This is a genomic window from Alteromonas sp. B31-7, from assembly GCF_015767655.1.
In the GTDB taxonomy this organism is placed as follows: domain Bacteria; phylum Pseudomonadota; class Gammaproteobacteria; order Enterobacterales; family Alteromonadaceae; genus Alteromonas; species Alteromonas australica.
Map to the genome: position 1 here is coordinate 4,383,029 of NZ_CP065233.1, position 115,343 is coordinate 4,498,371.

Below are 115,343 nucleotides of genomic sequence, written 5' to 3' on the forward strand. Positions count from 1 at the left end.
ACATGTGCGATACCAGCGGCTCATTTTCTAACACCTTCATATGCGCTAGAAAATCACTGGAACTGTAGGTACGGGTAAGCTTGACATGTTGCTCATTAAAAAATTTATTAGCAATATGATCAACCTTCATCCCCTGTTCTTCTAGCCATACTTCACAGCGCTGGTTACGCCTGTCTAGATGGATAGGGGCTTTAATTCTCTCGGTAATTTCAGAAAAAGGCACAACCCACCCGCGCATATCCACAGCGATATTAAAGGACTTACCTTTTTTAGCATTGAGTTCGTTGGCTAATGCTGAAAGATATTGGATATTGGTCGCCATGTCCCAAACACCACGTAAGGTAATGCAAATCCAATTATCCAGGTTTTCAATTTTGTAAGGCGGTTGATACATCTACGTCAGGTCGCTCTATAGAAGATGGCGAGAAAGCAACGCATTATACTAAAGTTGTAGATGATGTGTGTACATAAAGTGCCCGCAATTTTTGGTCACTTTATCGTCCATGAGGCTTGGTTTACTATAAAAAAAACGCCTGAGAGGAGTTTTATTTATCCTTATCAGGCGCTTAGATTTTCATGCCCACCAAGTTTGATGGTTTAAGGGTTTAGCGCTGCATAACTACCCAGTAAAAGGGATACGTTAATCGTCGCCAAACTCTCGAACAATGCTATTAATGGTGTCTTTCGCATCACCCAATACCATGCGGGTGTTATCTTTAAAGAAAAGTGGGTTGTCTACGCCGGCAAAACCTGCGTTTGCTGAACGCTTTAAAACAAATACGGTTTTAGCACGATACGCTTCAATAACCGGCATACCGTAAATAGGGCTGCCTTTCATTTCTTTTGCCGCAGGGTTAACCACGTCATTCGCACCAATTACAATGGCCACGTCATAGTTTTCCATACGCGGGTTCACATCATCCATTTCGTATAATTGGTCATAGGGCACATCGGCCTCAGCCAATAACACGTTCATATGGCCCGGCATACGCCCAGCAACCGCGTGAATGGCATATTCAACGGTACAGCCATTCTCTTCTAGCAACGATTGCATTTCGCGCACCGCATGCTGAGCTTGTGCTACTGCCATTCCGTAACCAGGGATAACCAATACTGACTGTGCGGCTTCAAGTACATAAAACGCATCCTGCGCAGACAGTACTTTAATCTCACCTTCAATTTTTTCACCTGCTTCAACGGGTTTAGCAAAGCCAGAAAGAAGCACATTCATTAATGAGCGATTCATGGCCTTACACATAATGTTGGTAAGAATAAGTCCTGACGCACCCACCAGCAAACCAGTAACAATCAAAATGGTATTGCCTGTGGCTAAACCTGCTGCCGAGGCTGCAATGCCTGAATAGCTATTTAGTAATGCGATAACCACGGGCATGTCTGCACCGCCGATAGACACAGTGGCCCATAAGCCGAAACTAAGCGCTAGGGCAATGGCACAGTATAACCACACGGTGTTTTGAGGGTCGGTAGTAAACAAATACCCCACCACTATCATGGCAATAATATGTGCAATACTTAACTCTCTTAAGCCAGTGAAAATAACCGCTTTAGACGTCATCTTACCCGAGAGTTTGCCCCATGCGATGACAGAGCCAGAGAAGGTCACGCCACCCACTAAAACAGTGAGAAACAGTGTCACAAAGGTAAATACACCTGTATTTAGCATGGCCAGGTCGCTCATGCCTGAGAGCGCAGCCCAACCTAGTAAAAGCGAAGCCATGCCGCCAAATCCGTTGAACAACGACACCATTTCAGGCATGGCTGTCATCTCTACGGTTTTTGCCTTCCAAGCGCCAAACGCGCCACCGATGACGACGCCGACTACGATCCATTGATAGCTAATAATGTGTTGATCGAGCAGTGTGACAACAACGGCAATAAGCATGCCCACGGCAGAGACAAAGTTGCCCCGTTTGGCCGTATCTGGGTGGCTAAGTAATTTTAGCCCTAGAATAAATAGCGCCGCTGCAACAACGTACGCAAGATTAATTATGGTTGCTATATCGTTCACTTGCGCACTCCCTATTTTTTATCTTTCTTTTTGAACATGCTTAACATGCGGTCGGTAACAAGGTACCCGCCCACCACGTTGATGCTCGCTAAGGCTACTGCGGCAGTGCCCAATACCGTGGTTAACCAAGAATGGTCACCACCCGCTGCTGCTAAAGCGCCCACAAGGGTAATCCCTGAAATTGCATTTGAGCCTGACATTAGCGGCGTGTGCAAAGTCGCGGGGACTTTTCGAATAAGCTCGAAACCTAAGAAGGCAGCAAGTAGCACAATGAAAAGTAGGTAAATGATTTCCATAATTAGGCTCCTTTATATGCGTTTAATAGCATCTCGTTGGTAATTTTACCTTCGTGTGCAATCACGCACCCAGCGAGAATGTCGTCCTCTAAATTCAACGCAAACGTTTTGCTCTCTTCATCAAGGAATTCATCGACAAGGTTGTAAATGTTGTTGGCATACATATCAGTGGCGGCTTTCGCCACAAATTGGCTCCAATTGCCGTTACCAATCACCTTCACACCATTGATTTCAACCGTTTCACCCGCTACAGACCCTTCAACATTGCCGCCTGACGTTGCCGCCATATCCACCACCACACTGCCGGGTTTCATTAAGGCTAAGGTGTCTTTTGATATCAACACGGGAGGCTTGCGGCCAAATAACTGGGCGGTTGTAATCACAATGTCCGAGTTGGCAATCGCATCACGCTGCGCCTCTTGCTGCTTGGCTTTTTGCTCCTCGGTAAGTTCTTTGGCGTAGCCGTCTTTAGTTTGGCCGGTTTCACCGATGTCTATTTTTAAGAACTTACCCCCTAGCGACTCTACCTGTTCAGCCACAACAGCACGGGTATCGTAAGCCAATACATTGGCTCCCAAACGCTTAGCCGTTGCAATCGCCTGTAAGCCCGCTACGCCGGCTCCAATAATAAAAACTTTCGCAGGTTTGATGGTGCCCGACGGCGTCATCATCATGGGTAGGATTGAAGGAAGTTGATTGGCCGCTTGCATCACCATGACATAGCCAGCCAAACTGGCTTGCGAACTTAACGCATCCATCTTTTGTGCCCGTGACGAGCGCGGGATCATTTCTACAGAGATGGCCGTTAACGCCTTTTCTGCAATAGACTCAATTAGCGGTTGTTGAAAGAAGGGGTCAAGATGGCCAACCACAATGGCCCCTTTTTTCATCACCGACAATTGGGCTTCACTTGGCTTGTTCACACTTACAAGCATGTCCGCAGATGATAAAGCATCATTCACGTCATTAATAATGGTTGCACCAGCATCTTCATATTCGTTATCAAGGTAATGAGATAATTCGCCACTTCCCGCTTCAATGTTCACCTCTACGCCCTTTTTACACAGGCGCTGCACACTCGCAGGCGTTACTGCACACCGTCGTTCCACATTTATTTGTGGTGTCGATGTTTTTGATTCATTTAAAACAATGATTTTCACACGCATCTCCTCCCATTCAGGCTCTATGAGAATGACACTGATCGATTGAGATCAAGCCATTTAATTCACTTATTATGAGCATTCTTTTGGTCAATTGAATGCCAGATATACACGTTTACCACGTTCTTTTACGTCGGCCTTCCTGTTATAGAAGGCGAAAAAGTCGGCATTACGGTGGGCAATCTACGTCAAATATAAATCATCAACTAGTATTATTTCGATACGATACATAACTAATATTTATATAGAGGTGGCATGATGTTAACTTAACTCACCCATAAATGCCACCGGTGGCATTTATCTTTATTTATGTTAACATAAGGTATATTTGGTTCGAATACATAGTATGGCGAAGATGGATAGGTACCTGATCCCAAGCGTTTTTCAGGCAATACAATTGTGTGATTTGCTAGCGCAAAATGCAGAAGGGTTAGCGGCGGCCGAAATTGAAAGCGCCTTGTCGCTACCACGTACCTCAGTGTTCAGGTTATTGAGAACGCTGGTCAGTGAGCGGCTTGTAGATAAACGCGGAAAGCGCTATTACTATGGGAATAGAATATATGAAATCAGTGCTTCTAATGCCCAAAGCCAACAGATTCAACAAGCCTTAATTCCCGCTCTAGCGCCGCTAATTGCAAAAACCAATAAAAGTGCCATTTTAAGTATTCCAGGGGGCTCCGCGGTATTTGTAATAGACGTGCTAGATGGTAGCCCCAACCGGGTCTCATCCATTAGGCCAGGCGCCAAACTCCCGCTGTTTGATTCGGCGCCAGGACATATTATGTTGGCCTACCAGAATCAATTTAGTCTGCCTTTCTACACCAGTAAATTAGGTCACTTTGATAAAGCATTAGCTGAAAAGATTAGCCTGTCCACCTGCACGCGAGGCTATGCCGCCGTTTATGATAACGCGCTTGGCACCACCTGTGTATCGGTACCTGTTTTTATCAATCATGGCGAATTAACCGCCATGCTCGCGATTGAAATCCCCGGAAAAGAGGGGTCGACGAAGGCACTGCAATTTTGGAGCGAGAGCTTAAAAGAAGTCGCAACTTTAGCGTTCAACCATCAACTAACCAGCAACTCGGGCCTAACGTGAAAAACATTATCTATCTATTTTTGCTGTTGAATGTAATGGCATGCTCAAGCAGTTTCAGCACCACTGAAACGCCCCTCGCCTTTCCCGGCGCGTTAGGCTTTGGCAAATACACTCAAGGAGGAAATGAAGGGCAAATTGTCGTGGTAAATACACTCGCCGATAACGCTAAAGACCCGATAAAGGGTAGCCTTCGGTGGGCTGTAGAACAGCCTTTCCCGCGCTTAGTGGTTTTCAATGTCTCTGGGGTTATTGTGTTGGAAGATGAGTTAAAAATATCTCACCCTAATATCACTCTTGCCGGTCATACTTCTCCAAATGGCATTGTCGTAACAGGGGCCAGCACCACCGTAAAAACCCATCAAGTCATTATTCGGCACATGCGATTCCGGCCGGGTCATTTGATGAAAGAAGGTGATGCTCTCACGGTGCGAAACTCCAGCGATGTCATTATCGATCACTGTTCGTTAAGTTGGTCCAATGACGAGGTAGGGTCTTTTTATAATAATCAGCGATTTACACTTCAACACTCAATATTATCAGAAAGTTTAAACAATGCAGGGCACCATAAAGGGAGCCACGGGTATGGCGGAATATGGGGGGGCGCGAATGCTAGCTTTACCAGAAACCTGTTGGTGAGTCATACCAGCAGAAATCCTAGAATTAACGGTTGGCGCTTAAACGCTCCCTATGAGCAGGCACGTGAATTCGTTGAAATCACCAATAATGTGATTGCGAACTGGGGAAGCAACAGCATCTATGGCGGGGAGAACGGGAAGGCTAATATTATCAACAACTTATTTATTCCTGGCCCCGCCTCTCGCAACCTCTGGTTTTATCAATTATGGTACGAAAAAGCCCCGCTCACCCGAGTATTCCTTCAGGGTAATCACATGAAAGGCCACCCTAAGCTTCGCGAAAAAAACCAATTGGGTGTGGTGGTAAAAAATGAAAGAAAACACTCTAAAGGGTGGCACAAAGCGCTAAACATCCATATTGCAAAACAGAAAATTCCACACTTAGAAACTGAAACCGCCTTATTGCCGCTGCCAACGAATGAGGTTTGGTCAACATTAATTGAAAACAAAGACGTGGGCGCTAACCTTAGCCGCAGCGGACTGAGAGCGGACATGGTAGATGAACGGATATTCACCTCTATAGAAACCCAGCACTACGGCAATAGTAACGGGATTATTGACAGTGAAACCCAGGTTATTAACTGGGAAGATTATAAAAAATCCCTCGATAGCCAGAAGGCTATTAGTTCAACTTCTCTCTCGCCGGAGGCATGGAGAGCCTTAGCCCTACGCTAGTCCAAAACTTCAATAAATATTCACATATAAACTTTAGGTTAAAAACTCGTTAAAATAGTGTGCATTATGTAAAGACTGAGCCATAATGCCACCGGTGGCACAGCTGCGGTGTGGATAGTCTGTGCTAATAATAAAACTAAAGGAGTGCTCAGCATGCACATGTTTAAATGGACAGCATTAGCGCTGTCTGTATCGGCAGCATTTGCAACGATGGCGCAAACAGCCAACCCTATACCTAATACAACCCCACAAGAAAACACCACTCAACCGCAAGAAGGAGACGAACAAGACATAGAAATTGTAGAAGTTAAAGGTGTAAAACAAGCCGACTTAAAAGCCCGTGATTTAGAGCGCATGAAAGACGGTTTCAGTTCTGTTATTTCAACAGATGACTTGGGTAATTTTGTCGATCAAAACGTGGCTGAATCGTTACGTCGTTTACCTGGGGTAACACTTCAACGGTCTGAAGGCGAAGGAAAGTTCGTCACTGTGAGGGGTTTAGGCCCAAGTTTTGTCTCTGTAAACATGAACGGTGCGCAAATGTCTGGCGCAGGTGAGGAGCGTAAAGTTGGCTTAGATGCGCTACCAGCAGATTTATTGGGCACCATTGAAGTACTGAAAACACTGACGCCAGATCAAAACCTTAACTCCATTGGCGGCACCGTCAATGTAAAAGCCATTTCGGCTTTTGACCGTGGTAAAAATACGCTAAAAATTAGAGCTCAAGATGCGTATTCGCAAAAGCGAGGAGCTCACTCGCCCAAATTCAGTTTAGATGGCACGCAATTCTTTCTCGACGATACCTTCGGTATTGGATTTGCCATATCTCATGAAGAGCGAAAAACCCTTATTGATGAAACCCGTCATCACAGCACAAATGAAATGAAGTTTTATAAAGCAGACTTAGGTAAAACGGATGACGAAATTGCTGCCGGCGACGAAATTTTAGCACCAGCCCAATTGGAGTATAGAAGGGAAGTAGCGGGACGAACCCGCCAAGCTGCCGCGCTCAATTTAGAATACAAGCCCAATGCGGATAGCTACTATTACGCTAAGGGCACCTACACACAATTTGAAGACGACGATCTCGCGCAGCGTGAATTCTACGATTTTCAGGATGCAGGTTCGGTAGGCAACAGTGAAATTGTCTATGTGAACAGTCAAACCAAGGAATTCATATTAAGCGATATCGATGTATTCCATCAGCACTTTATCCAAGAAAGTGAAAACAAGACGACTACCTTTAGCCTAGGTGGCGAAAATCGCATTGCGGAGCGCTTTGTGCTTGACTATGAGTTTGCGCAATCTCGCTCAGAAGAAGACTCTAGTGGCGATCGCCGTGTACAATTTAGAGAACGAGATTTAATCGTCTATGGTCAAGGAAGCCGGGATACAATAAGTGCAAAAATAATGTCGGCCGAGGATGCCGCCGAGATTGCGGGCCTCACTTACGACCCAAGCAACAGTATTTTTGGCACGTCCGGAAGTGGTAACGGATTTGAACTGTCAAATTATCAGTTTGATAACTTATTCTTAGAAGACGGTAAAAGAACCGATGAAATAAAAACGGTTAACTTAAACCTTCGTACAGATATTTTTAATGACTACCTTAACTACATCAAGGTTGGCGCTGAAGTAACCGAACGAGATCATGTTCGCGACAAAGACCGCTGGAGCTTCGACCCCAACCCAAATGATTGTAATGATGATGCCGCCTGCATTGCCGCCGTAAACTCAACCTTGGCTGATTATGACAGCAGCATTCCTTCTGACAGCAACTTTCAGCTACCGTTTGAAAGCCGAGCCACCGTGGATCAGATTGTCGATGCCACACGACAAACCGTGGTGCCAGCGACGAATGGTGAAGTGTCGATAGAAAGCACAAAAGGTGATTATGCCATTGTAGAGGATACTAAGGCCGTATACGCCATGGCAGAATTTCCCATTGGCTTAGATGCTACCCTCATCACTGGTGTGCGATGGACAGAAACTGAGTTCTCATCCACTGGGTTTATGTCACTGGAAAATGACGACTTTGAATTTAATGGCGCTGGCGCCGGTGCGTTGGATATTGCGATTCCTTTGCCAGAGGCAGCGATTAAATACAGCGAATTCTTTCCAAGTGCACATATTAAGTGGGAGCCTTCTGAGAACATTTTAGTACGCGGTGCAATTTGGACCAGCTTCACTCGCCCCTCCTTCAAACAAGCCCGTGCCTATGCCATTTTTGATAGCGACATTGAACTTTGCCCACCGGGTACAGATGATTGTGACGACAGCCAAGGTGGCGCATCGTAACAACAACTCAGTCAGTACGTATTAGGTTCAGACAATGCGTTAGATGTTGGTAACCCCAACTTGCTTGCGATGACATCGGTAAACTACGATGCCTCGGTAGGTTGGTATCCTAGCGAAAACCTGTTTTTAGAGGCTGCGGTCTTTTATAAAGATATTGAGAATTTCATTGTTGATGTAAATGGTATCGGGATGTCTATCGCTGATTTACCCCTTACCCTACCGGTGAATCAAGTTACAGAGTTTGTTATTCCACAAGATCTCTATCTAAACGAAATCAATGTGACGGTTAATGGTGAAAGCGCCAAGGTATATGGCGTTGAGCTTAGCTATAACCAATATTTCGACAATGGCTTCTTTCTGCAGAGCAACGCAACACTTCTCAATAGTGAGGCCGTGCTTGATGAGTCAATTCGACAGGGCAAAGTGGCGCTGCCCGATCAGGCTGACACCACGTTTAATCTGGTGTTCGGCTGGGAGAGCCAGACTTTCTCAGCACGTCTTATCGGCAACATCCGCTCTGATGTTTTGGAACAAATTGGCTCTTGCCCAGTCACCGCTGACATAAACGACCCTAAAGGTTGCAAAGTGTGGGGCGATCAGTACCAAGCCGATGTGAAAAGCCTCGACTTTAAACTTCAGTACGACGTCACCGACAAGGTTCAGGTGTATTTTGACGCCATCAATTTAACTGAAGAAGCAGACTTACGTTACTTCCAAGGTAATGCCTTAAGCGGCGGCAATATTCTTTATCAAAAAGAAGAATATGGCAGAAGTTACCAATTAGGTGTGAACGTTAAATTCTATTAATTAGTTCGTTCTGAGCCATTGGCTCAGACATTGAAAATTTCAATGCCAACGCGAACTGATTAATAGGGTACGCGTGGCATTTCATGGAGGTTGAGTCAATGAAACTCACTTATGTTGCTGCCCTTATAGGTAGTGTTTTAGTTATTGCTGGCTGCGGAGAGAAAAGTACGACTAACGTAAAACTGCCGCCAGATCCTGCGCTTACAGGTGTTTTTGTGGATAGCCCAGTCAGTGGGCTTAGCTATAATTCTGCGTCCGTTGAAGCCGGCCAAACCGATGAAAATGGTGAATTCTCGTACTTTCGAGGCGAGCAACTCTCATTCTATATTGGGGACTTAGTCTTTCCTGAGACCCCAGCATCAAGTGTTATATCTCCGCTAGATTTATTTGCTACTGACAATGCTTTTAACCAATCGGTGGTGAACACTATTAGATTGCTACAGTCGCTAGACACAGATGGCGACCCAACAAACGGTATTACGCTTAGCGCTGATGCTGCAAATGTGGCAACTGTCACCTTAGAAGAGGGCGAAACCCTCACTGACTTTTTCAATCAATCGGATGCAGATTTTGCCTCCGATGTTGAAGTTTGGTTACCCGCTGCAGGCGGGGCAAGCAACACACTAATAGACAAATCTACGGCACTGTCGCATTTCGTCAGTTACCTTGAGACCGAGCTAGGTACACTCTTTCCTAATACCTTCGATGTCACTAAATTTACCGGCGACGTGTATGCTCCCTTCATAGAAAATAGGCAAGTGACGCAGCGGACATTTACGTTTACTCCAGTCGATGAAAATAACTTAGCGGGTGACTTTACGTTAGTGACCGGGGATGAAACGCTCAGCGGAAACTACGAATTCGCTTTTGGCAGAAAAGTACTGGTTTTACATGCACAAGAAGAAACCCATTACCTCATTTCACGTGCCTACAATACCGTAAATGATGTCTATAGCCTGTGTTTAATCAGTGCTGATGACGCCACACCGATTGCTACCTACGTTGAAAGCTGTTTATCAAATGACGACCCACAAGCAGCTGTGTTTGCCTTTACCCAAGCACAAGCTGACGCAGAATCAATAAGACTTGAAGAAGCTGCCAATGCGATTCAAGCCGCTTTAGAAGAGAACTTTGATACCGATACCGATACCTTTTTCTCATCCTCATACAAGCGACTTAGCGATGCGCCCGATGCAGGAGCGCTCTACTATGTTACCGGCGGTAGCCCGCTTGTGGATGCCTCAACAGGCCAGTTAACACTAGAAGGCGATCGCTTTTCTATTGGTAATGCGGCTGCAAATCCAGGGGCCAATACCTCAGGTACAGATACCGTTGGTCAAGGTATTTATAACCTAAGCGAAGGCTTTACGATTAGCTTCGATATTGTCGCAGTTGGCAGTGCTGGTAGCTTTAGCTTGTATGTTGACAACAACACCACAGGTCAAGACAATTCTATTCATGGCGCCGCGTCAAAATTTGTCAGTATTTCTCTTAGCGACGGAGAGCTTGAAGCCGGTACTCGCTATTCATACACGTATGAACCAGGCGATGATGTGAATGGCGGCGACCCTGCAGCATCCGATGCAAAGATTCTAGATAACACTGTTACTAACAGTTTCTTCCAGCTTCGAACCGACTCAAGTGGCTCAATTACCCTAGATAATCTTAAAATTGAGACCGTTGCAGATGCGGTTGACGTACCCACTGCACCAACGGAGCCTGAACCCACTGAACCTGAAGAACCGGTGATCATTCCTACTACCCCACTGCCTCTAAGTTATTCGTTTGCTGGCATTAGCGAGGATATCTTTTCCACCAATTTTGCTGCCATCGAAACCGCTGACGGTGTTAGCGTACCAATGTTAACGAAAACAGGGGGGCAGGTAACCCAGGTTAGCAATGGTATTGAGCTAGACGGTGGTCGTTTCACACTAGGCAATACTACACCCGATACTCAAAGCTCCGCAGATGATACATCAGTGAACGGCGCCCTCGATTTGAGTCGACCGTACCACGTCATCTTTGACGTAGTGGCTGCAGAAGATACTGAAGGCGATAACAAGTTCCAAATCTATGTGGACAATAACACCTCTGGCAGCGCCAATTCTTACCTAGGTGGAAGCTCTCGTTTTTACAATGAGCTTGTCACTAGTTTAGTTGCTGGCACCACTGTCACCGTGGAAGGGCCAATCGCTAGTCAGAACTCGTATTTACAGTTTAGAACTGAAAGCGGTTCGAGAGTGGTTATCGACAATATTCGCATTGAGTATATTGCAGCTAATGTGTTGCTTGAAGAAACCTTTGAAACCGACGTTGATAGCTTCTTCTCGCCAAGTTACAAAGCCACAGATGGCGGTGCTCAAACACCGTTTTATAGTATCACTGGCGGAAGCTCTGGCCTTACCATGAGCGACGGCTCACTCACCATAGATAGTGCACGCTTTACGCTGGGTAACACCACGCCTGATGTAGAGACAAGCGCAGACGACACTACGACCACAGGTATATTAGATTTAAGCCGCCCGTACATGATTAGTATGGACATTATTAATGTTGAAGATACCGAAGGTGATAATAACTTCATCATCTATGCAGACAACAACACCAGCAGTAGCAGCAAGTCAATCCATGGCGGCGACGCCAAGTTCTTCAGTGAACCTATTACCTCACTCACTGCCGGTCAGCGATTATCTATTGAAGGTTTTGTGGCCACTTCGTCATCATTTTTACAATTGCGTACCGAAAGTGGTGGCGTAGTCACCATTGATAATCTCGTGATCACCTACTTGGATGATGGATCCTCAAGCCAAGCGTTTAGCTGCGACTCTGCCCCCACGCTTTATTTTTGTGATGACTTTTCTTCGGGTTCATTCGATAACTTCGACCTATTAGCCAATGAAAGTGGCAGTAACGGTGCGCAAGGTAGCTTCGATATACTGGATGATGATGGCAATAATGTAATGCGATATACCGCAGGAGGTGAAGGTGGGGAGATTCTCTTAGTTAAAGACAGTGTACTCACCGACTTGCCTGAAAGTGGAGATTATTTTGTGGAAGCACGAATTCGTCCACGCCAAAATAGTACCACCAGAAACAAGCAAATTTTTCTACTTGGTCGATATGACAGTGTAGGCAATTGGTTTGCAGGCGGCTTGAACGTGCAAAATGCTAGCACCAGTACCCAAGTTGAAATAGCAGTGAGCAAAGCGGGCAGTATTAGCCGACCTCTACAAAAAAAATCGCCCATAGAAATAGGTGAAAAAGACGGTGTTGACGGCACTTGGTATCGAGTGCGTATAGACATGGTTGGCGATGAACTAACGGTTTATCTCAATGGAGAAAATCTGGGCTCAACCACCGATTCCAGTTACAGCGCGAAAGGCTTAATCGGGCTATTCACTAACAATCGCTCATTTGAATTAGATGATTTAAAGGTGGGAGACCCAACTGAAAGGCCTGTACAGCTTACGCTGGACTACGCCACCAATGCATGGGAAACCACGACCAGTGAGGACCCTCTCTATGTTCACGTCACTGCGGTAAAAAGTGATGGTATTACTGAAGACGAATTTTCAGTCATAAGCAGTGATGAAAGTGTGGTTAGCGTAGAGCAGGATGGCTCGCTGGTTGTGCTAACCGCAAACGCGGAGGGTAACGCACAAGTCACCTTCACTTCTGGCGAAGACCCTGCATTATTCAAAGTGCTAAGCGTGACTGTGCAAGAAGGTTTTACTATGCCAAGTGCCACGTATGGTGACTTGTTTCCCCTCACCACGCCCTTTGCAGGCCAACAAAATGCGTACCTCGACGGGCTCCTCACACTTACGTTTGACGATGCCCCGACCCTTGGCACCTCCGGCGAAGTGCGTATTTACAAACAAAGTGATGATAGCATTGTAGACGTCATTTCAATGGGTGGTGACATAGACGCTCTTGGGTATCATGGGCAAGACAAACTGCGTCATGTAAATTACCTTCCTATCAAGGTGGAAGGTAATCAGCTTATTGTTAAACCTCACAATAATGTATTGGAATATGGCGAAAGCTATTATGTAGCCATTAGCGACGGTTTGGTCACTGACGCTTCACTAAATAGCCAACTTTTTAACGGTTTGGGTAAAACGGCAAATTGGACCTTCACAACGCGGGAAGCCGCTCCTACAGGCACCCACCTTTTAGTGGATGATGATGGCGAAGCAGATTTTCGTTCATTACAAGGCGCATTAAACTATGTCATGGAAAACCTTCCTAAGGATCAGCCTGCAACCATTACCCTACGGGATGGTGAATACGAAGAGCTTCTCTTTTTACGCAATCAAAATAACGTCACCATTGAAGGGGAAAGCAGAGACAACACCCTTGTTTATTACGCCAACTACGACAGCCTAAACAGTGGCAGTGGAAAGTCTTCGCCCGTGGGCGCCACGGTAGCAGAAGGGGGACGAAGCGTGTTTCTTGTGGAGGGCGCAGATAACTTAACACTTCATAACTTCACCCTGAAAAATACACACACACGTAGCAACGCCTACTCCAATCAAGCTGAAGCCCTTTATTTCAACAATGATAATGGACGTTTAAGTGCGGTGAACATGAACTTCATCAGCGAACAAGATACATTGCAACTAAAAGGTTATAGCTGGTTTTATGAGACCCTTGTTGCTGGCAACGTGGATTTCATTTGGGGTTATGTGAATACCGCGCTTTTTGAAAACAGTGAAATTCGTACCATTGGTGATTCTAAAAATGGCAACCCAGATGAAGATACCGCTGGCGGCTACGTGTTACAGGCCCGCGTGCCAGACATTGACCACAAGGGATTCATTTTTCTAAACAGTCGTTTCACCAACGGCCCCGGCCCTCTTGGTAATGGTGTATTGGATAATTCTACTTACATTGCCCGAAGTGGCGGCAGTGAAAACTACTTTGATAACATTACCCTTATCAATAACCGATTTGATACTCACATTGCGGATATCGGTTGGGCGGGTGAGGGCGTGCGTGATCAACCCGCCCCCAACCCGGTTACGGCAACGGCGAATGCGGGATGGCGAGAATATGGCAGTATGGATTTGCAAGGAAACGCGCTAAACCTTTCTACCCGGGAGTCTGCTTATTTGCTCACTGAAAGCGACGTCAGTTCACTCACCACCCGAGAGGCTATTTTTGCCCATTATGACAATGATACTGGCTGGCAGCCTAGCGTACCTAGTGATCCGGTTGTGACTGTACCCGATGTTTCGGTGTCGCAAGGTTTCGCCCAACATAATTACACCCTGTCGGGCGGCGCGGGCGGCACTGTAGTCACCGTGAATACGGGGCTTGCATTGCAAGCGGCATTAGACGACGCAAAAGCAGCGAATACCCCGGTGACCATATACGTCGATGGCACCATTACCGACGCCAACAATGGCAGCTCGGGGGCGCCAATTGAAATTAGAGACATGAACGATGTTTCTATTATTGGTGTGGCCAGCCGTGGAGAATTGGACGGCATAGGCATACTGATAAAACGTGCCAACAACATCATTATTCGCAATCTGAAAATTCACCACGTATTAACTGAAGGAAAAGACGCCATTGCCATTGAAGGTGACAATGATGGCTCAACCACCAGCCATATTTGGATTGATCACAATGAACTGTACAGTACCCTCAATGTAGACAAAGACTATTACGATGGTTTAATTGACAGTAAAAGAGGCGCAAAAAGTATCACTATTTCCTATAACTACCTGCACGACCATTGGAAAGGTTCGCTGCACGGTCATACGGAAACCGATACTGACAGTGGCAATACTGATCGCATGATTACCTTCCACCATAACCGGTTTGAAAACATCGAATCCCGATTGCCACTGTTTCGCTACGGTGTAGGTCATTTGTATAATAATTACTATAGCAACATTACCTCTACCGCCATCAATTCACGACAAGGCGCTGAGTTACGCATTAACAATAATGTGTTTGAAAATACTCAGAACCCCATCGTGTCTTTTTATTCCGATGTGGTTGGCTACTGGAATACATCAGGAAACGTGTTTGGTGAGGGTGTAACCTGGACAACGCCTGCTGACGGCGACGTGGTTGCGGGGCCAGAGGCTACGCCAACATCCAGTTACGAAGTGCCCTATGAGTATCAATTAGATGATGCCGATAAAACCAAAGCGATTGTCATCAACCATGCTGGAGTGGGTAAAATCAAACAAGATCCTGAGTCTATTCCAAGTTTATAAACCCTGTAAGATGACAAGCCCTTAAGTGAAAAAGCTTAGGGGCTTTTTTGTTGCCGAGCTTAGCGGTATTAACTAAGGCCTATGCGTAACAAGAAAACCCAGCACGCTCGCATTGTGATAAAGATGCCCGTACACTAGCCGTTTTGTGGTTATCTTGGTGGGGTTAATATGAAAATTTTGCGTAATATGCTAGGTAGAACCAAAGCACTCATTGGTGTTTTTGCCCTACTGTGTTTGCAAAATGCGTACGCCATTGATGCTGGGCAATATTACTATTATATTTCTGAAAAATGTGTTCCCAAAGGCCCTCAAGAACAGAAAGCGCGCGCCGCCGTTACCCCAGATCTCTGGCTGTTTGAGGTATCCCCTGCCGGCATCAGTGATTACTACGTTCATATGAATACAGAAGCCCTGAACCAATACACTGACGAAGGCAAAAGCTATTTAGCCGAACTGGAGACCGAGCAGGCATATAACGCTGGGCACGCTAGCGAACAGGGCACAGGCGTTACCCACAACTTTATGCTTCAGCGAGAGGCCGTTGGATTAACCGAGCTCATCGACATACTAAGCGGCTTTTCACAGCACCAAAAAGAAAAGGGCTATTACTTCCGCAAGATTTTGTCATTAGACAACCAAAACGCACGCTTTAAAGCCGTGACCAAGGTGCAACTTGTGGATGTAGGAATGGAGGATAAAATGTTCGTGGCTGGCTATGTATCAAATTACTATTTGCTGGATAGTAAGGGAAAACCAGACACAGATGCCTTTATTTCTGTTGATCATAAAAACGCCCTCTCTGAGGCTATCCACCCCTACAAAAGCCCGTTCAACCAGTACACGAAAAACGGAATTTGCGGCGAACGCTGGGTGCCCTAAAGGGGCTAGCCGTTTCGATATAGCGTCTTTATCAAATGATAACCAAAACGGGTCTTAACTGGCCCGTGCACCTTTAACACGTCTTTTTTAAACACCACATCGTCAAACGCTTTTACCATTTGGCCCCGACGAAATTCCCCTAAATCGCCCCCCCGTTTGCCTGAAGGGCAGGTAGAATGGCGTTTTGCTAACGTAGCAAAGTCTTTACCCTTTCTAAGTTGTTGCAAAATGGATAACGCTTCTTTTTCTGTTTTCACTAATATGTGAAGTGCGGATGCCGTGGCCATATAAGAACCTTAAAAAAATCACTATTGCGCCATTATAACCTACTCCACGAAAGCCTTCATAACTGGGTTTAGTTATTGTTTTTGATTACCCTGACTCGCAAAGTTTGCTATGCCTTTTTGAGTTCGGCGAATGGGTTGTATGGTGCCATCTTCATTAAAATAGAGGTATTCAGCAGCAACGTGCCTTTGTCGACCACAGGTAGAGTCAATGTCTAACCAACGGTGGTAAAACAGTATCCATTGCCCCTGATAATTTACAATAGAATGATGATTGTTGCTGTTCGCCTCTTGTTCCATTATCACCCCGTGGTAGGTCCAAGGGCCTTTGGGTGACGGGCTGGTGTAATAGCTAAGTTCGCGATTATTTTCAGGCATAGTAAAGTAATATAAGTCTTCCCGTTTAAATACCCAAGGCCCCTCCATTTTGGGGGTATACCCCCCCATATCCATCTTTTCCAGCTTACCTTTAATACTTCGCATGTCGTCAGCCATTTCTACCACATGATAATCAGCGCCTTGCGCGTGAACATATAAGTACGCTTTGCCATCATCGTCGATAAATAGACTGGGGTCGTTAGCATAGGGCTCGCGCCACAAAGGCGCACCAATCATGTCTTTAAAAGGCCCTGTGGGGGAGTCACTTTCTGCCACGCCAATCCCCATCCATTTAGTGCTTTTTTCAGGGTTTTTTCTATCTTTGTGGCCTGTACCTGCGGGAAATACTAAATAATACTTTCCATTTTTATACGCGGCATCTGGCGCCCAAGCGTAGTTGTCTGCCCACGCAATTTCGTCTAACGATAAACTTGGGCCATGATTCGTCCAGTTCACTAGATCGGTAGAAGAAAAGGTATACCAATCTTGCATCCAGAAGTCTTCTTGGCATTCCATATCGTGTGAAGTATATAAATAGAGACGGCCGTCTTCCCATACGTGAGCGGACGGGTCTGCAGTTCTTAGCCCTTCACCTAATGGCAGCGGGTTTTGAGCAAAAGCAAATAACGACGTCCCCATGAATAACCCCAAACACGATACCTTGAACATGCGCCCATTCTCCTAGCAACATAAATAAATAGTAGACCAACTACATTCTCACTAAGCGGCTATGCGGGCTAAGACTTCTGTTAAAAATATTCAAATAGGAATAATCACTCGAACCTACAAGTTAGACCTAGCTTGGCACTTAACCGGTTACTGCGAAAAACGGCTTACCTGATAAACATAAAACCACTGAGGTACAACAACTTGAGGGTAAAAAGCATAGGGCTTTAATTAAAACCCTGTAATAGATGATCGCTTAGGCTTGAATTTACGTTAATTAACCGTCACCCCACCACTGAGATTGGCCTGTGTTTAGTTTATTTAAATCTAACCCAACTAAAAAATTACGCCGACAATACGATAAGTTGCTTGAACGCGCCATGCATGCTCAGCGAAACGGCGACATAAAAACCTATTCTATGCTGACTGCAGAGTCAGAAACGCTTTACAAGCAAATTGAAGCGATTGAAAACAAAAATCGTGCTTGATTGGTTCGTGATAATCCACAGACATAGCAATAGACAGCGCGATTATGTTTAAAATTGAAAACCCAAACACTTGTCGCGCCCAGCCTTCAATATTGATGTCGCGGCGGTATCCCCGAAGTGCCATGAACAACCACCACAAACTGGTGGTACACGCCACAGCCATAAAGCCTATGCCCGTATAACCACTTAATGGCAGCAATAAAACGACAAGGGCAAATACTGCAATATAAAGCACTATGTGTTGTTTTGCTTTGGCCACCCCTTTAGCCACCGGCAATACAGGTATATTTGCCGCTTCATAATCTTTAAAACGGAAGATAGCAATGGCATAGGAATGCGGCATTTGCCAGAGGCTAAACATAACCAGCAAGATTGCCGCGGCAGTGTCGAACTGGCCGCTTACAGCACAATACCCCACCACAGGTGGTACCGCGCCGGAAAGGCTTCCCACCAAGGTACCGTATACCGAGTTCCGCTTCATGTAGAGGCTATATAACCCCACGTAAATGATGTACCCGAAGGCAGCAAAAAACACGGCGGTCATATTGGTGTAAATGACAAGGATGGCAAAGCCGAGTACACCTAAAAACAGGCCATGGAAAAACGCAGCGGTAAGGGACATTTCTCCCGTTACCGTAACCCGAGTTTGGGTTCGCTGCATTTTCCTGTCGATATCACTGTCGATACAGTTATTGATGGCGCACCCAGACGCTACCACCAGCGATAGGCCCACCAAAGTGGCTATCATTAGCATTGGCTCCACATGACCTTTCGCTGCAAGTAAAAATCCCCCAGCAACAGAAACTAGATTCCCGAAAATAATGCCCGGTTTCGTTACGGTAAGGTAGCGTTTGAATGTCGCATTCATTGACTGTTTGCCTTCTAACTTAAGCGTTCATTAGTACATCATCATGGCGTTAGACTCATAAATTATCCAAATAGATAAGCCAACGACCATAAAAATGATAAGCGCACTGAATAAAAACGAAAAAGTATTGGCTCGCCCGTCGTCAGTGACAAAATTAAGATGAAGGAAGTATTTCAGGTGAACCCAAATTTGAATTAACCCTAAGATAATCACGCTCCAAAGCGTGGTCACCTTTGAAAAGTCGCCCTTCATGACCAACACAAACGGGATAACCGTTAGAACCACTGAAAGGATAAACCCCACCACGTAGGATTTAACGCTACCGTGATCTTCATGCGATGCCTGCGCTGGCGCATCTTGATGCGCTTTGCTATGTGAATCGTGTAACGCCATTACATTGCCCCCATTAAATAAACCACGGTAAATACACAAATCCAAACAATATCGAGGAAGTGCCAAAATAAACTAAGGCAACTTAACCGCGTTACCGTTTGCTCGGGTAAGCCCCGGCGGCTAACTTCAATGAACATCACCGTCATCCAAATAAGACCGGCGGTAACGTGCAAACCGTGTAGCCCTACTAGGGAGAAAAAGGCCGTCAAAAAAGCACTTTGCTGTGGCCCGTGCCCATGGGTAATGAGATGATGAAACTCATAGACTTCCATGCCAATGAAGCTTGCACCTAATAGCCATGTTACGGCTAACCAGGCTAACGCAGCCCCCCTGTTTTGTTTGTGAGCACCAATCATTGCGAAGCCAAACGTGATGCTACTTACTAACAGAGCAGCGGTTTCCACCGCCACAAAATTGAGTTCGAATATGTCTTTCCCTGACACGCCGCCAGCGGTATTCATAAACAATACCGCGTAGGTGGCAAAGAACGAGGCAAACAACAAGCAATCGGTCATTAAATACAACCAGAAACCAAATACCGTGTTGTTTTCATGAAGCCCGTGGTGTTCGTGATCGTCGGTGTGCATGGTGGCTGTTACTGTATTCATGCATTTGCTCCTGTGGTATTTGCGCCTAAATGCGTTTGTTCAATACGCTCTATCTCATCTACCTGAACGTAGTAGTCCACATCGCGGGTGTAGCAACGCTTAATAAACACACCAATTCCTGCCATTAGCCCTACTATGGCTAACCACCAAATATGCCAAATTAACGCAAACCCCATCACGGTAAAGCTCATGCTCATAAACACACCTGCTGACGTGTTTTTAGGCATATGAATAGGTGAATACTGCTGTGGCCGTTGGTAAGACTCCCCCCGCTCTTTCATGTCTGTCCATGCATCAATGTCCTGGATATGAGGAATGTGCGCAAAATTGTAAAATTGCGGCGGGGAGGCTGTTGACCATTCCAGGGTATGCCCATTCCATGGGTCGCCAGTGGTATCGTTTAGCTTATCTTTATTTTTAAAGCTGACGAACAACTGAAGCAACTGGAAAAAGATACCGATTGCAATAACGAACGCCCCCACCATGGCAATGTATAACCAGATATTCCAATCTGGATTATCGGTATGGTTAAGACGGCGTGTCATACCCAAAAAGCCAAGCACATAAAGGGGCATGAACGCCAAAAGGAAACCAATTTGCCAGCACCAAAACGCTGCCTTACCGGTTTTTTCATCTAGCTTAAAGCCCATGGCTTTAGGGAACCAAAACGCGAAACCTGCGAGGTAGCCAAATACAGCGCCGCCGATAATTGTGTTATGAAAGTGCGCAATCAAAAATAGACTATTGTGAAGCACATAGTCGGCACCAGGAATGGCAAGCAATACGCCAGTCATACCGCCAATGGTAAAGGTCACCATGAACCCTAAAGTCCATAAAACAGGAACGCTAAGGACTAAACGGCCTCGGTACATGGTAAATAACCAATTAAAAAGCTTCACCCCAGTCGGCACAGCAATCACCATGGTCATAATGCCAAAAAAGGCATTGACGTTGGCGCTAGAGCCCATCGTAAAGAAGTGGTGCAGCCAAACTACGAACCCTAAAATGGCAATAGCACCAGATGCGTACACCATCGACTTGTAGCCGAAGAGACGTTTTGCAGTAAAGGTTGAAATGACTTCCGAGAAAATACCAAACGCTGGCAACACCAGAATATACACTTCCGGGTGTCCCCACGCCCAAAATAAGTTGATGTACATCATGGAGTTTCCACCCGCTTCATTGGTAAAGAAGTGGAAATCCATATAACGGTCAAGGGTTAACATGGCCAACACGGCAGTTAAAATTGGGAAAGACGCAGCAATCAAAATGTTCGCCCACGTGCAAGTCCATGTAAAAATAGGCATTTGCATCAATTTCATGCCCGGCGCACGCATCTTAAATACAGTGACTAAAAAGTTAACGGCAGTAAGTAGCGTGCCGAGCCCGGATATCTGCAAGGCCCATATATAATAATCGACCCCCACCCCGGGACTAAACTCTAACCCCGCTAACGGCGGATAGGCCACCCAACCCGTTTTAGCAAATTCTCCTAAACCTAACGAAACATTCACCAAAATTGCGCCGCCAGCAGTCAGCCAGAAACTCAAGTTATTCAAAAACGGGAAGGCCACATCACGGGCACCAATTTGAAGCGGCAAAATGATATTCATTAAGCCAATCATGAATGGCATTGCCATAAAAATAATCATGATCACGCCGTGAGCCGTGAAAATTTGGTCGTAATGCTCTGGAGGCAGATACCCTGGCGCGCCATTAGTGGCCATGGCTAATTGGGTTCGCATCATAATGGCATCAGCAAAGCCACGCAGAAGCATAATCATCGCCAGTACAATATACATAATACCTAAGCGCTTATGATCGACGGAGGTTATCCAATCAAACCACAAAGTCCCCCATTGTTTATGCTTAGTAATAAGTGACGCTATCACTAATCCCAATACAGCAACCACTGCGAGGGTCACCATAATAATGGGTTCGTGATAGGGCACAGACTCTATCGATAATTTACCTAAAAAAGACATAATTAGTGTGTAACCTCTTTATGATGACCATTGTCCATTACCGCTGTCTCATGCATGCCTTCAGCGGCGTGATCTGGCTTTGCGTAAAAGTCCATAGAACCGTGGTCTGCCATATACTTCATGACGATATGGTGAAATAAGCCATCTTCCACGTCGCCGTAATAGGTAACAGGGTGATACTCTGAGGGCTGCGCCAATACCTTGTAAGACGCTTGACTTAAGGTTTGTTGCTGTGACTTAACTTTGCTTACCCAAGCGTCAAAATCAGCGTCAGTGGGCGTAGCAATAGCGTTAAATTTCATTCCCGTAAAACCAGCACCACTGTAGTTAGACGATATTCCCTTAAATGTACCTGGCTCGTTGGCAATAAGGTGAAGCTTGGTTTCCATACCTGCCATAGAATAAATTTGGCTTCCCAATTGCGGGATAAAAAATGAATTCATGGTGCCTTCCGATGTAATTTTAAATTCCACCGGTTTATTGGCAGGAAACACCAACTCATTTACCGTCGCGATGCCTTGCTCCGGATAAATAAATAACCATTTCCAGTTAAGTGATACCACTTCAACGGTAAGATGCTCACCTTTTCCTTCTAACGGAGCGTAGGGATCGAGGGCGTGCGTCGAACGCCAGGTTATGACCCCTAAAGCAATAATAATGAGAATGGGCACCGACCATACCACGGCTTCAATTTTGGTCGAGTGCGCCCACTTTGGGGTGTATATTTCAAAGTCACGACTGGCGCGGTATTTCCACGCAAAATAGAGCGTTAGAACAATGACAGGAATAACAACAAGCAGCATGAGAATGGTGCAAAGAATAATAAGGTTCTTTTCATCCACCCCCACTTGCCCTTTCGGATCGAGAATACCACCACTGCAGCCAGCCAGTGTTAGCACGCAAATAGTGACAAGTAATTTAAAAAGGTTACGAATAGACAAAATGGTTTCCTATAACCCACACGTTAAACGGCGATAGCTGCATGCACGCGCTTTACGCAAGGTACAGCTGGTTTAAAACATCAGAAAAAACATCACCACCCTGCCTACTCACACAAAGGGAAGTTCGGCATTCAGGTTTCAGATGTATAAATTTAAGACGGTTAGTTAAAAACCGGAGGGGCTCGACTACCTAGCTTTTGAACAAAAGGCTGAGGAAATGTAGGGCAAGGGTAAGATAAAGAGCGACGTTTTTTGGCAATTGGCGCTTTAGCTATGGCAATGGCTTTAACCAGTAGGCCACTTAGCACCAGGGCAATGGTAGGTACCATGAATTGAGAAAGCGTATGATTGGCAAACGCTATAACAAAAGGCTCTATAACAAGGCTTTCGTTTAACGCACTCACAAATTCCGCAGAATCTGCCATAGTGCCGCTAATCACTAATACCACATTTAGCAACAAGGCCGCATTCGCCAGGCACAACACAGCGCCTAAACCACTGGTGTAGTTAAAGGTGTGTTTGACTGATGCATATAATCCACTGGTAAAAGTGGACAATGGGGTTGCCATAAAAAGTATTAGCCTCAAATGAAAACGCGCTAAAGCAATATCTTGTTGTCTCAAGAAGAGTAAGACAAGCCGAGGCAGGGTAATGGTAAAAAACGGCAAACACAACCAAGTGGCTGTGAGGCGTTGAACGACATTGCAATACAAAGTTAGAAGGAGGGTTTAGAAAAAGCACAAATTATTTAACACTTCGCCTAGCCGCTGCGATATTACTTTCCGCGCCCTCACTCCCCATCAACCCTAACAAAAACGATAGCTATCGCGGACACTTCAATATTCTGCGATAGCACGAAGAACGTGCATTGTTAAAATTATGATAATAAAGCTAAGAGGTAATTTTCGCTCGGAGTAGGAATTTGATGGGTATCAAAATGCGTTAATTGCCAGTTACCGTGCGATGAAACGTAGTATTTTTAAATGCTCATGCGGTGTCTCACTATTAAAAAGCGGTCATCAATGGACTGTAAACAATACGCCTGAGTCACTCGAATAGATTTGGCTTGCAACACCGTTGACTTATATGGATAGATTCAGCTGGGGTACGCATTTATACGTTGGTAATCCAGTAATTGTACGTAAATGCACAATCTTCCATAAGACAAATCCCGTAGCATCAATCTCATCGTTTTTATCCAAGTTCACATAAAGCCTGAGTTTTACAGTCTTTGTGTCACCCCAAACTTTGTGCAGGAGCCACTATGAGCCCGTTTTTTTTAAATGATGAATTTTTTGATAGTTTAGAGAGCTCAATACAAGAAATAGAACACGCTAATACGCTTCCGCCGTTATGTTATACCGATGCCACATTCTTCGATTTTGAAAAACGCGCGTTGTTTGATCATGAATGGCTATGTGTAGGCCGTGAAGATTGGGTTCCTAACCCGGGAGACTTTTATACTACATCTGTAGTCAATGAGCCTATTGTCGTAGTACACGATCGCGACGGTACTATTCGTGCGATGTCTTCAGTTTGCCAGCATCGCGCCATGTTAGTCGCTGAAGGTGCAGGAAACACCAGAACCTTCACTTGCCCCTATCACCATTGGGTGTACAACTTAAAAGGTGACTTGATAAACGCACCAGCAATGGAAAAAACCTGTAATTTCCATAAAGAAACAACGGGGCTGCCCAACTTTAAATTAGAAATATGGCATGGATTTATCTTTATTAACTTTAACAACAGTGCCGAGCCGTTAGCACCTCGATTAACCGCATTGGAACCTATATTGGCTAATTACGAAATTGCCGATGCAGAAGGGCCGGCCCCAGACCGTGATATTCAATATTCCTTTAGCTGGAAAGTGATGTTTGAAAACAATAATGATGGCTATCACGCCAACCGTTTGCACCAAGGTGAGTATCACGATTACATTCCGTCAGAATTAGCCAAATTTCCCGAGTCGCTACCAAAGGAGACGGCTGGTTTTTACCGTACCAATGGCACATTGCACAAAGATGCGAGCTTTAATCCAACACAAAAAGCGCTCATGCCGATATTTCCAAAATTAAACGAAGAAGAACGTAACCGAATGGCGTTCGCGAACTTGCCGCCTAGCTTGTCCCTCGTACTTACCTGTGACGCCGTAATTTACTTAATTCTTCGCGCTGATGGACCTGAAAGTCACCAGCTTGACTTGGGTGTACTGTTCGCCAAAGGTGCCATGGATGATCCAGACTTCGACAAAAAAATGGAAATGGTGGTAGAGCGGGCACTTGATATCAACGCACAGGATATTCATGTAGATGAGCTGGTACAAAAAGGGCTTCGCTCGCGCTACGCACCTCGCGGCCGCTATTCATGGCAGGAAGGCGCACAACGTCAGTTTAATACCTGGTTAGTCCCCCGCTATCGCGCGCAGTGGGAAAAAATGAAACGCAAGGGTCAGTAATTCAGGTTGGTGCAATTATGGAAAAAATAACGTTTACGCTCTCGGTACATAGTATTCGCTACGAAGGAGCAAGTACTCGCCTCATTGAATTACGACCTCCAGCGGGAACTTATTTACCTCCCGTGGAAGCTGGCGCGCATATTGATGTTCACATCAGCCCCACTATCACTCGGCAGTATTCATTATGTAATACTCCCGGTGAGACCCACCGATATATTATTGGAGTAGCACTAGACCCTTGTAGTCGTGGCGGCTCTCGAGCATTGCACGAAGTCATAAAAGAAGGTGACACTCTCAACATCGGAGGCCCCCGCAATCACTTCGAATTGCTACAGTCTGAAGATCACTCAGTATTAATTGGCGGTGGGATTGGCATCACCCCCCTGTTATCTATGGCTTTGCAATTAGAGGCGCAACAACGTACTTGGTCGTTGCACTATGCTGCAAAAAGCGCAGATCTCGCACCATTATTTCACACCATTAGCACACTTGCGAAGCAAGCCAGGTATGGACAAGTCAATGTGTACTTTAGTCAACCAGTGTCTCAACGTATGCAAGTGTCAAAGATTATGGCCGATGCACCTAAAGGCAGCCATTTTTACTGTTGTGGCCCGTTAAAATTATTGGATGACTTCGACGCTTGTAGTGAAGATTATCCTTCAAATCACTGCCACAGCGAACGCTTTTCTGGCGACCTTGACGTGGCCAAAGGTGGCTATACTATTGTGTTGGCGCGAACAGGCAAAGAAATCTACATTAAGGAAGAACAAACTATTTTAGACGCGTTGAAAGCAGAAAAAATGAATGTGACATATGCGTGCGCTGAAGGGGTCTGCGGAAGCTGTGAAGTTAAAGTATTAGAGGGCACACCTGACCATCGAGATGATGTGTTAAGCGAAAGCGAAAAAGCTCGTAACGATACTATGATGGTATGTTGTTCAGGTGCCATTTCAAAGCGATTAGTGTTAGACCTTTAGTAAAAATAAAGTAGTCAAGCAAGCCCTTTTCCTTAAGTAGCTTGCTTGGCGCATTGTGATTAACTCGCTATTGCGTTTTCACTATGCTTACGTCGGTATTCGCGTGGTGTAATATCAAACTCGCTTCTAAACACTCTGCTAAAATGACCCGCATCGTTGAACCCCCATCTAAAGCAGATATCCGACACAGATAAATGACGATACTCAGGATGTCCTAGTTCAAAACGGCATCGTTCTAGGCGCCTAGCTCTTACATAATTCACAAAACTGGTGCCGCTAGATTCAAACAACTTCTGAATATAACGTTGCGATACATGGTTTTGTACCGCCACCATGTTGAGTGATAACTCTGGATCTGCCAAATTTGCATCTATCATATTACATACCCGCTTGAACTGATCAATTTTCGCGGTACTGCCAAAATCCAAAACGCCACTTTGGTGAATAAGATTGCTAATTAAAAACTCAGAAAGAGCGATTTCAATTGGCCGTAAGTCAGTACTGTCTAATTCGTCCATGTTGTCACACAATGAGGAAAGCATAGTGGCAAAGACTTTGTTTATCCCAGATTCACAAGGCAAGTAGCCTACATTCAGTAAATTCAGATTCAACAAGCGTTTGTGAATTAGGTTTTCCGGTACTTTCATGTATAAAATTTTAAAATCAGAGTGCACTGACAGGGTCATGTCTAAGCCCGTTGGCGCATAGATGATGGAATTGACTTGGGCAGGGTACTGGGCACCCTTGTACTTTAGTGAAAAGTCACCTTCTAACAACAGTGCCAACCAAAACGAGAATGGTTGTTCTGAACATTTCCCGGATATCTCCATAGGAGAACCAGATAGAATGGAGAACTCAATACCTAAAGGGGTATCAATGGTATTAATGTTGCCTCGAAACTTCGTGTTACCCGTTTGAAATTGACAGGGCGGCATAAACACTTTATGCATCGCTTGTTGCCAAACATTAGAGCGTTCAACCATTGGACAATTATCGGTAGATACCTTCCAAGAGCTCATTACTGCACCTCCTTCGTATGCAACGTTTAAAGAACACGACCAGTCAGTACGTACCCGATAACACATGTTAAACAAAAAGCGAGAAGGCTGGTCTATTAAGACCCTTTGGAAGTGATTACGCGTAATCTAAATTTACCTTGCCTGTTAAAATCACACTCACGGCGGCGTCGTTTATTATGTTTTTTGACGCTCTATATTTTTTTATCGCCAGTGTGGTTGACAGCATGTTTAGGCTGTCGGAATGTAAATATGCATATCGTATACTGACTAGCCTTTATACTCAGCATAAACCATACCATCAGCAAGCAATTGTTTTTCAAGGAAATTAAAAACAAGAACAATAAAAATTGCACCAAATTTGTACACTTTGACACCAGTCTATAAAGATAACTGCGCGAATTAGGGGCAAAAAATGTGCTCAAGTGTCCAATTTAGCCTTTGATTGTTTAAATCCCGTTATCCGTGCAGCAAACATTTAATAAATAGTGTTTTTTCATATCCTTCGTTCGTACGCTCATTCCCTAAAAGTCATACACATTTGAACAATTATAAGCAAATAAACTGGCGTAGTATGAAGATGAAGCTAAGCAATTTGCGGTTTTTTTAGAGCAAGTTTGCCGATATTCACGTGAAGAGATTGGCGAGGAAAGCGGAATAAATATGCGTGTCATTGCTTGCGTTATAGATTAACGAATCACAGCGTATTTATGGGACTCCTATAACAAAACAAACGGCTGATGCAACATGGCTCCTAAGTAAGCCTGTTCATACGACCGCCTTAGCTGTCGCTTCTGCAACCTTTCAACAAGAGTAATCACCACCTAAAAAGACAAGATTACCAATATTAGAGGAAACATCATGCAGGAACTACATTTTAGAAAGACCTTGATTCAAAGTGCGCTACTTTCCATCTTTTGTTCTACCTCTGTCGCTTTCGCTGCGGAAGATGCGGAAGATAAAAAAGTCCCCGACGATGTAGAGACCGTAACTATCACCGTTGATCAGCGCCGCGTTAATTTACAAGATGCCCCGCTGTCTGTTACAGCGGTGAACGGTGAGTTAATGGAACAGGCTAATATTACAGATGCAACCGACTTAAATGGTTACGTTCCTGGACTTCAAATTAATAAAAGTGGCGGCTCAGAACGGATGGTTAGTATTCGTGGCGTAGGTTCGCAAACTCCGGAGAATTTTTTTAGCAATCCAGGTGTGTCGTTTCATATGGACGGCGCGTACATCACTAATAACATCGCGTTAAATATGGGCTTTTTAGATGTAGAGCACATTGAAGTACAACGCGGTCCTCAGGGAACAGCATTTGGTGCAGCCTCTACCGGAGGCACACTCAATGTCATTAGTAAGAAGCCTGTGTTGGGTGAGTTTTTTGGCGAAGTGCAGGCGGGCTTTGGTAATTACAACTACAATCAAGGACAAGTCGCTGTTAACCTACCTCTCGGCGATGATTTTGCGATTCGTGCCGTGGCGCAAACCACCAGTCACGATGGTTATGCTGAATCTAACGGCATTCCTGGTGGCTATGAACTCGACGATGCCAATAATGATAACAGTCGAGTTTCAGCCAAATGGCAAGCGAGTGACGATTTAAGCGTGGTCTTCATTGCTCAACATTATGATGCCCATAATAATGGTGCCGCGTTGAAAGCCATTGATGATCCTAATTCAGACCCGCGAGTGGTTTCACAGGATTTTCCCGCCAAGTTTGATATGACCATGGATGTCACGTCCGCCATTGTCACATGGCAGCTATCAGGCATGACCTTCAAGTCGATAACAAGCTACCAAAACATGGATCATGCCCAATCTTTTGATGCAGACAGAAGCACCATTGATAATTTTGGCGGGTACGATCACGTAACGACGTGGGCAACATCGGCCGAGACAGTGATGCAAGAAATATCACTAAGTTCTGATCCGGGCCGTTTTTTTGAGTGGGTTATTGGCGGTATTTACCTCAACTCAAACAGTGACCAATACGTCAATGAATACGCCGGCACCGATCCCGACGATGTCACTAGCGTTCTGCCAGCCGACACTGATCCTAGTTCACTTCCTGCTAATTTATCTTATGCCGAAAACTCATCTTTAGAACGCACATCGTGGGCTCCATTTTTACAAGGCACATTAAATGTTACCGACGATATGCAAATTATTGCAGGCATTCGTTACAACGACGATAGCTTTGAAGGCTTATCCTCTACCTACTATGCCACACCTTCACCAAAGAAATTTGATACCGATGAAGTCACAGGCAAAGTTGCGGTGAATTACACGTTGTCATCAAACAATATGGTGTATACAAGTTTGTCTCGTGGATATAAACCCGGCGGTATTAATAGCGGCGCTATTAACGCGATGGTAGTAAGCACCACCATAGAGCCGGAAATTGTGGATGCCTTTGAAGTAGGTAGCAAAAACCAGCTACTCGACAATAAGCTGAAGTTAAACGTATCGGCGTTTTACTACAAATACAAAGATATGCAGTACATTCAAGAAGACCCCATTCCCTATTCAGGCGGACTTGGGAATATTCCAGAAGCAAATATTTGGGGGATAGAAGCAGAGGCCTCGTGGTGGCTATTTAACGACAGCGTTCAACTTGGCATCAACGCCACATCGCTGCACGGTGAATATCCCATGGAGTACTATGCATTAGACCGTCGAGAAGCCGACGCTGCTGGCGCCGCTGCGCTTGCAAATGGTGATGCGCCTTACGCTTGGAGCTACGAATGGTTTGTTGCCCGAGGTTCAGCCACGGTTAACGTGGAGGGAAATACGCCACCAAACCTACCTAAATTGGCTGGCGGCATTAACGCCACTTGGTTTGGTGAATTAGAAGATGGCCTTATCACTGCGCGTATAGAGTACCTATACCGAGGAGATTATAGTGCCCGTATCTTTAGTACTGACGTCGATCAAGTCAACAGCTACGGTCTCGTCAACATGTTCCTTCAATATGAACCTGACGATGCAAACTGGAAAGCTTGGATCACTGCAACCAACCTTACTGACAAAGCGGCAATTGCTGGACGCTTTGTCGATCCGTACGGGAGCGGCGTGGTTAGTGATGAATACGTTGCACCTCGCCAAGTGATTGCCAACTTTAGCTACAATTTTTAAGCCTATTTGGTCGGAACATTTTTGTTCTGGCCATTCTCCTCACCCTATTTAAACCTTTATACAACCCACAAACAGGTGCTACATGAGCAAACCGAACACACTGATATTTGTTGATTTGACCTCCGATGATCCCGCTGCCGCTGGCGAATTTTACGCTGATGTTTTCGGGTGGGAAAACGACCCTAGGCCTTATGGTGTCTTCCACCGTATGGTTCCGGGCGGCAACATGTATGATAGTAATGGTAACGAAACAACTATCGGTAATTTTCATTTAGGCATCCATAAAGCCGACAACACTCGCCCCCACCCTAATAATGAAGGTGCTGACCCCAGAGAAATTGCAGGCCCTGGCCGCAAAGCCCGAGTATGGATATTGGTGAGCGACGATGACACCATGGAAGACATCCTTGAGCGGGCGGTATCGAAGGGCGCGAAGGTACTTTGGAAAGACCATTTTTGGTACGAATTTAATGGCTTTAACTCTGCCTTTGAAGACCCATGGGGAAATGAAATAATACTCTGGGGAAAAGGTGGAGCTGAGCCTCAAATACCTGCGCACTTTACCACGGAATAACACTAAGCGCTCCATGCCGTACGTCAATCAAAGCCCCATTACTTAGATGATATTGGGGCTTTTCTCGTTCTCGTATTATGGCATTGGCAATGGCGTCTTGAAGAATGCGATATTTGGAGTTTAAGGCGTTGTAAAAAAGAAAGCCACTACTTAGGTAGTGGCCAGCGGGATATAACAATTAAATAATGAAATCATCACGAGAATAATATACCCCTCATTTGAGACGATTAAGTCGCTTAGTATGCGTCAAGAGACTTTACGTTCAGCCACATTGCTATTATCAACCGCGATAGGACGCTCTCCTTTTACCCATAGTCTATGAGCCATTCGCTGGTATTTCACGTCGTCGTAGCGAGTACCCGTGTGTAATGTACAACGGTTGTCCCACATCAATAGGTCACCTTTTTGCCATTTGTGTTGATAAACATATTTTGGTTGAGTTGTGTAATTAACCAATCGCTCGACGAGCGCCATGGCTTCTTCATCGTCCATACCCAAAACATGTTTTACAGTGCCAGTGCTTACCCATAACGCTTTACGCCCATCAGAAGGGTGTACACGTACTAACGGATGAATCACATCGGGGTTTTCTCGACGCAGTTCATCGGTGATTTCATAGCTGTTAAAGTCACGATTTTGGATAAAATGCACCAGTGAATGGTGAATTTTTAAAGTGTCTAAAAAGGCTTTTTCATCGTCGGGTAAATCATTGTAGGCCGCTACTTGATCTGCTAATAGTGTATCTCCCCCCTCTTCTGGCACAGTCACCGCATACAACATAGTGCACATTACAGGTTCTTCCTTGTACGAATAATCGGTATGCCAACCTAATCCATCATTATGCGCGCCAATGGGCTCGCCATTCGCATCGACCATATTGGAAATTTTGAATATATGCGGGTAATTAGGTAAGCAGAACTTTGTCTGCGTATGCAGTTCTGGTTCACCAAATGCCTGAATAAAACGCATTAGGTCATCTGGCTCCATGGTTTGGTTGCGCAGAACAATAGCGCCATGAGCGTGAAATGTGCGAACAACTTTTTGTAGCAATGCCTCGTCAGCATGTTGTAAATCTACATCAAATATTTGCGCGCCAAAATTGTCCTTCAACGGCGCAATCATTAATCCCGTTTCAGGGCTTTTACTTGCTTGTTGCATTGCAAACCTCTTGGTATTCAATGTTTCTAGGTAGCGCGCCCACAAATGGCAAGCGCAGTCATTGCGTAAATTAGAGCACTGTCGGTTAAATCTTTGGGTGTCGGGCGAAAGCGAGGCATACCCGACGTCACTGCAGGAATGCGTTGCATGTTAAACACATTGTGATCACGCCACATGCTTGAATACGCTGTATGAGCCAATGTAAGCGCTTCTCCCTTCACGGCTGAGGTTGCTTGACTCAGGGATTTAACCAGAGGAGCCACCTGTGCCTCGTCTGCAGCGAAGCCGTGGCGAACGACCACGGGCTCAATGTTGTAGCCCGTCAACCCTAAGCTAGCCAACAACCGATTAAGCTCATGGTAAGGTTGTGACGCTGTTTGTTTTGCAGTCAGGCCTACTTCAACATATATAGAACATACATCTGTACCAGCACCAAAAGTCAGGGGCGAACCGGCTTTAATAGCGTCAATTTGCACTTTCGGAACAGATTCTCCGCCACGACTTTTATAGTGATTCGTCTGTTCATAAGTTTGTGCCCATTGGTGCACCGCATCTATTACTTTCCCTAACTGGTAAATAGGGTTAGGGTGATCATTAGGGTCTGGAGAGTTGTCTAATATTGGGGTGAATACGCCTTCGCCGAGCAATTGAATGCGAAATAGCGCATAGCCATTACCCTGCCAAGTGACTCCCCAATCACACCCTTCCGCTGCAATAGCATAGTCTGCTACCACCCCTCCGTGATGAAACAGATAGTTTGCGCCAATATCTTTACCTAAATAGTCTACACCTTGCCATTCTTCCATCGGCTCTGGGCCAATTTCACCCGGGCACGCAGTAAGATATAGCTTTCCAGATAAGTCTATACCTGCTTTCTTTAGTGCCTTGGCCGCCATCAAAAAACAACTCATGGGGCCTCGATCGTTACTAATGGGGTAACCTCGGAAACTGCCGTCTTCTAACCAACATTGCTGCCATTCCGGATTTGCCAAAGTTTCAGGTCGATATTTGTGCCTGTTAATATGCTCATCGTCGCTGGGGCTTTCCGTATCTAAATGAGCAGTAAACAGTAGGTTTTTTCCTAGTCCCTTGCCCCCGTACTCACCAATAACATTCTGCCTATGGGCTACGGCTCCAGTCGTGCGGGTTGTAAACCCTTCCTCAACTAGCCAATTGCGCACAAACTCACCCGCTTGCGCTTCTTCTCCAGAGCGACTAGGAATATTGCCGAGACTGAGCGCTAATTGCGTTAGCTCTTCCGTTTCAATGGCACTAGCAATAGCTGCCTTTTCCTCGACGGTAACCGTGTAAGGCGTTTGAGTATCTGGGTTAAATAGCGATGTCATTGTGTCCCCCATATTGCGTGCACACTTTGCGTGTCAGTGAGCAGAGCAAAGCTTAATGCCATTGATCTTAAACTCGCCTGGTGAAGCTCGTCTTCATATGCAGCACATGCATCACTTACCACAAATACATGGTAATCGTGGTGAAACGCATCACGCACGGTAGACTCCACACAGCACTCTGTCGTTATTCCAGTTACCACTAGCGTGTCTATACCTTGAGTTTTAAGCCAACTATTTAGGTCGGTTTGCCAAAATGCACTGTAGCGCGTTTTCAATACTACCTTATCGCTTGGCGTCGGCATGCACTGATAGAAAGCTTCACCTTGTGTCCCTCTACGACAAATTGCTTGCTCGCTTGTAGAGTCTTTTCCCTGTCGAGCCATCCATTCGCTCCACGCTTCAGAGTCTGTCTCAGGGGAAGTTTGTAGCCCTATGAACACAACAGGCAGCCCAATTCTGTGTGCATCTTCCACAAGTGAATTGATATTTGAAATGGCCGGAGCCAACCGTGACATGTCTACTCCATATTGGCCTAATAAGCCCTTTGGGCTTGCAAAGTCGTGCTGGACATCTACGATGCATAAAGCCGAACGCTCAGCACTTAGCCATGTGGGTTTTGATGGGGTCAGTACGTTTTGTTTGCTAGCCATAATGTGCTCTTAGCACTGGCAGAATTTCCTCGCCGAATAAAGTTAACCCTTTGTCATAGTCGTCAAAGTTCAGCATTACTCCGTCCATTTGGGTGTTGTCGAGCATACTAATTAGCTGGTCTGCGACCGAAGCAGGATCTCCGACAAGCTCACGACTCATAAAGGCACCTTGCGCACGTATTACCATGGCATTATCTTTTAATGCTGGGTCAATACCGTAGGAGCGCATCATTCCTTCTACTGCACCAGCATCTTTGCCCTCGCGATATGCCTGAGCTTTCGCGAGTGCCTTTGTATTGTCTTTGTCTAGCACAAGAGTTGCCATGCAGTAGCACTTTATTGATTCGTCATACTCTTTGGCAATATCACGCGCCATTTGAGTAATAGAACGCGTTTCTGCATCATCCTTACCACCTACAAAACATGCGTCGGCATTCCGTACAGTAAAGCGTAAACCACGCTCAGACTGGCCTGCACACACCGTGAATGGTTTTTTCACCGGTTTAGGCTCTGAAACACAATCTTCTAAGGTGAAGTACTTTCCATCAAAATCTACTCTAGGCTCAGTCCACAAGCGATTAACAATGGTGCTCCACTCTTGTGCGTACACGTACCTTTCATCATGGTCAATATCGTCGCGCCACGCGCCCATTTGATTTAATTCATCTCGAAACGAACCCGATACAATATTTAGCCCAGCCCGCCCATTTGAAATTTGGTCTAATGTGGAAACCATTTTTGCCACTGCACCTGGGTTCATCAGTAAAGTATGCACTGTGGCAATAATTTTGGCGTGCTGTGTAGCCTCTGCAAGTCCTGCCATCATGGTCATAGACTCTAATGAACAACCCCAATGATTGGTCTCGCCACCATAACCACGCCATTTTGCCATGGACATAATGAAATCCATGCCATATCCATCGGCTAACATAGCCGCACGTTTATTTTGTGCATAAGATCCATCTAGGGTGGGTGTGGCTGTTGATACGATCCAACCGCCATTCGCAATTGGCAAAAATACACCAAATTCTTTTTTAGACATGTTATAGCTCCTTAGCTGCAGTGAGCTGAGTATCATTATGAACAGTGGGTGGCGAAACAGAGGCGGTTTTTCCCGCCTCTTTCACTAGCTTTGGTGGACGCATAAAGGACACCACAACGAACACTACAGCCGGCATAGCCCCAACCAGTAAAAATGGCGACACAAACGACCCAGTAACATCGCGCATCGTGCCGCAAATATAAGGGGCACTTGCGGCCACGGTGGCAAACAGGTTTAAAGTTGAGAACAGTTGTAAGTATGGGCCTGATCCAAAGTAGCGTAGGATCAATACTGTGCACGACAAAAACGTGAGACCAAAACCAAAACCAATTGCTATTGCATAAATCACTTGAATGAAAAGGCTATTGCCGTAGCTAAGCGCAACCATACCACCTGCCAACATTAATAAAGCGGCCTGCAACATTGTTTTAGGCTCAAAAAACTCAGCAATAAAGCCACCAATAACCCGAGACATCGCATTGCAGAATGCTTCTAACGACAGCATGGTGCTAGCTAGCGCAAAGGTAACGCCTATTTGTGTTAAGTGGGACACAGAGAAGCTATTCACTGTTGTACCTACCAACAACACACTGGTGTAAGCCGCACAAATTGCCCAATATTGCGGCGTGCGCAATGCGTCGCGAAAGCGCCAAGTTTCTCGGGTTTCATATACGTTGCTTTGGGTTGTTTTTTCTTCATCTTTAGGGGGAAGTTTTAAACGAGTAGCATCGGTAAAAGCCAATGATAGCCACATGAGCAACACAGAGGACGCAATTAGGGTAAGTGTAATAATCCAATGAAGTCGCCAATTGCCTAATGCGTCATTGGCTAACCAAACAATAAGGGGGCCTGCCACCCCACCAAGCCCGCCCATGGTGTAATAAAACCCAAAAGCCGTCGAACGCTTAACAAAGAAGTGGGTAATAATATACGTGCCGGGTATCGCGCCTACAAAGGTGTAACCCATCCCCACTAAAATACAGCCTAAGAAGTAGGTTGCTGGAATGTGTGTGGCATACAAGGTGAGAAAACCCACAGTCAGTAAACACAAACCCACAAAAAGGGTTTTGGCGATACCCCAGTTTTTAATGGTAATGGATGGCAAATAACCACTCACACCGCATGCCATGGCAAGGAAGGTAAATCCAAGCCCTGCAGTGGTCCATGTCCACTCTAATTCATTGACCATGAAAGGAATCACTACGCCTAAAGAAGAGAAAGTGGACGCACTGATTACGAAAAAGCACCAACTGAAAGTAAGCAAAATGAACCACGATTGTTTTTGGGCACTGATTTTAGGCATAAGTTATTTCCTCGTTAGCCTGACAACATTAGCAGCGTTACAATTCAGGCCCTAGTCGCTAAAAGATGAAATCGGCTATTACCAATCCCATGTATGGCAGGGTATAGTGTTAAGGTATCACTAGTTGAAGTACTACTTTTGTCTATACCCGCCTAACTTCTTGGCAATTTATGCAAACGTGAATAATTCCGGCATTTTTAGCCTTTCATCGTGCTATTTGCTGTCAGGTTCGCCTTTATTCATAACACTTCTTGGTATTTTCACGTGAACGCCTTGTACCGTATCGACCACCTGCGTTACCGTAAAATCGCTGCCCACACTCATAAGAGAATACGCATCGTCTTTGCTTAATCCTCTGTGTTCGCTTAACAGCTCAAGCATATCAAGGGAGGCATTTTTCATGGCGATATTCAAATCCTCGTCAAATCCATGAACAATAAAATAATTTGGTGTCTCAAGTAGTGGCGATGGGAACACAAAGTCCTTTCGTAGAATAATTTGCATAGTAACGTCTAAGGATGCTTCTATCGCTGTACCACTTATCTCTCCGTCACCCTGAGATACGTGAGGGTCACCGATGGAGAATAGTCCGCCCTCTACTTGCACTGGATAGTACATGGTGGAGCCCGCCCCAATGCGCCAGTTGTCAATATTACCGCCGTGTTTACCCGGAGGAATGGTGCTAACACGGCCTGATTTGTCTGGCGCTACACCCGCTGTCCCTAAATGAGGACGAACCGGAACACGTACACCATTTAGCGCTTTGTGACGTTCGCACTCCGGACAATGGGTTACGGTGCCCGGCGTTTCATATTTACCCTTAAAGTCGTAGGCATAGTGTCCATGCGCCTGCATGCTTGCCGAATCTAGTCTATAAATTGTTACCCGCTCCTTCTCACCAAACTCTTCATACAAATGGCCCCAGTTGGCCGCCAAATTAGAGCCATAGGAAAAGCGAGGACGCATAGAGAGATAACGCACTTCTAGCATGTCGCCGGGCTGCGCGCCTTCTACATAAATGGGGCCTGTCATCAAATGTACACCCGGGTTTCTGTCGTCTTCAGGTATGCCCGCCCATACTGCTTTTAATGCATCATCCATCATAAGATCCGGCGCATCGCCCGCGTGGTGGGTCACGGCCTCCGCTTGAATAATGTCCCCACTTTTCACTTTAATTGCAGGAGCTTGAGTGGCTGAAAAGTAGCCCCAGTGGCAGTTTTCTACGGTGGCTTTTAAGGTGTGCAATGCCGAAGGATGCTTGCGGTCAGCATTGGTCAAGTCATCAATTTTTAATAATGCCATGAGGCGCTCCAGTAAAAGGTGAGGTTAGTATTTATTGGCGTATGCCCTTATTCGTAAATAAAGATTACTGGTGCTCCTCCCCAACTTCTTGCTTAGATACGCCCAGAAAGTTGGCCAAAATCCCCCGTTCACGTCGCTATAATGCAATACCTTACTGCAGTATGATGGTGGTCATATCTAACGAGCCATATTCACAGTATTGTGATTTAAATGTAACATTATCAGTAGGTTGACGAGCACCTAACACGTATAGTAAAGGAAGGTAGTGATCAGGACTGGGGACAGCTTGCTGAGCTTCTGGGCCGAAGGCTAAATAATCTACTGCGTGTTCCGGTGTGTTATTAGTCACTGCATTACGAATATAGTCACCAAACCGTTGTGCCCATGGATAGGTGGTATTACGCGCATTCCAGTTCATTACACCTAAATTGTGGACAATGTTTCCACTGCCTAAAATTAGGTAACCTTGCTCACGCAAGGCGGCTAATTTCTTTCCAATATTAAAGTGGTATTCGTTGTTTTGGGTGCGATCGATGGAAAGTTGTACCACAGGGATATCTGCCTTAGGATATACCTTAGACAATACACACCATGTACCGTGGTCAAAGCCCCAACTCGTATCTAAGCTAGCATCTTCTTCGACTAGTAAGCTAACAACTTTATTTGCTAGCTCAACGCTTCCAGGCGCAGGATATTGCATTTCATACATTGCGGGAGGGAAACCACCAAAATCATGTATTGTGCGAGGGTTTTCATTGGCAGTTACCGCGGTTTTGTCGATATACCAGTGGGCTGATACACAGACAATACCTTTAGGCGTCGAAAATTCACTTGCCAAGTTGTCCCACATTTGTGTAGCTGGGTTATTTTCCAAGATGTTGCCTGGACTACCATGACCAATAAATATAGCTGGCATAATAGTGTTGAGTTCACTCATCGTTGCTTACTCTTAGCGTTGTACTAGATGCCATTACGCTATCCCGATAGACCTGCACAGTCTTGTATAAACCTGATTAAATAGTTGATAAAAAACGCCTAGCAAATTCAAGCAATGGCACTACATGCGTAAATTCCCCAGTTCTTTGGGCGTAAACAGACAAGAATCTCCTACACGGCTGACATACCGTTTACATGTTCATATTCAAACTGTGGGAAAAAGTCATGAAAGTAGCGGTAATCTGTGGCAGCCAACGAAAATCATCACAAACTGCCAAAGTAGGCCAATATGCGGTAAACCACTTAACCGACCTTGGTCACGACACCTATTTTTTAGATCTCGCCGTGCATCCGCTGACAAATTTCGACGATTCTTTTTGGTCTGAGCCTTCAGGCACATTGCAAACGCAATGGCAACCCATATCAGACGAGTTGAAAAGCGCCGACGCGCTTATTGTAATTACCCCTGACTGGCACGGGATGGTACCCAGTTGCTTGAAGAATTTCTTTTTGTACTGTGGGGTAAAGGAAACAGCAAATAAACCGGGGTTAATCATTGCGTTGTCAGCGTCAACCGGTGGCTACTTGCCAGTGGCAGAACTACGTATAAGTAGCAGTAAAAATAATCGTATTTGCTGGATACCAGACCACCTAATTATTCGTAATGTCAAAGCGTGCTTTAATACGCCACGTCCCTCGGAAGATAAAGACGATACCTATATACAGGCTAGATTTTCCCACTCACTGAGTTTGCTATTGCAATACGCAGTAGGATTAAGCGGTGTGCGCGAAAGTGCTGTCGCCGATTACAAAACCTATCCTTTTGGCATGTAACAGTCGCTATAGACTCATTGAGACCGGAGTAAATCATGGCATCTAATACTATTAGTATTACCCCACTTACACGCAATATTGGCGCTGAAATTGGCAATATAGATTTAACCAAGCCCATAAGTGCAGAGGTAGAAAATCAACTCAAAAACGCCATAGCCCAATATCAGGTCATTTTTTTTCGTGACCAAAAAATTAGCCATGAGCAACACATGGCGGTAGGGCAGATATTTGGCGATCTCATTATTCATCCCGGAGCAAAAGGAATAGAGGGCTACGACAAAATTGTGGCTATACACGCCGATAAAGACTCTAAATACATTGCAGGAGACAACTGGCATTCTGACTTAAGCTGTAATGCGCAGCCTCCGATGGGTTCAATGTTGTACATCCACACGCTTCCAGAAGTTGGCGGCGACACGCTTTTTTCATCCATGTATGCTGCCTATGACGCGCTATCTCCCGCTATGCAGCAGTATTTAGAGGGATTGCAAGCAGAGCACGACGCAAATCACGTATACCATGCTATTTATGGAGATTACGGAACGGCTTACCCTTGTAATGTTCACCCAGTAGTACGTACTCACCCCGTTACAGGTAAGAAGGCTATTTTTGTTAATGCTTCCTATACCACCCGCATACTCGGTGTATCTAAAAACGAAAGTGATGGTATTTTAGCGATGCTCTATGAACTGACCAAAGATCCAAACTTTCAGGTGCGATTTAGCTGGCAACCTCATTCAATCGCCATATGGGATAACCGTTGTACTCAACATTTTGCAGTATGGGATTACTTCCCCGATACCCGTTCAGGATACCGCGTGACCATTGGTGGCGATACGCCTTATTAGCTAAGCACGTGCAACTATGTTGCCGAGATAATTACGATGTCGGTAGACAATCTGAATTTCGCCAAGATGATGCAGTCACTACTTCTGTACAGTTTCGTATCGTTAAAACTCAATGCATATTTACATGGCTAGCGGAAGTTAGCGTAGGTAGATTAATAGGCGGCCTTTTTGGCGTTGCTCTTGATGCCTATGCTGCAATCACCATGTCATATTGAATTGAGTATACATAATGAATACAACGCTTCTAAAGGTTTGCGCCATATGTGCGGTTGCCGGCATCAGCGGCATACTGCCGCTCCCCACTCTTGTTAAAGCCGTTGTTGTCGTTGCGGCACTCATTGGATTGTTATTAATAAAGACAGAAGACGGCGAATAAAAAAGCCACCAAGAGTTAACTTGGTGGCTTCTTATATATGTCATGTTGTTGATGTTAAAAGCTATGCCTTTAAATCAACAAGCGAGACGGATGATTACATCATGCCGCCCATTCCGCCCATGCCGCCCATATCAGGCATTGCAGGCGCAGCTTCTTCTTTAGGTAGTTCAGCTACCATTGCTTCAGTAGTGATCATTAGTGAAGCAATTGACGATGCGAACTGAAGTGCAGAGCGTGTTACTTTAGTTGGGTCAAGAATACCCATCTCAAGCATGTCGCCATAGGTATCGTTACCTGCGTTGTAACCGTAGTTACCTTCGCCGCCTTTAACTGCGTTGATAACAACAGAAGCTTCAGCACCGGCGTTAGACGCGATTTGACGTAGAGGTGCTTCCATCGCACGTAGTGCAAGCTTAATACCTACAGTTTGGTCTTCGTTGTCGCCAGTTAGCTCGCTAAGCTTAGATGCGGCGCGAACGAGAGCAACACCACCACCAGGTACTACGCCTTCTTCAACCGCGGCGCGCGTTGCGTGTAGTGCATCTTCAACACGGTCTTTCTTCTCTTTCATTTCAACTTCGGTTGCTGCGCCCACTTTAATGACTGCAACACCGCCTGAAAGCTTAGCAAGACGCTCTTGAAGTTTTTCTTTATCGTAGTCAGATGAAGACTCTTCAATTTGACCTTTGATTTGAGCACAACGGCCTTCAATCGCTTCTTGGTCGCCGTTACCGTCAACAACAGTGGTGTTATCTTTGTTGATAACAACGCGCTTAGCAGTACCAAGGTCTTCGAGTTGTACTTTTTCAAGCTCAAGACCAATCTCTTCAGAGATTACAGTACCGCCAGTTAGAATAGCGATGTCTTGTAGCATGGCTTTACGACGGTCACCAAAACCAGGTGCTTTAACCGCTGCCACTTTAACAATACCGCGCATGTTGTTAACGACTAGAGTAGCAAGCGCTTCGCCTTCAACATCTTCAGCGATGATCATAAGCGGCTTACCTGCTTTCGCTACACCTTCAAGGGTAGGAAGTAGTTCACGGATGTTAGAAATTTTCTTGTCAACCAATAGGATGAACGGGTTGTCTAGTTCAACAGTGCCGTTTTCTTGGTTGTTGATGAAGTATGGAGATAGGTAACCACGGTCGAACTGCATACCTTCAACAACGTCTAGTTCGTTTTGAAGTGCTTGACCTTCTTCTACAGTGATAACACCTTCTTTACCTACTTTTTCCATTGCTTGTGCAATGATGTCGCCTACTTCTGCGTCTGTGTTTGCAGAGATAGTACCAACCTGAGCGATAGACTTGCTGTCTGCACAGTCAGTAGAAAGCGCTTTAAGCTCTTCAACTGCAGCAATAACAGCTTTGTCGATACCGCGCTTAAGATCCATTGGGTTCATACCCGCAGCAACGCTCTTAAGGCCTTCAGTTACAATAGCTTGCGCGAGTACTGTTGCAGTAGTAGTACCGTCACCCGCTTCATCGTTCGCCTTAGACGCTACTTCTTTAACCATCTGTGCGCCCATGTTTTCAAACTTGTCTTCAAGTTCGATTTCTTTCGCTACAGATACACCATCTTTAGTAATGGTAGGGGCACCAAATGACTTATCTAGTACAACGTTACGGCCTTTTGGACCTAGGGTTACCTTAACTGCGTTTGCTAGGGTGTTAACACCTTTAAGCATTTTTGAACGCGCGTCATCACCAAAACGTACTTCTTTAGCTGCCATGATTCAATTCCTCTCTAATTCGGTTAAACGTTAGTTGTTATTACTCAACAATCGCAAGAATGTCGCTTTCGCTTAGGATTAGAACTTCTTCACCATCCAGCTTTTCTGTTTTAACGCCGTAACCGTCATTGAAAATAACGGTGTCGCCAACTTTAACGTCTAGCGCTTTTACGTCGCCGTTATCAAGAATACGACCGTTACCTACTGCGATGACTTCACCGCGAGTAGATTTTTCCGCTGCAGAACCAGTCAGAACGATGCCGCCTGCAGATTTACTTTCTTGCTCTGCGCGTTTAATGATTACGCGGTCGTGTAAAGGACGAATTGCCATTTTCAAGTCTCCTGAAAATTCCACTATTCAAGTTTAAGTGATTACCGGTATTCAGTTGTCTGAATACCGAATGCTTGGGATGCCCATTTCTGGGCAGTTAAAATCTTATCTGCGAGGATAAATGGGGGAGTGTCCTGACAACTTCAAGGGTTTTTACATAAAAAAATGTAAAAAAATTGATTTTAACGTTACTTCAATCGCTTATCAGGATCGTTTTGCGTTTTATCAGCAAACTCGCCTTCGATGACATCACTGTCGTCACGCCCGCTATTACGCTGGCCGAAGGGGTCATTGCTTTGCTCAAATGGGTTATGTTGCGCACCTTGCTGATAGTTGAACCCACTAGCGGCTCCCGCACTACCTGGCACGACAACCCGCATCTTCATGTGTTTGCTTACTTGGGCAGCAAGAAAATGGCGTGAACCTGGTAGCGCAAATAAAAAACCGAATATGTCAGTGATAAACCCTGGCGTCACCAGTAATATGCCCGCCACCACTAGCATGAGCCCTTCAACTAACTCGTTGCCGGGCATCTCATTGCGCTGCATTTTCGCTTGCGCGGTTTGCAAGGTATTTATTCCTTCACGTTTAACAAAGTATGCCCCTATAAACGCGGATAAAATAACCAGCCCAACCGTGTTCCAACCACCAATAATGTCGCCAACATGTACCAATAGTGCTATTTCAACTATCGGTAGAATGGCAAAAAGTAAAAATAAAACCCGCAAAACCCTTCCTCTTTCTAACGTGTCATAGTCAGTTATAAGGGCTAAGACACTAATAACAAGCAAAGGTGCAATGGTTTCGGCTAATAGGCAAGGTAAAGCGACCGATGACGAATATGGTAAGCTTGGTTTATGAAAGAATAGGCCGCACATCCCGGTCTAATCAATCAGATCAAATGAGGAGGCGAATAATGTCGTTACGTGTGGTTTTGTGTACGGCGCCAAATAAGGCGATTGCACAGCAAATTGCGAATTCCTTGGTGGCTGAAAAGCTTGCTGCATGTGTCAATATTATCAGCGGTATTGAGTCGGTGTACGAATGGCAAGATCAAATCGAAACCGACCAAGAGTACCAGCTAATCATAAAAACCGCCTCCACTTGCCTCGACAATGCCTTTCAATGTGTTTGTGCGTTGCACCCTTACGATGTGCCAGAGTGGATAGTGTTAGATGCGTGTGCAAGCGAACAATATGGCATGTGGATGCGTAACGTTCTAAACAATCACTAAGTATGTGTAACAATAAAAATAAAACAAAGACGAATTAACCATGATAAAAATGAAAAATCCCATGCTGTTGTTGCGCACACTAATGTGTCTGTTAGTGGTACAAGTCAGTGGGCCAGCATTTGGGCAACTGTCTAACGACTTCGACGACCCTTTCGGTGATGAACCTGAATATTTGCCTGTGGATCAGGCATTCATGTTCGACTTTAATCAAGATCAACAAGACTTAACGGTAAGCTTCACCATTGCAGAGGGTTACTATCTATACAAAAAGCAATTTAAATATGTCGCGAAAAATGCCGAGATAGGGGAAGCCTCTTACCCTAAAGGCAACATCATTGAAGATGAATTTTATGGTGAATCTGAAGTTTTTCACCAGCAAGTAGACATTCATATTCCCCTTACCCAGGTATCGGCAGATGGGATAGTTAAAGTACGTTACCAAGGTTGCGCCGAGGCAGGTTTGTGTTACCCGCCAACGGTAAAGGTGGTGTATGTAGACGCATTGGCGAAAAGTCCCGCGCACGGGAGTACGGCAACAAGCGAGCAGTACTCTTTGGCAGATAAGCTAATCAATAAAGACAATCTTGCCCTCACGTTACTGCTGTTTCTAGCCCTAGGTATTGGCCTTGCTTTTACACCCTGTGTATTCCCCATGTATCCCATTGTGTCGGGTATCGTTATTGGCCAAGGCAAACCCAAAGGGCTATCACACTCATTTTGGCTTACTTTTGTGTACGTTCAAGGCATGGCAATTACCTATTCTCTGTTAGGTGTCGCGGTGGCGGTTGCAGGGGCGCAATTTCAGGCTGCCTTACAACACCCCGTGGTGTTAAGCGTATTTATTGGTTTATTTGTACTATTAGCTGTTGCTCTATTTGGCGGGTTTGAGCTGCAACTGCCTGCAAAATGGCAAGAACGATTAACCCATTTAAGTAACAACCAAACCGCAGGTAGCTTTGCCGGTGTGTTTGTGATGGGTGTACTTTCAGGGCTAATTGCCTCCCCCTGCACCACGGCGCCGCTCACTGGCATTTTGTTATTTATCGCCCAAACGGGGGATATGCTACTGGGGTTTGCCTCGCTTTATTTGCTTAGCTTAGGCATGGGTATTCCGCTTATTCTTTTTGGCATCACTGGCGGAAAGCTGTTACCGAAAGCAGGTAACTGGATGAATGTGGTAAAAGTCACCTTTGGCTTTATGATGTTAGCTGTGGCCATTGTGTTTATTGAACGGCTGTGGACAAGCCCATTATCAGATTTCATTTGGGCGGCCTGGGGCTTTGGTCTGTTTGGATATTACTGGTATATCAATCGTCACACGCCTGCCACCAAGGCAAAATTGATACGCGCCATTATCGTCGCCATGGGTATTATGGGCAGTGTGTCGGTGGCACTCCATGCGGGCATTAACGCCGAATTGTGGGGCGAGCAAAAAGCCCACCCTACGTTTCAACAGGCGAGAAATCTCGATGAACTTTACGCGAATATTGCACAAGCTAATGCCGAGGGTAAAACCGTGATGGTGGACTTGTACGCAGACTGGTGTGTAGCGTGTAAAGAGTTTGAAAAATACACCTTCCCCAGCGAAAACGTGCAAGAAGCACTTCAAAACACGGTGTGGATGCAAATGGATTTAACCGATAACACGCCAGAGCGGCAAGCGGTGTTCGACAAGTTTGACGTGTTGGGTTTGCCTACTATCTTGTTTTTTGACAATGAAGGAAACGAGCTTAAACGCGCCCGAGTCACCGGCTTCATGAAAGCAGATGCCTTTGCCGCCCACGTTAACTCATCGGTAAATAGCGGAGCTTCTCGTTAATAAACACGAGGAACCGCTAACCAACTTGTGTTTTTAGGGGCGGCGTTACCCCAACGTATAAGATAATTTTTCGCCATGACTTGGTTTATTTTTAGCTAAGTCATGGCGCTATAACGCCCTTACTGCCTACCTTTGGCGAAATCGTCAGCGCTACTTTTCGGCTAACCTGTACTCAAAACTTTGCACCGAAAACACCTGATTAGACCAGTATTTTGCTGCGAAAACTTTCACTTTTACTATAATCGGTTGCTAATTCAATAAACGAGCGGAATTATTGGCTTTTTTTCGTGCAACTGTCACATTTTTTTGTTGAAATGACATTTAATGTGATTTTTTAACGAAGATAGCAGCAAATTCAATGAATATTTTGTTACTAAATGGCCCTAACCTAAATATGTTAGGACAACGTGAACCTGATAAGTACGGCTCGCAAACCTTGCAAGACATCGTGGATGATCTTCAAGCGCAAGCTGAGTCAAGTGATGTTACGCTTAGTCACTTTCAGTCGAATGCTGAGCACGAGCTTATTGACTGTATTCACAATGCAATGGGGAACATAGATGCCATTATTATTAACCCTGCTGCTTTCACGCACACCAGTGTAGCCCTTCGCGACGCACTGCTAAGTGTCAGTATTCCATTTATTGAAGTGCACCTGTCTAACGTACACGGTCGCGAACCGTTTAGACACCACTCCTATTTTTCTGATGTTGCAGCTGGCGTCATCGTTGGCTTTGGCGCAATAGGCTATTCACTTGCGCTAACTGCAGCAATCAATTTACCGAAATCGCAAAATTAACGCAGAGACAGAACATGGATATTAGAAAAATTAAGAAGCTAATCGAACTTGTGGAAGAATCTGGCATTGCCGAGCTAGAAATCACAGAGGGCGAAGAGTCAGTACGTATTCACCGTGGTCCCACCGGCGTTCAAGCGCCTATGAATTATAGCTTTGCGGCGCCTCAAGCTCCACAAATGGCACCGCCACCAGCGGCGCCTATTGCAGAAGCCCCTGCTGCTGTAGAACCTGCTGCGCCAGAAGGCCACGTGGTTAAGTCTCCTATGGTAGGTACCTTCTACCGCGCCTCTTCTCCTACTGCTAAGCCGTTTGCCGAAGTTGGTCAACAAGTCAAAGTTGGCGATACCCTTTGTATCGTTGAAGCAATGAAGATGATGAACCAAATTGAAGCTGATAAAGCCGGTGTGGTGAAAGCCATTCTGGTAGAAAACCAAGATCCAGTAGAATTCGATCAACCTATGTTCATCATTGAATAAGTGAGTGCTGCATCATGCTAGATAAAGTACTTATTGCTAACCGGGGCGAAATTGCGCTACGTATACTTAGAGCTTGTAAAGAGCTAGGTATAAAGACTGTAGCCGTGCATTCAACCGCGGATAAAAACCTAAAACACGTGTTGCTTGCTGATGAATCTATTTGTATCGGTAAAGCATCTGCCACTGAAAGTTACCTGAACATTCCCCGTATCATTGCCGCCGCGGAAGTGACTAACTCTATTGCTATTCACCCTGGCTACGGCTTTTTAGCGGAAAACGCTGACTTTGCGGAAGCAGTAGAAAAAAGTGGCTTTATTTTCATTGGCCCCACCGCCGAAACCATCAACTTGATGGGTGACAAAGTGTCGGCCATTAGTGCAATGAAAAAAGCGGGTGTACCTTGCGTACCGGGCTCAGACGGCCCTCTTTCCGGTGATGAAGAAAAGAATAAAGCGATTGCTAAGCGCATTGGCTACCCAATTATCGTAAAAGCTGCCGGTGGCGGTGGTGGTCGCGGTATGCGCGTGGTTCGCAGCGAAGGTGAGTTGGTGAAAGCCATAGAAACCACCCAAGCGGAAGCTGGTGCAGCGTTTGGGAACGCCACGGTTTACATGGAGAAGTTCTTAGAAAACCCACGCCATGTTGAAATTCAAGTGTTGGCTGACGGTCAGGGTAATGCCATTCACCTTGGTGAGCGTGACTGCTCAATGCAGCGTCGCCACCAAAAAGTCGTTGAAGAGGCGCCAGCGCCGGGCATATCCGAGCAAATGCGAGCCAAAATTGGTGACCGATGCCGCAGAGCTTGTATTGAAATAGGCTATCGCGGTGCAGGTACTTTCGAGTTCTTATACGAAAACGGCGAATTCTATTTCATAGAAATGAACACCCGTATTCAGGTAGAACACCCTGTCTCTGAAATGATTACCGGTGTAGACCTTATTAAAGAGCAACTTCGCATTGCCGCAGGCCAACCACTTTCAATTGACCAATCGCAAATTCAGATTCGTGGCCATGCTATTGAATGCCGTATTAACGCGGAAGATCCTGAAACCTTTATACCAAGCCCAGGTCCCATTGATATCTTTCACGCACCAGGCGGTTTAGGTATACGCTGGGAGTCACATATCTATTCTGGGTATGTAGTGCCACCGTATTACGACTCTATGATTGGCAAGCTTATTACCTATGGTGAAAGCCGCGATGAAGCCATTGCGCGCATGCGTCACGCCCTAGATGAACTTGTGATAGAAGGCATTAAAACCAATATTCCTTTGCAACGTTCGATTATGGCCGATGAAAACTTCTTCGCGGGTGGAACTAACATCCATTACCTTGAGAAGAAATTAGGTATGTCATAGTACCGTTTTTATCCCCCTTAGCGTCGTCTCTTAAGGATAACGAGACGGCGCTTTTTCGTTTTTTCCTTCCTCAAATACCTCTCACTCCCATTTTCTGTTTTTACGATTAAAACAATCAATATTTAAGATTTTTCTTATTAAGAGCAAAACTCTATACTGATTCCATTGTTAGCCCTCCCTGCTAACAGTGAAGCAATTTTGTTTCTAGTTGTGTTTACCCTCATTGGAGTCCACCTCCATTTCTTGCCGGTGTCTATCACCGGCTTTTTTTTGCCAAAATTAAAATCATTTAATAGGCTTGGGCAGTATCTAATCTATCGCGCGTAAACTTATCATCCATGGTGAAGCATAATAATGACAGGTAATCATCCCAAAGCAGTAGTCATGCCCTTTGCACTTTTGTTCGTTGTCGTGAGTATTTGCGGTTGTATGCTTTTTACGCCCGTATTAGCTAGCTCAGTCGTGTCGCAAAAGCTCGATCTTCAATATCGATTTGATACGCGCTCCGACCGACCTAGTCGACATCAATACCGTGTGCGCTATTACCCTAGCTTATCCTTTGGCGATCAACGTCATTGGTCACTCAATGGATTCATAGTCAGCGGCGACGATTTTGCTTCTAGCCATAATACCCTGGGTAGTGATAACGCCGATTACCTGTATGCCCGCCGCGTTTTTGTTCGCTATCAATCTGATTATGGAAAAACAGAGATAGGCGTAATACCGACTTACAAAGGGCGAGTTTCTTCAACGGGGTTATCTAAAGATGGATGGATCTCCGGCATCAGAAACGTGTTTCAATTACAAGACGACAGCGCCTTTGAAGTGGTTGTCGGCCAACTAAGCGACACCCAAGCAAATCGCGCGTTGTCTTTAGGGGGCGAAGAAGATTACGTAGAAATAGAGTATTCCGCCAACATGGGGAAAAAGCACAGTTATGAAGCCAGTATTGAGCGAATGACAGCGCAAAACTTTATACGGGGAGAATATCGCTACCAGATTACCCCGAGCCACACCGCCTTTTTTGAAGCGATAAAACGTCTTGACGATGCTAGCGCGAAAATTGTGGTGGGTTTGTCAGGTTCGCTGTCACTTTATCATTATCCCCTTGAGTATTTTTCTCACTACTCTCATGTTGATGACGACTTCGGCGCCCGTGCAGAACTAACTGAAGATTTTCTTGGCACAGGACACGGTGTATCGCTGGAAGTCAGTGGAAACCTGGTCAGGCATCATCACCTTGAATGGTTTAGTCGAATCGATGTTGTAGACAGTGTCACCAGAGTAATGGCGGGAATAAAACTCTCTCTGGCTCAAAATTAAAAAAAGGCCCATCAAACGATGGGCCAAACAGCAAGAACGCGTACGCACTTTAACAGTGCATAATAGATACGCCACCTGGGCTTATTGTGTTCACCAAAGTAAATTACGTATTTTTAACCTTCACACCTTTCATATGCCAGCGCGATTTATTAGTATTGATAGTGAGCACTATCAATAAACGCATTGGTTTTTAATAGTGCTCACGCCGTTCATGTTTTTCCATTTGTATTGATTAAGGTAGAGAAGGTTTCTTCAGTGCCCCAGAGATATACACAACTAAAAGATCAACTTCCTGTTTCTAGACTCACGCTTAACGTGCTGCTCGCCTTACGGCTGATGTATGATGATGTAAACGACGTGGTAAAGCTCGACAGTGATATAGAAGAACTCAATCACTTTCCAGAAAGGCTCAGTGACAGTTACCGTGCGGAATGGGAAAGCTACGTTCGTCGCGCACTCGTTAACGAGTTTAAGCAACATGGCGACGCGTCACCCGCCACTTTCATTGCTTCAATTATGGAACGGGTAGAGGCTGTGCAAGCATCAAACCCTCGCTATGCCGCATTAATGCCTATTATCGAGCGTGCACAACAGGTTAATCACGCTGAAAATACGCACCTTTTTCCGTCACCATGGCGGCAACAAATCATGGCGCTACTGCTGCCGGTTACCGCGGTTACGCCGCCAGACAAAGATAACTCATAATTCCCATTACGCTTTCTTATTAGCACTTTTTACTTTGTATTGAGAAGGGCAATACCCTCTGTCTACCCCTGCTGGACGTAAGCTGGCGTGCTTCGTTTTTCGTCCTGATACTCGTTCTCGCCAGTTCTTAAAGGTCTTATGCCTGAGGTGCGCTCGCATCAACGCAATCACTTCTTTTTCGGGTATTCCATACAAAGCCTCTATGGCTTCAAATGGCGTGCGGTCTTCCCACGCCATTTCAATAATTCGAGATTTGTCTTCTTCGCTGTACATGGCAAAACAACATTCACAATTAGGTACTGCTTTTACGCATTTAGGAATATTTTGTTCACTACACCCAATGATTAAGTACTACTTTCATCGTCTTTTTCGAACGCCAACTTGAGCAGTTCCGCGGCGGCTTTAGCGTCGCTCAACGCGCGGTGATGCCTTTCCATCTTAATATCAAAATGTTGGGTTAAATTTGCAAGGGAATAAGATGTTAAACCAGGATATGTACGTCGCATTTCGCGCACTGTGCACATTTTAGGCCGGCGATAGGTGTGCTCCAATCGAGCAAACTCTTGTTTAATGAAGCCATAATCAAAATTAACGTTGTGGGCCACAAATACAGCGTCTTCCGTGAAAGCATTGATATCTTCTGCAACATCGGCAAACACCGGGGCGGAGGCTACCATTTCATCTGAAATACCCGTTAAACGCGTTATATTGTTTGGAATTCGCCGCATTGGGTTAATTAAGGTTTGATACTGAGCAATCTCTTCACCCGCCACAAGCTTAACCATGCCAATCTCAGTTATCCTGTTATAACTGTTGTTACCACCCGTGGTTTCTATGTCGACCACCACGTAAGGTTGTGCTGGATCTCTCACCCAGTTCACTGTGGTAACCGCCACTTCAAATCCTGCCTGCTGTAAGCGTTGAATAGACACCAGCTGGTTACGCCGTAATTGGTCGCCAGGCGCTTTAATCTCTTCAAAACGTAGGGTGTTATCTAACACCATAATATCGGGAAAGCCATCTCGTAAGTTTTCGAAATCTCGGCTCATCATACGCAATAAATTAAATATTGCGGGCAACTCTCCATGCGTTATCAGGGCGTCTAGGGGCGCGAGTAGGCCACTTGACCACATAAATAAGCTATTCACCTTCCCGTAATGTTGGGTAGCCATTTTGTGTATATGGTGGCGTAGCTTTTGTTTGCTGTTTAGTGCAGTAAGCAACGACTCTATGCTATTTTCAAATTTTGTGTAGAAATTGTTTTGCTTAAGAGAAAGCGGGCGACGGTCAAATTCTGTAACCAGTGTGTCTTCTTCATAAAGCTGCTGCCAAAATGTTAATCCAAACAAGCTGCGCCAAAGCCGGTTTTCGGTACGCCAACCTTGCACGCCTTGTCTTGCATAATAGGCTAAAACGCCCCGCTCTACTTGTTGGTTTTGGCTAACATCTATATCCAGAGATTTGCTTGCGTTACGCAGCATATCGGTCACCGTACTGGTGCGCTTCTTGTGATATTTTCGAGCATAGAAATCCTCGGCGAACGCTAACAGCGTGTCTGATTGCGGGTTGTCTATAATGTGCTCTAGATGCTGTTTTACTGCATCGGTATCGCCCGCTTTGTAGGTTTCTCTAAGCCATTTTTCTTTTGCTTTATCGCTTTGTGCCAATTTAAGAATATCGAGAGCTTTTAACTTATCAAACTCCATTAATTTCATGCCCAAAGCATAAATAAATTGGTCTCGATAAAATGCAGCCGACACACTCTGTACATCAGGAAACGGTAACTTGGCTACTCCAAGTAATGCCGCTTGATCGTAATAGGCCAGCTTGCTGTAGCGATCGGCGTAAAACCACGCCGCTTCTGTATCTTCTTTGCTGTCAAATCGCGCGCTATTGCCAACCGAGTCAGACCGCGTACGCATGACACCCAGATCGCGCATTGAAAACTGATTCAGCCGGCTTTTGGTATTGCCAAAGTAAACAAACAGTAAAAAGCGCAGAGCATTGTCAAACAAGCATACTAAATAATGGTCTAGTGAAAAGCGATCAGGCCACCCATGTAGCGCTATTTCTTGGCGCAACCTTTCAACTAATTTGGGTTTGGTGAGTGCCGATAACCCTTGCGTACTCCCGTAGGTAGCCATGAGTTCGATAATGGCGTCTTTCGTCAGTACGCCCGCCATATCCTGTACCGAGGCATGGGATAAATCACCGAACCACCCGCTTTCAATAAGGCTATCGATTTGCTGTTGCGGGAGTGATATTTCAGCATAATTAAATTGGCTACGATCGATGACGGCGTACTTGCGGTTGGCAGCACGCACCACAATGCACTGTTTATCTTCATCTAAGGCGCAAAAGCGCGTAATAAAGGTATTGGCCTGCTCGGTCAATAAGTGGCCACTCGCCCCATCAAAGAAGCGCAAAAATTCATGAAAGTGGGTTAAATAGTATCGGGGCGGTAAGTCTTTTCGCATTTTAAGGTACTGATCATCGAAACCACCAACAGTGTATATTTATACAGCACACTTAATCAACCCTTTACTTTTTAGCAATCCAGAGCCGCTTTTATCGCGTAAAAGAATAACTCGGGAATTAATGGCGGTGAGAATAATGAGTTTAACGCGTTCCATGGGGTTTTCATGCCCCTATTGCATGGCGCCCAATGAGGTAGAAATAGATGAGATCAACGACGTTGGTCAAGTTCAGGTATTAGATTGCCAAGTATGTTGCCAGCCTATCGAATTGAGAGTGTTCCAACAGGGTGATGACATTGATTTAGAGGCGACCTGCGAAAATGAGTGAACCATTTAATACCTACAAGCTTGACGATATCACCACCATGCCTCAACGCTATCGGGCAAACTTTATCAACAGTTTATCAGGCTTTAAGTCAGCGGCACTGCTTGGTACCACTGATGGAAAAAGTCATAACTTAGCGATTGTAAGTTCGGTGGTACATGTAGGCGCTAATCCTCCTTTACTCGGTATGATAATGCGCCCCCATACGGTACAACGAGACTCATTGAACAATATTAAACAGCAAGGTGTGTACACCCTCAATCATGTTCATACGCAATGGGTAGATAAAGCCCATCAAACCTCAGCCCGCTATCAACCAAAAGAAAGTGAGTTTGAAAAAGTAGGGTTAACGCCCTGGTTTAGCGATAATTTCAACGCACCGTATGTGGCTGAGAGTCATATAAAGATAGGCTTGAAGGTAGAGCAGCATTTTACGTTGTGTAACCAAACAGAGATGGTGATAGGGGCAATTAAAGAAGTACACCTTAATAAGGCCATGATGTCTGAGGACGGTTATGCGGATATCGAACGTGCAGGTAGTGCCTGTATATCTGGCCTTGATAGTTATCATAGTACCCACCGCATTGCGCAGTTTAGCTATGCGAAACCTGACACACCGTTAACCAATAAGTAAACTTTATGGGTGCCATTCATGTCTCATTCATCTAAACAGGCTATAGTTAGATGAATGAGATTTAATCTGGATCAATGAAGTTATTTCGTATTTAGCCGATCCTGACAATGCGCGTTATAGTATAATGTAGTGATAGAAAGAAACCTGCCTACGGGCAGGTTTTTGCGTTTAAAGCCTTGAATAAAAAAGAATCATTCTCGTTATTATCTCACTTGGAGAGAATTATGAAATCTGTAAACCGTCGCGACTTTTTGAAGTTGTCAGGGACAAGCTTAATAGGGCTAACCTTAGGTAGTGTTGCACTTCGCGCTCAGGCGCAAGAGCAACTTCAAGCGGATGATCCAACAGCCAAAGCACTTAACTACACCCCAGCCTCAACGGTTGACGGCGCACAGTGCAAAAATTGTATGTATGTACAAGGCGCAGATGGTGAAAACTATCGCCCTTGTGCGTTATTCCCCAATAAATTGGTTAACGCCAATGGCTGGTGTAGTGCTTGGGTTAAACGCCCCAGCTAAGACAGTGACAACAGGGCAAGTTAGTTAGCCTTTAGGTAACTGGCGTAGCCCCATTAGTGGGTAATGCCAGTCAGTTAAGCTGACTGGCATTTTTTCTTTTTGAGAGGATATTTCTTGGGTTTTGGCTTAACCCATCTTGGATAACACCTGTCCTCGCGCCTCGGCGGAAGTAAGCAGTATCCCATCTGAGTAAGTAAAGCATTGTATATTTTTGGTATGTTCCCCGGGCTACTCATAGATACAGTAACGAAGAAGTGCGTAATGGCCATAGCGCAACTTGTAAAGCTGAGTTGATTCGGTAATACACCGCCTAGTTTATTCGCCGCCGCAGTCATACCTTGTCTGATTAAGTTGTAACATAATAGAACGCCCCATAACTCTTGCCTTATCATGTCTGGGCGTTTACTTCTCAGCGTATACTCATTGTTCAGTAGTGACTGCTTCATCTCGCGATAACCCAGTTCAATCTCCCAGCGATATCGATACAACTCTACCATCTCGTCGCTAGGAAAACGCAATGGGTCCACCATTGATGACAACATCCTATACGTTTTTCCTTTAATAGTTTTGGTTACTAATCTAGCTTCTATAAATTCAGGTAAATCTTCGAACTTCTTTCTTGCCTGAGGCGTGCACGCTAGGCGTATATGCTTGTCTTGCTTACTAAAGCTGCTTATCACTTCGTATCGAAGGTCTTTTCTAGCAGGTATCATCCAATGCCTTTGCTCACCAGCTTGGTGCCAACGGTTTAGTAAGCCAAGCGAGTAGTACCCTTTATCGAATAGTGTTAAAGAATGGTCAGGGGTTGTTTCTACTAGCTCCTCTGCCAACTTCATTTCATTGGTACGATAGCCTGCAAAAGCGCTATTTATAAGCTGATGGCTAGTAATCTCCATATGACAGACCATACGGATTTGGGGGTAAATATTTTCACTATGCTGATTACTTTGCGTTTCAAACACCTTATGATTTTCTGGTGTATCGGCGGTTCGCCAAACGACACCATCCACAGCAAGTAAATTGAGTCCCGCCCAACGCTCAAACCGCGTAGACTCATAGCTATTTTTTGCCATCAAACGAAACACTTCTCGCACTGCATCTTCTCCTAATCGTTGCCTAGCTTGAACCATTGCGCTTGGTGCAACTAAAGCCTTTTTATCTGGCAGCATGATGTCCATCTGCGTCGCGATATTCCAGACAGATTCTTGCCGATACAGTGCCATGCCAACAATTGACCAGAGTACTGTTTCTAAAGGCAGCCTTCGTTTACGAATAGTAGCGACACCTGCTTGTTCGAAGCCTTGCTTAATAAGCTCTGGAGAAAGAAGCTCCGCATATTTTTCAAAGGTGTGAAAATTGTCTGAAGACTTAAAAACATTCGCTAATTCGCTTTCAAAACGCATAAAAAAATCCGATATCAGAACCTGATATCGGATTTTGAACCGTTAAAAAGATCGGTCAACCGATCGTTAAATTATTTCTTAACTGATCGGCATTACCCATTAGTGGGGCTTTTTAGTTTTACTGTCCACTCACAATATCTTCAAGTTCAGGGCTTTCCAAACGGCTTGGTAATAAACCTGGTTTTACATAAGCGCCATGCTTGGCTTCAAAAACACTGCCTATACGCAAAACTTTTTCATCTTGCCATTTACTGCCTATAAAACTTAATCCTACCGGTAATTGTTTTACCTCACCTGCCGGTACGGTTAAATGTGGGTATCCAGCAATGGCGGCTAAATAGCCAATTCCAATAAAGCCAACTGGCGAATGATCACCATAGACACCATCAATCAAAAAGGCGGGGCTATTTGAAGGCGCGACCAATATGTCCACCCCATTGTCCTGCATGAGTTTATCAATGCCATTTGTACCCGCCGTATTTTGCACTAAGCTTAATGCACTTTTGTATTCATCACTGTCGATGGCCGGCGCGGCTAGGGACTTTTCAAAAATATCTTGGTTGAAAAGCACGAGCTCTTTCTTGTCGGTTTTATTAAACGCAATAAGCGCTTCTAAATTGCGAGTAGGAATATCCGCGGGGCTATCCGCTAAATACGCATCAATTGTATGATGAAACTCACTGAGCAGCACGGTGTACGAATCAGACCAAAAGCTGTCTGGTTGCTCAAAATCATTAATATCAACCAATTCTGCGCCCGCGGCTTCTAGAGTTTCTAGCGCATTTTCATACACCGAAAGTACATGTGGGTTGTCGCCCTGACGATAGCGTACTACGCCAACACGTATGCCTTTTAGATCCGTGGCCAACATACTTTCTTCGAGGGAAGGCAACAGGTGATCTTCTGCATCGGCGGTAGCGGCGTCTTTAACATCCACGCCATCCATGACCGAAGCCATTAACCACGCGTCGTTAACATTGGCGGTCATTGGCCCTGCGGTATCTTGTGAGGATGAAATAGGCACTATATAAGAACGTGAAAGCAAACCAACGGTAGGCTTAAACCCCACAATTCCATTCATAGATGATGGGCAGATAATAGAGCCATTGGTTTCTGTTCCTACCGCTAAAGAGCTTAGCCTTAGCGCCATCGCTGCCCCTGAACCGGATGACGAGCCGCAAGCGGTGCGCGACAGCAAATGAGGATTACGGGTCAATCCACCCACTGCGCTCCAACCACTGATAGAAGATTCCGACCGAAAGTTTGCCCACTCAGATAAGTTCGTTTTACCTAAGATTATGGCGCCTGCCGCTTTTAAGTTGGCAACAATAGGGGCATCGCGACCTGTACGGTTGTTAACAAGCGCCATAGAACCGGCTGTTGTCGGCAACTCACTGGCTTCAATATTATCCTTTAATAATACCGGTATACCATGCAATGGGCCGGTGAAAGTGCCTTTCTGCGCTTGTTCATCGGCAGCTTTCGCTTGTGCAATGGCATTCGAGTTAAGCACTAAGATACTGTTTACTTTTTTGTCCCGCTCTTCTATACGCGCTAAATAACCGGTAACAAGTTGTTCAGAGGTAAGCGTACCGTTTCTGATGGCCTGTGCCTGCTCTGCAGCAGGCTTATCTAGCCATGTGTTGGTAACACTGGGGGCTGTGTCATTCGACTGAGCTTTGCAACCTACCACCACTATTGCTACTGCTGCAATTAAGAGTTTGAGCTTCATTATGTATTTCCCTGTTATTGTTTTTTATTTGTCGTTTTATACAGCATGCGACATATATAGTTCACAGGTCAACAAACATACAGAAACTAACGAAAGTTTAAAGGCTGGACAGGAGTAAGGGGTAAGGCTTCTTGTCGAATAGGGGTAAAAAGCAAGTTTTCTAAACCGAAATTATCAAGCAATGCTTGATAGCGGCCGTCGGCAATGAAACGCGCTAGTGTTGTGTTGAACTGATGACGTAACGCTGGGTCAGGGATGGCTGCACTATAGGTACTGACGGGAAAGATTTCATGAATTTGGGTAGCATACTGTTGTTTTTTTGGAAACTGGCTTTTTATATAGTGAAATATGTTTCTATCGAGAATAGCCACATCAACGCTACCAAGCAGTAGCAAACTGACTTGGCGTTTCTGCTCAGCCAACTCTAAGTAAGTGGGTTGCTGGTCAACCACGTTAAAAAATGCTTCCCCCAGTATCGACTTCGCCGTTTGAAAAGCAATAATGCTTTTCCCTGATAGGTCTTGCAAGTTTGAAATAGTGAGGTGACGCTCCTGCAGAGTTACTGCCACATTTTGATAGGCAATATACTCATTTGATAAAAGCGCTGGGTCAATATCATGCCGAGGAGTTAAGGTAAGGCCCACATCAACACTGCCAGAATTAACAATGCGAGCCGTTCGGCCAAACGGCACATAAATAGGGGTTATTTCATACCCCATCTCCGTAAAGATAGCTCGCACTAACTCCACTTCAAAACCAGAATTTTGCGCTGCTATAACATAGGGCGGTTTGTCCCAGCCAACCACAACATCAAGCCGCTTCCCGTAAGAAGCCGACGTAACAAGCAGTAGTAAAAGCAAAATAAGTGAGCGGCGCATGCAGTTATTCAGTTAAGGAACTCATTATTGAGTGTATAAACTCAGGGCGTTTTCACCATTACCTAAAAGACTAAAATATCGGCAGTTCGCCGTTTAAACCCGTTAACCTTCATAAGTTTCTGGGCCTGAACTTCGCATTGCGACTTATTGGCTGTACAATAACTGCAAACCTCCAAACACTCTATTTCACATGGCCTGGCTACAACTACGAATTAACACCACCTCTGAACATGCTGACGCCATCGGCGATATGTTAAGCGCAAATGGCTCACAAGCTGTTACTTTTGTAGACGCGAAAGATACCCCTATGTATGAACCTAAGCCGGGCGAAGTTTTGTTGTGGCCAGATACGCAAGTAGTGGGTTTATTCGACGCTTCAGACGATATGAAACGTATCATAGATCGGCTCGGTAAAGCCCGCGTATTAGGAGCAGACTTTAAATACAAACTCGAACCTCTTGAAGACAAAGACTGGGAAAGAGAATGGATGGATAACTTCCACCCTATGCAGTTTGGCGAGCGCTTGTGGATTTGCCCAAGTTGGAGAGACGTGCCAGACCCTAATGCGGTGAATGTGATGTTAGACCCTGGCCTTGCCTTCGGTACCGGCACTCATCCAACAACCGCTCTCTGTTTGCGTTGGCTAGATGGGATAGACGTTAAAGATAAAACAGTGGTGGATTTTGGCTGTGGCTCGGGCATTTTAGCACTGGCGGCCCTTAAACTTGGCGCCAAGCGTGTTATTGGTATTGATATAGACCCACAAGCACTGCAGGCTACCGAAGAAAATGCTCGTCGCAATGATGTTGCCTCGCGGTTAGATGTTTACCTCCCCGAAAATCAACCGCAAATAGAAGCCGACATTGTGATGGCCAACATCCTGTCTGGTCCATTGCTTGAACTCCAACCTGTAATTGCTGATTTTTGTCAAGCAGACGGCCTTCTTGTCCTTTCCGGCATATTGGCAGAGCAAGTTCCCAAAATAGAAGCGGCTTACCGTACACAATTTACCCTCGATAAAAGTGCAATTGATGGAGAGTGGGCGAGAGTATCTGGTAAGAAGCACCCCTAAAGCGTAAATTTTTTGTTATTGAAACCCTTTTAGGGCGCGGCCTATGCGCCCTTTGAATATTTTTTAGCCAGCAAACCGGCACTAGACTCCTAATGTGACAGTTTTTTTTCACTGTCAAGCCCACTAAGTGAAATTTTGTGTGATTTTTAGCCTTTTCAAGTATTGCGAAAACGCGTACACTTAGCGCCCCGTTTTAGCGGGGTGTATATTTTATGTGCAGTTCTTTGATGGCGATTTATGCGTATTGGTCCTTACACGTTAGAAAACAATTTGATGTTGGCACCAATGGCAGGCGTAACGGATAGACCGTTTCGTCAGCTGTGCAAACGCATGGGCGCAGGCCTCGTGGTTTCGGAAATGCTGTCTAGCAATCCGAAGGTATGGAATACCGCTAAATCACTAGCCCGAATGAATCATGAAGGCGAAGATGGCATTCGCTCTGTACAAATTGCAGGTGCTGATCCTGAACTTATGGCACAAGCGGCACAATTTAATGTTGATAACGGTGCGCAAATTATTGATATCAACATGGGTTGTCCTGCGAAGAAAGTGAATAAGAAGCTAGCAGGCTCTGCTTTATTACAGTATCCAGAAACAGTGGAACGCATTATTCAAGCCGTGGTTAACGCGGTTGACGTACCTGTAACGCTGAAAATTCGAACCGGCTGGAATCCAGAAAATCGCAATGGGGTAGAGATTGCCCGTATTGCAGAGCAAAACGGCATACAGTCGCTTGCAGTTCATGGCAGAACACGAGCTTGTATGTATAAAGGGGAAGCAGAATATGACACCATTCGCCAAATAAAGGCGGCAATTTCAATTCCTGTTATTGCAAATGGTGACATTACTTCTCCAGAGAAAGCACAAGAGGTGCTGAATTACACTGGCGCAGATGGTGTGATGGTAGGGCGCGGAGCTCAAGGTAACCCTTGGATTTTTAAGCAAATCCAACATTTCCTTGAAACTGGCGAGAACCTAGCGTCGCCACCACTGTCTGAACAATACGAGATCTTGCATGAGCATGTTGCAAATGTGCAGAACTTTTATGGTGACGTGGCCGGTGTAAGAATTGCCCGAAAGCACGTGGGCTGGTATCTCGCGGAGCATGATACGGATCGTCAGTTTCGTAAAACGTTCAACGCTATAGATTGCGCGAAGGCGCAACTTGAAGCATTAGACACTTATTTTCAATCGTTGCAGAACACGGAAACCCGACAGATTTCCCCTGCAGCATAGTGATGACTAACTTAAGAGCAACACAGTATTATGTTCGATCAAAACGTGACTTCACCTTTTACTACTACAGTAACTACGCCTTCTCAAACGCAAGCTCAAAAGCCATTGCGTGACTCAGTTAAGCAAGCGGTTAACAAGTACCTAAAACAGCTAGACAACGCCAACATCGACAACTTGTACGAAATGGTGCTTGCCGAAGTTGAAGCGCCGCTGCTTGAGGAAGTCATGACCTACACCCGCGGCAACCAAACCCGCGCCGCCATCATGATGGGCATCAACCGTGGCACACTTCGCAAGAAGCTAAAGCAATACGGCATGAACTAAAATCCTAAGGGCATTGCCCGCCAAAGAGCACCAATCGGTGCTCTTTTTGTTTCAACACTACAACTTTGAAGCTAATACATTTATGCAAACACCAAAACCCATTAAACGTGCTCTTTTAAGTGTCTCTGATAAAACCGGTATCCTTGATTTCGCCACCGCGCTGCATAACGCTGGGGTAGAACTTCTGTCGACGGGCGGTACTGCGAAACTGCTAGCTAACGCAGGCTTACCTGTGATTGAGGTGTCTGAACATACTGGCCATCCAGAAATTATGGCCGGACGTGTAAAAACCCTTCACCCTAAAATTCATGGTGGCATCCTTGCACGCCGTGGCACCGACGAAGCCGTCATGGCAGAAAACAACATTGCTCCTATCGATTTAGTGGTAGTGAACCTTTATCCCTTTGCCGCCACCGTGGCAAACGAAGACTGCACATTAGAAGATGCCATTGAGAACATTGATATCGGTGGCCCAACAATGGTGCGCGCGGCAGCGAAAAACCATAAAGACGTGACTATTGTGGTGAACGCCTCTGATTATGGTCGTGTGTTAGCAGAAATGAACGATAACAATGGCTCACTCACCTACAGCACCCGTTTCGACCTAGCCATTAAAGCCTTTGAACATACCGCAGAATACGACGGCATGATTGCTAACTACTTCGGCGCACGTTTAGACAGCACTGAATGCGAAGCCGATTGCGACCACCAGCACAGCGAATTTCCGCGCACGTACAACATGCAGCTGACCAAGAAGCAAGATCTTCGTTACGGTGAAAATAGTCACCAAGAAGCGGCATTTTATGTTGAGAACGACATTCAAGAAGCCTCTGTGGCTACAGCAACCCAGCTTCAAGGTAAAGAGCTGTCTTTCAACAACATCGCCGATACCGATGCAGCGCTAGAGTGTGTGAAAGAATTTGAACAGCCTGCATGCGTTATCGTTAAACATGCAAACCCGTGTGGTGTGGCGATTGGTGAAGACATCCTTAGTGCTTATGACCGTGCGTTTAAAACCGACCCTACGTCAGCGTTTGGCGGCATTATTGCTTTTAACCGCGAACTTGATGCGAAAACCGCGCAAGCGATTGTAGACCGTCAGTTCGTCGAAGTGATTATTGCACCAACGGTCAGTGATGAAGCGAAAGAAGTTGTGACCGCGAAGAAAAATGTACGTCTTCTCGCCTGTGGCGACTGGGCAGGTCAGCTTACTGAAGGGTACGATTTTAAGCGGGTTAATGGCGGCTTGCTTGTTCAAGAGCGCGACTTTGGCATGGTTGAAATGGAAGACCTGGAAGTAGTGACTAAGCGTAAGCCATCTGAAGACGAACTCCGCGACCTGATGTTCTGCTGGAAAGTAGCGAAATACGTGAAGTCTAACGCCATCGTTTACTGCAAAGACGGCATGACAGTAGGCGTAGGCGCAGGCCAAATGAGCCGTGTTTATTCTGCAAAGATTGCAGGCATTAAAGCGGCTGACGAAAACCTAGAAGTGGCCGGCTCTGTAATGGCATCTGATGCATTCTTCCCGTTCCGCGACGGTATTGACGCTGCCGCTGAAGCTGGCATTAAAGCAGTTATTCAGCCAGGCGGCTCTATGCGTGACCAAGAAGTGATTGATGCAGCTGATGAACACGGCATTGCCATGGTATTCACCGGCATGCGCCACTTCCGTCACTAAAAAGCATATAAGCGCGCTTAGTACGGTTGCTTTAACGCGATAACAAACACGCAGTATGCCAATATTTTAAAGCGTACTGCGTGTTTTATCTCTTCCCATGAAAGCGATACATGCTTTTTAAGATTACGATACCTAAGCGACAAAGGTGCGAATTATTCTGCTGAGGCGTAAGTGTAGCTAAGGGTCAGCTGATAGGCTTGATCTGACCTGTGGTAATTTGTAGTAATAGTGTTACGCGGGCCTGTTAACCTTTGCTTTGCCATTTTGCATAACAAAGGCCGACAGCCCCTAAAAATGTTATGTTATTTGCCTACCCTCGACAGAAAAAGGAAATAAGAATGAAAAAGTTAGCCCAACTTGTATTAGCTGCAACACTTGGTGTTACCGCCACTTATGCCAGCGCCGATGCTATTTCAGATGCAGCCATGAGTGACATTCGTTCAGAAAAAGCGAAAGCCCGTGATGAATATCGTCATCCTCAACAAACCCTTCGCTTTTTTGGCTTAAAGCCTGATATGACTGTAGTAGAAGTCTCTCCAGGTGGTGGTTGGTATGCCGACATTCTTTACTCTGTCGTAAAAGAGGAAGGCAAATACGTTGCCGCGCATTTTTATGTTGATGACTCAAGTAGCGATTACTACAAAAAGTCAGTGAAAGGGTTTAAAGAAAAAACCAAGCCAGGCATGAAATACGAAGGCGCAGAAGTGACCGCTTTCGACCCGATGAAAGCACTGGATATCGCAAAAGCAGGCAGTGCCGATATGGTGCTCACCTTTCGTAACGTTCACAACTGGTATATGGGCCACGGTGAGGAAGGCATTAACAATGCATTCGGTGCCTTTTTCAAAGCGCTTAAGCCAGGTGGCGTATTAGGGGTAGTAGAACACGAATTACCAGAAAGTGCAGACGTTGAAGCCATGAAGAAAAGTGGTTACATGAAACGCTCATACATTGTTGCGGCGGCGGAAAAAGCAGGATTTGTGCTTGAAGCAAGCAGCGATGTTAATGCGAACCCTATGGATACAGCAGACCACCCTCGTGGTGTGTGGACATTGCCTCCTCGTTTAGCACTTGAAGAGCAAGATCGCGACAAATACCTTGCTATTGGCGAGAGTAATCGCATGACGTTAAAATTCAAAAAGCCAAATTAATACAACTCAAAGTTTAAAACGGAATAGTTAATGAACGTACTTGTCATTGGCGGCGGTGGCCGCGAGCACGCGTTAGCCTACAAAGCAGCGCAGTCTTCTGATGTATCAACGGTATTCGTTGCTCCGGGTAATGCCGGCACCGCTACCGAACCTAAGGTAGAGAACGTGGCTATTGATGTTAACGACATCGCTGGTCTTGTGTCTTTCGCTCAAGGTAACGACGTAGCGCTTACTATTGTAGGCCCAGAAGCACCGCTAGTTGCAGGCGTAGTCGATGCGTTCACTAACGAAGGGCTAATGATATTTGGGCCTACCCAAGCTGCAGCGCAGCTTGAAGGCTCAAAAGCCTTCACCAAAGACTTTCTCGCTCGTCACAACATCCCTACGGCTGAATACCAAAACTTCACTGAAATAGCCCCCGCTCTTGCTTATGTGCGTGAGAAAGGTGCCCCCATCGTAGTTAAAGCAGACGGCCTAGCCGCGGGTAAAGGCGTTATCGTCGCCATGACCCTTGAGGAAGCCGAAGATGCCATTCGCGATATGCTAGCAGGAAATGCGTTCGGTGAAGCAGGCAGCCGCGTGGTTATTGAAGAGTTCTTAGACGGTGAAGAAGCGTCTTTCATTGTTATGGTCGATGGCAAGAATGTACTGCCTTTTGCCACCAGCCAAGACCATAAACGCGCAGCCGATGGCGACAAAGGCCCGAACACTGGCGGTATGGGAGCATATTCTCCAGCCCCAGTAGTGACCCCTGACATTCATGACCGTATTATGAATGAAGTGATTATGCCAACGGTAGATGGCATGGCCTCAGAAGGTAATGACTACGTAGGTTTCTTATACGCAGGGCTTATGATTATGGCTGACGGCACGCCGAAGGTCATTGAGTACAACTGCCGCTTCGGCGATCCAGAAACGCAACCGATTATGCTACGTTTAAAGTCAGATATTGTGCCTTTATGTCAAGCTGCATGTCGAGGTGAGCTAGCCGGCAAAACCATTGAGTTTGATGAGCGTGCGTCTGTGGGCGTGGTGCTAGCAGCGGGTGGTTACCCTGGCAGTTATAATAAAGGTGATGAGATCACAGGCTTTGAAGATGCCGCCAAACTAGATGGCAAAGTATTCCATGCGGGAACAGCCCTTGAAGACGGTAAAGTGGTGACCGCTGGAGGCCGTGTATTATGTGCCACTGCGCTAGGTCACAATGTTACCGAAGCGCAACAAAACGCTTATACACTGCTTAAAACCATTCAATTTAAAGATGTGTATTTTCGCAACGACATTGCCCATCGCGCGATTGCTCGCGAAGCAGAGGCCAGCTAGTGGTTAGCCTTTAACGAGAAATAACGACAAATAACACAAAAGCGCTAACCCAGTAGGTAGCGCTTTTTTTATGCCAACCCTTAACGACTTTTCAATATCAGCTTGCCAAAGACAGAAGCATCCTTAAAGCCTAAGTTCTTGTCGCCATTCACTGGGGTAATTTCATGGGATCCCATGAAATGTTCTCTGTCTTTTCCATCAGCATCACAATACGCCAACATAAAGCCAAGTTGCATCCCTTTTTTAAGGGTGAGTGGCGAGTTGTCTTTTCCGTGCTGATAGCTATCATCAAATACGCGGATGGCGGCTTCCCAGTAAACAAGAAACGGCGGGGTAAGATCACGCTTCCAGGCGCTGTCTACATGATCGTTATATAACTGAGCCACAGCGTCACCATTTTCATCAGGGCCAATATCTACCACTTGATTATCAAGGGCAAGGTGATAAGCAAAAGCATTGTAGTTATTAAAGTGATCGCCACCAGAACCATCGGCATCAATAAAGATTTCTAGGCAATCATCATCCCAGTAACGCTCTAAAGGGTCTGCATAGGTATCTGAGAGGTGGTCATCTTGAATTTCTGCAAGCAAATATAGGGCACGCTCGTCCCAGCGAAGCTTATAGCGACCCGAAAAATCCGTGGCTTCTGGCAGCGTTCCCCACATCTGGGATGACATGACATTCCACTTAACGTCTTTCCATGCGTCATCATCTGCAATGCCGTCAATGACCGGAGGCGTGGAAACATACGCAGCTTCATCCTCTGTCATATTGGCAAACGTTGCCCCTGATGCCAATACTGAATAAATGAATACTGCCTTGGTGAGTGTATTAAATACCGGCTTGAACCGCTTTCGAGTCATTGAATTTGCTCCGTATGGTTTCACTACAAACGTAAGGTCGACTATATACCCTCTGCGTACAAATACCAATTTGCCACGGTTGTTGGTATAAAGTGACTATTCCATGCCTTTTACGCACTCGGTATATGTCATTTCAACGCACTTGTTACAATATACTTACCCCTCATAGCGATGCACATGAGTTTAAAACACTGAGTAAGATTTTTGATTTTGCTCTGGTGATACTTATTCTCGTTAATGTGGGCGCGATGATGCTTGAAACCGTGCCAGGCTTATCACCAACATGGCAGCGCGAACTTCATACTATTGAAATCGTATCTGTACTTATATTTACTGTGGAATATCTCTTACGTGTATACAGCAGTGCGGCAGCGCCCTCCCGCCATGGAGAAGAGAGGCGTAGTGCGAAGAAAAAACGCTGGAACTACCTTAAAAGTCCTATGGCTGTGATCGACCTTATGGCCATTTTACCCTTCTATTTAAGTATGTTTGTGGCCTTAGACTTGCGTATTTTGCGGGTATTTAGAGTCATGCGAATTTTAAAAATTGGCCGCTATTCGCGCTCAATGCAAACTTTGCTCACTGTATTAAGAAATGAGGCCCATAGTTTAGGTGCCGCCATCAGTGTTTTATTCGTGTTTACTGTTATTGCGGCAACCTGCATCTATTACATTGAACACACCGCTCAACCAGAGGTTTTTAGCAGCATTCCCGCGTCATTGTGGTGGGCGCTGGTAACACTCACCACAGTAGGCTACGGTGACGCCGTTCCTATCACCACATTAGGTAAAGTGTTTGGTGGATTCATTACAATTATGGGCATTTGTTTCTATGCGCTACCTGCTGGTATTTTATCTTCTAGCTATACCGCACAAATGCAACTTAAAAGAGACAGATTCACAGACACGGTTCGTACCGCATTAGACGATGGCCATTTAAGCGAACACGATAAAGGGCACATCGAACGTGTTCGCGATTTGTTAGACCTCGATGAAGAAGAAGCTCATCTCATCGTGCGCCTTCTTCAGCACCACCATAGCACGTCTCCAAACCCTAACGCCGACAAGAAGCCGCATACATAGACGCCATTCTCCACTACGTCACTGGACTTGCTTGATCACGAGGCCTATCCGATTCCATATTAAATTTCTGGAATAACCATCCTATTCCCACCAAGCTTAACCCCAAGCCAATGAAGGACAGGGCACGATATAAACCTTCAAGGCTAGACATGTCGATAATAAAGGCTTTCAGTAGTACAACCGTTAACAGGCCAAAGCCTAACTTCACGGACCTATCTTTATCCATGTATTGGCCGAGGAAAATCGTTAAGGTCGCCAAAATAAGCCATACCACCGAGTAGGTGTATTGCTCAGCTTGACCTATCCCTAAACCGAACTCAACGTGTCCATGATGGAAAAGACGCCGAATGATGCTATTGATATAAAGCACCAAAAACAGACCGATAATCACCACAACACCTTTTAAGCATGGCCCTGAAATGAGCGCTTTTATCTGTGAAGCGCTGCTCGGCAATACCTTAAACCAAGGTGGCAACCACAATGTACTAAGCAGTAACGCTGGGGCTAACCATTGTAAAGCCATATAATTCAGTACTGCATTACCCCCCGTATTTTGTGGGAACACAAAGGGGTTATTCACCACTGATATATCTAAGTGAAGCCAAAAAGCCCCTATCATTAAGATAAAGCCTGCCACACGATAGAGTTTAGCCAACTGTTGAGCAACACAAGCACGGTGCCAATAGGTTACCGCGAGCGCGACCCATCCCAAGGCTAAAAAGACTTTTTCCGTGTAGGAAGCGAGGAATAGCTCTGGGTAGGCCCCCGTTAACCAATAACTAGGCTCGGTAGTAATAAACAGTGCAACAACATGCAATAACGCACCTTCCAACCACACCTTTAATGTCGGCGACGGGTTGTATTTTCGTGCTAACCATAAACTTAAAAACACCGCCGGATAGACAACAGCCGTCCAATGTATGCTGAAAATATGTTCGTCAGCATAATCCGCTAACCATGGCGCGCCAGTGAGTCTTAACAACACGGCAATCAATAAGGCTTTAAACAACCAGTCTGGTAGCGCTACGCGATACTTTGCACTTTGTATACTCACCATAGCCACTTGAATAGCCAACGCCAGTGATAATATTGCGGCATCAAGTACCATGGTAAAACACAATGTTAAACACGCATTGGCAAGCACGGAAAAAGAGAGCTTTTCTATATGAGGGTTAACTCTCAACGTGACTAAAGCACTTATTAGTGCAATCAGCGCAAGTTCAAGCGCCCAAATACCGTAGAGTACGTCGGTGATCTTGCTAGGAGCTAGCGCATAACTTACCCCATACAACGCCACTGGGCTTACTACCATGTAGAGCCAAAACGCCGGTCGCGCGGTGTCATGGGTATTGTGTTTTCTTGCTAACATCCCCCCGTACACACAAAGCCCTGCCGCGAGCAGCTGAGAAAATAGATACTTTCCACTAAGAATAAAGCTAAGATCTATGGGGCCTTCAGCTGGCCTCAACATAGCAAAATGCGTCAAACCAGTAACCAACATCAGTGCAGGCCACACATCAAAGGCACTGTGTCGAATAGGCGCAATAAGCAGTAAAGCGGCCAGTGTGAAGGCGCTAATCCATATTTTTTCATTGCTGCCGTATTGAATCAGAAACCCATGAATGACGATTAAAACCAGTGAAATTGCCGCGAGTTGTTGCCGTTGAGCAAATAAACTTCTCAGTGTCATTCCCTGATGTTGCGTAGCCATTAATGACCAGCCCAATGTGCGAACCAACGCAAACAAGTAGGTTGAAAATACGCTAAAACACAACCAAGCAACAAAGTGGCTCGCCTCTGTACTTGATAGCCCCACTAATGCCCATAAAAATTGCCCTAAAAAACTCACTCGCCACAGCCAAACCGCGGCGACCTTTTGTGCCACCCACACGCCAGATAAAGAAACAAGACTAACAAACGCCAAAAGCAAAGGAATATTATTCGACCCCGTATTCACGAGCGCTGGAATGGCAAATGCGCCCAATATCCCAATAAACGCCAGTAACGGGCCAAATCGCAGTGATAATGAAACCGCGCCTAATGCAATAAACGCTAACGTTGCAAATGCAATGAAAGGCGATAAAAAGCCATAGTAATTGAAGGCCACCAGCGTCATGGCGTAGCACGTGACCATACCGCCTGAGGCAAGTGCCGCACATACCGCTGGTGAATAGATAGAAAAGCGAATGCGATGGCGAGCTAAAAATTCTGAGGCCACCACCAGAGAAACACCAAATACGCCACCGAGTATCACGCGAAGTTCGGCTGAAACGAAACCCGACTCAATGGCGTAGTTTGCAAGAAAAATGCCCCCCACCGCCAAAACTAAGCCGCCAAGCCATAATAACCCGTTACCCTTAATGGCGTTAACTAGCCCCTGTTGGTGCTTTTCAACATAGGAAATAAGCGTAGGAGGGCTTGACGGGTTGCTTGATGCACGAGGTTTGGAGACGCCCTCTAAAGCGCTAGCAGAGGCGTCGCGTTTAGACGTGGTTATGCTTTCAACGCGAGGTGCGGGTTTTGAAGAGGCAGATTTTTGCTCAAATGCCCTTAAGCGTCTTTCCAATTGCTCAATATGGATTTGCATGCGTGATAGCTTGCCCACATGTTGAAAAGAAAGCACAGCACCAGCTACGGTGACTAAAACCAGTATACCCAGTAAAAAAGATTCCATCGCCACTTCCTCATTGTGCTTTTTGTTATTTATTTTCCCCCAAGTTAGCGCTAATTCGTGCTTATAGTCAATTTCTCAGTAGGAGGGTGGTCTTGATTCTTAACCCACATCAGCTTATAACTAGTACCCGTCATTTCCAAAAAGAATTTCTATGTCTGTCAAACACCCTATTATTGCTATAACAGGTTCTTCTGGTGCGGGCACCACCACAACAACCAATGCTATTCGTCACATTTTCAGAAATTTAAGTGTAAATGCGGCGGTAGTGGGTGGCGACAGCTTTCATCGTTTTACGCGCCCAGAAATGGAAGTGGAAATCCGTAAAGCCCAAGAGCAAGGGCGACATATTAGTTACTTTGGGCCAAAGGCCAACGATTTCGAGTTGCTTGAAACCCTATTTAGAGAATACGGGAGTTCGGGTTCTGGCCAATTTCGTCAGTACCTACATACCTTCGATGAAGCCGTACCTTTTAATCAAATGCCGGGCACTTTTACACCTTGGCAGGATTTACCTGAAAATACTGATTTATTGTTTTACGAGGGCTTACACGGCGGTGTAAAAACCGAAGAAAATGACGTAGCTAAACACGTAGACTTACTGGTTGGCATGGTACCCATTGTGAACCTTGAATGGATCCAGAAAATTGTGCGCGACACCACAGATAGAGGGCACTCTAGAGAAGCAGTAATGAGCAGTATCGTGCGCGGCCTAGATGATTACTTCCAATACATTACGCCGCAATTCTCTCGTACTCACGTCAACTTTCAACGTGTGCCTACGGTAGACACATCAAACCCCTTTAGCGCCCGGGAAATCCCCACCCAAGATGAAAGCTTTGTTGTCGTACGTTTTCGACGAGAAATGAAGCACGTTGATTACCCCTATTTACTGCAAATGATTGATGGCGCATTTATGTCGCGCATTAATACGCTAGTGGTACCGGGCGGGAAAATGGGGTTGGCCATGGAGCTCATTCTTACTCCACTGCTTGAAGATATCCTCAATAGAAAACGACGGGCGGGTCATCAAATGGACTGGTTAAACACCCAAGAATAAACACACCGACCTGTGGCGGGTTAATGATGATACTTTTCCTTTATATGAGAAGATACGTCATCAACAGAGCAATCTGCCAGCGAGATAGAGTATTCGTCAGTGATATAACAATCTATTTACAACTTAAAGTCGAAATCACCTAAAAAGTGCGTCATGGTAAGCTCACTTAACCAACATTTTAGGTGATGCCATGCCAACGGTAACCAGTACGCAAATATGGGTAAAACAAGACGACTTAAATCAAACACAAGTGGTTGAACACGTGCTTTCTACAGACACGCTGGGGGAAGGCGAAGTCTTACTTGAAATGGATTCCTTTGGGTTTTCTGCAAATAACATCACCTATGCCGCTTTAGGCTTTAATATGGGCTATTGGGGCTTTTTCCCCGCCGCTGAAGGCTATGGCATTGTACCGGTGTGGGGCTTTGCCACGGTTGTCGCTTCTAATCACAGTGGAGTGAACGTGAATGAGAAAGTGTTTGGCTACTTACCCATGGCCAGTCACTGGATCATTAAAGCGGGTAAAGTCGCGTCCCATGGTTTTTCTGACATTCATGAAAACCGAAAGAGTATTAGCCCTGTTTACGATCAGTACCTACGCTGCGCTAACGACCCTGGATATGATGCAAATCGAGAAGCGTGGCAGTTAAATTTCCGTCCTCTCTATATGACCTCATTCGTATTGGATGATTTTGTTGATGAGTCTAGTCAGGGCGAGTCGCTGTTATTGTCTAGCGCATCCAGCAAAACCGCACTGGGTACCGCGCAGTTGCTGAAAGATCAAAAAGCGCAGCGGGGGGCTAACTATCAAGTGATTGGGTTAACATCGACATCAAATGTTGAAATGGTGAAGACAACGGGCTGTTACGATCTTGTCGTCAGCTATAACGACATCAATACACTGAGTGATAACCAACAATATTGGTTACTTGATTTTGCTGCCAATGGCAGCTTAATTGGCGCTTTAGGCGATGCACTAGGTAACACGCTCTCGAAAATTACCCTTATTGGTGCCACAGATTGGAAAGCCGAGAAAAAGCCCAATAAAAAAGCCTTAGATGCCGAAATCTTTTTTGCCCCAGCCCGCGTCAAACTGCGCCAACAAACGTGGGGGCACGACGCATTTTTGTTGCGGTACGCGAAGGCGTGGCAAGGTTTTGCAAATAAGATACAAGACACTTTCTATCAGCAAAACCATACAGGGGCACAACAGATAACGTCTCTGTATCTTAATACCTTAAACGGCAACGCAGATACCAAAGCCCTCAATGTCGTGCGCTTTAACTAACCCCCGTTGACACTATTTGTAACAAAGAGAGATGCGCATTAGTGCATTCATCTCTTTTGTATTGTGCACCTTGTGGTTATAGTGAAAGAAAAGTAATTTCAAGGGTCTACATAATGGGTCAGGAAACGTCTAAAATTCTTGTGGTTGATGATGACATGCGTCTTCGCAGCTTATTAGAACGCTATCTGGTAGAACAAGGATATCAAGTTCGAAGCGCCGCCAATGCAGAGCAAATGGACAGATTACTTGAACGAGAAAATTTTCACTTAATGGTGCTGGATTTAATGCTACCCGGTGAAGATGGACTGTCTATTTGCCGGCGCTTGCGCCAAGCCAACAACGAGCTCCCCATTATCATGCTCACCGCTAAAGGCGATGAAGTAGACCGCATCATTGGTTTAGAAATGGGGGCAGACGATTACCTGCCTAAGCCCTTTAACCCACGAGAACTGCTGGCACGTGCGAAAGCCGTACTGCGTCGTCGCAGCAGTGAAGCCCCTGGTGCGCCCTCTAAAGATATACAAATAATCGAGTTCGGCGAGTACAAACTGAATCTGGCCACACGGGAAATGATCGCAGGAGATACGCCATTAACGTTAACCAGTGGAGAATTCGCGGTGCTTAAATCGTTAGTGACTCATCCTCGCGAGCCTTTATCTCGGGACAAGCTAATGAACCTAGCTAGAGGACGAGACTACAGCGCCCTTGAACGGAGTATTGACGTTCAGGTATCGCGACTACGTCGAATGTTAGAGAAAGACCCTGCCAACCCCCGCTACATCCAAACAGTGTGGGGACTAGGCTACGTATTTGTTCCTGATGGCGCAAAAGTGTAATTATGACGCCTTTACTCCCTGTTTAGCGACATTTCACTGAGATAAACACCGTGCGACTCATTCCTCAAAGCGCCTTCGGCCAAACTGTGATGCTTATTGGCGTTTTGCTGTTAATCAATCAAGTGGTGTCTTATTTATCGGTGACTTATTATTTTATTCAACCCAGCTATCAGCAAATTAATAGCTTACTGGCGACACAGGTGAAAGGCGTATTGGCCAACGACCTTTTAGTGAGTAACGAAGAAAACCGCCAACGCTACTTTAAACATACCCAAATACGCATCCTCAATAGCAGCGACGCCAAACGTAAAGGGTTAGAAAATGCCGTTTACTATGGCTTTATGTCGTCCCAAGTGAGTGAGCAACTTCGGCAGTTGGCCGATGTGCGTATCAGTACAGTATCGCAACAGTCTGATAATTCTGCGCCCTACACGGTGTGGGTATCACTGTCTCGTTACCCAGATACATGGATTGCCATTCCAATTACCGGCCTTAATGAAGCTAACATTTCTCCTTTAACCATGTATCTCATGGTTATCGGTATTCTCAGTGTTGCTGGCGGTTGGCTATTCGTACGCAGGATGACACGACCGTTATCTGCTTTGCAACGCGCAGCGTTTGAAGTAGGAAAGGGAAAGCACCCTGCGCCACTGGCCGAACAAGGCAGTACCGAAATGATTCAGGTTACCCGCGCATTCAATAAAATGAACCAGGGTATAAAGCAGTTAGAACACGACAGAACCTTGATGACGGCGGGCATTTCACATGACTTACGCACGCCACTCACCCGCATTAGGTTAGCATCAGAAATGTTACCCGATGATCAAGATTGGATACGAGACGGCATTGTTAACGATATCGAAGACATGAATGCCATCATCGACCAGTTTATTGATTACGCTCGTTACGATAATGAAGAAGCCAAAGAAGAAACTGACCTTAATGCGCTTATCAGTGAACTCACTCAAGCCCGTCACGTGGAAGAAGGTCATCATATAGACTTAAAGCTTAATCCACTTCCTCCTGCGAATTTACGCCGTGTTGCGATGAAGCGTGTCATCGATAACCTGATAGAAAATGCCTTTCGCTATGGCTCTGACAATATTGTTATCACGAGCTTTTATGACCGCCATAAAAAGCGTATTTATTGCAAAGTACGGGATTTTGGGCCAGGTATTCCGCCGGAAGAATTAAGCAGCGTATTTATGCCGTTCGCCCAAGGTAACAAAGCACGAAGTTCGTTAGGCTCGGGGTTAGGATTAGCCATTATACGCCGTATTGTTGAAGCTCACGATGGCCAAGTTCAGTTAAGAAATCACACTGAAAGTGGCCTGATTGCGGAGTTTTATATTCCTATTTAAGCGTGGTGTTGCTTTACCAGCCTACTATAACCAAATGCCGCCAACCACAATACACAACCGCCCATGGGGATAACCCAAAACGCGGTAGTCAGAGGCACATAGTTTGCCCACAAGCCCGTAGAAAACGACGCCACTTGCACCCCTGTTGAATTACCAATAATACAAATACCGGATAACACGGGGCCGTTTTGGCTGTCGATATTCATTGCCGCCGATAGCATTAATGGAAAAAGCCCACCTAGACCTAGCCCCAAGAAGAGATTGCCCGCGCCAATTCCGTACAAACTCGGCATCAGCTTGATAGCAAACACGCCCACTAACGAGGCGCTGGCCATAAATACAATGAGGCGGTGAACCGACACAAACCGCAATAAAAAAGGAAACACCAAACGGCTAATGACCATGCCCGCTGTGAAGCAGGCTAGAAGGTTTCGCGATTGCTCGCCGGTAAAGCCAATTCCGTTTTGGGCGTAGCTGACAAACCAGTTTGCGTTACCAAATTCAACCGCACCATAGCCAAAGCTTAACAGCGCCATAAAAATAAATATGGGCTGCTTAATCACCGCGCCAAACGCCAGTGTTTTGCGCTCTGGCTTAGGTTGGCCTTTTAACACTTTAGCTTGTGAACGAGCAGCAATATAGGTGTAGGCGGACACACACACCATGACCGCAGCTAGAACTTGGATGGGTAAGCGCCAATTTTCTGCTATGCCGTACAGTACAGTAACAAAGAAGGAAGCGGCAAAGGTTCCTAAGCTGAACATAAAGTCCATTAGCCCCATCATGGTAAAACGCTTTTCTTCGTATAACCGCGCTATCAATGTGTGGCCTAGGGTAAATATGGTAGAGCTAACTATACCAATGAGTACAGCAACCACTAACACCCATTGCCACTGATGCAATTGAGAAATGGTGAACAGCAATAACGCATTGATGCTGAGCAATGCGGCTAAAAGCGGCATATGATCAAAGCGGCTCACGTATTTTCCGCCTATCACCGCACCTAACATCATACCAATACTAAAAAGAGAGAAAAAAGTCCCACTAACAAGCTCAGACATGCGTAAGTCTTTAGCAATATCTGGCAATAATATTCCCCATAAAATGAACAACATACCCAGCAAAAAAAAGCCAGAAAAGATAACAATAGTAACGGGGCGGCGGCTCATCCGGTCTCCTTGAGGTCCAGCATTTAAAACAAACTTAACGTCATGTGCACGGGACGTGCGTTATCGTAGGTAGGGTATGTGTTACTTATTATGAGGATTTGCATCGCTTTAGTGCGAGTTGAGCATAGCTTACGCCTTTAGTATAAAAGGCACAATAGAATCGCATAAAAAAGCCCGCGCAAGGCGCGGGCAATAACATCAATCACGTTGAGTGTGATGAACGTTGGGAAGGGGGAGGGTTTAATTCCCCTACATCTCTTTGACTAAGGAATCGCGCCTAAACTCAACCTTAATCAGCAAGATTTAGTGGCCAGGGCCTGCGTTTACTATGGCGGCACTGACATCATATTTAGTAAAGTTTTGCTGGAAGCTTTCTACAAGACTGCTCGCAAACTCCTCGTATTTATCGGCGTCTTTCCATGTATTTTTGGGCACAAGCAAATGGCTATCCACACCTGGCACAGCAACAGGTACATCTAAATTTAGCCCTTCAATATGCTGCGTTTCTACGTTGGCAAGTTCACCTGATACCACGGCATCGATAATCGCCCTTGTAGTGGGAATATCAAACCTTTGCCCAATACCATAAGGCCCACCCGTCCAGCCGGTATTCACTAAGTACACTTTCGCGCCAAAGGCTCTTACGCGTTTAATGAGTAACTCCGCGTACACACCCGCTGGGCGTGGGAAAAACGGCGCCCCAAAACAGGTAGAAAAGGTGGATTCAATATCTGACGTTGAGCCTATTTCGGTTGACCCTACTTTCGCCGTGTAGCCACTTAAAAAGTGATAGGCGGCGGCCTCCTCGCTTAGCACCGATACTGGAGGTAAGACACCGCTGACATCGCAAGTTAAGAACACCACTGACCGAGGCTCACCGCCTCGATTTTCAAGCACCCGTTTCTCGATATGAGACAAAGGGTAAGCAGCGCGAGAATTTTGAGTTAAACGGGTATCGGTATAGTCCGGGGTGCGTTTTTCATCTAACACCACATTTTCCAATATGGTGCCAAATTTTATAGCGTCCCAAATCACCGGCTCATTTTTGTGTGATAAGTCGATACACTTGGCGTAGCACCCGCCTTCTAGGTTAAACACGCTACCAGGCGCCCAACCGTGTTCATCGTCACCAATTAAGAAGCGCTTGGGATCCGCCGATAACGTGGTCTTGCCCGTTCCCGACAAGCCGAAGAACAAAGTGACATCCCCTTTTTCACCCACATTTGCAGAGCAGTGCATAGGTAGAATATCTTTTGCCGGTAGCAAGAAATTTTGCACTGAAAACATGGCTTTTTTCATTTCCCCTGCATAGCGCATCCCTGCAATCAGAACCTGCTTTTTGGCAAAATTGATGATGACAGCGCCATCGCTGTTCGTACCGTCCCGGTCTGGTTCACAACAAAATCCAGGTACGTTAAGCACTTGCCAAGGTTGCTCTTGGGCTGGGTTCCATACTTCGGGAATGATAAATAGGTTTCGTGCAAAAACGTGCTGCCATGCGGTTTGTGTTCTCACTTCTAAAGGTAGGGCATGAGCAGGATCCGCACCTACTTGCAAATGCGAAAGAAAATGCTCTTGAGTATTCAGGTAGTCTTCCACTCTCTTCCACAGCACATCAAATTTATCTGCATCGAAAGGTTTATTTACCTTACCCCAATCAATATCTTGTTCCGTCGAAGGCTCTTTCACAATAAAACGGTCATTGGGAGAACGACCCGTTCTTGCGCCCGTTTCCACCACCAGCGCACCGTTTTTATCCAGTACACCCTCGGCGCGTTTCACCGCACGCTCAATTAACTCGGCGCTTGATAGATTCACCAATGGTGAAACCTTTAATCCCGTTTGCAAAGACGCTGCTGCACTCATACCTGCCACCCTAAATGTAATTTTTCAAAAGCACTTTCAAAAAGTAACACTAAGACAAGTGTAAAGTAAATAAGGTATTTTTATGCATTCTTAAAACACATACCGACTATTTACCACGGATAACTTTCATAAATATTGTAATAAAATTACATAAATAGAGGGAGATTGAGAATAAGGATGCATAATCATGCAAAAAAACCAAAGATAAGTGGGAAGGGACGGCGAGAATGAAAAAATGTAACAAGATTTGACTCACGTGTCGGGAGCGCGAACGCCTAACCAGTAAGCACCTATTGCATTAAAAGAGGGGCAATAGGTGCAAGAGTCAACTTATTGGCTTGCTTCTGGCGGCGTAATATTTCCGCTGTGGATAGATTCAACGTCGATACTGTCGAATCGATATTCAGTATGGCAATACTGACAGTTCATTTTGATCGCGCCTTCTTCTTCAATGATGGACATAAGCTCCGACTTTTCAACATGTCGTAAAGCTTCTGCACTGCGCTCCTTTGAGCATGTGCAAGCAAACTTAACCGCATGAGCGGGGAACAATTCCACGTCTTCTTGATGATAAAGACGATAGAGAATGTCTTCTACAGAGAGAGAGAACATTTCTTCTTCCGTTAAGGTCTCTGTCAGCGTTGCAATATGTGAAAACGCTGTAGACTCATTAACATCGGTGGCGCTAGCGTCTGTTGGTAGCACCTGAAGCAAAACGCCCGCCGCCTTAACACGTTCTGGGTTTTGCATATCTGTCATTAAATGTACACGCGTAGCTAGCTGTTCAGATTGCGTAAAATACGCTTCTAAGCATTCGGCTAACGTTGGCTTTTCAAGTGCCACTACGCCCTGATAGCGCTCGCCTTCCTCAGGCGTAATGGTCATAACAAGTACAGCGCTTGTCAGTAGCTCTGAGAAAGTTTCTGGTAAGGTAGACAAACTGTCGTCCCAGCGCGCGACACCACGCAGGGTCTGGTCGTGGGTGGCGTTTATCACTGCGTAACTTACCGGCCCTTTGCTTTGTATTTGTAGCGCTATTTCACCTTTAAATTTTAGCGTCGCTGTAAGCAAGGATGTGGCTGCCGCCATCTCACTCAACAAACGCTGAATTTGTACGGGATACTCATAGCTATGCACAATATGGTTTAAACTCTCATCTAAGCGAACCAGTTCGCCACGAACATTCGCATTCGCGAAAATAAAACGATGTAATGTGTCAAAAGCACTCATAAACTTATCCTAATACGCAGCACACTATTGCTGCTTAAACTTAATAATTTGACGCCGTTGTTTTTTATCCGGCCGATGATCAGGTTTTGGACTATGAAACGCATTAAGCTTTCTTGCCGCTTGGTTCTCTTCCCGTTTCTTTACACTTTCTTCTATTTCCTCAAAAAGTGCCTGCGCCAACGCGGCTCCCAGTCGTTTATCACTTAAACCTAGCACACGAATTTCGCGAATATCCCATCCTGTGGGAACTTTTATCATCGCGCCATGCTCTACCGTTCTGCTTGGCTTCGCACGTTGGCCGTTGTAGTGAACTTTCCCTGACTGAACCATGTCTCTGGCAATGGCGCGCGTCTTAAAGAACCTCGCTGCCCATAGCCATTTGTCTAGCCTTACATTTAGCGGTGTATTCTCGGTTTCCGATTTGGACATGTAATATTTTCGTAACGGTTGGGCTTTAGTGTTGTGACCCCCACCTCTACTAGGCTATTATGGGTCGGCTAAAGCGCGGTTAACCAAAATTTCACTTTTAATAAAAAGCAGTACCATCAGTGGCAGCATGACATTCGACAAACTCAACCCACAATCGCTGGTTACCTATGTAAACCAGCACCAGAAACCACTACACACGCTTCTTGTGGTGCTGTTAAGCTTGTACCTAATAGCTTTCGCTGCCAAATTTGTGTGGCGAATTATACCTGAACCTCAGCTATCTGCGACTACTCAAGTGTCAAAAGCATCTGTTGTATCTACGCCTTCAGGGCAAGGTGGGGTCAATATCAGTAAAATACAACAGCTAAATTTGTTTGGTGACGCCAAGGCCGCCCCTAAAATTGTAGAAGAAGCGCCCGTTACCGATGCACCGGAAACCCGTCTAAAGCTCACGCTTGCTGGTGTGGTTGCCAGTTCAGAAGAATCCGCAGGGACGGCAATAATCGAGTATAAAAACAGCCAAGCGGTTTATGGTCTGGGTGACAAAATAGAAGGCACCAATGCTTCGTTAAAGCAGGTGTATGCTGATCGGGTAATTATTAAAAATGGCATACGCAATGAAACGCTCATGCTTGAAGGTATAGACTACGAAGAAGCCAATAGAAAGCGTCAGCAGCAAGCTCGCCGTCAACCCGCACCTAAAGAAGAGGAATCACGTACCCGTGAGTTAAGCGATAAGGCACTTGAAGCCACTGCGGCCTTGCGCGAAAGTCCGGCAAACTTTACTGACTTCATTTCTGTGTCGCCAAAAACCCAGGAAGGTCGCCTTATTGGTTATCAAGTTGGCCCAGGTAAAGACCCTTCATTGTTTAAATCGGCGGGCTTAAAAGCCGGCGATATTGTTTCTCAAATAAATGGTTTGGATTTAACTGATATTCGTCAGTCGCAAAACGCACTGTCAGAATTACGCACAGCCCAAACTATCGAGCTTACTCTCATTCGTGATGGAAGCCTCACCACGCTCTATCTAGATTTGCCAGAGCCTTCAGTCGAATAAGAAATAAAGGAAGACGGAATGAAAAGGCGCACTAGCCAAAAGATATTATCTCGCGTAAGCACAGCACTATGCACTGCCCTTCTCTGCTTTTCAGTTAGTGCAGCCGAGTACATGCCTAATTTTAAAGAAACGGATATTAATGAATTTATTAATATTGTGGGCAAAAACTTAGAGCGTACCATTATTGTCGACCCAAATGTGCGAGGGAAAATAAGCGTACGAAGTTACGATATGCTGGATGAAGACCAGTACTATCAATTTTTCCTCAACGTGCTTCAAGTCTATGATTTTGCCGTTGTTGAAATGCCTAGCGGCATTTTAAAAGTCGTACGTTCTAAAGATGCAAAAACTTCAAATATTCCTGTGGTTGAAGGCTCAGCTCGCGACGGCGATGAAATGATTACCCGTGTGGTTCCAGTGTATAACGTACCTGTACGCGAACTTGCCCCCATACTTCGTCAATTAAACGACCAAGCGGGTGGCGGTAATGTGGTGAGCCACGACCCTTCAAACGTTATGATGCTTACCGGTCGCGCCGCAGTGGTGAACCGTTTAGTGGAAATTATTGAGAGAGTCGATAGAGCCGGTGACGAAGAAGTCGAAATTGTTAAGCTTCGCTATGCGTCTGCGTCAGAAATGGTTCGTATCATCGAGAGCATTAACAAATCCCAAGGTAAAACCAATTCAGGAACCAAATCTGAGCCTCGCGTAGTCGCGGATGACAGAACAAACTCTGTGATTGTCAGTGGCGATATAAAAGCTCGTCAGCGCTTAATCAACTTGATTCAACGTATGGATCAAGAGCTAGAAACTAATGGCAATACCCGTGTTCTTTTCCTCAACTACGCCAAAGCAGAAGACTTAGTCAAAGTGCTTCAAGGCGTATCCGCTAGCATTCAAGCGGAAGAACAAAGTGGTGGCACAACTCGCCGTACGGGAACTAACCGCGAAATCAGCATTGATGCTCACCAAGATTCTAACGCCATTGTTATTACCGCAGAGCCCGACATGATGCGTTCATTAGAAGACGTGGTGCGCCAATTGGATATTCGTCGGGCACAAGTTCAAGTAGAAGCTATTATTGTGGAAGTCTTTGAAGGCGATGGTACCACCTTTGGTGTGCAATGGGCCTCTGAAGCGGGCGGCGGTACACAATTTAGTAATGGTGTTGTGCCTGTAGGTTCTTTGGCCGTTGCACTAAAAGAAGCGGAAGACGATACCGATACCGAAGCTTATGTTACCGATGACGGTGAAGTTGTCACGGTCACCACCACCGACGAAGGCGACTACTCATCTCTTGCCAGCTTGCTCGGCAGCGCCAACGGCCTGATAGCGGGTATTATTGAAGATGGTTGGGGTGCAGTGGTTCAAGCGGTCAGCACAGATACCAACTCAAATATTCTCGCCACACCGCACCTGACGACCATGGACAACGAAGAAGCGTTTTTCATTGTGGGTCAAGAAGTCCCGATTATTACCGGGACCACCACTGGGTCGAACAACTCAAATCCATTCCAAACCGTAGACCGCCAAGAGATAGGTATTAAGTTGAAAGTGACCCCTCAAATCAATGAAGGCGATGCGGTACAACTGTTAATTGAGCAAGAGGTTTCTAGCGTTAGTGGTGCAACGTCTGTGGATATTTCTATAAACAAGCGTGAAATTAAAACCACCGTTATTGTGGATGATGGTGGCACCATTGTACTGGGTGGCTTAATTGACGAAGACGTACAAGAAAGTATTTCGAAAGTCCCTCTATTAGGTGACATTCCCATTTTAGGGCATTTGTTTAAAAGCACGTCGAGTACCAAGCGTAAACGCAACCTGATGGTATTTTTAAAACCCACGATTGTGCGTGACGGGGCCACCATGAATGCCATTAGTCACAGAAAATACAATTATATGCGTGCCTTGCAGCTTAAGCGCCAGCAAGAAGGCATCACCCTTATGCCATCAGCGGAAACCCCGTCTATGCCAAACTGGGATGATAAGCTTTCACTTCCGCCGTCTTTCGAAGAGTACTTAACTGAGAAAGAAAAACAGAAAGAAGAAGAGAAGGAATAACATGGCGGGGCAAGACGAACAGTTAAGCTTGGCAGTAGAGGCGCAAGAAGAAGCCCTAGAAGCCATGGCACAAGACGAAGGATTGCCAGAGGCCCCCGTCGGCCCCAAACAACTTTCGTTTAGCTTTGCCAAACGCAATCAGGTGTTACTTGAAACCAATGAAACACCTGCGGTACTGTATTTTACCGAAAATACCCCTTTTGAAGTTTTTGCAGAAGTTCGACGCTATTACGGCGAACCTTTTGTGCCAAAAACCATTGCCTCTGATGAGTTTGAACACCTGCTAACCAGTGCATTTCAACGGGACAGTTCCGCCGCCAAACAGTTAATGGAAGACTTAGGCAACGAGAGCGACTTATTCGCTTTAGCCGAAGATCTACCAGACACTGAAGATTTGCTAGATAGTGAAGATGATGCCCCAATTATCAAGCTTATTAACGCCATGCTTGGCGAAGCTATTAAAGAAGGTGCCTCAGACATACACATTGAAACCTTTGAAAACCAATTGGTTGTACGCTTTAGGGTAGATGGTGTATTGCGGGAAATATTACGCCCTAATCGCAAGCTTTCTTCTATGTTGGTGTCGCGAATTAAGGTAATGGCGAAATTAGACATTGCTGAAAAACGCGTACCGCAAGATGGCCGTATCACGTTACGCATTGCAGGGCGAGCTGTAGATGTGCGTGTATCGACCATGCCTTCTAGTCATGGTGAGCGTGTAGTGCTGCGCTTGTTAGATAAAAATAACGCACGCCTGAATTTAGAAGATTTAGGCATGACAAAAAATAATCGTGGTCACTTCTCATCATTGATAAGAAAGCCCCACGGTATCATTTTAGTTACCGGCCCCACAGGGTCAGGTAAAAGTACCACGCTGTACGCAGGTTTAAGTGAAATCAATTCACGAGATCGCAATATATTAACCGTAGAAGACCCCATAGAATTTGATCTTCCAGGTATTGGCCAAACCCAAGTTAATCCTAGGGTGGATATGACCTTTGCTCGGGGTTTAAGGGCCATTTTACGACAAGATCCTGATGTGGTGATGGTGGGTGAAATCCGTGATATTGAAACCGCCCAAATTGCTGTTCAAGCCAGTTTAACCGGTCACTTAGTATTATCGACCCTGCATACCAATACTGCGGCTGGCGCAATCACACGTCTGGAAGATATGGGCATAGAGCCTTTCCTGCTGTCATCAAGCTTATTGGCTGTGCTATCTCAACGATTGGTGCGCACCCTTTGCACTGAATGTAAGAAGCCCCATTCCCCAGATGCGCAAGAGAAAGAGGTATTGGGGATAAGTGCTAATGAGTCATTAACCATTTACACGCCTCATGGCTGCGCCGCGTGTAATCAAACGGGTTACCGAGGCAGAACCGGCATACACGAGTTGCTCATTGTAGACGAAAAAATTCGCGAAATGATGCATGAAGGCGTAGGCGAACAAGCTATAGAAAAACATATTCGCCACACAACACCAAGTATACGTGAAGATGGCTGTCGCAAAGTTCTGGCTGGTATTACTGCCCTAGAAGAAGTGCTTCGGGTAACCAGAGAGGATTAGTATGGCCGCATTTGCTTATAAGGCCGTTAATGCTCGTGGCCGCAATTTAAATGGAGTACTGGAAGGGGATAACGCCCGTCAGGTACGACAACAATTGCGCGAGAAAGGGCTAATACCTCTTGAAGTGGAACAGGTGGCTGAGCGCTCTCAAGAGAGCAAAAAGGGGTTTGCAGCCTCCTTATTTAAGCCACGTATTTCGGCTTCTGACTTAGCGCTATTAACCCGCCAATTAGCTACCTTGGTAGAATCGTCGTTGCCGGTTGAGGAAGCGTTACTCGCGGTTGCAGAACAAAGCGAAAAGCCCCGTCAAAAAAATATGATGATGGCCGTACGCAGTAAAGTCGTCGAGGGCCACGGGCTGGCTGATGCACTCGCAGAATTCCCCAGTGTGTTTGATGACCTGTTCAGAGCCATGGTGGCCGCCGGTGAGAAGTCAGGGCATTTAGACACGGTGTTAAACCGCTTGGCTGACTACACCGAGCGCCGACAACAAACCCGCAGTCAGATTATTCAAGCCATGGTCTACCCCTCGCTTATGTTATTTTTCGCGTTTGGTATTGTGCTCTTACTGCTGACGGTGGTGGTTCCCAAAATTGTCGGGCAGTTTGATCACATGGGGCAAGATTTACCGGGAATCACCCAGTTTTTGATTGCCATAAGTACTTGGCTGCAAAACTACGGGCTCTTTATGCTGATGGTGATTGCAGTACTTGTGGTTATTGCGCAGCGTATTCTTCAGCAAAAACACATGAAGTTAAAATTCCACCAGCTCATACTCAAATTACCGCTTATTGGCAAAGTTTCCCGAGGCATGAACACGGCACGCTTTGCCCGTACACTGAGCATACTCAGCGCCAGTGCAGTGCCACTACTCGAAGCTATGCGCATTTCCGGTGATGTGCTGGAAAACCAACATATTAAGAACCAAGTGGCCGATGCTGCTGTCAATGTAAAAGAAGGCAGCAGTTTGCGCGCCGCACTAGAGAACACAAAAATTTTTCCGCCAATGATGATGCATATGATTGCCTCTGGTGAGAAATCTGGCGAGTTGCAACAAATGCTAGCCCGTGCCGCCGACAACCAAGACCGCGAATTCGAAGCCCTTATTGGTATTTCACTAAAAGTCTTCGAACCGTTACTAATCGTTTCTATGGCAGGCATAGTTTTGTTTATTGTTATGGCAATTTTGCAGCCAATTTTGGCCTTGAACAACATGGTGAATATCTAATGAGAACCTTAAAACGCAATTCTGGATTCAGTTTAATTGAAGTCATGGTGGTATTACTTATCATCGGCATTATGGCCTCTATGGTGGCGCCGCAAATATTGGGCAACCAAGAAGAAGCTCAACTAAAAAAGGCCGCCGTTGATATTCAACAGCTTGAAAGTGCCCTTGAGATGTACAAGTTACGCAACAACCGCTTTCCCACCACAGAGCAGGGTTTAGATGCGCTAGTGAATGCGCCCACTATCGACCCTATTCCACGCAATTACCCCGATGGTGGCTTTATTAAACGTCTGCCTGAAGATCCTTGGGGCAACCCATACGCATTAATTAGCCCAGGGGAATTAGGCGCAGTTGATTTATTTTCAAACGGCCCTGATGGCGAGCCGGGAACTGACGATGATATTGGTAACTGGAACATTAACGATTACCTTAACTAAGTTATCCTATGCCTAACGTGAACCCAAAGCGAAGTGTACCCCGAGGCTTTACCTTGTTAGAGGTAATGTTAGTCCTCTTACTGATGGGGTTAGCCGCGGGCTATGTGATGTTTAACGCGTTTGGTGCCAGCAAAAGTGATTTATTAAAAAGCCAGGCCCAACGGCTACAGGTTATCGTAGATATGGCCAGCGATTATGCTGTATTAAATCAGCAGCAATTGGGTATACGAGTAGAGCAAGCGGAAAATAGCTATTATTTTGTCTACCTCGATGATGAGGACGAATGGCAACGAGTAGAAGACGAAAAAATGTACGCCCCTTATACGCTGCCTGAACCCTTTACCTTAACGCTGAATTTAGACGACCTACCTTGGGATGAAGAAGACAGTTTATTCGATCGGGACTTGTTTGATGAGAACCTCAGTGTGTCTGATGCTGGAGTAGACATTGGTAGCGAGGAAGAAAAAACATTGCCTCCACCACAGATCCTCATTATGTCCAGCGGGGAAATTACGCCCTTTAGTTTGATGTTTAATTACGAAGGTGATTTCAACGAAGAGCCGGTTTACTTTGCATTGCAAAACAAAGAAACACCGCCTCTTTCCCTAACAGGCCCTTTGGATAGCCCAGAATGAAGTGCTTCAATACGCCCTGTGGGCCAATCAAGCAACAAGGCATGACGTTACTTGAGGTGATGGTCGCCTTGCTGATTTTTGCACTAACCGGCAGCGCTATTTTAAAAGCCGCAGGGGATCACCTAAGCAATGTAGGGCAAGTAGAAGCGGTTACCTTCGCCAATTATGTGGCCAGCAACCGGCTAAATCAGCTACAAATTGACGCCACATGGCCGCCAAAAAATAATTTAAAGGGTGAGATGCCAATGGCCCAGCGCACTTGGTACTGGCAGCAAAACGTGGTGAAAACTAACGACGACGACTTGCGCGCCGTAACTGTGAAGGTGGGGCTACAACAAGACTATAGCGACAGCGTCACCAGCGTCACCACCTTTGTTGCCAAACCGACCTCAGGAAACCGCTAATGCAAAAAGGATTTACATTGTTAGAAATCCTCATTGCCATGGCCATTTTCACCCTGATTGGACTGGCATCAACAGGGCTACTGACCACCGTTATAGACAGTAACGACTTATCAAGCGAACGGTTCCAAAAATTACAGCAACTACAGCGCGCGATGGTAATACTAGAGCGAGATATTCAACAAGCCGTCCCCCGTGCCGCTCGTATTGAGGGTGAGCAACAAAATGTGGTCATGGCGGGTGGTGAAAGTGACATGGGCGACGGCGACACCCTAGGTTTCGTGCGCAGTGGTTGGCACAACCCACAGTACATGCTGCCCCGCAGTACGTTGCAGTCGGTAGTTTATCGCTTACAAGACGGCAAATTAGAACGGCTATACAGTAACTACGTAGACAATGTCATTGGGCACGAGCCTAAAATACGTGTCTTGTTAGACAATATTGAGCGCTTTGATGTTGAGTTTCTCAGCAATCAAGAGAATGCGGATGATAGCGACAGCGAAAGTGGCTGGTCTAAAAGCTATAAAGGCTCGGTATTACCGAAAGCCGTGGCGATAGAGTTTGATAGTAAAGATTTTGGCACGATACGTCGTGAGTTTGCCTTGACGCCAGGAGGGCAACAATCGTGAGACATTCTCTCAAACGCCAGCACGGTGTCGCCTTGATGATAGTGCTGATGATTGTGGCGTTAGTATCGGTTTTAGCGACAGAAATGGGCACGCGTTTGCAATTACAAATACAACGCACAGCAAACATCAAAGATAACAATCAAGCCTACTGGTACGGCGTAGGTGCTGAAGCTTTTGCAAGAAAATCGATTCAAACCCTGATAGAAGAAACAGGCGATAAAATTTCACTCAGCCAACCTTGGGCACAACCTATTGCCTACCCGCTAGAAAACGGGGGCTTAGAAGCCGAACTAAAAGACTTACAAGCGTGTTTTAATTTGAATGCGATTTTACAAGGTGAATCAACGTCAACGGAGTCTAATAGCGATAGCGATATCACTGAAGCCATGGCAGCATTTCATACCATGTTGCTTGCCCTTGAAGTAGATGGAATAGACGACTATACCGCCGATACAGTAAGAGACAGCCTGGCGGATTGGATAGATTCCGATGACAACATGCGTCCCTATGGTGCGGAAGACAGTGAATACGAGTCAAAAGAATTCCCTTATTTAGCCGCCAATGGGGTTATGGCATCCAAGTCAGAACTTCGTATTGTTAATGGCGTCTCAGCTAACTGGCTAAATGAGGTTATGCCCCTTGTATGCGTTATACCTGGCGTGGAAACCATGGCGATTAATGTTAATACCATTGAAGAAGATAACGCCGCTTTGCTAGCGGGTTTGACAGGCTTAGACATCACCCAGGCAAAGGGCGTAATCAGTAGCCGGCCCACTGATGGGTGGGACGACGCTGACGATTTTTTAAATGAAACCACCATTGCTGCTCTGGATTTGTCAGACACGCGCAAAGACTGGTTTAAAGTCACATCTGAGTATTTTATTTTGCACACGAAAACCCGCTACAATAAAGCAACCTTTAAGCTTTCCACCGTGTTTCATGCTGAAGAAGGCGCGGGCGTAAGCATAGTAAAACGCGAGTTTGGAGGAATTAAGTAATGGAACAACTCCTTGTCAGATTAGGCGCGACCGAATCTGATCCCATTAGCTGGATAGTCTACTCCACCTCAGAAGAAGAAATTATCGCTTCTGGCGAACTCACCCATGCAGACGACCTTGCAACCTTACGTGAACGCGCTGGCAATCGTGCGGTGATAGCGCTGGCCCCAAGCAGCGAAGTTTTGCTCAAATGGGTGACTTTACCACCTCGGGCAGGCCGCAAAGTGCTCTCTGCGTTACCGTTTATGCTAGAAGATGAACTGGCCACCGATATTAGCGAGCAATTTTTTGCCATTGGGCCCAAACAGGGTGACAAACAAGCCGTGGCGGTAGTCAGTCACGAAAAGTTAGCCTTGTGGACACAATGGTTGAGTGATGCCGGATTATTTTGCGACCGTTTAATCCCAGATGTATTAGCAGTGCCGACTACAGAGAACGGTTGGTCACTCCTGACGATGGGCGAACAATTACTGGTTCGCCAAGACACGTTTAAAGGTATTCAAGGTGAGCAAACCTGGTTACTTCCTACCTTAAGTCACTTTACCGCCCAGCACGATGGTCCTGTTAACATCACTAATTACGCCGGTATTGATTTAACCGACACACCGAATATTAATGTTAACGATGCGCCTCTAGATTTGCCTATGCAGGTGCTGGCAAAAGAAGCCATGACAAGCAATTTCAACTTGTTACAAGGCGATTATAAGGTTAAGCGTCAAACCAATACATTATGGTCGCAATGGCGAGTAGCTGCGGTATTGGCGGTATTGGTGCTTTGCACCAGCCTGATTGATAAAGGGGTTACCTTGTATCAGCTGAAAGCTGAAAATGCGGCGCTAAAAGCCCAAATAGACAGTGCCGTAAAACAAGGGTTTCCTAATTTAGGAGCCTATCGCAACGTAAAGCTTAAATTGCAATCTGAGCTTGATAAACTCGCGCTAGGTGGCGGTAATGCGTCTATGTTGATTATGCTGGAACAGTTAACGCCTGCATTTTCCAGTACCAAAGTGAAGCCGCAAACCCTTCGCTTTGACGCCAATAGAACCGAAATTCGTATTCAAGCAATGGGGAAAACCTTCGAGTCATTGGAGCAATTTCGCCGCCAGGCAGAAGCCGCTGGGTTTCTTGTTGAACAAGGTGCAATTAACAACCGTGATGATATGGTGATTGGCACAGTATCTATTCGGAGTGCGTCATGAAGGCCATGATTGAGAAATTTAAAGCGTTAACAGAGCGCGAACAAACCTTGGTATTAGTGTCGGGTGTCGTGGTGCTTATCGCGCTGTTTTATTACCTTGTCTGGTCGCCACTTAACCATGCTCTCACTCAGCAGCAGAAGCTATTAGATAATCAGCACGCATTACTAGTATGGGTGGAAGACAGTGCCGCTAGAGCGAAGCAATTGCGCATTAATAGCGCCGGTACCCGTACACTTTCCGGTTCACTTCCTCAGGCCGTTAACCGGTCAGTGGCACAACATAATATTGAAGTGTCTCGCATGCAGCCTCAAGGGGATGAATTGCAAGTGTGGGTCGATCAGGCCCCCTTTAACGATGTGCTTGCTTGGCTTAAATCCATGGAGAGTATGGGCGTAGTTATACTGCAAGCAGACATTGCTGAAGCTGATGCCGCAGGTTATATCAAAATTAGACGTTTACAGTTAGGAAAAGCATGAAGTTACGTATAGGTTGGATACTTGGCGGCCTGATCGCCTTTTTGGTTTTTGTTATCGCCTATATGCCCGCCATTCATGTTGTTGGACGGCTCGATTTACCAAAAGGTGTTTCAATCAATAAGGTGTCGGGGACGATATGGTCTGGCAAAGCACAAACCTTAGTGGTTAACGGTTTACCTATTAACAACCTTAAGTGGTCAATATCACCTTGGTCGTTATTCACCGGCACCTTAGCAGGCGACATAACCGCTGGAAATATTCGTAACACTGACGATATTGCCTTTAGCGGCTCGCTTTCCACCTCGTTGTTTAATTTCAATGTTTTGGATGCAGAAAATGTGGTGGTTTACCTTCCTGTGGATCGCGTACTTGCTCAAGTAAAACTGCCCCTACCGGTTAATGCTGGCGGGCGTTTTAAAGTTAATATTCAAGAGCTCGCTATTGGGCAAACTTGTCAAACCTTGTCTGGCACAGGTGACTGGTTAAATGCCACCGTAGCAGGCACTCAAGGCCCTATAGATTTCGGTACTTATTCGGCCAAATTAAGATGTGAAGGCGATGATATTGGCATTAGTGTCAGTGAGCCTAACCTATTGGGGTTATCGGTAGATGCCATTGTTGCCATGAATTTAAAACGCATTAATGTAGAGGGCAAATTCAAGCCAGATGAAAGTTTGCCAGAAGAAGTTCATCAAGCCTCTCGCTTCTTTGGTCAGCCAGATGCTAATGGCTATATTGCCGTAAAATTATAAATTCAGTGACATTTGCTGACTGAATACCACACCAAACCTAAACAAGGGATTGTACTATGAAGAAAATTGCCTTAATCAGCGCTGCGGTAACGCTAGCGGTTCTCGTTATTGCGCCTAAATTTGTTGGCGATAACGTGGAATCCCAGGTGATAGACATCACTGATGCCTTAAACAACCATAGTATTTACGGGGCCGAGATAATTGAATACCAAAAGGGTTGGTTCAGTAGTACCGCGGATATCGCACTGACCATTAACGTCAACGATATTTTTAATGCTCAAAATGGCGCGACCTCTGCTGCCCCCACCGAAAGCAACCCCACCGTTATGGCGAAATTAGTTGCGCATCATGGCCCGATTTACGTAGGCGATAGCGTAGGCATTGGCCAAGCTCAATACAGTGTGGTGTTAGAAGGGGAAGGGTTTAGAGAGTATTTGCAATGGGATCACGACAGCCCTTTTTATCGTAATCAAGGGGTAGTAGGGTTATTTGGCGGCTTGTCATATGAAGATGAACTGCCAGCCATGACAGCAAGTATCGAAGAAGAAAGCTTTTATTTTTCATTTTCCGGCTATCAAGGTAAGGCAAACAGTGAGGGAGACGCCACCCACTTTACCGGTTTAGCCCCCACTTTCTCATTTTCTACGGCCGAGTTTACCACCACAGTATCGACCTTAGATGTTGCTATGACTAGCTACGGTAGCATGCTTGCTGCCATTAAAGGCGAGTTGTTGGCATCAAGTAGCACCTTGTCTGTGGAAAAAGTCACCATTGAGCGCATAGAAGAAAGCGCGGTAACCGTGAATGACATGGTCTTAACCACAGACGCCACACTCGAAGACGATGGTGCACTGGCTAACCTTGGAATGAACTACACAGTGAGCTCTGTTATGGCAGACGACTTTGAAGCTAGCTCGCTAGAATTTGGCCTTGAGTTCAACCGTTTAGATACCGATTTCATCAAAGCATATCAAAAGTTTAATAATGAATCGCTTTCTACACCGCCTCTGGAGATGGCGGCAAAATTAACCTCACTGATTGACGATCACCTATTAAGTTTACTGGCCGCATCGCCAGAATTAAATATTACCCACTTGTCGGGCACCTTTCCTGAAGGTGACATCCGCGCTCATGCCAATACGAAGCTGGTTAATATCGACACCTTACCCGATAACCTGATGAACCCAAGTTTTTGGGCCAAGCACTTAGACGCTGAGCTTGCCCTAGATGCGAAAGAAGAAGTTATGGTTTGGCTCACGTCGCTCTATTTGCAGAATCAGTATCAATCTACGGTAGAGGGTGCCAGCATGAGTGATGAGGAGTTACGCCGCGTAGCGCTAGAACAAGCACCAGGGGTTTTAGATTTCATCATAATGCAACAGCTTATGGTCAAAGAAGAGGGTCGCTATCGTTCAACAATAGCGGTCAAAGACGGTTTTTCTACTGTTAACGGTACTAAGGTTCCCATTCCTCTTGCTCAATAATAATGAGTGTAAATAAGAAAGCGGTAAGGTTGAAGCAACCCTACCGCTTTTTTTAGCACAATACCGTGACATACTTACTCAGCTTGCTTTTCTGCCACCATAATTGTCTTAATATTTACAAATTCCCGCATACCATAACCGCCATGTTCACGACCATAGCCGCTATCTTTTACACCACCAAACGGTAGGTTTGGCTGAGCCAATGAATAACCGTTAATATTGACCATACCGGTATCAAACTCATTCTTCGCTAAATCAATAGCATTATCAGTATCACTACTGAATATTCCGCCCCCTAGGCCGTAGCGAGAATCGTTAGCCACTTCCATCGCTTGCTTGTCATCTCTTGCGCGAATAAGCGAAGCGACGGGGCCGAATAGCTCGTCGTCATAAGCAGGCATGCCTGGTGAAACGTCTTCAAGCACGGTAATAGGATAAAAATAGCCACCGTCGTCGGGGATTTCACCCCCTAATGATAACGTGGCCCCTTTATCGATAGATTCTTTCACTTGTTCATGCAACTCGTCCCGCAAATCTTTTCGCGCCATGGGGCCAAGATCGGTATTTTCATTAGTAGGATCACCAACTTTCAGCTTTTTACACTGGGCGATAAATTTATCTTTAAATTCGTCGTACACGCTATCGACCACAACAAACCGTTTTGCAGCCACACAGGTTTCGCCATTGTTAATCACTCGGCCTTGAATACACATCTCTACGGCGTGGTCGATATCGGCGTCAGCGAGCACAATAAAGGCATCGTTACTACCAAGCTCCATGACGGTTTTCTTTGACAAGCTCGCCGCTTCTTTCGCGACTTGTTTACCTACTTCATCGCTGCCGGTAAAGGTGACACCACGTACATACTTATGCTTGATAAGGTCGCTTGCGGTGCCACCATCAATCAGTAGTGACTGATATACATTTTTCGGAAATCCTGCATCTTCGTAAAGCTGCTGAATAGCCACCGCCATGCCAAATACATTTTTAGCATGCTTAAGCACGGTAGTATTGCCCGCCATGATATTCGACACGCTGTATCTGATCACTTGATACAGCGGAAAATTCCAAGGCTGAATACCTAAAATAACCCCAATGGGTTGATAGGTAATAATGGCGCGTCCTCCTTCAAAGATACGATGTTCATCTTCTAGAACAGCAGCGCCATGCTCTGCGGTATAGCGACAGATTTGCGCGCAAAGCTGCACTTCTTGTTTACCTTGCGCGGTAACTTTCCCCATTTCTTTGGTCATGAGGTTGGCGAGATCATCAACCCGAGCTTCCATTAAATCGGCAAGATTGTTTAGCAAATCTGCACGGGCAGCAAAAGATGTTCTGCGCCAATTTAAATACGCTTCTTGAGAACGGGTAATGGCTTGTTCGGCATCGTCCGCTGACATCAAATGATAATGATCTAACTTCTCACCCGTCGCTGGGTTGTAGGTATCAATTGTCTCGCTCATAGTTACACTCCTTAATCCGTTGGTTAAGGAGCTATTGCAACTAAGAAGCCAAATTAAAGCGAACTCACAAATTCTTTATATATCATTAGATTAGCTGTAGAAGCGCCAACAAATTTCATTGTTCAACACGCTTAGCAGTTGGTAAAGATTACGGCCAAAGGTAAAGATTTCATTCTCTTTGGCCGCCAAGATTAGTCTGTGTAGAGGTCGGGAAAGTGGAACTTGGCCATGGCCAAGGTGAGAGCGACTTGATACACACTTTGCCGGGTAGCATGGTGACGGGTAAGCAAACCAATAGCGCCGCCTTTTTGTTTGATATTGTGTGTGTCAAACAAGGCATCCATCACATCGCCTAACTCTTCTCCACGCTGTAGCGCTTGGTACACGCTCACTGGCAAAGGTAGGTTTGCACTTCGTCCCACTGACCAATGTCCTTCATGATAGATAACCACATAGGCAAAGGTCGCTGGGCCATCTTCAAAAACATCTACACCACCTTCGATGGCAACATACCAGGCTTCGTTTTCCCCACCATCATGAAGGGACAGCAACGCTTTCACCCGGTTGATGGCGCCTTCTCGGGTTTCTTCTTCTGTCATGGGTTGGTCGGATACGCCACTGGGAACAGATATTCCCTCTACCTCAAAGGCTTCATCAAGTGTGTCACTTAAGGTTTCAAGGGCGGCATTCACTTTTACTGGATTTTGAGATCCCACATAAAGATAACTAATCATGGTTTTTCTCTATTGCATGTTGACGTATGTCATCCAGCATAAGGCGATAATCGGTGACAGCGGGAAACTCTGTGATATTGCGGTGCGGCAAGGTGCTATCAGGGTTGTCCACGGCGAGTAAGTGTTTAATACCGAATTCTTTTGCCGCGGCCAATATAGGTAAAGAGTCGTCCACGAACAAGGTGCGCTCGGGGTTGAATTTCACCCTAGCTTGCAGCTTTTGCCAAAGAGATTGAGACTCTTTGGTGACACCAAACTCGTGGGTAGATATTAAATTGTCTATGTGGTCATCGAGTTGTGTAAACTCAAGTTTTAGCGCTAGGCTTCCAGGGTGGGCGTTGGTCACCAAAACCACGTTTCTACCCGACGCATGCAAGGCCTCTAAAAAGGGAATGGTATCGTCTCGCAAGGTTAATAAATGCGCTAACTCTCTTTTGAGTGGCATAAATTCGTTATGTAAATCTAGCGCTAACGATTCGGCCCAATACTCAAGACAGTACCACTGTATCTGTCCAAAAACAGATTCATACCTTTTGGCCATTTCTTCTTGGCTTTGCGCCTCAGAAATACCACGCAATTCGGCTAACCGTTTGGGTAAATGATGAAGCCAAAACTGGTTATCGTAGTGAAGATCCAACAAGGTGCCGTCCATATCCAGCAACACCGTATCAATTTCATTCCAGGGCAGAAAGGGCAAGCGATTTTCCTTATAATGAAGTAAGCTAGATACAGTAGGTATGATAACAAAGTTGTAGCGAGAGACATGCGAAAAATTGACCCGAATAAGCCGTTACCACAAATTCATCATCGGGAAATCGTTGCCCAGAGTAAACTCTTTCGGGTAGAACGCCTCGATTTAGAGTTCTCAAATGGTGCAACCCGCCAATTTGAACGAATGGCCGGGGGCAATCGCGGTGCCGTTATGATTGTACCTATGATAGACAAAGATACCTTAGTGCTTATTCGAGAATACGCCGCGGGCACCCACTCATACCAGTTAGGATTTCCAAAAGGGCTAATTGACCCTGGTGAAAGCGCCCTGGAAGCCGCCAATCGCGAATTAAAAGAAGAAGCCGGATTTGGCGCAAACGAATTAATTGAGCTACATAAAGTAAGTATGGCGCCTACATTCTTTAATGCCAATATGACCATTGTATTGGCACAAGACTTGTATCCTCAACAGCTAGAAGGTGATGAGCCAGAGCCCTTGGAGGTTATTCACTGGCCCCTTGCCGACGCTGATGCGTTACTCGCTCGCGAAGACTTTATTGAAGCTCGCTGTATAGCCGCCCTGTTACTAGCTCAAAAGTGGTTTAAGGAACAATAATTTATGCCCGATGATGCCCACGAAGACCTATTAGAAATAGCCAAAAGAATTGCAATAGAAGCTGGTGAGGCCGTGCTCACCGTGTATGATAAAGGCGAGTTTGATGCCTACCAGAAAGAAGATGATTCGCCGGTAACCAGTGCAGATTACCTTGCCAATGACATCATTACGAAACAGCTTAGCGAAGCCACCCCCGATATTCCCATTCTTTCTGAAGAAAACAAACACGCCAGTTTAGAAGAACGCAAAGACTGGCCACGTTACTGGCTTATCGACCCCATTGATGGCACACAAGAATTTATCGCCCGCAGCGGCGACTTTGCCGTGAACATTGCCCTTATTGAAAATAATGAGCCAAAGATTGGCGTCATTTTTTGGCCCCCAGGGCAATCATTGTATTACGCGGAAAAAGGAAAAGGAGCGTTTAAATCGTCTCCCGACGGGGATCATCCGATTTCGGTTCGCCAACTAGACGACCCCAAAAACAGCGTGGTTATGATTGCCATAAGTCGTCGCCAATCCCGTGAAAAGGTATTAGGCCGTATGTGTGCTAAACGGGTATACCAAACCCTGCCTTTAGGCAGCTGTTCACTGAAAGCGTGTTTTATTGCAGAAGGTAAAGCCGACGTATTTATGCGTATTGGGGTTACCGGAGAATGGGATACAGGCGCCTCACAGTGCATTGTTTCAGAAGCGGGTGGTAGCATTGCGGCCGCCAATTTCGAACCTTTGACATACAACCAGCGCCATTCGCTAGAAAACCCGGATTTTGTGGTAATGGGCGATCAACGGGTGCCTTGGCAAGACGTTGTGCAGTATAATGATTTTGTAAACCCTCATACAAAGTAATAGATTTATCGTAAGGTTTCACGTTTACTGTGAGTCATCCTCGCAGGTATTTTGTTTGCGTAAACAAAGGAGTAATAACATGATTACAGCTCGAATTCGGACGTTGTCTGCTGCGCTTATTGCCTGTGGATTTGCTTTCCCTGCGATGGCTGACTGGAATGTAGACAAAGACACCAGCGCATTGCATTTCCTCTCTACTAAAAATGCACAAGTCACAGAAGTGCATCAATTTGATAGCTTCGACGGCAGTCTTTCAGACAGTGGAGCACTAAGTATTGAGGTAGATTTGGCCTCGGTAAATACTGCCATAGATATTCGCAATTCACGAATGCAAGAGATGCTGTTTAATGTCGCTGAGTTTGCAAAAGCCACGTTTGTTGCAGACTTACCTGCCACCCTCACAGACCTGGAAAATGGCGATGTGGTAGTGGCCAAAGTTGACGGCATCCTTACCCTACATGGCAAGGCCGTACCCACGACCTTTGCAATAAAAGCCAGTAAACTCGATGACGATACAATGACGGTAAGTACTGTTTCTCCTACTTTAATTAAGGCTGAAGCATTTGGCCTGACAGAAGGGGTAGAAGCATTGCAAAAGATTGCTGGGTTGAAAAGCATTACTACCACAGTACCAATCACGTTCTCTGTGACCTTTACCCGTTAAAGATAAAATGGGTATACGACTGCGCGACTCAGGTAGGTAGTGACCGCCGTGAAAAGTAGTGACCGCCGTGAAAGTCATAAAAAATCCGATATCAGTTGCCTGATATCGGATTTTTTGTATGCGTGAACGTCTGTTGTAACTTATGCGGCCTGTTGCTGAATACCCTGCATAGGCAGTGGCTTTTGATGTAACGCCTGTTCAGGCATTGTTACCCACAAGCTATCTGGTAGCGCTGGAACTTCCGCTTTATACTGAGAAATTGAGAAGTAATTCATGGCGACACGTAAACGCTTAAGTGCCATACATTCTTTTACTTCCTGGTCGATAACGAAAACACCCCAATTGCGTAAGCTAACACCTAGGTGAGTAGAACTAGACAAGCGGATAATAGGCGCCGCCAGTACCATCCCAATTAATACAGGAAGTAGCCACATAAACAGTGATGGCGTGTAGTAGAAGGTTGTCACGCCCCAAATTACTGCTAAACAACTCATTATTTGGGTATACTTAAAGGCCACAGACCAAGGCACCTTGCGTCCTTCACGTTCTTGGGCTTCCCATTTAACTGAATGGCCAATAAAGACACTGATCACAAAGTAGCTGTGATAAAACATCATGAGCGGGGCAATCAATACCGCCATTACAAGCTCTAAAATGGCGCTTTTAAGCAACGAAAAGGCGCCGCCAAACTCACTTCTACGCTTGATGAGCGCTAAGGTAATACCCAGTAATTTAGGTAGAAATAATAGCGCTGCTGTGCCCCACATTGTCACCATCATCATGTCTTGGCGTGCCACCTGCCAACTTGGGAAAAGTTGATATTCTGACACAAAGAAGTCAGGCACAGAAGTAGCACGAATAAGCGCATCTGCGGTACCTAGCGCCAGCATACAAAATAGTACAAGTGAAGAAATGTAGGCAAAAGCACCGAATAAAAAATGCAAGCGGTTAGCTGTTTTTAGCCCTTTCACCTTTAATAAACCCAAATGCTGAATGTTGCCCTGAACCCAGCGGCGATCGCGAATGGCATAATCGACGATATTACTAGGTACCTCTTCGTAACTGCCTGTGGTGTCGGTCAGTAAGTAAGCCTGCCAGCCAGCTCGACGTAAAAGTGCAGCTTCCACAAAATCGTGACTCAGTACTTCGCCACCAAACGGTGCGCGGCCTTCAAGGGTTGGTAGGCCACAATGCTGCATGAAAGGGGCAATACGAATGATGGCATTGTGCCCCCAGTAATTTGCACTGTCTGTCTGCCAAAACGACAAGCCTGTTGCCAGCATAGGGCTATAGAGATGCGCTGCAAATTGAACAAACCGACCAAAGAAAGTATCTTGGCGAACGGGCATAGGTATAGTTTGCACTAACGCCGTTTCTGGATTCTGCTCAATGCGGCGGGCAAGGTCTAACATGCGCTCACCACTCATGATGCTATCAGCATCCAGCACAATCATAGACTCATAGTTAGCTCCCCAACGTTCGCAAAAGTCTTTCAGGTTCCCCACTTTTCTATGGCTGTTTTCTTCCCGGCGACGGTAAAAAACATGACTTGCATAGCGGCCTAAGCGCTTAGTCATGCGGTTCCATGCACGCAGTTCTGCCTCAGCTTTCTGCTCGTCCCGTGTATCGCTTAACATAAAGAAGTCAAACTGTTCAGCCTGAGCGCTGCCCATGATTTCGCGTACACACGCTTCAAAACCTACCATAATTCTGCGGGTATCTTCATTGTACACCGGCATTACCACCGCGTGTTTTTGCACCAGAGGGCTATCTTGGTCTGGCGCACATTGCTTTTTACGGAGGCTAAGGGGGTCAATGTTGAACAACTGCAATACAAACCCAATTATGCCTGTCCAAAATGCCATGCATAACCAGGCAAAAAGGGTTAACCCAAGACCCAATTGGGCTATTTCAAGGTTCGTTAGCCCGTTGGGCAGAAATATCTCGTATAAACTCCAACCGGCCAGTGCCGTGCTTGGAATAACTAGCATTGCCATAATAAACAAACGCATATGCTCTCCTTTGGTGTTCAGGTGGCTATGGGTCGACGATGCGTCTGTCGACGGTTTCTTTGTCTGCAAACCTTCTTGCAAACCTAGGCTATTACTGTGGTTGGTAGACATAATTCCATACCTCGCTAATACGCTTGCCGTCTTGCTCGATGTAGGCCCGCATATCTACCGTTTGTTTCTCTTTGGGTTTCAAGAAGAATGTCGCTCTAACTTCTGCGCCATCTGCAACGGGGTGCATACGTTGCTTCGACACCTGACCGTTACTGGCTTGTACAATGAGTTTTGTCGTATCGCTGTTAAAGCTAAACCCTGAAGGCGCACTAAAGTCGATGCTAAATTGACGCGTCGTATTCAGTGATGCATCTTCAAATTCATCACCAGGCAACACCGCAGCCCCTTGGCGCGTGCGAACGACCGACGCCAACTCGCTCACAAATGGATTTTGTTCCACTGTGCTTAAGTTGTAAGAAAAATAGAGTGACTCACCCGATACAAAGGGCTTCTCAGGCGTCCAAAACGCAACAATGTTGTCGTGAATTTCAGAGTTCGTTGGGATCTCAACTACTTCTAAACGGCCTTTTTCAAACCCAGCCTCTGGTGTTACCCACAACCCAGGACGTAGGTGATAATTGGCCTCAGCATCGAGATAGTTGTCCCACTCGCCATCGCGCTGCAACATACCAAACCCTTTGGGGTGGCTGTCACTCAGTGATGTCACTTGTAATCTGCTAGGGTTAGTTAGCGGACGCCAAATTTCTTCACCGGCGTGCGTCACCATAAGTACACCATCGCTATCGTGGACTTCTGGGCGATAGTCGTCGTGACGTTTTTGGGTATTCTCACCGAACAAAAACATGCTGGTAAATGGCGCAATGCCTAACTTATCAACGTCTTCACGGGCAAATAACCAACTTTGCACTTTTACCTCTGTGTCGACACCGGGCTGAACAACGAACTTGTACGCGCCAGCCACGGAAGGGCTCTCTAATCGCGCATATACCGTAATAGGTTGACCTTCCTTCGGCTCAATTAACCAAAACTGAGTAAAATGGGGAAATTCTTCACCTTTGGATAATGCAGTGTCTATCGCCAAGCCTCTGGCAGAGATGCCGTACACTTGATTTTTGCCCACTAGACGGAAGTAAGAAGCGCCGAGGAACACCGCGAATTCATCTTTATATTCCTCATTTTTTATCGGGTAATGAAGGCGAAAGCCTGCGAAGCCATTTCCATCTTTCGTATATTGACCCAAGGATGACGCTTTACCATCGTAGCTAAACATCGCCTTTTCAAACGCGATTGGGCTTGCGTCATTATCTGCATCAATAACATTGACGGTCACTGGAAGTTGATACAAGAAACCAGGGTGAAAGAACTGAACCTCATAGTCATTTTCCCCATGCCACAAACTTTGTTCTGGCTTAAAACGAATAGCACGATAGGTTTGGTAATCAATGTCTTTCAATTTGTCATCAAGGCCATGATCATTTTCTTTATAGCTTTGCTCTGCAGACTGCTTTGCTTCATCAATAATAGACTGCAGAATAGGCGAGCTTTCGCCCGGTTGATTGTCTTGATTCACGTTTGTCGCTAATGCCCACGAAGAACCAAATACTGAAAACAGGGCGCCAACCAATAACGCCACACGACGGGTTGTCGCTATTGAAGTAAGTAATCTTGTCGTACCTTTTTGTCTTACCTTATACACCGTATATCTCCCTTAAGAAATAATGCGCTTTTGAGCCATTGCCCTAAAAAACAAGTTTGGGCTGCGTCCATCCGTTGAAAAATCCAGAACCGAAATGACCTTCAAATTTGCAAAAGCACAGGAAAAAAAGTGAAAGCTACACCTAGCAAAGCAAGAGCTGTTCCAATTGCATATTTTTATTAATTTACCTTTACTTTACATTGTCTTACGATCTAAATCCCCTGTAACCACGGTGCTAAACCATTGTGTAAATATGCGCCAACACTTAGACAAAAGGATATGTGTTGTGTATTTGCAACACATTCCTTCAGCGTATCGGCCCCTATGTGTAGGACAAGAACCTTTTCCTGTTCTGTTTACGCTAAAGCCGTTTGGTCACAAAAAAAGAAAAAGGCATGAAAAACAGATTGATAGATAGCTAATTTGGGTCGAATGTGGAACGCAAGCGCTCGGCTGGCAAGGCAATTGCTGTATGAGTTTCGTGGGATAAAGGTAGTCGCGTGTCATTGCCTATAGACAGTCACGGGACAACACAGCCTTTCCCATGTAACAACGAGGCAGATAATGATTATCTGTACATAACAAGGAGCATTTATGCGTAAAGCACTCACACTACTTACCGCACTTTTCACCTCAGTTTCAGCGACACTTTCCTTTCCAGCTCTGGCAGACACGCCAGATTGGCGATATGTAGAAGGGGGATACACTAAAATCGACTTCGACGATGATGAATCTTTTGAGCCAGATGGCTTCAACGTCTCCAGCCGATATCTTCTTAACAGCAATATATTTTTAAACGGTGAGTACAACCGCGTAGAAGAGGGCAGCTTTGATCTTGATCTTCTTACATTAGGTGCAGGTTATCGTATGCCTATCAATAGCACCACAGACGCCTATTTTACTGCCAACTTTGAACAGCTTGATGCTGATGCCACCGATGAGAATGGCTACAGCATCAATGCTGGTTTGCGTTCTATGGTGACAGAACAAATCGAATTAAATGGTGAAATTGGCTATTACGACGTCTTCGATGGTGAAGCCACGATAAAAATAGGGGCTAACTACTATGTCACCCCTCAATGGGCGTTTGGCGCAAGCTACAAATCTGTTGATGATTTAGACATACTTCAAGTGAACGCCAGATATGCGTTTTAATCCTTCCTTTCCTCAGGATGGTTAGCCGGTCACCCGACCGGCTTTTTTATTCTTCATCGTTACCGTTAGCCAAAACGTCCTCTTTTGGACGAATATCCACACTCTCATGAAGCTCTGAATACACCAATACAGCATCACCTGAATGCAGTGCGCTAAGGATTTGCTCAACTTTATCGGTAAGGGTAATTTCCTGTTCGCCATAGTCTGTGCCTTCTCGAAGTACGAAGGCTTCAGCTATGCTGTAAAGGGTGTCTTTTTCGATGGCGTCTAAAGGAATGATCATACGGGGTCCATATAAGGCGTGTCAGAATTGATAGGCAGCACTTCACTAACAAAGCGCTTTACCCGTTCATGTAACCAAACTTTCGGTTTTAAAATAGAGCCTTGCATAAAGCCTACATGCCCGCCACGTTCACTGAGTTCTAACGTGACACTGCGCGCTAACTCTTCCTCTTTTGGCACAATAAGGTGGTTCATAAAGGGGTCATCAATACTATGTAGAACCAATGTTGGGCAATGTATAGCACTTAGAAAATGATAAGCACTGCATTTTTCGTAGTAATCTTGTGCATCAGCAAAACCGTGCAGTGGCGCGGTAATTTTCTCATCGAACTGTGAGAAACTCGTCATGCTGTCTACATCGTCTTCCGTGAGTTGAATAAGCTTTCGGTAATCAATGTACGCCATCTTTTTCTTCAACGTGTTTTTCATGCTGGCGAGCAGATATTTTTGATAAACTCGGGAAAATCCATGATTAATCGACTTCGCACACTCAGACAGCTTCAAGGGTGACGACACCGCTACGGCGGCTTGCAGCCACTTTTGAGCAGGATTTTCGCCCAGTAGTTTCAGCAACATGTTTCCGCCCAACGAAAAGCCAATAGCCACTTTGGGCAGGGAAGGAAACTTGTCGTTAATCCATTGCAAAAAGAAGCTGGGATCTTCCGTTTCTCCCGAATGATAAGCTCTCGCCTTTAAATTAGGGACGCCACTGCACCCTCGATAATGCATCATCACGACTTGCCACCCGTTCACCGACAACGTGGCCATCATATCGTTGGCATAATGTGATCGGATACTGCCCTCTAAACCGTGAAATAGCACCACCACACCTGAGGGTTCCGCAGGTTTTGGCCCCCAAGCCACGTCAACAAAATCGTCATCGGGCAGCGTTAACCTCTCCATACCATAGGTTAAAGGCAACCGCTTTTGTATGAACCTAGGCCAAATGGTTTGAATGTGACGATTTTTCGCCCAAGTAGGAATACGAAATTGGCTTTTAACGATTTTTCCGTGTGCTAACGCAGATTTGCTCATAGTGTTTCTTATTTTAAGGTAGCGCTTTAATGATGGCGCTTAATAGTAATCGGGCTTGAGGCGCTTCTCGTAACGCATAGGCGTTAATAAATGCAGCAATGGACGCATTAAAGACATTTCCACCGACGGCCGCTTCTTTAGGTAGATACGACACATCGAATTGATTAAACTGCGCCAAAATTAGTGCTTGTTGTGCTTTTTCCAGCTCAAGTTCTTCCGCTTTCAAATCGTCGTATCGCGCTGAAACCTCATCCTCTTTTGGCTTTGCAGCATGCCGTTTGTGCCTATGCGCTTTTAATTGGTGTTCGCTGTCTTCTACACACTCAATCAATTGCTGGCATTGGGTTAGCGTTAAAATAACGCCTTCTTGCAAACACCAACACAACAACATAATAAGATTCACATTGACGCCAAACCTGTCTTGAAGGGTTAACGAGGCTGGGGCCACGTCATCAATAGCGTAGGTGATATAGCTATAACGCCAAAAGTCCGCCCTACTAAGTAATACCTCACTGTTTTTCATAGGCCGCTCTTTGTTGTTCCATGTGTTCTTGAGCGTCTAGCCATGCCATTTCATGCTCTTCCAATTGTTGTTTTATCGATGCTTGTTCGTCTAACAAAGCCATTAAATCCGCTTTTTTATCATCACTATATAACGTGCTATCCGCCAATAATGCTTCAACCTCGGCTAAACGCCCGGTGCATTTATTCAACGCTTTTTCATGTTTTTCGAGCGCTTTTTTAAAAGGCGCGATTTGTTTTCTAAACTCGGCTTCTCTGCGCTTTTCTTCTTTCCTGTCTATTTTACGTTCTTTTTGCTCACTCGGTTCGCTATTCGCTGCTTTAGCATCACTGTTCGCTTTGGCTTTGTCTTGTGCTTGTTGCTTTAAAATCCAGTCACGATAATCATCCAAATCACCATTGAACGTATCGACTTGACCGCTATCAACCAAATAGAAATCTTCACAGACTGACGTCAGTAAGAAACGATCGTGAGAAACCAGTACCATGGCGCCTTCAAACCCTTGCAAGGCCACATTTAATGCATGTCTCATTTCTAGATCAAGGTGGTTTGTCGGCTCATCGAGAAGCAGTAAATTGGGCTTTTGATAAACAATTAACGCCAAAACTAAGCGCGCTTTTTCTCCCCCAGACATGGGCGCCACTTCGCTTAGTGCTTCATCACCGTTAAACCCAAACCCACCCAAATAATCGCGTAATTGCTGTTCCGTGGCTTTCTCATCTAAACGCTGTAAGTGCAATATTGGCGTAGCCGAAGGGTCCAAGGTTTCAAGCTGATGCTGCGCAAAGTAACCAATTTTCAGCCCTTTTGCAGTATCAAACATGCCTTGCATAGGAGAGTGTACGCCAGCAAGCAATTTGATTAAGGTAGATTTACCTTGTCCATTTCGCCCAAGTAGGCCAATACGACTGCCTGGCACTAAGTTTAATTTAACCTGTTCCAACACAATGTGTTCGCCATAACCAAGCTGTACATGCTCCATGTTAACCAAAGGGTTGGGGAGGGCAGAAGGGGGCGCAAATGAAAAGCTGAACGGGCTGGCAGCATGGGCAGGCATCAGGGTTTCCATCTTTTCCAGCTGCTTTATACGGCTCTGTGCTTGCTTTGCTTTACTGGCTTTCGCCTTAAATCGCGTAATAAAGGCATTGAGGTGCGCTACTTTTTGCTGCTGCTTTTCAAACTCAAGGTTTTGCAAACGTAAGCGTTCAGCTCGCTGAGTTTCATACGCAGAATAGTTACCTGTGTAGGTAACCAGCTTTTGCTGCTCCACACTGATAATTTGTGCCACTGTGTTATCGATAAAGGCTTTGTCATGAGATATGAGTAATAGGGTGCCAGCGTAACGTTGTAACCACTTTTCTAACCAAATTACCGCGTCCAAATCGAGGTGGTTGGTGGGCTCATCGAGCAAAAGGAGGTCAGACGGACACAACAGTGCTTGCGCCAAATTAAGTCGCATACGCCAACCACCAGAGAAGTCTGATACCGGCGCGTCTAACTGCTGATTCGTAAAACCTAAACCAGACAAAATGGTGGCCGCCCTAGCTTCCACATCGTATGCGCCTGCTTGCTCTAATTGCCCATGAGCCTGAGCAATGGCCACACCATCTTCTGCATGTTCGGCTTGCGCAAGTAAGTGCTGTAATTGTCTGAGATGTTTGTCTCCGTCAATCACATAATCAATGGCTTTTCGGTCAGTGGATGGCGTTTCTTGGGCCACACTCACAATTTTCCAATCGGCTGGAATGGTACAATCACCGGCATCTAACGTTAATTCATGACGTAACAAGGCAAATAGTGAAGATTTGCCGCATCCATTGCTGCCAATTAGCGCAACTTTGTGGCCAGGAAATACTTGTGCAGACGCTTCTTCGAGTAAGACTTTGCGCCCTCTCATCAGCGATACGTTAGTGAGCTTTATCATCCGGTACCTGTATTGGAACAATTTAAGTGGCGTATAATACCAAAAACTCTCGTTAAAAGCTGATCAGCAACGGTCATTTCGCTGTATAATAGACTGATAACAAAGATTGAGATTTATTATGCAAAAGAGAGTAAAACGTCGCTTTGTGGCGGGCGCAGTTTGCCCTAAATGCCAAGAGCTCGATACTATTTCCCTCTACTATGAAAACAATGTAGAAAAGCTTGAGTGCGTGTCTTGTGGCTATCACGATGTTCAAACCGACGAAAGCGTGGAAGCGGTTACCCGAGAAAACGAAAACGTCATCGGCATATTTAAACCCCATTAAACATTGCCAAAGCTGGAAAATTTTACCCTTTTGACTGTAGAAGCCACACTGTTTATCTCTTCTTAGCCCGTGACTTCTTGGTTCCACCTCCCTCGCAAAGTCATTTTAAAACAAATAATTTCAACAACCTAGAGTGTATTCTTAATAGACATTTTATCTAGGCATACTCTTTGATGGCATAAGCCATAAGGAGATCACTATGCAACGTAACAATCGTCGAATCGTCATCAGTCTTTCCGTGGTACTGATTTTACTGCTTGGCGTAAGAATAAGCCTACCCTATGCCGCCCAATGGTATATAAACAGTACCTTAAGCCAGCCAGGGAACTATGATGGCCGCGTGGGAGACGTGGATATCATGCTGTGGCGCGGGGCTTATCGACTACAACATGTGCTTCTTTATAAAGCCAATGGAGAAGTGGAGCGCCCGCTTTTTCGAGCCAATTCGGTGGAATTCACCCTCATTTGGTCACAATTATTTAAAGGTGCCGCCGTTGGCAGTGTTCATCTCATTGACCCAGAAATTAACTTTGTGGATGGGGCAGACGAAAGCAAAGACCAAGTCGGTAAAAATGAAGATTGGTTGAACATAGCGAATCAGCTTTTCCCTTTGCGTATAGACGCACTGACCATAAAGCAGGGAAAAATTACCTTTTACAACCCTCAGACAAGCCCAGCCATTGATATTTCCCTGCATCAAATCAATGGCACGTTATCTAATTTAGTGAACAGCGACGCGTTGTCAGACAACCGCGTTGCTACCGGATCGGCCACAGCACAAACAGCCGACCAAGGTAGCGTAAAGGTGGACGCTTCACTCAATCCTGCCACGGCAAAGCCTACATTTGATATTAATCTTGAAGCTGACAATGTTGCGCTGGTGAACTTTAAGAACCTACTAGATACCTACGCCCCCTTTGATTTAGAGGCGGGCACCCTAACTCTCGCTGCCGAACTGGCGGCTGACAATGGCGAAGTAAAAGGGTATGTAAAACCGATTCTTCATCACGTAGAGGTCTTCTCGTGGAAAGGTGATATTGAAGAAGACGGCGACGGCCCAATTGAAGGCGGTATTGAACTTATCTCAGCATTCTTCACTGAACTGTTTGAAAACCAGAGTAAAGATCAGGTCGCCACACGCATCCCCCTTGAAGGAAACCTTGCCAACCCTGATACCAGTATGTGGTCTGCATTAGGCGCGCTGATTAAAAATGCCTTTGTGAAAGCATTGAGTGGCGATGTAGAAGATTCTGTTGAATTAGATACATTACCGTCGAAAAAACAAACGGATGCGTCTACCTCGCCGGCACGAAATCAATAGTGCGGCGGAGGCATTTCCTCAGATTGCTTTGCAATATTAGATGGCTGGATAGATTTAACACGGTCTATCACATGACGCACTTTGTAGTGTAAATCTTCAAGTTGCTTTTGCTGTGAGGCCAAGGCTTCATTTAACGCCTCTATCGTGTGCTCTTGAAAAGCCACCTTAGTTTGCAACTCTTCAATGTTGTTGTTGGCTATTGCAAGTGCTTCGCTTAGCGCCTCTTCACGTTTATTTTCGCTCATTAATTACTCTATTTTTCCCATTGCCAAACTTCGGCTAAACCGCTGCTGCTTTCAGTCACAATAGTACCATTGGATTGAAAGGCAACGCCATAGACAACTGCAGTGGGTGGCGACACAGACTCGCGGGAAGCCACTTGCCAATTCTCTTCTTGGCTACCATCTTCAACATTCCACAGATAAACCTGTCGCGAAGGCGAACCAGTAAGTAAATACTTACCATCTTTGGAAAACTCAGCGTCTGTGAAAATACGCTGGCGCGCAAAATACCGTAACGTACTCACAGGTTCACCGGTCTGCACATTCCAGATTTGCGATTTGTTTTGGCTGTCAGCGGTAAACGCGAAGCGGCCACTGTCATCTAGAGCCACCTTGCTCACCCGCGTGGGATGGGTAAAAGAATGGATTATTTGCCCAGTATCCGTGCTCCACAAATAGGCAATGTAGTCGTTGCCTCCGGTAAGGGCATATTTTCCGTTGGGCGAAATATCAATCGAATTTACCTTTTCCTGATGCCCTAGAAACTCTAAACGCCGTTGCGTTCGCGGCTCAAAGAACATCACCTTACCATTAGAACGAGCCACCAAAATGCCCTCACCGTTGTTGGTAACTGCCACATCTCGAATAGAAGCCTCGTCAATTCGCCAGAACCCTTCTGGCTCGCCAGTTTCCAAGCTCCACAGCGCAAAGGCTTCTCTATCTGCGGTAACCGCGTATGAATTATCGGCGGCGATGTGAATTGAAATGACTAAATTATTCCCTTCACCTTGATGACCCCAATGATAAAGCGGCTTTTCTTCACCAATGCGCCATACGTTCACACCATTATTGATGCCGGAAACAACAGCGAGAGTACCGTCGGTAGAAATATCTGCCGCATACGCCCCTTCTTCAACATGACGCCATTGCGTTAACGGTGTGGTTTCTGGCAGGCTACACCCTACCAATCCACAAACTAACGAGATAAGTAACAGTTTTGTGGGGAACAAATCAGCCCTAAACATAATCAAATGGGTTTCGCTTTGTGAGTGCTACGTTTAACATAGCACGGATCACGCATCTTTCACTATCGTGCACACTGCCTTAGATGCAGCAGTAAAGACACAGAAGCATGATGAAAAATTTATGGAGAGGTTTTTATGCAGAAGTCGCTTGTTGCCCTATCTACCCTGGCTGCGCTAGGTTTGTTTGCTTGCCAGCCAAATACGTCAGATGAAGCAACTACCACCACAACTGAAACCACACAAGCGCCAAGTGGCTCAGGTGAGTCAATGACAGATGCGCAGAAGCAAGCGTATGCAATGGGTGCGAGTATGGGGTTATTTGTAAATAACCGCGCACAACAGCAAGAACAGCTAGGTTTACCCTTAGATCAAGCTGCCCTTAAAGAAGGGTTTAATGACGGGTTAAACGATTCACTGAAATTCACTCAGCAAGAAATTCAAGAAATTGCTCAACAAGGTGAGCAAGTATTGCGTGCCAAACAGCAGGAAATGGCCGAAGCCGCCGCAGCAAAAAATATAGAGGCTGGTGAAGCTTACTTGGCTGAAAACGCAAAACGTGATGGCGTTATCGTGACCGAGTCTGGTTTACAGTACGAAGTGCTAGAAGAAGGCGAAGGCGCAAGCCCGTCGGCAGAAGATGAAGTAAAAGTACACTACCGCGGTACGCTTTTAGACGGCACAGAGTTTGACTCGTCCTATGCCCGCAATGAACCCGCTCAATTCCCGCTAAATCGGGTTATTCCAGGTTGGACTGAGGGTGTACAGCTGATGAAAGAAGGGGCGAAATACCGTTTCCACATTCCTTCAGAGCTAGCCTATGGTGAACGCGCTACAGGCTCCATTACACCTAACTCGACCCTTATCTTTGATGTTGAGTTACTAGAAGTGATTCCGGTAAACGCCGAAGGCGCTGCTGAATAATATGGCCTGATAAGCGGTATTATTCCGCGTAAAGAATAAAGCCGACACAAAAAATTGTGTCGGCTTTTTTAGTTGAGTCAGCATAATCCATGCTTACCTTTTCCCTCGGACTTAACGACACATCACACGAAGGTGATGGCCCCTTATCCGTTCTCACATAGTAATGCGAGTTATTCGGTGAGGTATCTCGAATCTACCTCTTAAGCATAGTGCCTTTTTGCGAAAAAAGGCGGGGGAAACTGTGCAGTTTTTGGACTTTATTACGATAAAACCTGGTCACTTATAACTGTAAGTTTTAACCCACCGATGTTCTTACTCTCGGGGCATTCTTCGACGTTCATGATGCACTTTAAATACCGCAAAATGTTTCATGATAGCTTGTCCAAGTTTGAACATGACGTAACCGATCAGCAGGTATCCTGCTGTTTTCAAACTCTCGATTCGAACTACGATATCCAAAAACCCGTAAATCAGTAGCAAGGCTCCACTTAAAAACAACATAAAGCCTAGAATGGTACCTATGGTGGCAAAGCGCTTATCGCTTTCACCCGCGGTCAAACTGCGGCCGTTTTGTGAAGTTTTAACCATGAGAACTTGCTCCTTTCCCTGTTTATTTTGACTACAGCAACAAACTAAAGGTTCATGTTCAACTAATAACCGACCAGTTTAGATTAACCAGTAAATGACGTAGTAGAATATTGCCTTCTGCATATTTACCCTCATACACTAGGGTAACGTTATTTAATTTACCTAATTGCTTGTGAAAACACCACTTATTACCCGCAAAGGATACCTCAAGCTTCAACAAGAGCTCGATCACCTTTGGCGTGAAGAACGGCCAGAAATAACCCGCAAGGTCACTTGGGCCGCTAGCTTAGGTGACAGAAGTGAAAATGCGGACTATCAATACAACAAGAAAAAGCTAAGGGAAATCGACCGCCGTGTACGCTACCTGCGAAAATGCCTAGAAAATTTAAAGGTGGTTGATTACAGCCCTCAGCAAGAGGGCAAAGTTTTCTTTGGTGCTTGGGTAGAGATAGAAAACGACGAAGGGAAGGTGCTGCAATTACGATTAGTCGGTTACGACGAAATTTTCGGCCGTAAAGACTACATTTCCATTGACTCCCCTATGGCTCGAGCACTGGTGGGGAAAGAAGAAGATGACGATTTATCCGTAAAAACCGAAGCTGGAATAAAAGAGTGGTGGATTAATAAAATATGGTACGACACCACGGACAAACTCTAACCTAGGTTTAAATACAATTGTGGGTGGATAAGTAGTCATTTTCTCCTATGCTACGGTGATATACTTGCCATCTTATTTTTCATTTTTTAGACAGTTTGCCCAAGGTCGATAAATATCCACCCGCAAACCATTGCCTAGAGCGTATTATGATTATCAATAAAATTGCTGAAGAACTATCGGTTCAGCCCAACCAAGTAAACGCAGCCGTTCAACTGCTTGACGAAGGAGCGACCGTTCCTTTTATCGCGCGTTACCGTAAAGAAGTCACTCAAGGCTTAGACGACACTCAGTTAAGAAACCTACAACAGCGTTTAACCTACCTTAGGGAGTTGGAAGACCGTCGAGGTGTTATTCTCAAATCTATTGATGAGCAAGGTAAACTCACCGATACGCTAAAGGCCGATATTAATAACGCAGATAGCAAAACCACCCTTGAAGATTTATATCTTCCGTACAAGCCCCGTCGCAGAACAAAAGGACAAATTGCTATTGAGGCAGGTTTAGCGCCTCTAGCCGACGCCCTGTTTGCCGATCCAAACCTTACCCCTGCCACGGTCGCTGCCCAATACATTAGCGAAGAAAAGGGAATTGTTGATGAAAAAGCCGCCTTAGAAGGCGCACGATTTATTTTGATGGAGCGTTTCGCCGAAGATGCTTCGTTGCTAGGAAAAATACGTCGTTACCTGACCGAAAACGCGCACTTAGCCAGCAAGGTAGCACCTGGGAAAGAGAAAGACGCGGCCAAGTATAAAGACTACTTCGAACACAGTGAAAAATACAAAACGGTGCCATCCCATCGTGCACTCGCCATGTTCCGTGGACGCAACGAAGGTCTTTTACATATTCAGCTAGATGCCGATCCACAACAGGACGACAATGCGTCAGGCTCACATTGTGAACACCTTATTGCCAGCCACTATAATATTCTTCACCGCAATAGACCGGCTGATGACTTCTTAGCCCAGGTAGTGCAGTGGACGTGGAAAATAAAGATTGCGTTACATATGGAAACCGAGCTGTTCAGCACCTTGCGTGAAAGAGCAGAAGAGGAAGCCATTGAAGTATTTGCCAAGAACTTAAACGACCTGCTAATGGCCGCTCCAGCGGGGGCTAAAACCACCATGGGGTTAGATCCCGGTCTACGTACAGGGGTCAAAGTGGCTGTGGTAGATAAAACGGGTAAAGTCCTAGCCACCAACACGATTTTCCCTCACGTCCCGCAGAATCAGTGGGATAAATCTATGCGTACACTCACCACCTTGTGTAAGCAATACAAGGTGGAATTAATCAGTATTGGTAACGGCACCGGCTCACGAGAAACCGATAAGCTAGTTGCCGAGATGCTAAAAAATAACAGTGATCTTCAAGCCCAAAAAATCATGGTAAGTGAAGCCGGAGCGTCCGTCTACTCGGCCTCTGAATTGGCCTCTAAAGAACTGCCAGATTTAGACGTGTCGCTTCGTGGCGCAGTGTCTATTGCGCGTCGTCTACAAGATCCATTGGCCGAATTAGTTAAAATTGAGCCCAAAGCCATTGGTGTGGGTCAGTATCAGCATGATGTTAGCCAAAGCCAATTAGGCAAATCTCTCGACCGTGTCATCGAAGATTGTGTAAATGCCGTGGGCGTAAACCTTAATACTGCCTCGCCAGCGCTCCTTAGCTATGTTTCAGGGCTAAATAAAACACTGGCCCATAACATCGTTCATTTTAGAGACACTAACGGAGCCTTTGCGGATAGAAAGTCATTACTTAAAGTAGAGCGATTAGGGCCCAAAGCGTTTGAGCAGGCAGCGGGCTTCTTACGTATTATTAATGGTACTAACCCCCTCGATGCCTCTGCTGTTCACCCTGAAGCTTATCCCGTGGTAGATAAAATCATTGATACCACGGCGGTGGCCGTGAACGATATTATTGGTAATACCGAGCTACTCAAAAGTCTGTCGCCTGACACCTTTACCAGTGAGGCTTTTGGTCTACCTACAGTGCAAGACATCTTTAAAGAACTTGATAAGCCAGGACGAGATCCTCGCCCTGAGTTTAAAACTGCAGCGTTTAAAGAGGGTGTTGAAACCATCAACGATTTGAAAGCAGGTATGATTTTAGAAGGTGTGGTCAGTAACGTCGCAAACTTTGGTGCGTTTGTGGATGTGGGTGTTCACCAAGACGGGCTCGTTCACATATCGGCGTTGACCAACAAGTTTATCTCAGACCCTCGAGAAGTGGTGAAAGCGGGTGATATTGTTAAGGTGAAAGTGCTTGAGGTGGATGTAGCACGCAAACGTATTTCTTTTACGATGCGTTTAGACGATACCCCTACCCCCTCTGCCCGCCCCGCCAAAAATGGACCGACGGCAAATAAAGGAAAAGCCCAACGTCCACGCAATGACAAAGGCTCAAAGCGTAATACAGGGAATGCTCAACCACAAAATAGTGCCATGGGTAATGCGTTTGCCGACGCTTTTGCTAAAGCCAAGAAATAAAGTGTAGTCATCATTCTAACCGGCGTATTAAACGCCGGTTAGCCCATGGCAACAAAGTGAAAGAAACGAGGGTAAGGTGACCCAATTAAGCGCTCGCTGAAAACCCTTGCGAAGCAGGTGTATAGGCTTGCGTATAAACATTTTGAATACGCCCTACCCGTGCCGCCATGGCTGGGCTGATTTCCTGTGCTTCCCCAAAATCAAGTGAACGTGCACCACCCGCATAGGCGTTTTTCTCACTGTTTTCCTTTGCTGCTTCCTGCGCGGATAGAACCGCATCGTCAAGGCTTCTTGTCGGAGGCTCTATGGTGTTATCTGTGATGTCATTTAATGACGGGGGTGTGATGCTAACACCATTACTTTGTGAGGATGAGCCTTCAGAAGCTAAGGCTTGCCCGCTTTCTTCTGCTTTTTCTTCCGCAATTTCTGCTCGTGCTTCAAAGGCTTTCTGTGATGCTTCCGCAGCCACCTTTAAGTCTTGAGCGGAAGGTTGCGCAGGGGCGAGCGCAGCAGTGCGCACTTGCTGCATTTTACTTAAAGTTTGTTCTGGCGTTTGCGCTTCTGAAATATCAATGGAGACTTTGCCATCGGTAATGTATCGCTTGTTGTCTGGCCCCGTTGTGTACTCGTATTGCGGCGTACCTGCATACTGGCCCCCGGCGACTGCATGGGCTTGCTCATGGGTACGAACTTCCTCATCACGAGCTTCTAAAGACGCAATTTCTTGTTGCTCTTGCTCGGTTTGCTGCTGCGACTGTTGTTGAGACTGTTGTTGGTCTTGCGCGTTTTGCTTACCCGCGCTTTCATCTTCAGCATTGTCTTGCTCTTGCCCAAAAACATTATCAAAAGCGGCCTGTAGTTCAGATTGAACTTGAGGGCGTTCGTACGTTACCGGTGCAGGGGGTTGACCCGGCGTTCTTGCCTTATCAGTATCTGAACCCAAACCTTTCTGGGACGCGCCTTGTTCAGCATCGCTTGCTTGGGGAATGGTTTCTCGAAGGGTATTGTCTCTACGTGCCGACTCGGTATTTAAGTTGGCCGTAGGAAACGCTAGCGCAGTCAATATCGGCGTGACAATATTCACCTTAAAACCCCCTTTTAAGCTAGCGTATCTATAATGGTTCCGACAGTTTCATTCGCCACTTCTAACACCTTGCTAGAAGCCTGCGCGTTAACGCTATTAATCTTTAATGACAATAGGTTAGACGTGAAATCATCGCTCGCGGTGGGTAGCACATTACGTATATTACTTAGCCCCTGCAAAGACGCATTGGCCAGCACAGCTTGTGGGCCATTCTCTGCAAGATTCACTTGCGCCGTTTGCTGCGCAATATTTGTGGCGGCTTGGGTTAACCCGCTATTCGCCTGCTGCAAGCCAAATTGGCCAGACACAATGGCTGAATTGACACTATTGGTCACAATACTAGACATACACTACCTCTACACTCTCATGCGCAATTATTAACCAGCTTGCACAAAAAGAAAAGCACGCAAGTAGAGGGGAAAACTAAGTCCTTGTCTTTTTTATAGTTATTGTTCGGCCATTTTATAACCAGCCGCATAGAAACACAGAAAGCGCCAAATTAAGACGCTTCCTGTTTACAAACGTTGGTCGCAAAACTGTAAAGAATATCGGCCGTCTGCTGCGGGTGGGAAATAAACGGAGCATGAGAAGCGTGAGGTAACACCACAGTGTCGGCTTGGGGGTGTAACTCACAAATACGGTCTATACCACTGGTAGGGACAAGACTGTCTAACCTGCCATATAATCGCAATGTAGGCACAATAATGCGCTTTAATTCACTGCGCAAATCCTCACAAGACAATATATGCAATCCTTCTTTTAACGCCTCTTCCGATGGCGATGGAAACTCGGTGATTTGCTCACGAATGGCTTTAATGTCTTGTTTAGCAGTATCACTTCCCATTGCTTGAATCGCTAAAAAGCGCTCAAGGGTTTTACTGAAATTTTTCTCTAGTTGCTGCTTAAACATATTCAGTAAGTCTGCTGCTATACCTGGCCAACAAGGCCCGGCAACAAACCGTGGTGTAGAAGCAATAGTGACTAACCCCGCGAGAAGATTGGGTCGTTGAGCAGCAAGTTTCTGCGCCACTAAACCGCCAAGAGACCA

Annotated in this window: 104 protein-coding genes and 1 pseudogene (2 of these 105 running past the window's edge); 56 read left to right on the plus strand and 49 right to left on the minus strand. The window is 45.7% G+C overall.

From position 1 onward, the window contains the following. From IUA53_RS19170 to IUA53_RS19185, 4 genes are all read right to left on the minus strand, one after another. Window positions 1-322, minus strand: the 5' portion of a protein-coding gene (locus tag IUA53_RS19170) for an arginine decarboxylase (RefSeq protein WP_196897620.1). 41 nt of this gene lie to the left of the window's left edge; 322 of the gene's 363 nt are visible here — the first part of the coding sequence; the start codon lies at window positions 320-322; its stop codon lies off the left edge, out of view. 318 nt (window positions 323-640) lie between these two features. Continuing rightward, a complete protein-coding gene (locus tag IUA53_RS19175) occupies window positions 641-2,029 on the minus strand; it encodes an NAD(P)(+) transhydrogenase (Re/Si-specific) subunit beta (RefSeq protein WP_196897621.1) in 1,389 nt (462 codons plus the stop codon). A gap of 11 nt (window positions 2,030-2,040) precedes the next feature. Further along, window positions 2,041-2,325 (minus strand): NAD(P) transhydrogenase subunit alpha, encoded by a 285-nt coding sequence (locus tag IUA53_RS19180; protein ID WP_044058458.1) that lies wholly within the window; start codon window positions 2,323-2,325, stop codon window positions 2,041-2,043. A 2-nt stretch (window positions 2,326-2,327) separates the two neighbouring features. Next, a complete protein-coding gene (locus tag IUA53_RS19185; protein WP_044059127.1) occupies window positions 2,328-3,485 on the minus strand; it encodes an NAD(P) transhydrogenase subunit alpha in 1,158 nt (385 codons plus the stop codon). 346 nt (window positions 3,486-3,831) lie between these two features. Between IUA53_RS19185 and IUA53_RS19190 the strand changes: the two genes are divergently transcribed. The 5 genes and pseudogenes from IUA53_RS19190 to IUA53_RS19210 all read left to right on the plus strand — a co-directional run bounded on the left by IUA53_RS19190 (window position 3,832) and on the right by IUA53_RS19210 (window position 16,111). Beyond that, entirely contained in the window at window positions 3,832-4,584 is a 753-nt protein-coding gene (locus IUA53_RS19190; protein WP_231401203.1) for an IclR family transcriptional regulator, read from the plus strand. Further along, the gene (locus IUA53_RS19195; protein ID WP_231401204.1) at window positions 4,581-5,894 is read left to right on the plus strand and encodes a pectate lyase family protein; all 1,314 of its coding nucleotides are present in this window, start codon (window positions 4,581-4,583) and stop codon (window positions 5,892-5,894) included. Before IUA53_RS19190 ends, IUA53_RS19195 begins: the two co-directional genes overlap by 4 nt. Before the next feature lie 153 nt (window positions 5,895-6,047). After that, window positions 6,048-8,999, plus strand: a pseudogene (locus IUA53_RS19200) (TonB-dependent receptor). A gap of 98 nt (window positions 9,000-9,097) precedes the next feature. Beyond that, on the plus strand, window positions 9,098-15,232 hold the full coding sequence (locus IUA53_RS19205) for a pectinesterase family protein (RefSeq protein ID WP_196897622.1): 6,135 nt from the start codon (window positions 9,098-9,100) through the stop codon (window positions 15,230-15,232). A gap of 168 nt (window positions 15,233-15,400) precedes the next feature. Then, entirely contained in the window at window positions 15,401-16,111 is a 711-nt protein-coding gene (locus IUA53_RS19210) for a hypothetical protein (protein WP_196897623.1), read from the plus strand. 5 nt (window positions 16,112-16,116) lie between these two features. Here the strand turns inward: IUA53_RS19210 and ppiC are convergent, their stop codons facing one another. Together ppiC and IUA53_RS19220 are read right to left on the minus strand one after the other, a co-directional pair. After that, window positions 16,117-16,398 (minus strand): peptidylprolyl isomerase PpiC, encoded by a 282-nt coding sequence (gene ppiC / locus IUA53_RS19215; RefSeq protein ID WP_196897624.1) that lies wholly within the window; start codon window positions 16,396-16,398, stop codon window positions 16,117-16,119. 72 nt (window positions 16,399-16,470) lie between these two features. Continuing rightward, window positions 16,471-17,442 carry a family 43 glycosylhydrolase gene (locus IUA53_RS19220; protein ID WP_196897625.1) on the minus strand — a complete coding sequence of 324 codons (972 nt, stop codon included), beginning with the start codon at window positions 17,440-17,442 and terminating at the stop codon, window positions 16,471-16,473. A 305-nt stretch (window positions 17,443-17,747) separates the two neighbouring features. Here IUA53_RS19220 and IUA53_RS19225 point away from each other — a divergent pair, with 305 nt between their 5' ends. Then, the gene (locus tag IUA53_RS19225; protein WP_081869535.1) at window positions 17,748-17,927 is read left to right on the plus strand and encodes a DUF6435 family protein; all 180 of its coding nucleotides are present in this window, start codon (window positions 17,748-17,750) and stop codon (window positions 17,925-17,927) included. Here the strand turns inward: IUA53_RS19225 and cyoE are convergent. The 6 genes from cyoE to IUA53_RS19255 form a co-directional block, all read right to left on the minus strand. Beyond that, window positions 17,857-18,795: a heme o synthase gene (gene cyoE, locus IUA53_RS19230; RefSeq protein WP_196897626.1), complete on the minus strand. Its 939-nt coding sequence runs from the start codon at window positions 18,793-18,795 to the stop codon at window positions 17,857-17,859. The two genes, IUA53_RS19225 and cyoE, sit on opposite strands and share 71 nt — an antisense overlap. Before the next feature lie 30 nt (window positions 18,796-18,825). Continuing rightward, entirely contained in the window at window positions 18,826-19,188 is a 363-nt protein-coding gene (cyoD, locus tag IUA53_RS19235) for a cytochrome o ubiquinol oxidase subunit IV (RefSeq protein WP_196897627.1), read from the minus strand. Then, window positions 19,188-19,796: a cytochrome o ubiquinol oxidase subunit III gene (gene cyoC, locus IUA53_RS19240; protein WP_196897628.1), complete on the minus strand. Its 609-nt coding sequence runs from the start codon at window positions 19,794-19,796 to the stop codon at window positions 19,188-19,190. Before cyoC ends, cyoD begins: the two co-directional genes overlap by 1 nt. Then, a complete protein-coding gene (cyoB, locus tag IUA53_RS19245) occupies window positions 19,793-21,781 on the minus strand; it encodes a cytochrome o ubiquinol oxidase subunit I (RefSeq protein WP_044058466.1) in 1,989 nt (662 codons plus the stop codon). The genes cyoC and cyoB overlap by 4 nt, the downstream gene beginning before the upstream one ends. Window positions 21,782-21,783: 2 nt before the next feature. Beyond that, entirely contained in the window at window positions 21,784-22,722 is a 939-nt protein-coding gene (gene cyoA / locus IUA53_RS19250; protein ID WP_044058467.1) for a ubiquinol oxidase subunit II, read from the minus strand. A 161-nt stretch (window positions 22,723-22,883) separates the two neighbouring features. Then, window positions 22,884-23,291 carry a hypothetical protein gene (locus tag IUA53_RS19255; protein ID WP_044449030.1) on the minus strand — a complete coding sequence of 136 codons (408 nt, stop codon included), beginning with the start codon at window positions 23,289-23,291 and terminating at the stop codon, window positions 22,884-22,886. Between the two features lie 695 nt (window positions 23,292-23,986). Here IUA53_RS19255 and IUA53_RS19260 point away from each other — a divergent pair. Together IUA53_RS19260 and IUA53_RS19265 are read left to right on the plus strand one after the other, a co-directional pair. Then, entirely contained in the window at window positions 23,987-25,177 is a 1,191-nt protein-coding gene (locus IUA53_RS19260; protein ID WP_044058469.1) for an aromatic ring-hydroxylating oxygenase subunit alpha, read from the plus strand. Window positions 25,178-25,194: 17 nt separating this feature from the next. Further along, the gene (locus tag IUA53_RS19265; RefSeq protein WP_044058470.1) at window positions 25,195-26,154 is read left to right on the plus strand and encodes a PDR/VanB family oxidoreductase; all 960 of its coding nucleotides are present in this window, start codon (window positions 25,195-25,197) and stop codon (window positions 26,152-26,154) included. A gap of 59 nt (window positions 26,155-26,213) precedes the next feature. Here the strand turns inward: IUA53_RS19265 and IUA53_RS19270 are convergent, their stop codons facing one another. Beyond that, the gene (locus IUA53_RS19270; RefSeq protein ID WP_052806765.1) at window positions 26,214-27,173 is read right to left on the minus strand and encodes a helix-turn-helix transcriptional regulator; all 960 of its coding nucleotides are present in this window, start codon (window positions 27,171-27,173) and stop codon (window positions 26,214-26,216) included. A gap of 858 nt (window positions 27,174-28,031) precedes the next feature. Here IUA53_RS19270 and IUA53_RS19275 point away from each other — a divergent pair. Next, the gene (locus IUA53_RS19275) at window positions 28,032-30,311 is read left to right on the plus strand and encodes a TonB-dependent receptor (protein ID WP_196897629.1); all 2,280 of its coding nucleotides are present in this window, start codon (window positions 28,032-28,034) and stop codon (window positions 30,309-30,311) included. An 82-nt stretch (window positions 30,312-30,393) separates the two neighbouring features. Then, on the plus strand, window positions 30,394-30,885 hold the full coding sequence (locus IUA53_RS19280; RefSeq protein WP_196897630.1) for a VOC family protein: 492 nt from the start codon (window positions 30,394-30,396) through the stop codon (window positions 30,883-30,885). Between the two features lie 246 nt (window positions 30,886-31,131). Here IUA53_RS19280 and IUA53_RS19285 read toward each other — a convergent pair whose 3' ends face one another. From IUA53_RS19285 to ygiD, 7 genes are all read right to left on the minus strand, one after another. Then, a complete protein-coding gene (locus IUA53_RS19285) occupies window positions 31,132-32,043 on the minus strand; it encodes a TauD/TfdA dioxygenase family protein (RefSeq protein ID WP_196897631.1) in 912 nt (303 codons plus the stop codon). A gap of 26 nt (window positions 32,044-32,069) precedes the next feature. Continuing rightward, a complete protein-coding gene (locus tag IUA53_RS19290) occupies window positions 32,070-33,389 on the minus strand; it encodes a hypothetical protein (RefSeq protein WP_196897632.1) in 1,320 nt (439 codons plus the stop codon). Continuing rightward, entirely contained in the window at window positions 33,386-34,039 is a 654-nt protein-coding gene (locus IUA53_RS19295) for a cysteine hydrolase family protein (protein ID WP_196897633.1), read from the minus strand. The genes IUA53_RS19290 and IUA53_RS19295 overlap by 4 nt, the downstream gene beginning before the upstream one ends. Then, complete coding sequence (locus IUA53_RS19300) at window positions 34,032-35,081, minus strand: LLM class flavin-dependent oxidoreductase (RefSeq protein WP_196897634.1); 1,050 nt, start codon at window positions 35,079-35,081, stop codon at window positions 34,032-34,034. The genes IUA53_RS19295 and IUA53_RS19300 overlap by 8 nt, the downstream gene beginning before the upstream one ends. Before the next feature lies 1 nt (window position 35,082). Then, on the minus strand, window positions 35,083-36,384 hold the full coding sequence (locus IUA53_RS19305; RefSeq protein WP_044449039.1) for an MFS transporter: 1,302 nt from the start codon (window positions 36,382-36,384) through the stop codon (window positions 35,083-35,085). Window positions 36,385-36,597: 213 nt separating this feature from the next. Next, window positions 36,598-37,686, minus strand: a complete 1,089-nt coding sequence (locus IUA53_RS19310; protein WP_044058475.1) for an acetamidase/formamidase family protein — start codon at window positions 37,684-37,686, stop codon at window positions 36,598-36,600. 151 nt (window positions 37,687-37,837) lie between these two features. Then, window positions 37,838-38,623, minus strand: a complete 786-nt coding sequence (gene ygiD, locus IUA53_RS19315; protein WP_044058476.1) for a 4,5-DOPA dioxygenase extradiol — start codon at window positions 38,621-38,623, stop codon at window positions 37,838-37,840. 224 nt (window positions 38,624-38,847) lie between these two features. Here ygiD and IUA53_RS19320 point away from each other — a divergent pair, with 224 nt between their 5' ends. The 3 genes from IUA53_RS19320 to IUA53_RS19330 all read left to right on the plus strand — a co-directional run bounded on the left by IUA53_RS19320 (window position 38,848) and on the right by IUA53_RS19330 (window position 40,680). Next, window positions 38,848-39,456: an NADPH-dependent FMN reductase gene (locus IUA53_RS19320; RefSeq protein ID WP_196897635.1), complete on the plus strand. Its 609-nt coding sequence runs from the start codon at window positions 38,848-38,850 to the stop codon at window positions 39,454-39,456. Window positions 39,457-39,491: 35 nt separating this feature from the next. Then, window positions 39,492-40,304, plus strand: coding sequence for a TauD/TfdA dioxygenase family protein (locus tag IUA53_RS19325; protein ID WP_196897636.1), 813 nt, complete (start codon window positions 39,492-39,494; stop codon window positions 40,302-40,304). 229 nt (window positions 40,305-40,533) lie between these two features. Beyond that, window positions 40,534-40,680, plus strand: coding sequence for a hypothetical protein (locus tag IUA53_RS19330; RefSeq protein WP_196897637.1), 147 nt, complete (start codon window positions 40,534-40,536; stop codon window positions 40,678-40,680). 94 nt (window positions 40,681-40,774) lie between these two features. Here IUA53_RS19330 and groL read toward each other — a convergent pair whose 3' ends face one another. The 3 genes from groL to IUA53_RS19345 all read right to left on the minus strand — a co-directional run bounded on the left by groL (window position 40,775) and on the right by IUA53_RS19345 (window position 43,474). Further along, window positions 40,775-42,415, minus strand: a complete 1,641-nt coding sequence (groL, locus tag IUA53_RS19335) for a chaperonin GroEL (RefSeq protein ID WP_044058479.1) — start codon at window positions 42,413-42,415, stop codon at window positions 40,775-40,777. A 40-nt stretch (window positions 42,416-42,455) separates the two neighbouring features. Then, window positions 42,456-42,746 (minus strand): co-chaperone GroES, encoded by a 291-nt coding sequence (locus IUA53_RS19340; RefSeq protein ID WP_044058480.1) that lies wholly within the window; start codon window positions 42,744-42,746, stop codon window positions 42,456-42,458. Between the two features lie 188 nt (window positions 42,747-42,934). Next, window positions 42,935-43,474, minus strand: a complete 540-nt coding sequence (locus IUA53_RS19345; protein WP_196897638.1) for an FxsA family protein — start codon at window positions 43,472-43,474, stop codon at window positions 42,935-42,937. Window positions 43,475-43,662: 188 nt separating this feature from the next. Between IUA53_RS19345 and cutA the strand changes: the two genes are divergently transcribed. The 7 genes from cutA to IUA53_RS19380 all read left to right on the plus strand — a co-directional run bounded on the left by cutA (window position 43,663) and on the right by IUA53_RS19380 (window position 50,460). Beyond that, window positions 43,663-43,980 (plus strand): divalent-cation tolerance protein CutA, encoded by a 318-nt coding sequence (cutA, locus tag IUA53_RS19350; RefSeq protein WP_044058481.1) that lies wholly within the window; start codon window positions 43,663-43,665, stop codon window positions 43,978-43,980. A gap of 61 nt (window positions 43,981-44,041) precedes the next feature. Further along, window positions 44,042-45,799: a protein-disulfide reductase DsbD gene (locus tag IUA53_RS19355; protein ID WP_196899623.1), complete on the plus strand. Its 1,758-nt coding sequence runs from the start codon at window positions 44,042-44,044 to the stop codon at window positions 45,797-45,799. A 358-nt stretch (window positions 45,800-46,157) separates the two neighbouring features. Next, on the plus strand, window positions 46,158-46,598 hold the full coding sequence (gene aroQ / locus IUA53_RS19360; protein WP_044058482.1) for a type II 3-dehydroquinate dehydratase: 441 nt from the start codon (window positions 46,158-46,160) through the stop codon (window positions 46,596-46,598). A 14-nt stretch (window positions 46,599-46,612) separates the two neighbouring features. After that, window positions 46,613-47,074: an acetyl-CoA carboxylase biotin carboxyl carrier protein gene (gene accB / locus IUA53_RS19365; RefSeq protein ID WP_044058483.1), complete on the plus strand. Its 462-nt coding sequence runs from the start codon at window positions 46,613-46,615 to the stop codon at window positions 47,072-47,074. A gap of 14 nt (window positions 47,075-47,088) precedes the next feature. Next, window positions 47,089-48,432: an acetyl-CoA carboxylase biotin carboxylase subunit gene (gene accC, locus IUA53_RS19370; protein ID WP_044058484.1), complete on the plus strand. Its 1,344-nt coding sequence runs from the start codon at window positions 47,089-47,091 to the stop codon at window positions 48,430-48,432. A gap of 354 nt (window positions 48,433-48,786) precedes the next feature. Continuing rightward, complete coding sequence (locus IUA53_RS19375) at window positions 48,787-49,755, plus strand: hypothetical protein (RefSeq protein ID WP_231401205.1); 969 nt, start codon at window positions 48,787-48,789, stop codon at window positions 49,753-49,755. A 255-nt stretch (window positions 49,756-50,010) separates the two neighbouring features. Further along, a complete protein-coding gene (locus tag IUA53_RS19380; protein WP_196897639.1) occupies window positions 50,011-50,460 on the plus strand; it encodes a hypothetical protein in 450 nt (149 codons plus the stop codon). Window positions 50,461-50,466: 6 nt separating this feature from the next. On the opposite strand, the gene IUA53_RS19385 is transcribed toward IUA53_RS19380, so the two are convergent. Together IUA53_RS19385 and IUA53_RS19390 are read right to left on the minus strand one after the other, a co-directional pair. Further along, window positions 50,467-50,733 carry a TIGR03643 family protein gene (locus IUA53_RS19385; RefSeq protein ID WP_044058486.1) on the minus strand — a complete coding sequence of 89 codons (267 nt, stop codon included), beginning with the start codon at window positions 50,731-50,733 and terminating at the stop codon, window positions 50,467-50,469. Window positions 50,734-50,804: 71 nt separating this feature from the next. Beyond that, window positions 50,805-52,937, minus strand: coding sequence for an exonuclease domain-containing protein (locus IUA53_RS19390; RefSeq protein WP_044449048.1), 2,133 nt, complete (start codon window positions 52,935-52,937; stop codon window positions 50,805-50,807). 136 nt (window positions 52,938-53,073) lie between these two features. Here IUA53_RS19390 and IUA53_RS19395 point away from each other — a divergent pair, with 136 nt between their 5' ends. From IUA53_RS19395 to IUA53_RS19405, 3 genes are all read left to right on the plus strand, one after another. Beyond that, complete coding sequence (locus IUA53_RS19395) at window positions 53,074-53,265, plus strand: CPXCG motif-containing cysteine-rich protein (RefSeq protein ID WP_044058488.1); 192 nt, start codon at window positions 53,074-53,076, stop codon at window positions 53,263-53,265. Next, window positions 53,258-53,896 carry a flavin reductase family protein gene (locus IUA53_RS19400; protein WP_196897640.1) on the plus strand — a complete coding sequence of 213 codons (639 nt, stop codon included), beginning with the start codon at window positions 53,258-53,260 and terminating at the stop codon, window positions 53,894-53,896. Before IUA53_RS19395 ends, IUA53_RS19400 begins: the two co-directional genes overlap by 8 nt. A 224-nt stretch (window positions 53,897-54,120) precedes the next feature. Beyond that, entirely contained in the window at window positions 54,121-54,414 is a 294-nt protein-coding gene (locus IUA53_RS19405) for a high-potential iron-sulfur protein (RefSeq protein WP_044058490.1), read from the plus strand. Between the two features lie 74 nt (window positions 54,415-54,488). Here IUA53_RS19405 and IUA53_RS19410 read toward each other — a convergent pair whose 3' ends face one another. The 3 genes from IUA53_RS19410 to IUA53_RS19420 all read right to left on the minus strand — a co-directional run bounded on the left by IUA53_RS19410 (window position 54,489) and on the right by IUA53_RS19420 (window position 58,427). Beyond that, window positions 54,489-55,817 (minus strand): IS4 family transposase, encoded by a 1,329-nt coding sequence (locus IUA53_RS19410; protein ID WP_196897641.1) that lies wholly within the window; start codon window positions 55,815-55,817, stop codon window positions 54,489-54,491. 118 nt (window positions 55,818-55,935) lie between these two features. Beyond that, complete coding sequence (locus IUA53_RS19415; protein ID WP_196897642.1) at window positions 55,936-57,549, minus strand: amidase; 1,614 nt, start codon at window positions 57,547-57,549, stop codon at window positions 55,936-55,938. 86 nt (window positions 57,550-57,635) lie between these two features. Continuing rightward, the gene (locus tag IUA53_RS19420) at window positions 57,636-58,427 is read right to left on the minus strand and encodes a substrate-binding periplasmic protein (protein ID WP_196897643.1); all 792 of its coding nucleotides are present in this window, start codon (window positions 58,425-58,427) and stop codon (window positions 57,636-57,638) included. Between the two features lie 190 nt (window positions 58,428-58,617). Here IUA53_RS19420 and prmA point away from each other — a divergent pair, with 190 nt between their 5' ends. The 6 genes from prmA (at window position 58,618) to purD (ending at window position 65,214) form a co-directional block, all read left to right on the plus strand. Then, window positions 58,618-59,499 carry a 50S ribosomal protein L11 methyltransferase gene (gene prmA, locus IUA53_RS19425; protein ID WP_044058493.1) on the plus strand — a complete coding sequence of 294 codons (882 nt, stop codon included), beginning with the start codon at window positions 58,618-58,620 and terminating at the stop codon, window positions 59,497-59,499. A 237-nt stretch (window positions 59,500-59,736) separates the two neighbouring features. After that, window positions 59,737-60,735: a tRNA dihydrouridine synthase DusB gene (gene dusB / locus IUA53_RS19430; protein WP_044058494.1), complete on the plus strand. Its 999-nt coding sequence runs from the start codon at window positions 59,737-59,739 to the stop codon at window positions 60,733-60,735. Between the two features lie 30 nt (window positions 60,736-60,765). Beyond that, on the plus strand, window positions 60,766-61,059 hold the full coding sequence (gene fis, locus IUA53_RS19435; RefSeq protein WP_012520109.1) for a DNA-binding transcriptional regulator Fis: 294 nt from the start codon (window positions 60,766-60,768) through the stop codon (window positions 61,057-61,059). Window positions 61,060-61,141: 82 nt separating this feature from the next. Next, window positions 61,142-62,740 carry a bifunctional phosphoribosylaminoimidazolecarboxamide formyltransferase/IMP cyclohydrolase gene (gene purH, locus IUA53_RS19440; RefSeq protein WP_044059138.1) on the plus strand — a complete coding sequence of 533 codons (1,599 nt, stop codon included), beginning with the start codon at window positions 61,142-61,144 and terminating at the stop codon, window positions 62,738-62,740. Between the two features lie 338 nt (window positions 62,741-63,078). Further along, a complete protein-coding gene (locus tag IUA53_RS19445) occupies window positions 63,079-63,891 on the plus strand; it encodes a class I SAM-dependent methyltransferase (RefSeq protein ID WP_044449056.1) in 813 nt (270 codons plus the stop codon). Window positions 63,892-63,921: 30 nt separating this feature from the next. Continuing rightward, window positions 63,922-65,214 (plus strand): phosphoribosylamine--glycine ligase, encoded by a 1,293-nt coding sequence (purD, locus tag IUA53_RS19450; protein ID WP_044058496.1) that lies wholly within the window; start codon window positions 63,922-63,924, stop codon window positions 65,212-65,214. Window positions 65,215-65,294: 80 nt separating this feature from the next. On the opposite strand, the gene IUA53_RS19455 is transcribed toward purD, so the two are convergent. Beyond that, window positions 65,295-65,984: a sugar-binding protein gene (locus tag IUA53_RS19455; RefSeq protein WP_082053001.1), complete on the minus strand. Its 690-nt coding sequence runs from the start codon at window positions 65,982-65,984 to the stop codon at window positions 65,295-65,297. A gap of 218 nt (window positions 65,985-66,202) precedes the next feature. On the opposite strand from IUA53_RS19455, the gene IUA53_RS19460 reads away from it, so the two are divergent. Continuing rightward, window positions 66,203-67,159 carry an ion transporter gene (locus IUA53_RS19460; RefSeq protein ID WP_196897644.1) on the plus strand — a complete coding sequence of 319 codons (957 nt, stop codon included), beginning with the start codon at window positions 66,203-66,205 and terminating at the stop codon, window positions 67,157-67,159. 13 nt (window positions 67,160-67,172) lie between these two features. On the opposite strand, the gene IUA53_RS19465 is transcribed toward IUA53_RS19460, so the two are convergent. Next, window positions 67,173-69,833 (minus strand): DUF2339 domain-containing protein, encoded by a 2,661-nt coding sequence (locus IUA53_RS19465; RefSeq protein ID WP_196897645.1) that lies wholly within the window; start codon window positions 69,831-69,833, stop codon window positions 67,173-67,175. 151 nt (window positions 69,834-69,984) lie between these two features. On the opposite strand from IUA53_RS19465, the gene IUA53_RS19470 reads away from it, so the two are divergent. From IUA53_RS19470 to envZ, 4 genes are all read left to right on the plus strand, one after another. Next, complete coding sequence (locus IUA53_RS19470) at window positions 69,985-70,890, plus strand: phosphoribulokinase (protein ID WP_044058499.1); 906 nt, start codon at window positions 69,985-69,987, stop codon at window positions 70,888-70,890. Between the two features lie 190 nt (window positions 70,891-71,080). Beyond that, window positions 71,081-72,178: a DUF2855 family protein gene (locus tag IUA53_RS19475; RefSeq protein WP_196897646.1), complete on the plus strand. Its 1,098-nt coding sequence runs from the start codon at window positions 71,081-71,083 to the stop codon at window positions 72,176-72,178. Window positions 72,179-72,291: 113 nt separating this feature from the next. Continuing rightward, the gene (gene ompR, locus IUA53_RS19480; RefSeq protein WP_044058501.1) at window positions 72,292-73,014 is read left to right on the plus strand and encodes an osmolarity response regulator transcription factor OmpR; all 723 of its coding nucleotides are present in this window, start codon (window positions 72,292-72,294) and stop codon (window positions 73,012-73,014) included. A 50-nt stretch (window positions 73,015-73,064) separates the two neighbouring features. Further along, a complete protein-coding gene (gene envZ / locus IUA53_RS19485) occupies window positions 73,065-74,375 on the plus strand; it encodes a two-component system sensor histidine kinase EnvZ (protein ID WP_044058502.1) in 1,311 nt (436 codons plus the stop codon). On the opposite strand, the gene IUA53_RS19490 is transcribed toward envZ, so the two are convergent. From IUA53_RS19490 to hslR, 4 genes are all read right to left on the minus strand, one after another. Then, a complete protein-coding gene (locus IUA53_RS19490; protein WP_044058503.1) occupies window positions 74,372-75,544 on the minus strand; it encodes an MFS transporter in 1,173 nt (390 codons plus the stop codon). The two genes, envZ and IUA53_RS19490, sit on opposite strands and share 4 nt — an antisense overlap. Before the next feature lie 303 nt (window positions 75,545-75,847). Then, complete coding sequence (locus tag IUA53_RS19495) at window positions 75,848-77,410, minus strand: phosphoenolpyruvate carboxykinase (protein WP_196897647.1); 1,563 nt, start codon at window positions 77,408-77,410, stop codon at window positions 75,848-75,850. Between the two features lie 330 nt (window positions 77,411-77,740). Continuing rightward, window positions 77,741-78,640 (minus strand): Hsp33 family molecular chaperone HslO, encoded by a 900-nt coding sequence (gene hslO, locus IUA53_RS19500; protein WP_044058504.1) that lies wholly within the window; start codon window positions 78,638-78,640, stop codon window positions 77,741-77,743. 24 nt (window positions 78,641-78,664) lie between these two features. After that, entirely contained in the window at window positions 78,665-79,069 is a 405-nt protein-coding gene (gene hslR / locus IUA53_RS19505; protein WP_196897648.1) for a ribosome-associated heat shock protein Hsp15, read from the minus strand. A 127-nt stretch (window positions 79,070-79,196) separates the two neighbouring features. Between hslR and gspC the strand changes: the two genes are divergently transcribed. The 13 genes from gspC to IUA53_RS19570 are packed head-to-tail and all read left to right on the plus strand — an operon-like array spanning window position 79,197 to window position 91,996. Continuing rightward, window positions 79,197-80,126: a type II secretion system protein GspC gene (gene gspC / locus IUA53_RS19510; RefSeq protein ID WP_196897649.1), complete on the plus strand. Its 930-nt coding sequence runs from the start codon at window positions 79,197-79,199 to the stop codon at window positions 80,124-80,126. An 18-nt stretch (window positions 80,127-80,144) separates the two neighbouring features. Beyond that, a complete protein-coding gene (gspD, locus tag IUA53_RS19515; RefSeq protein WP_044058507.1) occupies window positions 80,145-82,190 on the plus strand; it encodes a type II secretion system secretin GspD in 2,046 nt (681 codons plus the stop codon). A gap of 1 nt (window position 82,191) precedes the next feature. Further along, complete coding sequence (gene gspE / locus IUA53_RS19520; RefSeq protein ID WP_269748607.1) at window positions 82,192-83,757, plus strand: type II secretion system ATPase GspE; 1,566 nt, start codon at window positions 82,192-82,194, stop codon at window positions 83,755-83,757. Window position 83,758: 1 nt separating this feature from the next. Then, window positions 83,759-84,985 (plus strand): type II secretion system inner membrane protein GspF, encoded by a 1,227-nt coding sequence (gene gspF, locus IUA53_RS19525; RefSeq protein ID WP_196897650.1) that lies wholly within the window; start codon window positions 83,759-83,761, stop codon window positions 84,983-84,985. Next, entirely contained in the window at window positions 84,985-85,422 is a 438-nt protein-coding gene (gspG, locus tag IUA53_RS19530; RefSeq protein WP_044058510.1) for a type II secretion system major pseudopilin GspG, read from the plus strand. The genes gspF and gspG overlap by 1 nt, the downstream gene beginning before the upstream one ends. A gap of 8 nt (window positions 85,423-85,430) precedes the next feature. Next, entirely contained in the window at window positions 85,431-86,057 is a 627-nt protein-coding gene (gspH, locus tag IUA53_RS19535) for a type II secretion system minor pseudopilin GspH (protein ID WP_052364486.1), read from the plus strand. After that, window positions 86,054-86,461 carry a type II secretion system minor pseudopilin GspI gene (gene gspI, locus IUA53_RS19540; RefSeq protein ID WP_044058511.1) on the plus strand — a complete coding sequence of 136 codons (408 nt, stop codon included), beginning with the start codon at window positions 86,054-86,056 and terminating at the stop codon, window positions 86,459-86,461. Before gspH ends, gspI begins: the two co-directional genes overlap by 4 nt. After that, window positions 86,461-87,087 carry a type II secretion system minor pseudopilin GspJ gene (gene gspJ, locus IUA53_RS19545; RefSeq protein ID WP_196897651.1) on the plus strand — a complete coding sequence of 209 codons (627 nt, stop codon included), beginning with the start codon at window positions 86,461-86,463 and terminating at the stop codon, window positions 87,085-87,087. Before gspI ends, gspJ begins: the two co-directional genes overlap by 1 nt. Continuing rightward, window positions 87,084-88,085 (plus strand): type II secretion system minor pseudopilin GspK, encoded by a 1,002-nt coding sequence (gene gspK, locus IUA53_RS19550; RefSeq protein WP_196897652.1) that lies wholly within the window; start codon window positions 87,084-87,086, stop codon window positions 88,083-88,085. Before gspJ ends, gspK begins: the two co-directional genes overlap by 4 nt. Continuing rightward, window positions 88,085-89,284: a type II secretion system protein GspL gene (gene gspL / locus IUA53_RS19555; RefSeq protein ID WP_196897653.1), complete on the plus strand. Its 1,200-nt coding sequence runs from the start codon at window positions 88,085-88,087 to the stop codon at window positions 89,282-89,284. Before gspK ends, gspL begins: the two co-directional genes overlap by 1 nt. After that, complete coding sequence (gene gspM / locus IUA53_RS19560; RefSeq protein WP_044058515.1) at window positions 89,281-89,760, plus strand: type II secretion system protein GspM; 480 nt, start codon at window positions 89,281-89,283, stop codon at window positions 89,758-89,760. Before gspL ends, gspM begins: the two co-directional genes overlap by 4 nt. Beyond that, window positions 89,757-90,512: a type II secretion system protein N gene (locus tag IUA53_RS19565; protein ID WP_044058516.1), complete on the plus strand. Its 756-nt coding sequence runs from the start codon at window positions 89,757-89,759 to the stop codon at window positions 90,510-90,512. Before gspM ends, IUA53_RS19565 begins: the two co-directional genes overlap by 4 nt. Window positions 90,513-90,568: 56 nt before the next feature. Beyond that, window positions 90,569-91,996 (plus strand): YdgA family protein, encoded by a 1,428-nt coding sequence (locus IUA53_RS19570; protein ID WP_196897654.1) that lies wholly within the window; start codon window positions 90,569-90,571, stop codon window positions 91,994-91,996. A 74-nt stretch (window positions 91,997-92,070) separates the two neighbouring features. Here IUA53_RS19570 and IUA53_RS19575 read toward each other — a convergent pair whose 3' ends face one another. The 3 genes from IUA53_RS19575 to yrfG form a co-directional block, all read right to left on the minus strand. Then, window positions 92,071-93,459: an NAD-dependent succinate-semialdehyde dehydrogenase gene (locus IUA53_RS19575; protein ID WP_044058518.1), complete on the minus strand. Its 1,389-nt coding sequence runs from the start codon at window positions 93,457-93,459 to the stop codon at window positions 92,071-92,073. A 191-nt stretch (window positions 93,460-93,650) separates the two neighbouring features. Then, window positions 93,651-94,193 (minus strand): inosine/xanthosine triphosphatase, encoded by a 543-nt coding sequence (yjjX, locus tag IUA53_RS19580; protein WP_196897655.1) that lies wholly within the window; start codon window positions 94,191-94,193, stop codon window positions 93,651-93,653. Next, complete coding sequence (yrfG, locus tag IUA53_RS19585; protein ID WP_044058520.1) at window positions 94,186-94,890, minus strand: GMP/IMP nucleotidase; 705 nt, start codon at window positions 94,888-94,890, stop codon at window positions 94,186-94,188. The genes yjjX and yrfG overlap by 8 nt, the downstream gene beginning before the upstream one ends. Window positions 94,891-94,956: 66 nt before the next feature. Here yrfG and nudE point away from each other — a divergent pair, with 66 nt between their 5' ends. The 3 genes from nudE (at window position 94,957) to IUA53_RS19600 (ending at window position 97,033) form a co-directional block, all read left to right on the plus strand. Then, the gene (gene nudE / locus IUA53_RS19590) at window positions 94,957-95,520 is read left to right on the plus strand and encodes an ADP compounds hydrolase NudE (RefSeq protein ID WP_044058521.1); all 564 of its coding nucleotides are present in this window, start codon (window positions 94,957-94,959) and stop codon (window positions 95,518-95,520) included. 3 nt (window positions 95,521-95,523) lie between these two features. Beyond that, a complete protein-coding gene (gene cysQ, locus IUA53_RS19595; RefSeq protein ID WP_044058522.1) occupies window positions 95,524-96,369 on the plus strand; it encodes a 3'(2'),5'-bisphosphate nucleotidase CysQ in 846 nt (281 codons plus the stop codon). A gap of 79 nt (window positions 96,370-96,448) precedes the next feature. Next, complete coding sequence (locus IUA53_RS19600; protein ID WP_196897656.1) at window positions 96,449-97,033, plus strand: YceI family protein; 585 nt, start codon at window positions 96,449-96,451, stop codon at window positions 97,031-97,033. A gap of 140 nt (window positions 97,034-97,173) precedes the next feature. Here IUA53_RS19600 and mdoH read toward each other — a convergent pair whose 3' ends face one another. Then, window positions 97,174-99,156, minus strand: coding sequence for a glucans biosynthesis glucosyltransferase MdoH (gene mdoH / locus IUA53_RS19605; protein WP_196897657.1), 1,983 nt, complete (start codon window positions 99,154-99,156; stop codon window positions 97,174-97,176). Continuing rightward, complete coding sequence (locus IUA53_RS19610; protein ID WP_196897658.1) at window positions 99,137-100,753, minus strand: glucan biosynthesis protein; 1,617 nt, start codon at window positions 100,751-100,753, stop codon at window positions 99,137-99,139. Before IUA53_RS19610 ends, mdoH begins: the two co-directional genes overlap by 20 nt. A 594-nt stretch (window positions 100,754-101,347) precedes the next feature. On the opposite strand from IUA53_RS19610, the gene IUA53_RS19615 reads away from it, so the two are divergent. Further along, on the plus strand, window positions 101,348-101,908 hold the full coding sequence (locus tag IUA53_RS19615; RefSeq protein ID WP_196897659.1) for a porin family protein: 561 nt from the start codon (window positions 101,348-101,350) through the stop codon (window positions 101,906-101,908). 46 nt (window positions 101,909-101,954) lie between these two features. On the opposite strand, the gene IUA53_RS19620 is transcribed toward IUA53_RS19615, so the two are convergent. From IUA53_RS19620 to IUA53_RS19635, 4 genes are read right to left on the minus strand one after another with little or no spacing between them, the layout of a single operon-like run. Beyond that, window positions 101,955-102,191 (minus strand): YheU family protein, encoded by a 237-nt coding sequence (locus IUA53_RS19620; protein ID WP_196897660.1) that lies wholly within the window; start codon window positions 102,189-102,191, stop codon window positions 101,955-101,957. After that, entirely contained in the window at window positions 102,188-103,225 is a 1,038-nt protein-coding gene (locus tag IUA53_RS19625) for a hydrolase (protein ID WP_044058527.1), read from the minus strand. The genes IUA53_RS19620 and IUA53_RS19625 overlap by 4 nt, the downstream gene beginning before the upstream one ends. A 13-nt stretch (window positions 103,226-103,238) precedes the next feature. Continuing rightward, window positions 103,239-103,748, minus strand: coding sequence for a TIGR02444 family protein (locus IUA53_RS19630; RefSeq protein ID WP_044058528.1), 510 nt, complete (start codon window positions 103,746-103,748; stop codon window positions 103,239-103,241). After that, entirely contained in the window at window positions 103,735-105,672 is a 1,938-nt protein-coding gene (locus IUA53_RS19635) for an ATP-binding cassette domain-containing protein (RefSeq protein ID WP_196897661.1), read from the minus strand. The genes IUA53_RS19630 and IUA53_RS19635 overlap by 14 nt, the downstream gene beginning before the upstream one ends. Before the next feature lie 118 nt (window positions 105,673-105,790). Between IUA53_RS19635 and IUA53_RS19640 the strand changes: the two genes are divergently transcribed. Then, window positions 105,791-105,997, plus strand: coding sequence for a YheV family putative zinc ribbon protein (locus IUA53_RS19640; protein WP_044058530.1), 207 nt, complete (start codon window positions 105,791-105,793; stop codon window positions 105,995-105,997). Between the two features lie 199 nt (window positions 105,998-106,196). Then, window positions 106,197-107,318 (plus strand): DUF748 domain-containing protein, encoded by a 1,122-nt coding sequence (locus tag IUA53_RS19645; RefSeq protein ID WP_044449079.1) that lies wholly within the window; start codon window positions 106,197-106,199, stop codon window positions 107,316-107,318. Here the strand turns inward: IUA53_RS19645 and IUA53_RS19650 are convergent. Next, a complete protein-coding gene (locus IUA53_RS19650; RefSeq protein ID WP_044449081.1) occupies window positions 107,312-107,563 on the minus strand; it encodes a SlyX family protein in 252 nt (83 codons plus the stop codon). The two genes, IUA53_RS19645 and IUA53_RS19650, sit on opposite strands and share 7 nt — an antisense overlap. Before the next feature lie 8 nt (window positions 107,564-107,571). Beyond that, complete coding sequence (locus tag IUA53_RS19655) at window positions 107,572-108,564, minus strand: WD40 repeat domain-containing protein (protein WP_196897662.1); 993 nt, start codon at window positions 108,562-108,564, stop codon at window positions 107,572-107,574. A 135-nt stretch (window positions 108,565-108,699) separates the two neighbouring features. Here IUA53_RS19655 and fkpA point away from each other — a divergent pair, with 135 nt between their 5' ends. Next, window positions 108,700-109,485 carry an FKBP-type peptidyl-prolyl cis-trans isomerase gene (gene fkpA / locus IUA53_RS19660; protein ID WP_044449084.1) on the plus strand — a complete coding sequence of 262 codons (786 nt, stop codon included), beginning with the start codon at window positions 108,700-108,702 and terminating at the stop codon, window positions 109,483-109,485. A gap of 312 nt (window positions 109,486-109,797) precedes the next feature. Here fkpA and IUA53_RS19665 read toward each other — a convergent pair whose 3' ends face one another. Further along, window positions 109,798-110,073 carry a hypothetical protein gene (locus IUA53_RS19665; RefSeq protein WP_044058533.1) on the minus strand — a complete coding sequence of 92 codons (276 nt, stop codon included), beginning with the start codon at window positions 110,071-110,073 and terminating at the stop codon, window positions 109,798-109,800. A gap of 172 nt (window positions 110,074-110,245) precedes the next feature. On the opposite strand from IUA53_RS19665, the gene greB reads away from it, so the two are divergent. Then, complete coding sequence (greB, locus tag IUA53_RS19670; RefSeq protein WP_044058534.1) at window positions 110,246-110,731, plus strand: transcription elongation factor GreB; 486 nt, start codon at window positions 110,246-110,248, stop codon at window positions 110,729-110,731. A 146-nt stretch (window positions 110,732-110,877) separates the two neighbouring features. Next, entirely contained in the window at window positions 110,878-113,211 is a 2,334-nt protein-coding gene (locus IUA53_RS19675; protein WP_196897663.1) for a Tex family protein, read from the plus strand. An 85-nt stretch (window positions 113,212-113,296) separates the two neighbouring features. Here the strand turns inward: IUA53_RS19675 and IUA53_RS19680 are convergent, their stop codons facing one another. The 3 genes from IUA53_RS19680 to bioH form a co-directional block, all read right to left on the minus strand. Beyond that, window positions 113,297-114,295: a putative metalloprotease CJM1_0395 family protein gene (locus IUA53_RS19680; RefSeq protein WP_196897664.1), complete on the minus strand. Its 999-nt coding sequence runs from the start codon at window positions 114,293-114,295 to the stop codon at window positions 113,297-113,299. 14 nt (window positions 114,296-114,309) lie between these two features. After that, window positions 114,310-114,642, minus strand: coding sequence for a hypothetical protein (locus tag IUA53_RS19685; protein ID WP_196897665.1), 333 nt, complete (start codon window positions 114,640-114,642; stop codon window positions 114,310-114,312). A gap of 152 nt (window positions 114,643-114,794) precedes the next feature. Further along, window positions 114,795-115,343 carry the 3' portion of a pimeloyl-ACP methyl ester esterase BioH gene (gene bioH, locus IUA53_RS19690; RefSeq protein ID WP_196897666.1) on the minus strand. It continues 261 nt past the right edge of the window, so the window shows 549 of its 810 coding nt (coding positions 262-810); its start codon lies beyond the right edge, outside the window — the gene reads right to left on this strand; its stop codon occupies window positions 114,795-114,797.

What these genes read in the sequence shown, in the direction of transcription:
- IUA53_RS19180 (WP_044058458.1), bottom strand. Translation starts at nt 2,325, where the DNA reads ATGGAAATCATTTACCTACTTTTCATTGTGCTACTTGCTGCCTTCTTA.
- IUA53_RS19190 (WP_231401203.1), top strand. Translation starts at nt 3,832, where the DNA reads ATGGCGAAGATGGATAGGTACCTGATCCCAAGCGTTTTTCAGGCAATA.
- IUA53_RS19205 (WP_196897622.1), top strand. Translation starts at nt 9,098, where the DNA reads ATGAAACTCACTTATGTTGCTGCCCTTATAGGTAGTGTTTTAGTTATT.
- IUA53_RS19210 (WP_196897623.1), top strand. Translation starts at nt 15,401, where the DNA reads ATGAAAATTTTGCGTAATATGCTAGGTAGAACCAAAGCACTCATTGGT.
- ppiC (WP_196897624.1), bottom strand. Translation starts at nt 16,398, where the DNA reads ATGGCCACGGCATCCGCACTTCACATATTAGTGAAAACAGAAAAAGAA.
- IUA53_RS19220 (WP_196897625.1), bottom strand. Translation starts at nt 17,442, where the DNA reads ATGTTCAAGGTATCGTGTTTGGGGTTATTCATGGGGACGTCGTTATTT.
- cyoE (WP_196897626.1), bottom strand. Translation starts at nt 18,795, where the DNA reads ATGAATGCGACATTCAAACGCTACCTTACCGTAACGAAACCGGGCATT.
- cyoD (WP_196897627.1), bottom strand. Translation starts at nt 19,188, where the DNA reads ATGGCGTTACACGATTCACATAGCAAAGCGCATCAAGATGCGCCAGCG.
- cyoC (WP_196897628.1), bottom strand. Translation starts at nt 19,796, where the DNA reads ATGAATACAGTAACAGCCACCATGCACACCGACGATCACGAACACCAC.
- cyoB (WP_044058466.1), bottom strand. Translation starts at nt 21,781, where the DNA reads ATGTCTTTTTTAGGTAAATTATCGATAGAGTCTGTGCCCTATCACGAA.
- IUA53_RS19255 (WP_044449030.1), bottom strand. Translation starts at nt 23,291, where the DNA reads ATGGCAACCCCATTGTCCACTTTTACCAGTGGATTATATGCATCAGTC.
- IUA53_RS19260 (WP_044058469.1), top strand. Translation starts at nt 23,987, where the DNA reads ATGAGCCCGTTTTTTTTAAATGATGAATTTTTTGATAGTTTAGAGAGC.
- IUA53_RS19265 (WP_044058470.1), top strand. Translation starts at nt 25,195, where the DNA reads ATGGAAAAAATAACGTTTACGCTCTCGGTACATAGTATTCGCTACGAA.
- IUA53_RS19270 (WP_052806765.1), bottom strand. Translation starts at nt 27,173, where the DNA reads ATGAGCTCTTGGAAGGTATCTACCGATAATTGTCCAATGGTTGAACGC.
- IUA53_RS19275 (WP_196897629.1), top strand. Translation starts at nt 28,032, where the DNA reads ATGCAGGAACTACATTTTAGAAAGACCTTGATTCAAAGTGCGCTACTT.
- IUA53_RS19280 (WP_196897630.1), top strand. Translation starts at nt 30,394, where the DNA reads ATGAGCAAACCGAACACACTGATATTTGTTGATTTGACCTCCGATGAT.
- IUA53_RS19285 (WP_196897631.1), bottom strand. Translation starts at nt 32,043, where the DNA reads ATGCAACAAGCAAGTAAAAGCCCTGAAACGGGATTAATGATTGCGCCG.
- IUA53_RS19290 (WP_196897632.1), bottom strand. Translation starts at nt 33,389, where the DNA reads ATGACATCGCTATTTAACCCAGATACTCAAACGCCTTACACGGTTACC.
- IUA53_RS19295 (WP_196897633.1), bottom strand. Translation starts at nt 34,039, where the DNA reads ATGGCTAGCAAACAAAACGTACTGACCCCATCAAAACCCACATGGCTA.
- IUA53_RS19300 (WP_196897634.1), bottom strand. Translation starts at nt 35,081, where the DNA reads ATGTCTAAAAAAGAATTTGGTGTATTTTTGCCAATTGCGAATGGCGGT.
- IUA53_RS19305 (WP_044449039.1), bottom strand. Translation starts at nt 36,384, where the DNA reads ATGCCTAAAATCAGTGCCCAAAAACAATCGTGGTTCATTTTGCTTACT.
- IUA53_RS19310 (WP_044058475.1), bottom strand. Translation starts at nt 37,686, where the DNA reads ATGGCATTATTAAAAATTGATGACTTGACCAATGCTGACCGCAAGCAT.
- ygiD (WP_044058476.1), bottom strand. Translation starts at nt 38,623, where the DNA reads ATGAGTGAACTCAACACTATTATGCCAGCTATATTTATTGGTCATGGT.
- IUA53_RS19320 (WP_196897635.1), top strand. Translation starts at nt 38,848, where the DNA reads ATGAAAGTAGCGGTAATCTGTGGCAGCCAACGAAAATCATCACAAACT.
- IUA53_RS19325 (WP_196897636.1), top strand. Translation starts at nt 39,492, where the DNA reads ATGGCATCTAATACTATTAGTATTACCCCACTTACACGCAATATTGGC.
- IUA53_RS19330 (WP_196897637.1), top strand. Translation starts at nt 40,534, where the DNA reads ATGAATACAACGCTTCTAAAGGTTTGCGCCATATGTGCGGTTGCCGGC.
- groL (WP_044058479.1), bottom strand. Translation starts at nt 42,415, where the DNA reads ATGGCAGCTAAAGAAGTACGTTTTGGTGATGACGCGCGTTCAAAAATG.
- IUA53_RS19340 (WP_044058480.1), bottom strand. Translation starts at nt 42,746, where the DNA reads ATGGCAATTCGTCCTTTACACGACCGCGTAATCATTAAACGCGCAGAG.
- cutA (WP_044058481.1), top strand. Translation starts at nt 43,663, where the DNA reads ATGTCGTTACGTGTGGTTTTGTGTACGGCGCCAAATAAGGCGATTGCA.
- IUA53_RS19355 (WP_196899623.1), top strand. Translation starts at nt 44,042, where the DNA reads ATGCTGTTGTTGCGCACACTAATGTGTCTGTTAGTGGTACAAGTCAGT.
- aroQ (WP_044058482.1), top strand. Translation starts at nt 46,158, where the DNA reads ATGAATATTTTGTTACTAAATGGCCCTAACCTAAATATGTTAGGACAA.
- accB (WP_044058483.1), top strand. Translation starts at nt 46,613, where the DNA reads ATGGATATTAGAAAAATTAAGAAGCTAATCGAACTTGTGGAAGAATCT.
- accC (WP_044058484.1), top strand. Translation starts at nt 47,089, where the DNA reads ATGCTAGATAAAGTACTTATTGCTAACCGGGGCGAAATTGCGCTACGT.
- IUA53_RS19375 (WP_231401205.1), top strand. Translation starts at nt 48,787, where the DNA reads ATGACAGGTAATCATCCCAAAGCAGTAGTCATGCCCTTTGCACTTTTG.
- IUA53_RS19385 (WP_044058486.1), bottom strand. Translation starts at nt 50,733, where the DNA reads ATGTACAGCGAAGAAGACAAATCTCGAATTATTGAAATGGCGTGGGAA.
- IUA53_RS19390 (WP_044449048.1), bottom strand. Translation starts at nt 52,937, where the DNA reads ATGCGAAAAGACTTACCGCCCCGATACTATTTAACCCACTTTCATGAA.
- IUA53_RS19395 (WP_044058488.1), top strand. Translation starts at nt 53,074, where the DNA reads ATGAGTTTAACGCGTTCCATGGGGTTTTCATGCCCCTATTGCATGGCG.
- IUA53_RS19400 (WP_196897640.1), top strand. Translation starts at nt 53,258, where the DNA reads ATGAGTGAACCATTTAATACCTACAAGCTTGACGATATCACCACCATG.
- IUA53_RS19405 (WP_044058490.1), top strand. Translation starts at nt 54,121, where the DNA reads ATGAAATCTGTAAACCGTCGCGACTTTTTGAAGTTGTCAGGGACAAGC.
- IUA53_RS19410 (WP_196897641.1), bottom strand. Translation starts at nt 55,817, where the DNA reads ATGCGTTTTGAAAGCGAATTAGCGAATGTTTTTAAGTCTTCAGACAAT.
- IUA53_RS19415 (WP_196897642.1), bottom strand. Translation starts at nt 57,549, where the DNA reads ATGAAGCTCAAACTCTTAATTGCAGCAGTAGCAATAGTGGTGGTAGGT.
- IUA53_RS19420 (WP_196897643.1), bottom strand. Translation starts at nt 58,427, where the DNA reads ATGCGCCGCTCACTTATTTTGCTTTTACTACTGCTTGTTACGTCGGCT.
- prmA (WP_044058493.1), top strand. Translation starts at nt 58,618, where the DNA reads ATGGCCTGGCTACAACTACGAATTAACACCACCTCTGAACATGCTGAC.
- dusB (WP_044058494.1), top strand. Translation starts at nt 59,737, where the DNA reads ATGCGTATTGGTCCTTACACGTTAGAAAACAATTTGATGTTGGCACCA.
- fis (WP_012520109.1), top strand. Translation starts at nt 60,766, where the DNA reads ATGTTCGATCAAAACGTGACTTCACCTTTTACTACTACAGTAACTACG.
- purH (WP_044059138.1), top strand. Translation starts at nt 61,142, where the DNA reads ATGCAAACACCAAAACCCATTAAACGTGCTCTTTTAAGTGTCTCTGAT.
- IUA53_RS19445 (WP_044449056.1), top strand. Translation starts at nt 63,079, where the DNA reads ATGAAAAAGTTAGCCCAACTTGTATTAGCTGCAACACTTGGTGTTACC.
- purD (WP_044058496.1), top strand. Translation starts at nt 63,922, where the DNA reads ATGAACGTACTTGTCATTGGCGGCGGTGGCCGCGAGCACGCGTTAGCC.
- IUA53_RS19455 (WP_082053001.1), bottom strand. Translation starts at nt 65,984, where the DNA reads ATGACAGAGGATGAAGCTGCGTATGTTTCCACGCCTCCGGTCATTGAC.
- IUA53_RS19460 (WP_196897644.1), top strand. Translation starts at nt 66,203, where the DNA reads ATGTCATTTCAACGCACTTGTTACAATATACTTACCCCTCATAGCGAT.
- IUA53_RS19465 (WP_196897645.1), bottom strand. Translation starts at nt 69,833, where the DNA reads ATGGAATCTTTTTTACTGGGTATACTGGTTTTAGTCACCGTAGCTGGT.
- IUA53_RS19470 (WP_044058499.1), top strand. Translation starts at nt 69,985, where the DNA reads ATGTCTGTCAAACACCCTATTATTGCTATAACAGGTTCTTCTGGTGCG.
- IUA53_RS19475 (WP_196897646.1), top strand. Translation starts at nt 71,081, where the DNA reads ATGCCAACGGTAACCAGTACGCAAATATGGGTAAAACAAGACGACTTA.
- ompR (WP_044058501.1), top strand. Translation starts at nt 72,292, where the DNA reads ATGGGTCAGGAAACGTCTAAAATTCTTGTGGTTGATGATGACATGCGT.
- IUA53_RS19490 (WP_044058503.1), bottom strand. Translation starts at nt 75,544, where the DNA reads ATGAGCCGCCGCCCCGTTACTATTGTTATCTTTTCTGGCTTTTTTTTG.
- IUA53_RS19495 (WP_196897647.1), bottom strand. Translation starts at nt 77,410, where the DNA reads ATGAGTGCAGCAGCGTCTTTGCAAACGGGATTAAAGGTTTCACCATTG.
- hslO (WP_044058504.1), bottom strand. Translation starts at nt 78,640, where the DNA reads ATGAGTGCTTTTGACACATTACATCGTTTTATTTTCGCGAATGCGAAT.
- hslR (WP_196897648.1), bottom strand. Translation starts at nt 79,069, where the DNA reads ATGTCCAAATCGGAAACCGAGAATACACCGCTAAATGTAAGGCTAGAC.
- gspC (WP_196897649.1), top strand. Translation starts at nt 79,197, where the DNA reads ATGACATTCGACAAACTCAACCCACAATCGCTGGTTACCTATGTAAAC.
- gspD (WP_044058507.1), top strand. Translation starts at nt 80,145, where the DNA reads ATGAAAAGGCGCACTAGCCAAAAGATATTATCTCGCGTAAGCACAGCA.
- gspE (WP_269748607.1), top strand. Translation starts at nt 82,192, where the DNA reads ATGGCGGGGCAAGACGAACAGTTAAGCTTGGCAGTAGAGGCGCAAGAA.
- gspF (WP_196897650.1), top strand. Translation starts at nt 83,759, where the DNA reads ATGGCCGCATTTGCTTATAAGGCCGTTAATGCTCGTGGCCGCAATTTA.
- gspG (WP_044058510.1), top strand. Translation starts at nt 84,985, where the DNA reads ATGAGAACCTTAAAACGCAATTCTGGATTCAGTTTAATTGAAGTCATG.
- gspH (WP_052364486.1), top strand. Translation starts at nt 85,431, where the DNA reads ATGCCTAACGTGAACCCAAAGCGAAGTGTACCCCGAGGCTTTACCTTG.
- gspI (WP_044058511.1), top strand. Translation starts at nt 86,054, where the DNA reads ATGAAGTGCTTCAATACGCCCTGTGGGCCAATCAAGCAACAAGGCATG.
- gspJ (WP_196897651.1), top strand. Translation starts at nt 86,461, where the DNA reads ATGCAAAAAGGATTTACATTGTTAGAAATCCTCATTGCCATGGCCATT.
- gspL (WP_196897653.1), top strand. Translation starts at nt 88,085, where the DNA reads ATGGAACAACTCCTTGTCAGATTAGGCGCGACCGAATCTGATCCCATT.
- gspM (WP_044058515.1), top strand. Translation starts at nt 89,281, where the DNA reads ATGAAGGCCATGATTGAGAAATTTAAAGCGTTAACAGAGCGCGAACAA.
- IUA53_RS19565 (WP_044058516.1), top strand. Translation starts at nt 89,757, where the DNA reads ATGAAGTTACGTATAGGTTGGATACTTGGCGGCCTGATCGCCTTTTTG.
- IUA53_RS19570 (WP_196897654.1), top strand. Translation starts at nt 90,569, where the DNA reads ATGAAGAAAATTGCCTTAATCAGCGCTGCGGTAACGCTAGCGGTTCTC.
- IUA53_RS19575 (WP_044058518.1), bottom strand. Translation starts at nt 93,459, where the DNA reads ATGAGCGAGACAATTGATACCTACAACCCAGCGACGGGTGAGAAGTTA.
- yjjX (WP_196897655.1), bottom strand. Translation starts at nt 94,193, where the DNA reads ATGATTAGTTATCTTTATGTGGGATCTCAAAATCCAGTAAAAGTGAAT.
- nudE (WP_044058521.1), top strand. Translation starts at nt 94,957, where the DNA reads ATGCGAAAAATTGACCCGAATAAGCCGTTACCACAAATTCATCATCGG.
- cysQ (WP_044058522.1), top strand. Translation starts at nt 95,524, where the DNA reads ATGCCCGATGATGCCCACGAAGACCTATTAGAAATAGCCAAAAGAATT.
- IUA53_RS19600 (WP_196897656.1), top strand. Translation starts at nt 96,449, where the DNA reads ATGATTACAGCTCGAATTCGGACGTTGTCTGCTGCGCTTATTGCCTGT.
- mdoH (WP_196897657.1), bottom strand. Translation starts at nt 99,156, where the DNA reads ATGTCTACCAACCACAGTAATAGCCTAGGTTTGCAAGAAGGTTTGCAG.
- IUA53_RS19615 (WP_196897659.1), top strand. Translation starts at nt 101,348, where the DNA reads ATGCGTAAAGCACTCACACTACTTACCGCACTTTTCACCTCAGTTTCA.
- IUA53_RS19620 (WP_196897660.1), bottom strand. Translation starts at nt 102,191, where the DNA reads ATGATCATTCCTTTAGACGCCATCGAAAAAGACACCCTTTACAGCATA.
- IUA53_RS19625 (WP_044058527.1), bottom strand. Translation starts at nt 103,225, where the DNA reads ATGAGCAAATCTGCGTTAGCACACGGAAAAATCGTTAAAAGCCAATTT.
- IUA53_RS19630 (WP_044058528.1), bottom strand. Translation starts at nt 103,748, where the DNA reads ATGAAAAACAGTGAGGTATTACTTAGTAGGGCGGACTTTTGGCGTTAT.
- IUA53_RS19635 (WP_196897661.1), bottom strand. Translation starts at nt 105,672, where the DNA reads ATGATAAAGCTCACTAACGTATCGCTGATGAGAGGGCGCAAAGTCTTA.
- IUA53_RS19640 (WP_044058530.1), top strand. Translation starts at nt 105,791, where the DNA reads ATGCAAAAGAGAGTAAAACGTCGCTTTGTGGCGGGCGCAGTTTGCCCT.
- IUA53_RS19645 (WP_044449079.1), top strand. Translation starts at nt 106,197, where the DNA reads ATGCAACGTAACAATCGTCGAATCGTCATCAGTCTTTCCGTGGTACTG.
- IUA53_RS19650 (WP_044449081.1), bottom strand. Translation starts at nt 107,563, where the DNA reads ATGAGCGAAAATAAACGTGAAGAGGCGCTAAGCGAAGCACTTGCAATA.
- IUA53_RS19655 (WP_196897662.1), bottom strand. Translation starts at nt 108,564, where the DNA reads ATGTTTAGGGCTGATTTGTTCCCCACAAAACTGTTACTTATCTCGTTA.
- fkpA (WP_044449084.1), top strand. Translation starts at nt 108,700, where the DNA reads ATGCAGAAGTCGCTTGTTGCCCTATCTACCCTGGCTGCGCTAGGTTTG.
- IUA53_RS19665 (WP_044058533.1), bottom strand. Translation starts at nt 110,073, where the DNA reads ATGGTTAAAACTTCACAAAACGGCCGCAGTTTGACCGCGGGTGAAAGC.
- IUA53_RS19675 (WP_196897663.1), top strand. Translation starts at nt 110,878, where the DNA reads ATGATTATCAATAAAATTGCTGAAGAACTATCGGTTCAGCCCAACCAA.
- IUA53_RS19685 (WP_196897665.1), bottom strand. Translation starts at nt 114,642, where the DNA reads ATGTCTAGTATTGTGACCAATAGTGTCAATTCAGCCATTGTGTCTGGC.